This window comes from Sphingobacterium yanglingense, from assembly GCF_004363245.1.
Classification (GTDB): Bacteria; Bacteroidota; Bacteroidia; order Sphingobacteriales; family Sphingobacteriaceae; genus Sphingobacterium; species Sphingobacterium yanglingense.
Genome location: NZ_SNYV01000016.1, coordinates 1 through 115,343 on the forward strand (window position 1 = coordinate 1; position 115,343 = coordinate 115,343).

General features: G+C 40.1%; 99 protein-coding genes. 43 read left to right on the top strand and 56 right to left on the bottom strand.

Annotation, left to right across the window (positions count from 1 at the left end):
- Together CLV99_RS16140 and CLV99_RS16145 are read right to left on the bottom strand one after the other, a co-directional pair.
- Positions 1 to 3,845 (bottom strand): Ig-like domain-containing protein (locus tag CLV99_RS16140; protein ID WP_133585556.1); only part of this gene is annotated, 3,845 nt, incomplete at its 3' end.
- 25 nt (positions 3,846 to 3,870) lie between these two features.
- Positions 3,871 to 4,422, bottom strand: a complete 552-nt coding sequence (locus tag CLV99_RS16145) for a hypothetical protein (RefSeq protein WP_133585557.1) — start codon at positions 4,420 to 4,422, stop codon at positions 3,871 to 3,873.
- A 334-nt stretch (positions 4,423 to 4,756) separates the two neighbouring features.
- Here CLV99_RS16145 and CLV99_RS16150 point away from each other — a divergent pair, with 334 nt between their 5' ends.
- On the top strand, positions 4,757 to 4,936 hold the full coding sequence (locus CLV99_RS16150; RefSeq protein WP_133585558.1) for a hypothetical protein: 180 nt from the start codon (positions 4,757 to 4,759) through the stop codon (positions 4,934 to 4,936).
- Positions 4,937 to 5,105: 169 nt separating this feature from the next.
- On the opposite strand, the gene hisIE is transcribed toward CLV99_RS16150, so the two are convergent.
- The 10 genes from hisIE to CLV99_RS16200 all read right to left on the bottom strand — a co-directional run bounded on the left by hisIE (position 5,106) and on the right by CLV99_RS16200 (position 13,574).
- Positions 5,106 to 5,690: a bifunctional phosphoribosyl-AMP cyclohydrolase/phosphoribosyl-ATP diphosphatase HisIE gene (gene hisIE / locus CLV99_RS16155; RefSeq protein WP_133585559.1), complete on the bottom strand. Its 585-nt coding sequence runs from the start codon at positions 5,688 to 5,690 to the stop codon at positions 5,106 to 5,108.
- A gap of 79 nt (positions 5,691 to 5,769) precedes the next feature.
- On the bottom strand, positions 5,770 to 6,522 hold the full coding sequence (gene hisF / locus CLV99_RS16160) for an imidazole glycerol phosphate synthase subunit HisF (protein ID WP_133585560.1): 753 nt from the start codon (positions 6,520 to 6,522) through the stop codon (positions 5,770 to 5,772).
- 2 nt (positions 6,523 to 6,524) lie between these two features.
- A complete protein-coding gene (locus CLV99_RS16165; RefSeq protein ID WP_133585561.1) occupies positions 6,525 to 7,277 on the bottom strand; it encodes a 1-(5-phosphoribosyl)-5-[(5-phosphoribosylamino)methylideneamino]imidazole-4-carboxamide isomerase in 753 nt (250 codons plus the stop codon).
- Between the two features lie 98 nt (positions 7,278 to 7,375).
- Positions 7,376 to 7,966, bottom strand: a complete 591-nt coding sequence (hisH, locus tag CLV99_RS16170; protein ID WP_133585562.1) for an imidazole glycerol phosphate synthase subunit HisH — start codon at positions 7,964 to 7,966, stop codon at positions 7,376 to 7,378.
- 91 nt (positions 7,967 to 8,057) lie between these two features.
- On the bottom strand, positions 8,058 to 9,197 hold the full coding sequence (hisB, locus tag CLV99_RS16175) for a bifunctional histidinol-phosphatase/imidazoleglycerol-phosphate dehydratase HisB (protein ID WP_133585563.1): 1,140 nt from the start codon (positions 9,195 to 9,197) through the stop codon (positions 8,058 to 8,060).
- Between the two features lie 7 nt (positions 9,198 to 9,204).
- Positions 9,205 to 10,257: a histidinol-phosphate transaminase gene (gene hisC, locus CLV99_RS16180; RefSeq protein WP_133585564.1), complete on the bottom strand. Its 1,053-nt coding sequence runs from the start codon at positions 10,255 to 10,257 to the stop codon at positions 9,205 to 9,207.
- A gap of 54 nt (positions 10,258 to 10,311) precedes the next feature.
- Positions 10,312 to 11,223, bottom strand: a complete 912-nt coding sequence (locus tag CLV99_RS16185; RefSeq protein WP_133585565.1) for a ribonuclease Z — start codon at positions 11,221 to 11,223, stop codon at positions 10,312 to 10,314.
- A 3-nt stretch (positions 11,224 to 11,226) separates the two neighbouring features.
- Positions 11,227 to 11,601: an STAS domain-containing protein gene (locus CLV99_RS16190; RefSeq protein ID WP_133585566.1), complete on the bottom strand. Its 375-nt coding sequence runs from the start codon at positions 11,599 to 11,601 to the stop codon at positions 11,227 to 11,229.
- Between the two features lie 13 nt (positions 11,602 to 11,614).
- Positions 11,615 to 12,559 carry a phosphoribosylaminoimidazolesuccinocarboxamide synthase gene (locus CLV99_RS16195; RefSeq protein ID WP_133585567.1) on the bottom strand — a complete coding sequence of 315 codons (945 nt, stop codon included), beginning with the start codon at positions 12,557 to 12,559 and terminating at the stop codon, positions 11,615 to 11,617.
- 31 nt (positions 12,560 to 12,590) lie between these two features.
- The gene (locus tag CLV99_RS16200; RefSeq protein ID WP_133585568.1) at positions 12,591 to 13,574 is read right to left on the bottom strand and encodes a PhoH family protein; all 984 of its coding nucleotides are present in this window, start codon (positions 13,572 to 13,574) and stop codon (positions 12,591 to 12,593) included.
- A 384-nt stretch (positions 13,575 to 13,958) separates the two neighbouring features.
- Here CLV99_RS16200 and CLV99_RS16205 point away from each other — a divergent pair, with 384 nt between their 5' ends.
- The 16 genes from CLV99_RS16205 (at position 13,959) to CLV99_RS16280 (ending at position 29,166) form a co-directional block, all read left to right on the top strand.
- Positions 13,959 to 14,741: an SAM hydrolase/SAM-dependent halogenase family protein gene (locus tag CLV99_RS16205; protein WP_133585569.1), complete on the top strand. Its 783-nt coding sequence runs from the start codon at positions 13,959 to 13,961 to the stop codon at positions 14,739 to 14,741.
- Positions 14,742 to 14,756: 15 nt separating this feature from the next.
- Positions 14,757 to 15,287 carry a hypothetical protein gene (locus tag CLV99_RS16210; RefSeq protein WP_133585570.1) on the top strand — a complete coding sequence of 177 codons (531 nt, stop codon included), beginning with the start codon at positions 14,757 to 14,759 and terminating at the stop codon, positions 15,285 to 15,287.
- A gap of 66 nt (positions 15,288 to 15,353) precedes the next feature.
- A complete protein-coding gene (locus tag CLV99_RS16215) occupies positions 15,354 to 17,192 on the top strand; it encodes an ABC transporter ATP-binding protein (protein WP_133585571.1) in 1,839 nt (612 codons plus the stop codon).
- 206 nt (positions 17,193 to 17,398) lie between these two features.
- Positions 17,399 to 17,773, top strand: coding sequence for a YtxH domain-containing protein (locus tag CLV99_RS16220; protein WP_133585572.1), 375 nt, complete (start codon positions 17,399 to 17,401; stop codon positions 17,771 to 17,773).
- Between the two features lie 49 nt (positions 17,774 to 17,822).
- Entirely contained in the window at positions 17,823 to 18,482 is a 660-nt protein-coding gene (locus CLV99_RS16225) for a heme exporter protein CcmB (RefSeq protein WP_133585573.1), read from the top strand.
- A gap of 15 nt (positions 18,483 to 18,497) precedes the next feature.
- Positions 18,498 to 19,163, top strand: a complete 666-nt coding sequence (gene ccsA / locus CLV99_RS16230) for a cytochrome c biogenesis protein (RefSeq protein ID WP_133585574.1) — start codon at positions 18,498 to 18,500, stop codon at positions 19,161 to 19,163.
- 252 nt (positions 19,164 to 19,415) lie between these two features.
- Positions 19,416 to 19,625, top strand: coding sequence for a CcmD family protein (locus CLV99_RS16235; RefSeq protein WP_133585575.1), 210 nt, complete (start codon positions 19,416 to 19,418; stop codon positions 19,623 to 19,625).
- 24 nt (positions 19,626 to 19,649) lie between these two features.
- Positions 19,650 to 20,633 (top strand): DUF6427 family protein, encoded by a 984-nt coding sequence (locus CLV99_RS16240; protein WP_133585576.1) that lies wholly within the window; start codon positions 19,650 to 19,652, stop codon positions 20,631 to 20,633.
- Positions 20,634 to 20,825: 192 nt separating this feature from the next.
- Positions 20,826 to 22,154 carry a hypothetical protein gene (locus CLV99_RS16245; protein WP_133585577.1) on the top strand — a complete coding sequence of 443 codons (1,329 nt, stop codon included), beginning with the start codon at positions 20,826 to 20,828 and terminating at the stop codon, positions 22,152 to 22,154.
- Complete coding sequence (gene lptC / locus CLV99_RS16250) at positions 22,147 to 22,770, top strand: LPS export ABC transporter periplasmic protein LptC (RefSeq protein ID WP_133585578.1); 624 nt, start codon at positions 22,147 to 22,149, stop codon at positions 22,768 to 22,770. Before CLV99_RS16245 ends, lptC begins: the two co-directional genes overlap by 8 nt.
- A 144-nt stretch (positions 22,771 to 22,914) precedes the next feature.
- Positions 22,915 to 25,020 carry a peptidylprolyl isomerase gene (locus CLV99_RS16255; RefSeq protein ID WP_133585579.1) on the top strand — a complete coding sequence of 702 codons (2,106 nt, stop codon included), beginning with the start codon at positions 22,915 to 22,917 and terminating at the stop codon, positions 25,018 to 25,020.
- A gap of 65 nt (positions 25,021 to 25,085) precedes the next feature.
- On the top strand, positions 25,086 to 25,604 hold the full coding sequence (locus CLV99_RS16260) for a DUF2480 family protein (RefSeq protein ID WP_133585580.1): 519 nt from the start codon (positions 25,086 to 25,088) through the stop codon (positions 25,602 to 25,604).
- A gap of 113 nt (positions 25,605 to 25,717) precedes the next feature.
- Positions 25,718 to 26,509: a DUF3108 domain-containing protein gene (locus CLV99_RS16265; RefSeq protein ID WP_133585581.1), complete on the top strand. Its 792-nt coding sequence runs from the start codon at positions 25,718 to 25,720 to the stop codon at positions 26,507 to 26,509.
- An 8-nt stretch (positions 26,510 to 26,517) separates the two neighbouring features.
- Positions 26,518 to 27,081: a DUF3109 family protein gene (locus tag CLV99_RS16270; RefSeq protein WP_133585582.1), complete on the top strand. Its 564-nt coding sequence runs from the start codon at positions 26,518 to 26,520 to the stop codon at positions 27,079 to 27,081.
- A gap of 59 nt (positions 27,082 to 27,140) precedes the next feature.
- A complete protein-coding gene (locus CLV99_RS16275) occupies positions 27,141 to 28,112 on the top strand; it encodes a polyprenyl synthetase family protein (RefSeq protein ID WP_133585583.1) in 972 nt (323 codons plus the stop codon).
- A gap of 1 nt (position 28,113) precedes the next feature.
- Positions 28,114 to 29,166: a TerC/Alx family metal homeostasis membrane protein gene (locus CLV99_RS16280; protein WP_133585584.1), complete on the top strand. Its 1,053-nt coding sequence runs from the start codon at positions 28,114 to 28,116 to the stop codon at positions 29,164 to 29,166.
- A 299-nt stretch (positions 29,167 to 29,465) separates the two neighbouring features.
- Here the strand turns inward: CLV99_RS16280 and CLV99_RS16285 are convergent, their stop codons facing one another.
- From CLV99_RS16285 to tpx, 3 genes are all read right to left on the bottom strand, one after another.
- Positions 29,466 to 30,395: a hypothetical protein gene (locus tag CLV99_RS16285; protein WP_133585585.1), complete on the bottom strand. Its 930-nt coding sequence runs from the start codon at positions 30,393 to 30,395 to the stop codon at positions 29,466 to 29,468.
- Between the two features lie 91 nt (positions 30,396 to 30,486).
- Positions 30,487 to 31,641: a GDP-mannose 4,6-dehydratase gene (gmd, locus tag CLV99_RS16290; RefSeq protein WP_133585586.1), complete on the bottom strand. Its 1,155-nt coding sequence runs from the start codon at positions 31,639 to 31,641 to the stop codon at positions 30,487 to 30,489.
- 174 nt (positions 31,642 to 31,815) lie between these two features.
- Positions 31,816 to 32,313 carry a thiol peroxidase gene (tpx, locus tag CLV99_RS16295; RefSeq protein ID WP_133585587.1) on the bottom strand — a complete coding sequence of 166 codons (498 nt, stop codon included), beginning with the start codon at positions 32,311 to 32,313 and terminating at the stop codon, positions 31,816 to 31,818.
- Positions 32,314 to 32,453: 140 nt separating this feature from the next.
- Here tpx and CLV99_RS16300 point away from each other — a divergent pair, with 140 nt between their 5' ends.
- From CLV99_RS16300 to CLV99_RS16310, 3 genes are all read left to right on the top strand, one after another.
- Positions 32,454 to 33,674, top strand: coding sequence for an OmpP1/FadL family transporter (locus CLV99_RS16300; protein ID WP_133585588.1), 1,221 nt, complete (start codon positions 32,454 to 32,456; stop codon positions 33,672 to 33,674).
- A gap of 20 nt (positions 33,675 to 33,694) precedes the next feature.
- Positions 33,695 to 35,026 carry an SGNH/GDSL hydrolase family protein gene (locus CLV99_RS16305; RefSeq protein WP_133585589.1) on the top strand — a complete coding sequence of 444 codons (1,332 nt, stop codon included), beginning with the start codon at positions 33,695 to 33,697 and terminating at the stop codon, positions 35,024 to 35,026.
- Between the two features lie 181 nt (positions 35,027 to 35,207).
- Entirely contained in the window at positions 35,208 to 35,624 is a 417-nt protein-coding gene (locus CLV99_RS16310; protein ID WP_133585590.1) for an OsmC family protein, read from the top strand.
- A 16-nt stretch (positions 35,625 to 35,640) separates the two neighbouring features.
- Here CLV99_RS16310 and CLV99_RS16315 read toward each other — a convergent pair whose 3' ends face one another.
- The gene (locus CLV99_RS16315) at positions 35,641 to 36,687 is read right to left on the bottom strand and encodes a DUF2157 domain-containing protein (protein ID WP_133585591.1); all 1,047 of its coding nucleotides are present in this window, start codon (positions 36,685 to 36,687) and stop codon (positions 35,641 to 35,643) included.
- A 137-nt stretch (positions 36,688 to 36,824) separates the two neighbouring features.
- Here CLV99_RS16315 and uvrA point away from each other — a divergent pair, with 137 nt between their 5' ends.
- Both uvrA and CLV99_RS16325 read left to right on the top strand, forming a co-directional pair.
- A complete protein-coding gene (uvrA, locus tag CLV99_RS16320; protein WP_133585592.1) occupies positions 36,825 to 39,677 on the top strand; it encodes an excinuclease ABC subunit UvrA in 2,853 nt (950 codons plus the stop codon).
- Between the two features lie 3 nt (positions 39,678 to 39,680).
- Positions 39,681 to 40,418: a class I SAM-dependent methyltransferase gene (locus tag CLV99_RS16325; protein ID WP_133585593.1), complete on the top strand. Its 738-nt coding sequence runs from the start codon at positions 39,681 to 39,683 to the stop codon at positions 40,416 to 40,418.
- Here CLV99_RS16325 and CLV99_RS16330 read toward each other — a convergent pair.
- The 10 genes from CLV99_RS16330 to CLV99_RS16375 form a co-directional block, all read right to left on the bottom strand.
- Complete coding sequence (locus CLV99_RS16330; protein WP_133585594.1) at positions 40,408 to 41,706, bottom strand: bifunctional folylpolyglutamate synthase/dihydrofolate synthase; 1,299 nt, start codon at positions 41,704 to 41,706, stop codon at positions 40,408 to 40,410. The genes CLV99_RS16325 and CLV99_RS16330 overlap by 11 nt on opposite strands.
- A 9-nt stretch (positions 41,707 to 41,715) precedes the next feature.
- Positions 41,716 to 42,540, bottom strand: a complete 825-nt coding sequence (locus tag CLV99_RS16335) for an energy transducer TonB (protein WP_133585595.1) — start codon at positions 42,538 to 42,540, stop codon at positions 41,716 to 41,718.
- A gap of 45 nt (positions 42,541 to 42,585) precedes the next feature.
- Positions 42,586 to 42,993, bottom strand: a complete 408-nt coding sequence (locus CLV99_RS16340; protein WP_133585596.1) for an ExbD/TolR family protein — start codon at positions 42,991 to 42,993, stop codon at positions 42,586 to 42,588.
- An 18-nt stretch (positions 42,994 to 43,011) separates the two neighbouring features.
- Positions 43,012 to 43,713, bottom strand: a complete 702-nt coding sequence (locus CLV99_RS16345; protein WP_133585597.1) for a MotA/TolQ/ExbB proton channel family protein — start codon at positions 43,711 to 43,713, stop codon at positions 43,012 to 43,014.
- A gap of 35 nt (positions 43,714 to 43,748) precedes the next feature.
- Positions 43,749 to 44,867 carry a hypothetical protein gene (locus CLV99_RS16350; RefSeq protein WP_133585598.1) on the bottom strand — a complete coding sequence of 373 codons (1,119 nt, stop codon included), beginning with the start codon at positions 44,865 to 44,867 and terminating at the stop codon, positions 43,749 to 43,751.
- A 44-nt stretch (positions 44,868 to 44,911) separates the two neighbouring features.
- Positions 44,912 to 46,630, bottom strand: a complete 1,719-nt coding sequence (locus CLV99_RS16355; RefSeq protein WP_133585599.1) for a TonB-dependent receptor — start codon at positions 46,628 to 46,630, stop codon at positions 44,912 to 44,914.
- Between the two features lie 77 nt (positions 46,631 to 46,707).
- Complete coding sequence (locus CLV99_RS16360; RefSeq protein WP_133585600.1) at positions 46,708 to 49,737, bottom strand: tetratricopeptide repeat protein; 3,030 nt, start codon at positions 49,735 to 49,737, stop codon at positions 46,708 to 46,710.
- 283 nt (positions 49,738 to 50,020) lie between these two features.
- Positions 50,021 to 50,959, bottom strand: coding sequence for an aspartate carbamoyltransferase catalytic subunit (locus tag CLV99_RS16365; protein WP_133585601.1), 939 nt, complete (start codon positions 50,957 to 50,959; stop codon positions 50,021 to 50,023).
- A 26-nt stretch (positions 50,960 to 50,985) separates the two neighbouring features.
- Positions 50,986 to 51,531 carry a bifunctional pyr operon transcriptional regulator/uracil phosphoribosyltransferase PyrR gene (gene pyrR, locus CLV99_RS16370; RefSeq protein WP_133585602.1) on the bottom strand — a complete coding sequence of 182 codons (546 nt, stop codon included), beginning with the start codon at positions 51,529 to 51,531 and terminating at the stop codon, positions 50,986 to 50,988.
- A 250-nt stretch (positions 51,532 to 51,781) separates the two neighbouring features.
- Positions 51,782 to 54,817: a glycosyltransferase family 117 protein gene (locus tag CLV99_RS16375; protein ID WP_246032785.1), complete on the bottom strand. Its 3,036-nt coding sequence runs from the start codon at positions 54,815 to 54,817 to the stop codon at positions 51,782 to 51,784.
- 586 nt (positions 54,818 to 55,403) lie between these two features.
- On the opposite strand from CLV99_RS16375, the gene CLV99_RS16390 reads away from it, so the two are divergent.
- Complete coding sequence (locus tag CLV99_RS16390) at positions 55,404 to 56,360, top strand: ribose-phosphate pyrophosphokinase (protein WP_133585603.1); 957 nt, start codon at positions 55,404 to 55,406, stop codon at positions 56,358 to 56,360.
- Positions 56,361 to 56,607: 247 nt separating this feature from the next.
- Here the strand turns inward: CLV99_RS16390 and CLV99_RS16395 are convergent, their stop codons facing one another.
- The gene (locus tag CLV99_RS16395) at positions 56,608 to 60,003 is read right to left on the bottom strand and encodes a DUF1080 domain-containing protein (protein ID WP_133585604.1); all 3,396 of its coding nucleotides are present in this window, start codon (positions 60,001 to 60,003) and stop codon (positions 56,608 to 56,610) included.
- 14 nt (positions 60,004 to 60,017) lie between these two features.
- Entirely contained in the window at positions 60,018 to 61,283 is a 1,266-nt protein-coding gene (locus CLV99_RS16400) for a Gfo/Idh/MocA family oxidoreductase (RefSeq protein WP_133585605.1), read from the bottom strand.
- Between the two features lie 193 nt (positions 61,284 to 61,476).
- Between CLV99_RS16400 and CLV99_RS16405 the strand changes: the two genes are divergently transcribed.
- The gene (locus tag CLV99_RS16405; RefSeq protein WP_133585606.1) at positions 61,477 to 62,076 is read left to right on the top strand and encodes a 50S ribosomal protein L25/general stress protein Ctc; all 600 of its coding nucleotides are present in this window, start codon (positions 61,477 to 61,479) and stop codon (positions 62,074 to 62,076) included.
- 112 nt (positions 62,077 to 62,188) lie between these two features.
- A complete protein-coding gene (pth, locus tag CLV99_RS16410; protein ID WP_133585607.1) occupies positions 62,189 to 62,752 on the top strand; it encodes an aminoacyl-tRNA hydrolase in 564 nt (187 codons plus the stop codon).
- 52 nt (positions 62,753 to 62,804) lie between these two features.
- Here the strand turns inward: pth and CLV99_RS16415 are convergent, their stop codons facing one another.
- Together CLV99_RS16415 and CLV99_RS16420 are read right to left on the bottom strand one after the other, a co-directional pair.
- Positions 62,805 to 64,910, bottom strand: coding sequence for a M56 family metallopeptidase (locus tag CLV99_RS16415; RefSeq protein ID WP_133585608.1), 2,106 nt, complete (start codon positions 64,908 to 64,910; stop codon positions 62,805 to 62,807).
- A gap of 41 nt (positions 64,911 to 64,951) precedes the next feature.
- Positions 64,952 to 65,320 carry a BlaI/MecI/CopY family transcriptional regulator gene (locus CLV99_RS16420; RefSeq protein WP_133585609.1) on the bottom strand — a complete coding sequence of 123 codons (369 nt, stop codon included), beginning with the start codon at positions 65,318 to 65,320 and terminating at the stop codon, positions 64,952 to 64,954.
- A gap of 255 nt (positions 65,321 to 65,575) precedes the next feature.
- Between CLV99_RS16420 and CLV99_RS16425 the strand changes: the two genes are divergently transcribed.
- Positions 65,576 to 66,862, top strand: a complete 1,287-nt coding sequence (locus CLV99_RS16425) for a citrate synthase (RefSeq protein WP_133585610.1) — start codon at positions 65,576 to 65,578, stop codon at positions 66,860 to 66,862.
- 41 nt (positions 66,863 to 66,903) lie between these two features.
- Here CLV99_RS16425 and CLV99_RS16430 read toward each other — a convergent pair whose 3' ends face one another.
- The gene (locus CLV99_RS16430; protein WP_133585611.1) at positions 66,904 to 67,323 is read right to left on the bottom strand and encodes an RNA-binding S4 domain-containing protein; all 420 of its coding nucleotides are present in this window, start codon (positions 67,321 to 67,323) and stop codon (positions 66,904 to 66,906) included.
- 164 nt (positions 67,324 to 67,487) lie between these two features.
- Here CLV99_RS16430 and CLV99_RS16435 point away from each other — a divergent pair, with 164 nt between their 5' ends.
- From CLV99_RS16435 to brnQ, 5 genes are all read left to right on the top strand, one after another.
- A complete protein-coding gene (locus CLV99_RS16435) occupies positions 67,488 to 68,303 on the top strand; it encodes a 2,3,4,5-tetrahydropyridine-2,6-dicarboxylate N-succinyltransferase (protein WP_211348557.1) in 816 nt (271 codons plus the stop codon).
- Between the two features lie 19 nt (positions 68,304 to 68,322).
- Positions 68,323 to 68,904, top strand: a complete 582-nt coding sequence (locus tag CLV99_RS16440) for an L-threonylcarbamoyladenylate synthase (RefSeq protein ID WP_133585613.1) — start codon at positions 68,323 to 68,325, stop codon at positions 68,902 to 68,904.
- A 4-nt stretch (positions 68,905 to 68,908) separates the two neighbouring features.
- Positions 68,909 to 69,313, top strand: coding sequence for a DUF4920 domain-containing protein (locus tag CLV99_RS16445; protein ID WP_133585614.1), 405 nt, complete (start codon positions 68,909 to 68,911; stop codon positions 69,311 to 69,313).
- A gap of 67 nt (positions 69,314 to 69,380) precedes the next feature.
- Positions 69,381 to 70,226 (top strand): dihydropteroate synthase, encoded by an 846-nt coding sequence (gene folP, locus CLV99_RS16450; RefSeq protein WP_133585615.1) that lies wholly within the window; start codon positions 69,381 to 69,383, stop codon positions 70,224 to 70,226.
- Positions 70,227 to 70,228: 2 nt separating this feature from the next.
- Positions 70,229 to 71,536, top strand: a complete 1,308-nt coding sequence (brnQ, locus tag CLV99_RS16455) for a branched-chain amino acid transport system II carrier protein (protein WP_162850142.1) — start codon at positions 70,229 to 70,231, stop codon at positions 71,534 to 71,536.
- Positions 71,537 to 71,567: 31 nt separating this feature from the next.
- On the opposite strand, the gene metG is transcribed toward brnQ, so the two are convergent.
- The gene (gene metG, locus CLV99_RS16460) at positions 71,568 to 73,637 is read right to left on the bottom strand and encodes a methionine--tRNA ligase (RefSeq protein WP_133585617.1); all 2,070 of its coding nucleotides are present in this window, start codon (positions 73,635 to 73,637) and stop codon (positions 71,568 to 71,570) included.
- 158 nt (positions 73,638 to 73,795) lie between these two features.
- Between metG and CLV99_RS16465 the strand changes: the two genes are divergently transcribed.
- From CLV99_RS16465 to pckA, 3 genes are all read left to right on the top strand, one after another.
- Positions 73,796 to 74,698: a S66 peptidase family protein gene (locus tag CLV99_RS16465; RefSeq protein ID WP_133585618.1), complete on the top strand. Its 903-nt coding sequence runs from the start codon at positions 73,796 to 73,798 to the stop codon at positions 74,696 to 74,698.
- 3 nt (positions 74,699 to 74,701) lie between these two features.
- Entirely contained in the window at positions 74,702 to 75,103 is a 402-nt protein-coding gene (locus CLV99_RS16470; protein WP_133585619.1) for a DoxX family protein, read from the top strand.
- A 239-nt stretch (positions 75,104 to 75,342) separates the two neighbouring features.
- Positions 75,343 to 76,956, top strand: a complete 1,614-nt coding sequence (gene pckA / locus CLV99_RS16475; protein ID WP_133585620.1) for a phosphoenolpyruvate carboxykinase (ATP) — start codon at positions 75,343 to 75,345, stop codon at positions 76,954 to 76,956.
- 86 nt (positions 76,957 to 77,042) lie between these two features.
- Here pckA and CLV99_RS16480 read toward each other — a convergent pair whose 3' ends face one another.
- From CLV99_RS16480 to CLV99_RS16560, 17 genes are all read right to left on the bottom strand, one after another.
- Positions 77,043 to 77,498: an ABC transporter ATPase gene (locus tag CLV99_RS16480; protein ID WP_133585621.1), complete on the bottom strand. Its 456-nt coding sequence runs from the start codon at positions 77,496 to 77,498 to the stop codon at positions 77,043 to 77,045.
- 92 nt (positions 77,499 to 77,590) lie between these two features.
- Entirely contained in the window at positions 77,591 to 78,133 is a 543-nt protein-coding gene (locus CLV99_RS16485; protein ID WP_133585622.1) for a DUF420 domain-containing protein, read from the bottom strand.
- A gap of 4 nt (positions 78,134 to 78,137) precedes the next feature.
- Entirely contained in the window at positions 78,138 to 78,857 is a 720-nt protein-coding gene (locus tag CLV99_RS16490) for a thioredoxin domain-containing protein (RefSeq protein ID WP_133585623.1), read from the bottom strand.
- A 2-nt stretch (positions 78,858 to 78,859) separates the two neighbouring features.
- Positions 78,860 to 79,237: a cytochrome C oxidase subunit IV family protein gene (locus tag CLV99_RS16495; protein WP_133585624.1), complete on the bottom strand. Its 378-nt coding sequence runs from the start codon at positions 79,235 to 79,237 to the stop codon at positions 78,860 to 78,862.
- 28 nt (positions 79,238 to 79,265) lie between these two features.
- A complete protein-coding gene (locus CLV99_RS16500; protein ID WP_133585625.1) occupies positions 79,266 to 80,003 on the bottom strand; it encodes a cytochrome c oxidase subunit 3 in 738 nt (245 codons plus the stop codon).
- 9 nt (positions 80,004 to 80,012) lie between these two features.
- Positions 80,013 to 80,600, bottom strand: a complete 588-nt coding sequence (locus CLV99_RS16505; RefSeq protein WP_133585626.1) for a cytochrome c oxidase subunit 3 — start codon at positions 80,598 to 80,600, stop codon at positions 80,013 to 80,015.
- 6 nt (positions 80,601 to 80,606) lie between these two features.
- A complete protein-coding gene (gene cyoE, locus CLV99_RS16510; protein WP_133585627.1) occupies positions 80,607 to 81,512 on the bottom strand; it encodes a heme o synthase in 906 nt (301 codons plus the stop codon).
- A gap of 50 nt (positions 81,513 to 81,562) precedes the next feature.
- Positions 81,563 to 82,606 (bottom strand): COX15/CtaA family protein, encoded by a 1,044-nt coding sequence (locus CLV99_RS16515; protein WP_133585628.1) that lies wholly within the window; start codon positions 82,604 to 82,606, stop codon positions 81,563 to 81,565.
- A gap of 46 nt (positions 82,607 to 82,652) precedes the next feature.
- Entirely contained in the window at positions 82,653 to 84,527 is a 1,875-nt protein-coding gene (locus CLV99_RS16520; protein WP_211348558.1) for a cytochrome c oxidase subunit I, read from the bottom strand.
- Between the two features lie 25 nt (positions 84,528 to 84,552).
- On the bottom strand, positions 84,553 to 85,872 hold the full coding sequence (locus CLV99_RS16525; RefSeq protein WP_133585629.1) for a cytochrome c oxidase subunit II: 1,320 nt from the start codon (positions 85,870 to 85,872) through the stop codon (positions 84,553 to 84,555).
- Between the two features lie 40 nt (positions 85,873 to 85,912).
- Positions 85,913 to 87,148, bottom strand: coding sequence for a quinol:cytochrome C oxidoreductase (locus CLV99_RS16530; RefSeq protein WP_133585630.1), 1,236 nt, complete (start codon positions 87,146 to 87,148; stop codon positions 85,913 to 85,915).
- A gap of 19 nt (positions 87,149 to 87,167) precedes the next feature.
- Positions 87,168 to 87,824 carry a c-type cytochrome gene (locus CLV99_RS16535; protein ID WP_133585631.1) on the bottom strand — a complete coding sequence of 219 codons (657 nt, stop codon included), beginning with the start codon at positions 87,822 to 87,824 and terminating at the stop codon, positions 87,168 to 87,170.
- The gene (locus CLV99_RS16540; RefSeq protein ID WP_133585632.1) at positions 87,796 to 88,332 is read right to left on the bottom strand and encodes a DUF3341 domain-containing protein; all 537 of its coding nucleotides are present in this window, start codon (positions 88,330 to 88,332) and stop codon (positions 87,796 to 87,798) included. The genes CLV99_RS16535 and CLV99_RS16540 overlap by 29 nt, the downstream gene beginning before the upstream one ends.
- A gap of 5 nt (positions 88,333 to 88,337) precedes the next feature.
- A complete protein-coding gene (gene nrfD, locus CLV99_RS16545) occupies positions 88,338 to 89,819 on the bottom strand; it encodes an NrfD/PsrC family molybdoenzyme membrane anchor subunit (RefSeq protein WP_133585633.1) in 1,482 nt (493 codons plus the stop codon).
- Positions 89,820 to 89,848: 29 nt separating this feature from the next.
- Positions 89,849 to 92,854, bottom strand: a complete 3,006-nt coding sequence (locus CLV99_RS16550; RefSeq protein WP_133585634.1) for a TAT-variant-translocated molybdopterin oxidoreductase — start codon at positions 92,852 to 92,854, stop codon at positions 89,849 to 89,851.
- A 38-nt stretch (positions 92,855 to 92,892) separates the two neighbouring features.
- Entirely contained in the window at positions 92,893 to 94,176 is a 1,284-nt protein-coding gene (locus CLV99_RS16555) for a cytochrome c3 family protein (protein ID WP_133585635.1), read from the bottom strand.
- A 473-nt stretch (positions 94,177 to 94,649) separates the two neighbouring features.
- Positions 94,650 to 95,636, bottom strand: coding sequence for a LacI family DNA-binding transcriptional regulator (locus tag CLV99_RS16560; protein WP_133585636.1), 987 nt, complete (start codon positions 95,634 to 95,636; stop codon positions 94,650 to 94,652).
- A gap of 106 nt (positions 95,637 to 95,742) precedes the next feature.
- Here CLV99_RS16560 and CLV99_RS16565 point away from each other — a divergent pair, with 106 nt between their 5' ends.
- On the top strand, positions 95,743 to 98,004 hold the full coding sequence (locus tag CLV99_RS16565) for a GH92 family glycosyl hydrolase (protein WP_133585637.1): 2,262 nt from the start codon (positions 95,743 to 95,745) through the stop codon (positions 98,002 to 98,004).
- A gap of 131 nt (positions 98,005 to 98,135) precedes the next feature.
- Complete coding sequence (locus tag CLV99_RS16570; RefSeq protein WP_133585638.1) at positions 98,136 to 98,456, top strand: DUF493 domain-containing protein; 321 nt, start codon at positions 98,136 to 98,138, stop codon at positions 98,454 to 98,456.
- Positions 98,457 to 98,501: 45 nt separating this feature from the next.
- Here the strand turns inward: CLV99_RS16570 and CLV99_RS16575 are convergent, their stop codons facing one another.
- From CLV99_RS16575 to CLV99_RS16605, 7 genes are all read right to left on the bottom strand, one after another.
- The gene (locus tag CLV99_RS16575) at positions 98,502 to 99,413 is read right to left on the bottom strand and encodes a sugar phosphate isomerase/epimerase family protein (protein WP_133585639.1); all 912 of its coding nucleotides are present in this window, start codon (positions 99,411 to 99,413) and stop codon (positions 98,502 to 98,504) included.
- A gap of 4 nt (positions 99,414 to 99,417) precedes the next feature.
- Entirely contained in the window at positions 99,418 to 100,743 is a 1,326-nt protein-coding gene (locus CLV99_RS16580) for a Gfo/Idh/MocA family protein (RefSeq protein ID WP_211348559.1), read from the bottom strand.
- 64 nt (positions 100,744 to 100,807) lie between these two features.
- Positions 100,808 to 102,322 carry a RagB/SusD family nutrient uptake outer membrane protein gene (locus CLV99_RS16585; protein WP_133585640.1) on the bottom strand — a complete coding sequence of 505 codons (1,515 nt, stop codon included), beginning with the start codon at positions 102,320 to 102,322 and terminating at the stop codon, positions 100,808 to 100,810.
- A gap of 14 nt (positions 102,323 to 102,336) precedes the next feature.
- Positions 102,337 to 105,570 (bottom strand): SusC/RagA family TonB-linked outer membrane protein, encoded by a 3,234-nt coding sequence (locus CLV99_RS16590; RefSeq protein WP_162850144.1) that lies wholly within the window; start codon positions 105,568 to 105,570, stop codon positions 102,337 to 102,339.
- Between the two features lie 174 nt (positions 105,571 to 105,744).
- Positions 105,745 to 106,911, bottom strand: coding sequence for a FecR family protein (locus tag CLV99_RS16595; protein WP_133585642.1), 1,167 nt, complete (start codon positions 106,909 to 106,911; stop codon positions 105,745 to 105,747).
- A gap of 103 nt (positions 106,912 to 107,014) precedes the next feature.
- The gene (locus CLV99_RS16600) at positions 107,015 to 107,551 is read right to left on the bottom strand and encodes an RNA polymerase sigma factor (RefSeq protein ID WP_133585643.1); all 537 of its coding nucleotides are present in this window, start codon (positions 107,549 to 107,551) and stop codon (positions 107,015 to 107,017) included.
- 156 nt (positions 107,552 to 107,707) lie between these two features.
- Positions 107,708 to 108,538 (bottom strand): glycogen/starch synthase, encoded by an 831-nt coding sequence (locus CLV99_RS16605; RefSeq protein WP_133585644.1) that lies wholly within the window; start codon positions 108,536 to 108,538, stop codon positions 107,708 to 107,710.
- Between the two features lie 147 nt (positions 108,539 to 108,685).
- Between CLV99_RS16605 and panC the strand changes: the two genes are divergently transcribed.
- The 7 genes from panC (at position 108,686) to CLV99_RS16640 (ending at position 115,037) form a co-directional block, all read left to right on the top strand.
- A complete protein-coding gene (gene panC / locus CLV99_RS16610) occupies positions 108,686 to 109,534 on the top strand; it encodes a pantoate--beta-alanine ligase (protein ID WP_133585645.1) in 849 nt (282 codons plus the stop codon).
- A 56-nt stretch (positions 109,535 to 109,590) separates the two neighbouring features.
- The gene (panD, locus tag CLV99_RS16615; protein WP_133585646.1) at positions 109,591 to 109,941 is read left to right on the top strand and encodes an aspartate 1-decarboxylase; all 351 of its coding nucleotides are present in this window, start codon (positions 109,591 to 109,593) and stop codon (positions 109,939 to 109,941) included.
- An 11-nt stretch (positions 109,942 to 109,952) separates the two neighbouring features.
- Positions 109,953 to 110,318: a hypothetical protein gene (locus CLV99_RS16620; protein ID WP_133585647.1), complete on the top strand. Its 366-nt coding sequence runs from the start codon at positions 109,953 to 109,955 to the stop codon at positions 110,316 to 110,318.
- A 245-nt stretch (positions 110,319 to 110,563) separates the two neighbouring features.
- Positions 110,564 to 112,819: a TonB-dependent receptor gene (locus CLV99_RS16625; RefSeq protein ID WP_133585648.1), complete on the top strand. Its 2,256-nt coding sequence runs from the start codon at positions 110,564 to 110,566 to the stop codon at positions 112,817 to 112,819.
- A 67-nt stretch (positions 112,820 to 112,886) separates the two neighbouring features.
- Complete coding sequence (locus CLV99_RS16630) at positions 112,887 to 113,375, top strand: thioredoxin family protein (protein WP_133585649.1); 489 nt, start codon at positions 112,887 to 112,889, stop codon at positions 113,373 to 113,375.
- 149 nt (positions 113,376 to 113,524) lie between these two features.
- A complete protein-coding gene (locus tag CLV99_RS16635; RefSeq protein WP_211348561.1) occupies positions 113,525 to 114,340 on the top strand; it encodes an FKBP-type peptidyl-prolyl cis-trans isomerase in 816 nt (271 codons plus the stop codon).
- A gap of 76 nt (positions 114,341 to 114,416) precedes the next feature.
- Positions 114,417 to 115,037 carry an FKBP-type peptidyl-prolyl cis-trans isomerase gene (locus tag CLV99_RS16640; RefSeq protein WP_133585651.1) on the top strand — a complete coding sequence of 207 codons (621 nt, stop codon included), beginning with the start codon at positions 114,417 to 114,419 and terminating at the stop codon, positions 115,035 to 115,037.
- Positions 115,038 to 115,343: the final 306 nt, after the last annotated feature.

The following is a 115,343-nucleotide window of genomic DNA, read 5'->3' on the forward strand; positions in this document are numbered from 1 at the left end:
GTCTGCGATGCATAGTATTTCTGACCATCAACCAAAGTGGTCGTAGGTGAAAGTAGATTACCACCTGTAGCGGCATCGTACCACTTAATTGTACCTGCACCAGTTGCCTGTAGATTCGCAACCGTATGTGGTGCGATCTCACAGAAAGTCTGGGTAGACTGTGCCGTTGTAGGAGCAGCAATTACAGTAATGGCAACCGTAACCTCTAAACGTTGAACACTCTCACAGCCTCCAACAGTCTGCGATGCATAGTATTTCTGACCATCAACCAAAGTGGTCGTAGGTGAAAGTAGATTACCACCTGTAGCGGCATCGTACCACTTAATTGTACCGTCGGCTAATGCCGTAGCATCTAACTGCGCAACCGTATGTGGCGCGATCTCACAGAAAGTCTGGGTAGACTGTGTCGTTGTAGGGGCAGCGACACTCGTAACTGTTATCGTCGCCTCTCCTGAAATAACCGAACAGTTTCCATTGGATACTGTAACACGTACCTTACTACCATTGTAAGCTAAAGATGCTCCAGTAAGCGTGAGTGTACTTCCATTGATACTAATTTTATCTTGTGTAGCATTTGGTAAAGAAACCCAAGTCGTGCCATTATAATATTCCCAAGTATAAGTCAAATTCGTACCAGTCGCTGTTACTGAAACTGAACCAGTACTTCCTTCACAAACCGTCAAGTTACTTACATTGGCAGTTATCTCTGGAAGCGCTGAAATAGTTACTACAATAGGAACACGTGGACCTGAACATGTCACAGCAGGTCCTTGGGCAATCCAATATGTGGTAGTACCTACCGTACTAGTATTAATTATAAGGTCAGTTAATGGCTGAGCTGTTCCACCAGTCTCCGTAGTAAAGTAATATAAAGCATGGGCCGGAGTAGCTGTACCAGCTACAATAAAAGGAGCGAGAGGATTAGAACCTAATACCGCATCTTTACAGAAAGTGGCTGGTTGCGTTATTGGTTTCGCAGTATTACTCGTATTTGTTATTGTAAAAGTAAAGAAACAATTTGAAGATACTCCAGGAGGATATGCATAATATGTTACAGTTCCTGCTGTAGTTGGGAAAGGGTTACTCTCGTCATATTCTATAAGTGTTCCAGTACCGTCTCTTGGAATGTTATAAAATTCTGTACCTATAGGAAACTGAGAAGCAATATCATCAAAAGGAACAGCTGTTGTATTACAAAAATAAAACGCACGTTGTGGATCAACATCTTGACAGTTGGCTGCTATAAATGCGGCTGCGTCAATATTGAAATTCAGCGGTCCTGAAATAGGAGAACCAACACATGGTCCGTCCTGACTAAACCCATTAATAAGAGGAACATTACTGAAAGGGGTTTGGGAAGTCACACCCATTCCCGACATCATTCCTCCTAATGTTAACACAGGCGAACATCCTGCCGGGGTTTTTAATATTTGGCAATCATCAGTGACTTTTATTTTAAATTTCAGTGTTGCACGAAGATTGGCGATTCCACCACCAGCGGTACCTTGAGCCAGGGTTCCCATATTAACTGTAAGAGTTCCTGGTATACCTGAATGTACTGCCTGTTGACCTCCTGTCACATTATTATAAACTATCGATGCTGATCCAGGGACATAACTTGCAGTATAAGGAATAGGAATATTCAACATCGCATTCTGAATAGCTTCTGCATTATTAGAAACCTGAACCGTATATTCTATTTCTTGCCCTGGCGTTACGGTACTAGTTCCCGATGTTAACGGTCCTCCTCCAGATGTTGCTATTGCTGAACTAACTCCATTAACATCAGGAACATACGCATCAATAGCCAGTGCAACCATCGAAATCGTATACAGGTCTTGTGTGCTACCATAGCGTAACGTTGTCGCTGTCTGATTATTGTCGATAAATTGATTTTGAGGACTAGTATTTTGATCTTGCAAATAAAACATAGCAATATCAATCCCGGTATTGTTGGTATAACTCGGCAATCTATTATTTCCTCCCGTAAAAACAGATGAATTGAAGAAATTCCCTGTAGTATTACCACCATGCGAAACTCTAGGATAGCTCGATGTAGCTCTTTCTCTTACAGATAGAAAATCGCCCGAGATATCCCGATCACCTTCTCCTGCCATAATCCCCATTTTCACCTTCACTAATCCATTTTGAGCGGCTTGGAACCCAGAGATAGCTAAATCGTACGAAGTAGTTGTACCAGAAGATCCTTCACGTTGAACAAATGCATGCCCATCATATACCATCACATCGCGCCAGATCTCACCTGCGTTTTCATATACCACAACTAAACTCCAACAACCGAAATACCCGGTGTCTCCCCCATCTCCTTCAAGCAAAGCAATATCAGCCGCCCAATAATTACCTACTCCATGGGTTTGCACATAAGGTGTCACATCATGATATGCAGAAAAAATACCCCCATAACTTGAAGTAGCGTAGTGTATATCTGTACCATTGGCCGTATACTCTACGTAAGGCTGTCCCTCTTTCTTAAATTTTATCTTTCGTTTATCAAAAGTGCGCGATTGAGAACTGTTTTGCCATACTTGACCAAAAACACGAACATTGGCATCTGATGCTGATTCTGTTTGAGTTACGGTTCGATCTACTCTGCTATCTCTAACTAAGTTGAAAAGATTTAGTGTCGTGGTACCATCTGTCCATAAAGTAATTGGTGTAAAACCATATGTTTTTGTGGTGGTACCTGTAGGCGTATTTTGTCCAGCAACAGAAACAAAAGTGCCTCCTCCATCGGTGCTATGATACACATAAGGAGCTGTATTACGTACCTCAAAGATATGTGTTGGTAAAGAAGGTGCCGTAAACGTGTAACGGGGATAGTAGCCTACATTAACATCCTCTATTCCAGAAACAGTAATTCGCGCATAGGAATCACTTCTATATTCATTCTGAGTTCTATTTTGACCTTCATTCCTTTCCAACCTATCAATTGTTAAGCTGACTCCACCTATCGTATTGATAGTTACAGGGTCAAAAGTCACATATTCTTTATTACCCGACAATGTCCCTCTAGATTGGCCTGTTGGTTCTGTCCAACTACTTCCTCCATCTGTGGAATATCGTATTGCCCGTGGTGAATTACTGACATCATCACTATTTGTGAACTCAAAGACAATATTGGGTTGATTCCCTGCTCCTGTAAAGAGATATTGAACATAATAAGGATTACTAGAACCTAGTCGTGTAACAGACAACGTATAGTCAAAACCCCTATTATTTATACGATTGACATAGCCACCACCACTACTATGACGCATATTAAAACTCTGATTAACAGGAGTAGCGACAATTTCTGTCAGCCTTGTTACCGACATTGTATAAGGTGTATACGTTATCGCTACGTTATGATCAACTTTCTGAGTATTATCATAGTTGTTCAACTGCGGAGCATTTTTTGTTACATTAAATGTATACTGATTGCTTATATTAGACCTTCCAGTCCAATACAAACCTGCAAATAAGATATTCGTACAAGCTGGGTTCGAATTTGCCGACAAGGGCAACTTCAATTCTGACATCGAAGAATTCCAAGTTATAGGATCATTATCTACGTCAACATGAGACATGTTGGTATTACTATTTCCACCATTTGGATCTGTCGCATTGCCATCCAGATAACCCGTACGAGTAAGATTGGTATTACCCGCCATGCTAAAATCTCCTCTTATTCTATAAATACCATTAGTCGGCGTACCTGAAGTTGCTCGCTTAGTAAACGGCTTTACAACCTGCGCATGCACCGATGTAAAAGCGACCATCAATAATAAAAGCCACATTAGCCGAACTATTCGGACTGAAAAATAGGTATGTGCTGTTCTTTTCATTTCAAATCAGATTAATCGGTGAATACTATCTTGGTATGGAGATTTTATAAAGTATAGATCCCCTGAATAGATCTAGACCTTTTATAGTAGAAAGACTTCTACGGACACAGTCATCCTGATTTTCTCCTTCACAAGGGCTATATTCAAAGATGAATAGAATATACTTTAACTGATTAGAATCAGTCAACGGTGTTAAATCTACTGATTGACCCAAATCCGTCACGGATGAAACTTTTATCCGTAACAACTCAATAGAGTTGAGTGATGGGACCAATTGGTCAACCGACACCAAATTTTCAGCATCTACATAGGCTACTCTTGGTGCTGGGGCTTTTTGTTCTACTGCTGGCATAGACATTCTAGACATACGCCCTGTCTGCGCTTTAGTCACAGTTGTAGATGGTTGCAAATCATATGCAAGAGATTTTAAACTAGCTGCTTCATCCGCTGCTAGCTCACTAATCTTTCTATTAAATGATTCCACCTTTTGTGCTTGTGCAATATTCAATGCACAGAACAGCATCCAAAAAAGTAGAAATTTTAGTGATACTAATTTTGAAATAAAATTCGTTTTCATAACCTTCATATTTTAGCGATGCATCTACTGCATCATGTCTTGTTTGGCAATTGAAGTGGAGCATCTAGGTTCCACCTCGCTTGATTATTTCTTAGTCAATCTTGTTTGGTTTGTAGATCCTGCCCCTTAGTAGAGGCTATAATTTGGTCGGATTTACATGGCGAAGTTTGGAATAAAAAGGGAAGTTGAAGGCCTATTTAAGTAGACAAGTAAGGGTACAATCTCTATTCCGAGGAGACAAAACGACACAAAAAAACATGTATCACAAGTGGACAAACAAAAATCAACACACTGAAAAACAACACAATAGATAAAACACTATAGTGGACAAGACATGGGTACAACAAAACATTGTAAAACGAAACAACAGGTAGGTCAAACTATCCTAGCTGTCTCCTATAATGAGGCGTTGACTATCCTTTGCCTACCCGAAAAACGTTCTTTGATTGATTGGAAGCACGAAGAAAACAATCCACGGAAGAGAGAGTCCTTGTACCTAAATGCAAAATTGTAATGGTAGCGTTCAAGTTCCATCGCTGTGGAACCAACCCTCCGATCTTTCTGCAAGAACTATAATTGGAGTATAAAAAAGTTCTTGATGGCTTCTAAAAAATGTACTTTCAGAAAAAAAGAGCGCTATACATGATATAGCGCTCTTTTCTATTTAGGATGAAGAATGAATTCTATTTATGTCGTTCTTCTAGATTTTTTGCGATAGTTTCTAAAGAAAACCCTTTTTCACGTAGCAAAACAAGTAAATGGAAAATCAGATCAGACGTTTCATCTACAAACTCCTTATCAGACTGTGCTAATGCAGCGATTACCGTTTCTACAGCCTCTTCGCCTACTTTTTGTGCTATTTTATTAAGCCCCTTATCTCTAAGATGATTGACATAAGATTCCTGTGTAGGGAATTCATAACGTTGTTGTATAATACGTTCTAACTCGGCAATAAAGTTATTGCCATAATCTGTTGTAAAACAACTTCTACTACCTGTATGACAAGTAGGCCCTGCGGGCTGAACCTTTATAAGGATAGTATCCTGATCACAATCAATGTGAAAATTCTTCATCCATAAGAAATTGCCACTTTCCTCGCCTTTAGTCCAAAGTCTATTTTTTGACCTCGAGTAAAAAGTAACTTTTTCTTCCTTTTGTGTTTTCTCCCAGGCTTCTTCATTCATATAGCCCAACATAAGTACTTCTAATGTTTGGACATCTTGAATGATTACAGGAACGAGTCCATCACCTTTTTCAAAATCTATCATTTTTTTGTTAGTATTGAGTACCGAGTATCGGGTATTTAGACCGTACATGTCTTATGTCTAATACCGGCTATCTCCAATGTTATCGTACCGCTATGCCTTCGGTGCGTAGTATTTCTTTTAATTCAGGAATTAGTATCTCTCCATAATGGAATACTGAGGCTGCTAAAGCTGCGTCAACATTCGACTGTTGAAATACATCCACAAAGTGCTGCTCATTTCCTGCTCCTCCAGAAGCAATCAATGGAATATGAATCAACTTATTGATCTGCCCTAACAGTGGATTATCAAATCCATTCTTCGTCCCATCATGATCCATTGAAGTAAGCAATATCTCACCAGCTCCTCTGCTTTCGGCTTCTTTAATCCATTCTTCGGTATGTATATCGGTTTTTTCCCTACCCCCACGTAGATGCACATAGTTAACACCTTCTACAAAGCGAGTATCTACTGCAACTACAACAAATTGAGATCCAAATGTCTTTGCCAAATCATCTATCAATTGTCGATTCCTAACCGCAGCCGAATTGATAGATATCTTATCTGCACCACTGTTTAAAAGAATCTCTGCATCACGCAATTCATTGATCCCCCCACCTATTGTAAATGGAATGTTTACCTGCTTTGCAACCGATTTAACAAGATCGATTGTGGTCTTACGTCCTTCATGAGTAGCCGTAATATCCAGAAAAACAAGTTCATCAGCTCCCTGTTGTGAATACTGCCAAGCTAGTTCCACTGGATCGCCTGCATCACGAAGATCCACGAAATTCACACCTTTGACTGTGCGCCCATCTTTCACATCCAAACAAGGGATAATACGCTTAGCAAGCATACTTAGAACTTAATTAAGGTTTTAAGATTCCAATCCTTTATCTCGTCAATAGAGATTTTGTTCTCATAAATAGCCTTACCTACTACACAGGATTCTAAACCACCTAGCTCGTTGAGATTTTCTAAATCTTTCATTGAAGATATCCCTCCCGAACCGATCAACTTGATAATTGGGGAATGAGTCAATAATTTCTTATACAAGTCAATTCCAGCACCACCCATCTTCCCATCTTTCGATATATCTGTACATAGGAAACGGAAGAAGCCTAGCGCAAGACACTTATCGATATATTCGATAAGTTTGATCGGCGAGCTTTCCAACCAACCTGAATACTTGATAACCTCATCCAACACATCAATAGCAATTACGATTCGATTGGCGTATTTAACACGGCCTTCATTCAACTTGCTCAGTTCTTCAAGAAAAGAAGGGTTTGTGATGGCCTGAGTACCCACGATAACACGGAATACCCCCGCATCGATAAGCTCCTTCACTTTTTCGATACTGCGCACACCACCTCCATATTGTACCTTCATATCTGTACGACGGACAATATCGAAAAGATATTCTTGGTTAGAGAAATCTCCCTTAGCACCGTTCAGATCAATGATATGTACCATCTCCGTACCATTAGCATGGTATTTTTTGATCTGATCTTCTAAGGAAATATCGTAAGTAGTCACCTCATCGTAAGAGCCTTCTCTTAAGCGGACTACCTTTTTGTCTAAAACATCAATCGCTGGAATGATATACATAGTAAAGTAAAAATTAAAAAGTTAAAAGTTTAAAAGCCTATCCTCTCCCCTTACCTTATCACAGGCCTAGCGTTACAAAAATAGTCTTTAATTTCTATTTATATTTTAGTAAAATTTATTAACAGTTGTTCGCCATGTACACCAGACTTCTCTGGGTGGAACTGTACTCCATAAAAATTATCTTTCTGAATAGCTGCAGAATAATCTATGCCGTAATTACAGGTTGCTCCTGTGTAGACTGGGTTGTGCTCAATAAAGAAAGAGTGCACAAAATAAAAATAGGTATCCTCCGGAATATCTTTAAATAAAGGACAATCGGCTTCTGCCTTGACACTATTCCATCCCATATGTGGCACCTTCAGTGTTACTCTATTCTTAAAATGCAACGTTTTCAAAGGAAAAACAGACAACAGTTCTGAATCTCCTTCTTCCGAATAGGATGTCAACAATTGCATACCGACACAGATCCCCAATACAGGTTTCTGCAATGAAAGAATAGTCTCCACCAATCCACTCTCGTTCAATTTGCTCATCGCTGCACCCGCGTGCCCAACTCCCGGAATTATAACACGATCAAACTGATCAAAGTCTTCTTTATTATTAATCATTCCATATCCGACCTGGATACGGTCCAATGCTGCAGTTAATGAAAAAATATTTCCTGCACCGTAGTTAACTATACCAATCATTGTTAGTAGTTAGATGTTAGCATTTAGTCGTCAGATCTTAGATGTTAATAATTATACAGTCTAAATACCACGTACTAAATACTTAATACTATTACAGCACTCCCTTTGTACTTGGCAACTGCATATTTTCTGCATCCCGTCGTACCGCCTTTTTAATGGATTTAGCAAAAGCTTTAAAGACAGCTTCAATCTTATGATGCTCATTATCGCCTTCGGCTTTGATATTTAAATTAGCTTTCGCCGCATCTGAAAATGACTTAAAGAAATGGAAAAACATCTCTGTTGGCATATCTCCTATCTTCTCCCGCTTAAATTCAGCATCCCACACAATCCAATTGCGACCACCAAAATCTAGAGCAACTTGCGCCAGACAGTCGTCCATTGGCAAAGTATATGCATATCGCTCGATACCCCGTTTATCTCCAAGCACCTTCAAAAACACTTCGCCCAAAGCTATACCTGTATCTTCAATGGTATGGTGCTCGTCTATATGCAAATCTCCTTTTGCGTGCACCGTCAGGTCAATAGCACCATGCCGTGCAATCTGGTCTAGCATATGATCAAAAAACGGCAATCCCGTATGGATATCTGCCTTTCCAGAACCGTCTAGATTTACTTTAATATAAATATCTGTTTCATTGGTCTTCCGATAGTGCTCGGCTACCCTGGTATTCAGTTTCAAGAACTCATAAACAGCTTTCCAGTCAGAAGTCTCTAACGCAACGCAATCGTCTGTAATTTCAACTTGTTCCGCCTTACCCAATTCATCATTATTACGTAACCAGATAGCCTTTGCCCCCAAGTTTTGCGCAAGTTTTACATCATTGACCCGATCACCTATAACAAAAGATTCACCAAGATTATATTTCGTCTCGTCAAAATATTCCGACAGCATACCTATTCCTGGCTTACGGGTTGCAGCATTTTCATGAGGAAAAGTTTTATCGATATGCTCTTTCCCAAAAATTACGCCCTCTGCTCTAAATGTATCTACGACAAAGTTATGTACTGGCCAAAAATTCTCTTCAGGATGTGATGCTGTGCCTAGACCATCTTGATTGGACACCAAGATAAGTTCAAAATCCAACTCGCGAGCAATACGTGGAAGGTACTGCAGAGCTCCGGGGTAAAACTTCAACTTTGCAAATGAATCAATCTGTTCATCTTCAGGCTCAAGAATAAGTGTCCCATCCCTGTCAATAAATAATACTCTCTTGATAATATCTTTCATGATTTATTTAGCTGTAAAATTGTTTAATGGCTCCGATCAGTTTTTTATTATCCTCAGTTGTTCCTATTGTGATACGTAGACAGCCCTCGCACAACTCCACCTTCGAGCGGTCTCTTACAATGATTCCTTGACTGACCAAAAAATTATACAGCTCACGGGGCTCTTCCAATCGGGCCAAGATAAAATTGGCGTCAGATGGCGTAATATGCGCAATCTGCGCTATAGTAAGAAGCTCCTGTACGAGCAATTCCCGTTCTGAGACTGTTTGTTGGATCCAACTATTGACTGTATCTACGTTCTCCAACGCTTGCAATACCAAATCCTGAGTTGCTTGATTAATATTATAAGGAGGTTTGATCCTATTGAATACCCGGATAATTTCTTTACTGGCAAATGCCATCCCCAACCGCAATGCGGCTAATCCCCAAGCTTTGGATAGGGTCTGAAGAATGACCAAGTTAGGATATTCGGCCAGTTCTTGTGTAAATGAGCGTTGTTTTGAAAAATTAATGTAAGCTTCGTCGATGACAACCAATCCTTTGAAATGTGTCAGAATCGTTTCTATATCTTGACGGTTTATACTATTCCCTGTAGGATTATTGGGCGAACAGATAAAAATCATCTTAGTATGCATGTCTAATGCCTCAGCAATACCATCTAAGTCCAATTGATAGTCTGCCGTTAGATTGACTTTACGAATCTGTACATCGTTGATATTGGCTGATACTTCGTACATACCATAAGTAGGTGGCACTAAAACCACATTATCTACCCCAGGCTTACAAAAGGCACGGTACAATATATCGATGGCTTCGTCACTACCATTGCCTAAAAAAATATGGTCTGCCGGCACACCTTTGATTTTGGCCAGCTTTTCTTTCACTTGATGTTGTAGCGGATCTGGATAACGGTTGTAATGATGATCCAATGGTGAACCAAAAGCATTTTCATTAGCATCTAATAATACAGACGCTTCTCCTTTAAATTCATCTCTTGCGGAGGAATAAGGGACTAGTTTTTTGATATTGTCCCTTAGTAGGTTATCTAAGTTGAAAGACATATTTTTTGTCCATTAAAATTGAGGTGTAAAGATGGTTAAAAATTTAGAGAATCACTAAACTTTATACCAATTACCCTCAAAAGAAAGGACACTTTCATCAAACACCTCTTTTGCCTCTTCCAACAGTGGTGTCAAATCCTTATAACGCGCTGAATAATGCCCCATTAGAAGTCGTTTCACACCTGCTTGTACAGCTACTTGCGCCGCTTCCAGACTCGTACTATGAAATGTCTCTACCGCTCTCTCCAAAAAACTATGATCGAAGGTAGTTTCATGGTACAAGAGATTTACCCCTTCTATGGCCTCCATATAGCCAGAAAAAGCACGCGTATCCGAACAATACGCATAGCTTCTAGAAGCTGGAGCAGGCTTAGTCAACTCTGCTGCCCGGTATACAGTACCATCCAAATCCGTACAATCGACCCCTTTCTTAAGTTGTTGAAAAAAGACTGTCGGAATATTCATTCCCCCTATTTTCTCTGGGATCAAAGAAGCCGCTCGAGCACCTTCGTCAAAACGAAAGCCTGTCGTAGGAACTCGATGCTGTAACGGAAATGACCGTACAGTCAGCATTTGAGATTTCATAATTACCTCCTCCACATCGGGATTAGTAGCATGAAACACCAAATTATAGCGCAACGTAGTGTCTGAATGTTTAAATTGCAGATGGAGAATATCTAAAAGCGGAGCCGGCCCATGTAAATGCAACTCCGACTTACGTCCTGTCAGATTCATGGAAGACAACAAGCCCACCAATCCTAAATAATGATCTCCATGCAGGTGACTTATAAATATCCGGGATATTTTATTACTCTTAATTCCATAGCGATGCATTTGCATCTGCGTCCCTTCACCGCAATCGATTAGGAATAGCTGCTCATTAAAATTTAGGACCTGTGCCGTAGGGTGGCGTTCGTATATAGGAGTAGCCGAACTGTTCCCTAGGACTAAGACTTCAAACCGCATCTGTTATTTACCTCCTATCAAGTCACGCTGAATCTCATTTCCGAAGATAAGGTCCTCAGCTTCACTTAGGTTTTTGACAATGGTAAAAAAGGCATCAAGATGTGCGACTTTCAATATCTGCCTTACAGCAGGCGTCAATCCAGTAATGATAAACATTCCATCAGCTCCTTGGCACAAACGATCAGCCAACAATCCCATACGCACGCCCTCTTCACAGATATCCTGAACCTGCGACAGGTCCAGCACAATATTACGCTGTCCCGACGTGTTACGAAGCATAAATTCTCCTTTAAGAAAAGCCGCGGCTGCAGCATCCAAATTAGAAGTAAGTGGCTCAATAACAACGTATCGCTCGTGCTTATCAATAGTATAACGCATATCTTTATTCTCTTTATAATTTTTCCAACGCCGCATTCACATTACGTTCGACGCGCTCCAAAACATCTTCCTCGGCAGCGTACTCAAAGCGTTCCCCTGTAATATACTCATAAAGTTCGATATACCGCGCAGATATCGAATCCACGATTTCATCTGTCATTTCAGGCACCTGTTGTCCTTCTTTACCCTGAAACCCATTCTCGATCAACCACTGACGCACAAACTCTTTAGACAGTTGCTTTTGAGGTTCGCCAGCAGCCTGACGCTCTTCATATCCTTCTACATAAAAGTAACGAGAAGAATCTGGTGTATGGATTTCGTCAATTAGATAAATCACCCCATCTTTCTTTCCAAATTCATACTTCGTATCTGCCAAGATAAGTCCTCTCTCCTGAGCAATCTCTACTCCACGCTGATATAATGCATGAGCATACTTCTCCAATTGCTCGTAGTCTTCTACACTTACGATCCCCTGCTTCAAGATTTCCGCTTTGGAAATATCCATATCATGTCCCACTGCCGCTTTTGTCGTTGGTGTAATAATAGGTTGCGGCAATTTATCATTCTCTTTTAGTCCTTCTGGAAGTATCTCTCCACAGAGCTCACGTCCGCCTTCACGATAGGTACGCCAAGCATGTCCAGAAAGATATCCACGGATTACCATTTCTACTTTAAAAGGCTCACACATCTGTCCGATGGTCACCGAAGGATCAGGAACAGTAATCACCCAATTAGGTAAAATATCAGCCGTTGCCTTCAAAAACTTAGCAGCAATCTGATTTAAAACCTGCCCTTTAAAGGGGATAGCCCGAGGGAGTACCACGTCAAATGCCGAAATGCGGTCAGATGCCACCATTACTAAATACTTACTATCTATAGTATAGACATCCCTGACCTTACCTCTGTAAAAAGAGGTCTGTTTATTAAAATTAAAATGGGTTTCTTTTATTGCACTCATCGTATTAAATCGCCCTATTGTTTATATAGTATTAATTATTTGCTTTCAAATCTCCGTAGGCCTCCAAAATACGTTTCACCAATTTATGCCGAACCACATCGCTCCCTGTCAGGTATACGATATCGATTCCACTGATGTTGTCTAATAGTTTAATCGCAGTAGCTAGACCTGATTGAGACTTCTTAGGAAGGTCTATTTGGGTAAGGTCTCCGGTAACAATAAATTTGGCTGTCGGTCCCATACGGGTTAAAAACATTTTGAGCTGCATATCAGTAGCATTCTGCGCCTCATCCAATATCACAAAGCAATTATCCAAGGTACGACCACGCATAAAAGCTAGAGGTGCCACTTCTATTGTCCGGTTTTCCAAATATCCTTTCAATTTCTCAACAGGAATCATATCATCCAATGCATCATAGAGCGGTCTTAAATAAGGGTCCACCTTCTCCTTTAGATCTCCTGGTAAAAAACCTAGATTCTCTCCTGCTTCTACAGCAGGGCGAGTTAAGATAATTCGTTTAATTTCCTTATTACGCAATGCCCGAACAGCCAATGCAACAGCAGTATAAGTTTTACCTGTACCGGCCGGTCCTACAGCAAAAAGGATATCATTCTTATTGATGCTATCCACCATCTTACGCTGGTTGGGTGTCCGCGCACGAACAATCAAACCATTAGGACCATATACAATGGGTTCTCCCTTGAGTCCACCCTGCGGACCATCCTCTTGCTTATCTTTGTCCACCGGACGTTGTTCGCTTGGAGGAATTCCCAATAACTCTTCCAATTCCAAACCACCCAAAGCATTGTATTTGATGACATGATCCGTAATGGCTGAAAACACAGATTCAAACAAGCGCTGCTCCGCTTCTTCTCCCAATACTTTAAGCTCTGTCCCCCTTGCAATCAAACGTATCTTAGGAAATCTATTTTTGATAGATTCAAAATTCTCGTTTTGAGCTCCCCACAGAGAGACCAAATTAACGTTGTCCAAATTGATGATTAATTCGCTCAAATTATTATGGTTTTTAGTTTAAAATGTAACACGTACCATGACCTGCTTTGTTAATTTATCACACCGAATATTATTCGTGTCTATTTTATTCTCAAGGGCATAACTACCACATCACGGTCAAGAGCCTGTAGCTTATCCAACATGGATATTTCCGCAGATAAATATAGATAAGATTTTCAATTTGTATAATGCAAAAACATTCTTATCTAAGCAAATTATATTCAAAAATACAAACTAATATTTTTACATCTATCGAATGTGAAAAATATTCATTATTTTAAAGGCGAACGGCCTTTATGAGCACTAGTTTTACTAACTTTGTCTTTACTTTTTTCAAAAAAACAATAGTTTCAGGGCACGTTTTTAGGACAACGGGCTGTTAATATGGGAGTAATAACATTAACAACAGATTTAGGTTACCGCGATTTTTATCAGGCGGCATTGAAAGGGAGCATAATATCATTGTTGCCCAATGTGCGTTTAATAGATATCACACATGAGATTCCCTCTTTCAACATACAGCACGCTGCTTTTATCCTTCAGAACGCATATCATTATTTCCCAAAAGAGACAGTACACCTCATTGGTATCGATACCGTCTTTCAAGAAAACTGTCGCTATATCGCTATGAAGTTTGACGGGCACTACTTCGTCGGTGCCGACAATGGTATATTTAGCATCATCCTGGGTGAAAAAAAAGCAGAACAGCTCTTCGAAATTGAGATGATGCAAGACCTTCGGTTTTTGCACTTTCCACTGGCCGACATCCTTGTAAAAGCGACCTGCCATATTGCCGAAGGAAACCCTATTGAAGACTTAGGCTCGCCAATAGATACGCCACTACAAAAAGTAACTTTATTGCCAATCATAGAGAACAGCTTTATCAAAGGACATGTTTCCTACATAGACTCTTTTGGAAACGTCATCTCCAACATCAGCAAAGATCTCTTCAATCAGGTTCAAAAAGGAAGAAACTTCATTCTACACTTCAAACGGAACGAAACGATCAACAAAATGAGTTGGCACTACAATGAGGTATCTGAAGGTGAGAAACTATGTCTGTTTGGTATATCCGATTACCTTGAAATTGCTATTAATAAAGGACACGCCAGCAATTTATTGGGTTTATATGCAGATGAAACCATAATGGTTGAATTTTTGGACTGAGACAAATCATAACTCATGAAATACACGCTGCTTATATATCTCCTACTATATAGCTTAGCGCTTATAGCATCATCAACAGACTCTATTTCATTCGAGGCTCAGCGAAATCGGGTCAATGAATTACTCGACCAACGGAGTAAGCGCTTTGGTGATTACACCCAATCCCTAGAGCAGAAGACGGGTGTCTTTGGCTTATTCAAAACCAAAAACGACATGCAGAAGTCAATAGACATTTTAAAATCTGTAGTCATCAACGACAATGCGATATTCCTCGAAACACGAAAACTCCTCAACCTAAAAGATAGCGAAGCAGCGCATTTTCAGACACTCGCTAAAGAGTACGACCAGCAAATAACTGCCTTCATGAAGACAATATCCAAGCTGCAGGCTGAAAACGAACATTTAAGGGAGAATATCAAAACCTTGGAGGAGGAAGACCATCAAGACAATAAATACCAATATATCGTGTTTGTAATTCTCCTCCTAGCAGGAGTCCTATTTTTCGTATACAAACGTCGTAAAACGCAAAATGTGACGAAAGTTTGATAAGGCGACTACTTTATATCATTACATTTGTCAGTTGGAACAAAAAAGCTTATAAGATTATAAACAATGGCTAGACCAAGATTGAACAGTGGCGATTCGCATTCCGATGATTTACCCAAGCCCAAATTAAACAAAGAACTACTTAAAAAGGCTACTCAGATTTTATCTTATCTAAAACCTTACAAAGGTAAGTTTATTTTAGGCATGATCTTCCTGATCCTATCTAGTTTGACGATGCTCACTTTTCCAGCATTACTGGGAGCTATGATTGATGCTGCGCAAGGAAAACAAACCTACCCTTGGCTTGAATCAAGCGTACTTTTCATAGGTGGGCTATCATTAGTGATCCTATCATTTCAATCTATCATGTCTTTTTTTCGCATTCGTCTATTTGTCGAAATTGCAGAAAAAGCATTGGCTAGCATCCGTAGAGAGTCCTATCTAAAGTTAATCACCCTTCCTATTGACTTCTTTGCCAACCGCAGAGTTGGAGAATTGAACAGCAGACTGTCGGCCGATTTATCACAAATCCAAGACATCATGACAACCACGCTCGCTGAAATAATCAGACAGACGATCAGTCTAGTCATCGGAGTTCTCCTCCTAATCATTGTATCCCCCAAGCTGGCATTGATGAATTTATGCATCTTACCCATTCTTGTCGTCACAGCTATTTTCTTTGGCCGATTCATACGGAACCTTTCAAAACAGACACAAGATCAGCTTGCTGACTCGAACAGTATCGTCCAAGAGACCCTTCTTGGCATATCCAATGTCAAGGCATTTGTAAATGAGTACTATGAAGCACACCGATACAGTAAAAAACTAGATAATGTCGTGAATCTTTCGGTTAAAGCAGCAACCTACCGAGGTTTATTTGCTTCATTTATCATCTTCTGTATATTCGGTGCAGTTATCGCTGTCATCTGGTATGGAGCGTCATTAGTCGCTGCAGGAGAAATTACTGTAGGAGACTTGACCACCTACATCCTATACTCTATGTTTGTTGCTGGTTCGATGGGCAGCTTCCCTGAACTATATGCGGGACTACAAAGAGCATTAGGCTCCAGCGAACGTGTTATAGAAATACTTAATGAAAACACAGAAGATATCAAGGTAACCGAAGAGGATAAAAATATCAAACGGCATATCATGGGCAAACTAACATTCAACCAAGTCAGCTTTGCCTATCCTTCACGTCCAGAATGCAACATTCTGAATGAAATTTCGTTTACAGCCGATGCTGGACAAAAAATAGCCATAGTAGGCCCTAGTGGTGCCGGTAAATCTACAATAGCTTCTTTAATACTTCAGTTCTATCAGCCTTCCTCCGGTGAAATCCGTTATGACGAAATACCAGCTTCCAGCTTTGCCATCACGGATATACGAAACCAAATAGGCATTGTACCTCAAGATGTATTGCTTTTTGGGGGCACTATACGGGAAAACATTAATTATGGAAAGCTAGATGCGAATGCTGAAAGCGTTATTGAAGCTGCCAAACGGGCAAATGCACATGACTTTATCATGGGATTTCCAGACGGCTACGACACCATGGTCGGTGAAAGAGGGGTTAAACTGTCCGGAGGCCAACGCCAACGTATCGCCATAGCACGAGCATTACTAAAAGATCCAGCTATCCTTATATTAGATGAAGCGACTTCGTCCTTAGATTCCGAATCAGAAAGACTGGTCCAAGAGGCGCTGGAAGAGCTCATGAAAAACAGAACATCAATTATTATTGCCCACCGTCTCTCTACGATAAAGAATGCAGACAACATCCTGGTAATCGACGAAGGTAGAGTGGCAGATTTTGGCAACCATGTCGAACTCCTGTCAAAAGGCTCTGGACTGTACCACCACCTTTACACCCTACAATCCAGTCAGAAAAGTCTAACACAATAAAAACTAAAACCGTTACTTTCGGTTAAAATTTGTTAATCCATTTTCCCAGAAAACTTTTTGGAACGATGGTTGTTTATTGATTATAAAAACGAACTGAAAAATAAACAAATATGTAGTCATGAAACGACCAGAATTATTCAAATCAAACAGAGGTAGGGATACATCTGATCGCTTCATCATCACTTTAAAAAACAAATTTTATAAAGATGAAAAATAGGAATGGATTAGTTGCATTTGCATTGTTAGGATTGGCAGTTGGAACCGCTGCTTATTATTTATTGGGTACAGAAGACGGAAAAAAAACATTGGACAAAGCCAATGATGGCATCAAGGATTTAACCAAGTCCCTTAAAGAGCTTTCAAAAAGAGAGGCAAAAAAAGCATCACGCTTAGCTAAAGAGGCTAAAGAAGATTTACGGGAATGGAAGTCCAAAGCCAAAGACGCCGGAAGAGATGTTTTAAACAAAGTTTCTGAAAAAACATCTGATTGGGCGAACAAGGCTTCCGATACTACCGATAAAATCGCACGTAAAACAGAAGATTTAGCAGAAAAAGCGAAGTCAGAAATCTCAAAAGCTTAATTGCCAAAAGTAAACGCTGTACACAGCAAATTGTGTATCTTTGTGATACATGAGTCTTTTACAGCAAATCACGACTTTAGTCAACAAAGATCTTACATTAGAGTGGCGTTCTAAACATGCCGTAAACGGCATTCTGCTATATGTGGTGTCTACTGTCTTTGTATGTTATCAAGCATTTAAAACAGTAGACACCCTGATTTGGAACGCCTTATTCTGGATAATCCTACTTTTCGCATCCATAAACGCAATTAGTAGGTCATTTGTACAGGAAAGTCAGTATCGACAGTTGTACTACTACTCCATAGCGAGCCCCAAATCTATCATACTCTCCAAAATTATTTACAACATTATACTGATGACTGTGCTTTCGGTCATCGCCTACCTAATTTATTCCTTAGTCTTTAAAAACCCCGTAGGTGACCCGCTATTTTATTTCATAGCCGTATTCTTAGGGGCAGTAAGTTTTGCTACGGTCTTTACAATGGTTTCTGGAATAAGCGCCAAAACGGGCAACAACAGTACAATGATGGCCGTTTTAGCATTCCCCATCATCATTCCTCTATTGATTGTATTGATAACACTCTCTCAAAATGCATTACAAGGTGCAGATAGGGCCGAAAGTTACAACGAGATTGGCGTTCTTGTGGCAATTAATGTAGTAACTGTTGCTATTTCTTTATTGTTATTTCCTTACCTTTGGAGGGATTAAAACAACATGTAAAAAATGAGAAAAAACTGGTGGAAAATATTAGCAGCATGTTTAGTTAGTGCTTCTGTTGTCGCTGGGTTTATGGGGCCAGTACCAAAATTATTTCTTCTTCATGAAACGATAAGAAACGTTTATTTCCACGTCCCTATGTGGTTTGCAATGTTTACACTCTATGCAATCTCTGTGGTATATAGTGTGAAATATCTCAACAATGGCAATCCAAAATATGACATCATAGCTGTTGAAGCGGTGAATACTGGTGTTATCTTTTGTTTCTTGGGGCTACTGACAGGAATGCAATGGGCCAATATTACCTGGGGTGAAGCTTGGCCAAGTGACTCTAAAACAAATGGATCCGCCATTGCAACACTTATGTATCTAGCTTATCTTGTATTGAGAAACACACTAGAAGAAGAACAAAAACGGGCCAAAATATCTGCTGTCTATAATATTTTTGCTTTCCCTATCATGATTGTATTGATGTATATCCTTCCCAAAATGACGGATTCTCTACATCCAGGAAGCGGGGGAAATTCTACCTTTGGAGACCTCGATATGGATAACAATATGCGACCCATTTTCTATTCAGCAGTAATTGGTTGGATACTTACTGGCGTATGGATTTGCACCCTAAGGTACCGGGTAGCATTACTGGAACGTAAAGCGAATCAAATCGATTAATACGAACTTTTAAAATGCGAAATTAGTTTTCACAACAAAGAAAAACATTCGCATAAATAATCTTATTCTGTTGAATTATTAACATATGAAATACTCATGTTTAGCGAAGCACAAACACCCATGAGTATTCCATATGACAGATAAAAAGCAAATTATACACATATGAAATATCCATGTAGTACAGACTACACAAACACTGCTAAAAACAGTTTGGATATTCCATATCGCAATTAAAAAAGAAAAAATTTACATATGAAAAAATTTAGTTTACTTTCCATCTTCACGCTGATAGCATTAGCCTCTTACGCTCAATCATCTGAAATTGAAATGGCAGAGGGACTTCGCAGCTCGGGAAAAATATGGGTTGTAGTCTTAGTGCTTTTAACTATCGTTATTGGAGTTTTTGTATACTTGTTTACAATAGACAAAAAAGTCACAAAACTAGAAAAGAGAAACTCCTAAGTCTATCCAAAGTATTTCAAAATTATGATCATTAAACAGCACAGGAAGTTCACGCCAATCAATATACTATTTGTATCGATTATTGGAACTTTTTTGTGTTTGGGCGCATTTTTGCACCTTCCTGAAGAGTTAAGACCGATTCTGCTCGAACCCGCAGCCAACAATCTCTTCAATATCGAAATCGGATCAGGGCTCCAACCGGTGTCCAATGTGCTATTGACATTGACCTTAACGCTACTTCAGGCTTTACTATTAAATAAAATAGTAAATCATTTTAATTTTTTGGGCAAACCTAATTTTCTGACAGCCCTACTATTCATGACTTTAGTCAGTCTATTCTTACCATTTTTAGTTCTATCACCTACCCTAATATGTAACTTTATTACGATCTGGATGATGAGCAAGCTTTTTGCTATTTATAAGCAAGCCGATGTAAAAAGATTAATGTTCGACTTAGGAATGATTGTAGCTATCGGTAGCTTGGTATATTTTCCATTTATCGTGATGTTTCTCTTATTATGGATAGCGCTGATCATCTTTAGGCCATTCATCTGGAGAGAATGGGTAACACCAGTATTTGGCTTTTCCATTGTTTATTTCTTACTTGGCGTGATCTACTACTGGTTGGATAGATTTGATGAATTTAAAACTATTTTTTCTCCGTTTACAAATCCGTTACCACATACCTTACACGTAGATTATCAAGATTACTTAGTTGTAATACCTATTGCGATTGCTCTTTTGTTTCTTCTGGCTGTATTAAGAGATCAATATTTTAGAAGCGTCGTTCACATACGGAAATCGTTTCAATTACTTTTTTATATGCTTTTGCTTATTGCAGGGTCGTTCTATTTGAATGAGAAGATTAATATCAATCACTTTCTACTTTGCGCCCCTCCTTTAGCCATCTATTTGGCATATTATTTTTCCTTTGCCAAGTCTAAATGGGTATATGAAAGCTTATACCTCGTAATTATGATTACGATAATATACTTTCAATTTATGTAAAAAACTGACAAACAATCGTTTAACCTTTTTTAACAAAATGAGGTCAAGGATTCATTAAAATTTAAATAGTTTTGTAACGAAATAAATTCATCAGAAGAACAATTGGTCGGTTTATTAAAAAAATGCCAGTTCGTTATTGGCCTATCAAGATAACACAAAAATACGTCCGAAGCGCGGAGATTATAAAAATATATGCATAAACAATTCAATGTTTTGAGTGCCAAAAGGGCTTTACAGCTTGTAGTTGCTACAGGCCTTTTTCTGGTAAACATCCAAGCGAATGCCCAGACTACAACCTCACACTCTCCTTATTCCAAATTTGGCCTAGGACAGATGAGAGAAGACCTTCTTCCACAGACCCGATCGATGGGAGGAATATCAAGTGCAATACGTTACCAATCAGGCCTTCCTATTCTCAATGTCGCCAATCCAGCAAGTTACTCCGCTTTTTCTAGAACTATCCTAGAAGTAGGACTTTATGGTAATGCAACCGAACTGAGCCGTCCCGGTGCAAAAGACAATACAGCTGACTTTGCTTTTTCTCACTTGGCAATAGGCGTCCCACTCTCGCAACGCTTTGGTGGACTTGCGTTTGGACTTATGCCTTATTCTGATGTGGGTTACAACCAAACCAGCAGAGAGCAGATAGGTAATTTGGCCTATAATATTTCATCCAAAGGAGAAGGAGGCGTAAACAAAGCTTTCTTTGGTTATGGTGTATCTCCAATTAAAGGATTAAGCATAGGTGCTAATATCGGTTTCCTATTCGGTGAACTGACCGATGTAAATTTAGTCAGTTTCCCTACTGATCCGAGTATGTTAAATGCACGCTACAATGAGACACGCCTTATCCGGGGAGCAACCTATGACTACGGTGTGCAGTATTCAAAAGCAATAAGCAAAAAACTAAATCTAACTGTCGGTTATACGGGATCATTAAACAATACAATAACAAGCAAAACTTCATCGTTTGTTAAAAGAACTGAACCTTCAACAGATCCAGATTATCAAAACATTCCGCTCGATACAGTATCCAGTATAGACGGATTGTCTCGAAAAATCAATCTTCCATTAAAACATACCGTTGGTTTTACCCTTTCCAAAGGATATAACTGGATGGTTGGTGCAGATTTTAAATACGCTGATTGGAGTAACTTTCAAACACGTGCAGGAGAGCCTTCACTAGGAAAGAACTATGGATTCGCAGTTGGTGGACAAATTAAGCCAGATCCGACATCCTTTAGGTATTGGAATATTGTAGATTACAGACTAGGATTCCGCTACGATAAGACACCACTAAAGTATAACAACGAAAACATTAATGATATGGCGGTTACTGTAGGTCTTGGCTTACCATTACCTGAAACAAATTTTGGTCTTACCTTTTCACGGATAAACATATCCGCAGAATTTGGCCAGAGAGGAGCCTTATCCAACAATCTAGTACGTGAACGTTATATCAACTTGAATCTAGGCTTTACATTGAATGATACTTGGTTCAGAAGAAGAAGTTATGACTAATAAGAGAAGCATATTCTCAAAGATATATATCGATATTCCCCTATTGTTTCTTATTTCAATAGGGGTTTTCTCACTTAGTAGCTGTGAGAATGATCTTCGTGAAGTCAATAAAATTGAGAATATACAACAAGAAGAGGCCGTAGATATCTCTAAAGATGTAAAAATCATCCTAAGCGACTCGGCGGTTGTAAAAGCTCAACTAACAGGTCCTGAAATGCGTGTATATCATGACACCACTGGTAATAAAAACAGCAATTATGAGTTTCAGAAAGGCATACAGATTATATTTTATGATGCCGAAGGCAAGGAAAGTCAACGTATCCGGTCCGATTATGGTAAACAGCGAGTTCTAGATGGGATTACAGAGTTTAAAAAAAATGTAGTGGTAAATATGTCTGATGGTTCAATCATTAAGACAGAAGAGTTGTACTATGATGAAAAAAAGAAAATTTACTACAATGATGTCCCTATTTCATTTGAGTTCAAAGATGCAAGAGGCAATCTATTAGCAACTTCTTTCACATCAGACACCGAATTTAGAAATATTAATGGGCAGAATATGACTGGTTTCTATATCCCATCCGGAAACAGCCAGTTGCCTTCATTTGGCAATTAATTCGACCACAACAATAAAGGTTTAAATTAGTTTTATTTACGTTATAAAAATTTACTCTTTTTTTTTATAAAAGTTGTATCTTGCGCCTTGTTTTAACAAAACACAATTAAATAACTAAAGAACACATAAATACAATACGAGAATATGGGATTAATGGGTAATTTGCGTAACCGTGCTGGATTGGTAATATTCATAATCGGCTTAGCAATTGTTGCATTTTTATTAGGGGACATCATTAAGTCCGGAACGCCGTTTTGGGCTAAGAAGCAAAATGAAGTAGGTAGCGTCAACGGTAACTCGGTCGACTATCATGATTTCAATGCGCAGGTAGAACAAACATCGGCTATGTATCAGCAGCAAATGGGCGGTGCTGAAACCCCTCAGATAAAAAACTTTGCAGTACAGCAGGTTTGGAATCAATTTGTTTCCAAAGAGCTGATGGCTACTGAGATTGAAAAACTAGGATTATCCGTAGGCAAAAAAGAGTTCAACGATCTAATCACTGGTCCAAACCCTTCGCCTCAGATTATGCAAACCTTCACCAACCCAGAAACAGGTCAATTTGACCGTAACTACCTTACTCAGGTAATTAATGAAGCAAAAGGTGGCAATGCTCAGGTTGCACAACAATGGGAATTACTTCTCGAAAATGTCCGCTCCCAAAGATTGACAGAAAAATACTCTAACTTACTAAGCAATTCAGTATACGTTACAGCATTAGAAGCACAGGACGAATATACTGCGAAGAATAAATTAGCAAATTTCAAGTATGTATTACTAGACTATTCTTCGGTTAATGAAGCTGACATCAAATTAACAGATGCGGATTACAAAGAATACTATGATAAGCATAAAAATGCTTTCAAGAACCCAGAAGAAACACGTTCAGTAGAATATGTCTTATTTGATGCTAGTGCAACAGCCAAAGACTCTACCGCTACTCTAACTGCAATTCAAACGCTAAAAAGTGAATTAGCAGCTTCTACCAATGATTCGCTATTTGTTGTAGGAAGCTCTGATAACAAATACCCTGTAACTTATTACAGAAAAGGTCAGGTTAGTCCAGCCTTAGACTCAGTTATATTCAACGCTGCAAAAGGAACAACAGTAGGTCCATTTTTATCAAACGGTGCTTACGAGATCGCGAAAATCTTAGATTCCAAATTCAGCCCAGACTCTGTCAAGGCAAGCCACATCCTATTAAATGCAGCAGCAGAAGGTGGTGTTGACAAAGCAAAAGCGAAAGCAGACTCTATCAAAGGTCTAATTGCTAAAGGAGAAAGCTTCTCTGCATTAGCAGTTGAATTCAGTCAAGATCCAGGGAGTAAAGCTAATGGAGGCGACTTAGGAACTTTCACTAGAGGACAAATGGTTGGTCCTTTTGAAGAAGCCGCATTCAATGGTAAAGCTGGAGATGTAGTTGTCGTAGAATCACAATTTGGTGTACATATTCTAAAAATCGAAAAACAAATCGGAAACTCTAAAATTGTAAAAGCAGCAATCCTCGATAAGGTAATCACTGCAGGAAAAGAAACTACAGATGCTATTTATGCAAAAGCGAACTCTTTCTTTACAGCTGCTAACAGTTCCAATTTCTCTGAAACTGCAAAAAAAGAGAATCTGAATCTGCAAAAAGCAACACGTGTACAGCCGATGGACAATTCTCTAAACGGCGCTGAAGCTTCTAGGGAATTGATACGTTGGATTTTTGAAGCGAGCAAAGGCGACGTATCTGATAAAATTTACGAAACAGAGAACAACTTTATCGTAGCTAAGGTTTCAGGAATCAACCCAAAAGGTATTCAACCTTTGGAGGCTATTAAAGGTGATATAGAGCTAGGTGTCAAAAACCTTGTAAAAGCACGTATGTTAAAAGAAAAAATGAATAACGCTCTTAACGGTGCTACCTCATTGGATCAAGTAGCTCAAAAGGCTGGAAAACCTGCAATCGCTGTCGAGAACATCGTTTTAGCAAATCCAGTAATACCAGGTGTATCACTAGAAAGCACAGTCATAGGTACTGTATTTGGTCTACAACCGAACAAACCATCTAAAGCTATTGAAGGAACTCAAGGCATCTATGCGGTACAAGTAGATAGCTTTGTAAACCCAAAAGAGATGGTAGACACAGAGCGTAAAAATCAACAAAAACAAATGTTGACATCTAAACAACAACGCGCATGGGGGTCAATCTTCAAGGCACTGCAAGACAATGCAAAGATTGATGACAATCGCATTAGATTTTATTAAGATATTATAATTAATTTTACAGCCGGGCATGGTAACATGTCCGGCTTTTTTTATATTTTTAGCATATGGATATTCAAGAGAACATAGTCAATAAAGTTGCACAAAGTGGTCTTATCACTATTGATTTAGCAGAATATGCGCCTATAGAGAACGATATCCTAACTTATGACATCAAGGAGAACCTCTTCCATGGATTGATACTAAAAGAGAAAGATTTCAGAGATTTTGTCAAACAGCACGACTGGTCTCAGTATCAAGACAAACATATGGCGATTACTTGCTCTACAGATGCCATTGTTCCAACCTGGGCTTATATGATCCTAGCCAATAAGCTCACTCCTTTTGCCAAAACTATACATTTTGGAACGAGAGACGAAGTTGTACGCAATTTATTCGCTGAAGCTATGCAAGCTATAGACTATACGGTTTATAATGACCAACGTATTGTCGTGAAAGGATGTGGTGACATCTATGTTCCGGAAAGTGCATTTGTGTCCTTCACCCATAAGCTTAGCTTGGTGGCCAAAAGCATCATGTACGGAGAGCCCTGCTCTACTGTACCTGTGTTTAAGCGAAAAAATTAAACCATCGGTGATCTTGAAGCGTCTTAGGTATATTAATGAGGATATTCTATTCTGATCGATCTAAGAAGACAATCAGAACAAATTACGCCCGTTATTGAACAACTTGAACATATATGAAAAGAGCCTACATTACCTTACTTGCTTTGTTTATTAGCTTCACATGGAGCTTTGCCCAATCTCTTCCCTATCTAAAAGAACCTACTTTTAAAGAAGGTGAAAAACTCTCTTATAAACTAAGATACGGTATCATATCCGCTGCTAATGGTGTACTATCTGTAAACAAGTCCCAGTTGCAATTCAGTAACAAGAATACTTTCCATCTGAATGCCTTCGGACAGACATCCTCAGCATTCTCTATCTTCTATACTGTCAAAAACAAATATGACTCCTATATCGATGGAAATACCTACCAGCCTTATCTATATACTGAAGACATCCATGAAAACAGCTATACACGAAAAGAATACGCTACATTCGATCATCGAAATTCTACAGTAAAAGGAGCCAAAGGAACCTTTAAAGGAAAGACCTCACAAATCTTTGACTTATTATCTGCATATTACTTTTCACGGAATCTAGATCTGTCTTCATTGAAAACCGGAGACACCTTTAAGATAACCTACTTCTTGAACGACGAAATTGCAGAGTTAAAGGTAGAATATATAGGTACCGAAAAGATAAAAACAAGTCTAGGGACACTTGACTGTATTAAATTAAGTCCTGAAATCAAGCCTGGCCGTATCTTCAAAAAGGACAGTAAGTTGTATCTTTGGGTCACAAACGATGGTAATCGTATACCTGTAAAGGCCCAAGTAGAGATTTTAATAGGTTCTGTCACGATGGAACTAACAAAGGCTGATGGGTTAAAGTATGAATTAGGAAAAAAAGTGAGCTATTCAAAATAAGTAAAATCATGATTGAGGTTGATAATGTATTAGTCCATGAGGACTTGATAAGCAATGATTTTGTTTGTAACCTATCGAAATGTAAAGGAATCTGCTGTGTAGAGGGAGATGCTGGTGCACCACTACGAGAATCTGAAAAAGCAGTACTCCAAGAGATCTATCCAAAAATAAAGCCCTATATGACTGAAAAAGGCATTCAGGCCGTTGAGGAACAAGGGACGCATGTAATCGATAGTGACGGAGACCTAACGACTCCCTGTGTGGACGGCAACAAGGAATGTGCCTATGTCACTTGGGAAAATGGGATCACAAAATGTGCAATAGAAAAAGCCTACGAGCTAGGCGAAGTAGATTGGAAGAAGCCAATTTCCTGCCATCTATACCCTATACGAACCACACACTATCCTCAGTTTGATGTCTTACATTACGACAGGTGGCACATCTGTAAAGATGCCTGTAGCTTTGGCAAAGAACTTCAGGTCCCTGTCTACAAATTCTTAAAAGATCCCCTCATCCGTGAGTATGGCACAGAATGGTATACTAAATTAGAAGAATCGGTAGAATCTATCTAATGGATTTTTGTTATCTTTATTGCGTATAAATAGACGCTAATTGGTATTTACCATCATTCATGCTTAGTTTAAAGGAGATACAACGCCCCATTGCAACAGAGCTTTCGACATTCGAAACGAAGTTTAAGCAGTCCATGCAAAGCTCTGTTCCACTTTTAGATATTATAACCCAATACTTATACAAACAGAAAGGAAAGCAAATGCGTCCTATGTTTGTATTTTTCGCTGCAGGCTTATGTGGAGAGATCACTGAATCTACCTATCGTGGAGCTTCGCTTGTCGAATTGCTACATACCGCATCGCTTGTACATGACGATGTAGTAGACAATGCAAATGAAAGAAGGGGTTTCTTTTCAATCAATGCTTTATGGAAAAATAAAGTTGCCGTACTTGTTGGAGATTTCCTGCTTTCCAAAGGTCTCCTTCTTTCGGTTAACAGTAATGAACACAATCTATTAAAAATCGTCTCTGAGGCTGTTGAGCAGATGAGTGAAGGAGAGCTACTCCAAATAGAAAAGGCACGTAAACTAGATATAAAAGAAGATATCTATTACGAGATAATCCGCAAGAAAACAGCATCTTTAATTGCATCTTGCTGTGCATCCGGAGCGTCTTCTGCTAAAGCAGATACAGACACCATAGAACTTATGCGATTATTCGGAGAAAAGGTAGGATTAGCTTTTCAGATAAAAGACGATTTGTTTGACTTTGGATTGGATGATGTTGGCAAACCCGTAGGTAATGACATCAAAGAAAAAAAGATGACGCTACCGTTAATATATGCTTTGTCAAATACTTCAACTACCGAAAAACGCCGAATCATTAATTTGGTTAAGAATCACAACGAAAACAATGAGAAGGTAGAAGAGGTCATACAGTTTGTACGGAGTAGTGGAGGCTTAGAATACGCTACCGAAAGAATGATGCAATTCCAACAGGAAGCATTCGATATCTTAGCAAAATTCCCTGACAACGTTTATAAAGAAGGCCTTAAGCAGTTAGTAACATTTACAACAGAAAGAAAAAAATAATATGAGTCACGAGATAATGTTTTTTGGAGGATTTATAGTCTTCATCATCCTCATGCTGGCAATTGACCTCGGTTTATTTAGTAAAAGTGATAAACCTATAAGTCTAAAAGCTGCAGCCATCATGTCATTAATATGGATATTATTTGCTTTAGGTTTCGGCTTAGTTCTTTATTTCTGGGGTAATGAATTACATAATGTGCACGACATCGCACGTTTGAAAGAAATTGTTGCTAAACATTACCACGATATAAAAATAGTGGAAAATGATCTAGCTGCCAGCTTACATCTCTACAACAAGAACCTAACTTTAGAATATCTTACGGGTTACGTCGTCGAATATGCTCTATCAGTGGATAACATCTTTGTTATGGTATTACTGTTCTCCTCATTCGGCATACCTGAACGCTATTACCATAAAGTATTAGTATGGGGAATTCTAGGAGCGATTATCCTACGTTGCATCTTTATCTTTGTTGGAGCAGCCTTAATAGCCAAATTCGGTTGGATACTTTATGTCTTTGGGGCCTTCTTAGTATACACCGGATTTATGATGTATATCAACAGAAATCAAGAAGAAGAAGTCGACCCTCAGAATCATGCTATAGTCAAATTTGCCTCAAAATATTTTAAGGTAACATCGAAAATGGACCAGGGCAATTTTTTTCATATTGAAAATGGAGTACGCTATATGACCCCTCTTTTTCTGGTCCTCTTAGTGATTGAATTCACCGATTTAATTTTTGCGGTAGACTCCATCCCCGCGATATTCTCCGTAACAAAAGATCCCTATATTGTATTCTTTTCGAACATCTTTGCGGTATTGGGACTAAGATCGATGTTCTTCCTTTTGGTCAACATCATTCACAAATTCCATTATCTGAAAGTTGGTTTAGCGTTTCTATTGATTTTTATCGGAGCAAAAATGCTATTACATGATTGGCTTAAAGAATGGGGTTTTACAACATCCCACTCCTTAATTATTATTTTGAGCATATTAGCGATTAGTGTTGTGGCCTCCCTCGTTTTTCCAAAGAAAGAAAATTACGACCATTAACTATAAAAAAGTTAAGCCATAAAAAACAGCGTTCGAAAACTCGAACGCTGTTTTTTTATTTCTTAGCGCCTAAACAAACACCTTACAAGTTTGCTGAAATACCATCTATCAATACGCAACTCGCCAAACCATATTGATACTTTACAAAACAATGTCCTTACGCTTTACATTTGCAGTGCTAGAACTTCCTCCTTTCATCGACATATGACATATGTCTGCGGCGTAATCAATATAAAAAAGAAAAGGCCGTCAATAATAACGTATTGACGACCCATAGACTTTATATATCGTAGATAAAACTATTTCAAGACTACACTTGACCTACCCATGATTGCATCATCGGCATATAAGAGTACCGTATAGGCCCCTTTCTTAAACCGATTAACATCTCTCCATAGCAATTGATATTCTTCACCTCTATTTGTGAAGTTAATGTTCTCTTTAAAAGTAAACTGGAGCTTATCCCCGTGTACATAAAACACATCTCCCGCTTTCGCAATGAGATTACCTTGTGGGTCAATTATGCGAACAAAAACTTCTTTACTGCCCTCCTTGGCTAATGGATTATCAGCAATAGAAAACTTAATCTGCAAATCATCCACTCGCTTCGCTTTAGTTTCTATCTCCAACTCACCTTTTCGCGTTTTCTCTACACCATTGACCAAAATACTAGAAACTTTAACAGAAGAAGCAATGCTTACTTTTTCGTTTAACCGCTCATTCCGCTCTTTCAGATTTTCCACCTGATCGCTTTTTTCCTTTACGGTCGAACTTAGCTCCTTATTTCTCTTTAAAAGAATATCATTTTGAAGTTTCAACTCCCCTGCTTCATCTTTTAGTGAAGAAACATTCTTTTTTAATTTCTGTATCTGATCTTTAGCGGCTTGTATCTGCGTATCTGAGATATTGGAATCTTCTAGCTCTGTACGTAGATCATCAATTATTTTACGCGCAAATTGTTCTTCCTGAATGAGATTCTCGGGTAGACCTTCAATATTTTGATTCTTAATATTATCTAATTCAGCCTCTATACGGTCTATTTCAATTTGTAGATTTTCTTTCTGCAATGCTACGGTATAGAGCTTCTCTCCAGATGATTTAAATTTTACGTAAAAATAGATATTGGTTGCCAGTAGCGAAGCTATAGCAATCATAAAAAAATAAATCTTCGAGTTATCCTTCTTATTATTCGGAACCTCACTCTCGACAGATGTATTGCTTAACTCCATATCAGACCTTCAATTAATACCAAACTCGCGTTTAAACTCCTATTTCCCATAACTGAAAAGTACTCAACAAAAACTATTCCAAAAAAAAGCACTACTCAAAATAGTTAAGTGTCTCAAAACCACCGCCTTTTAAATACTGTTCCTTACGCATCAAATGAAGATCAGACTGCACCATCTCAGACACCAGCATCTGTAGATCATACTTTGGTATCCAATTTAACTGTGTCTGAGCTTTTGTAGGGTCACCAATCAATAAATCGACTTCTGTCGGTCTATAGTAACGCGAATCCACTTTCACGACAGTCTGTCCCAATTTTATGCCTTCTGGATCAATTCCCAATTCTTTCAGCCTTTCGTCGTCACGATCTATAACGACTCCTTTTTCTTGTTCATCCTTACCACTGAACTCCACCGTCACACCGAGCTCCGCAAAACTTAAACGTACAAAATCCCGGACAGTGGTCGTCACTCCTGTCGCAATAACAAAGTCTTCAGGAGTATTCTGTTGCAGTATAAGCCACATCGCTTCAACATAATCCTTAGCATGTCCCCAATCTCTTTGGGCAGAAAGATTACCTAAAAAAAGCTTGCTTTGCAATCCTAGCGCAATCTTAGCTACTGCTCTTGTAATTTTGCGTGTTACAAAAGTTTCCCCTCGTACTGGACTCTCGTGGTTAAACAAAATTCCATTACACGCATACATTTTATAGGCCTCACGATAGTTCACCGTAATCCAGTATCCATACATCTTAGCTACGGCATAAGGACTACGTGGATAAAAAGGTGTAGTTTCACTTTGTGGCACTGCCTGCACCAAGCCGTACAGTTCTGAGGTAGAAGCTTGATATATTCTTGTTTTCTCGATCAATCCCAACAAACGGACCGCTTCTAAAATCCTTAGCGTCCCTATCCCATCCGCATTGGCGGTATATTCGGGAGTGTCAAAGCTAACTTTAACGTGTGATTGAGCTGCTAAATTATATATCTCGTCCGGTTGCGTTTCTTGGATAACTCGAATCAGATTTGTGGAATCCGTAAGATCGCCATAGTGTAAGACAAAATTTCTATTATCGAGATGAGGATCTTGATAGAGATGATCAATACGGTCCGTATTAAAGAGTGAACTTCGCCTCTTTAATCCATGCACCAAATAGCCTTTTTTTAATAAAAACTCAGCCAAATAGGCTCCGTCTTGACCCGTGACACCCGTAATAAGTGCGACCTTTTGAGTAGTAGATTCCTTCATAATACAAAATTAGCCAAACTTAGAAAAAATGCAGGGGATTCACGAATACCTATTAAAAAAAAAGCCATTTGCACAGCTCTTTTACTCTAGATAGACCACCGCTCTACTAGACACGAGAATAATATCTCTCTTATTTTGACAAGAGAGATATTATTGACTATCAAACTGAACTAATTACAGAGACGCAATCGCGGCCTCATAGTCAGGTTCGTTAGTCGTTTCCGCAACTTGCTCGGTATAGACAACCTTTCCAGATTCGTCTAATACGACCACTGCACGGCTTAGCAATCCCTGTAAGGGACCATCTGAAAAACGAACACCATACGCTTCAGAAAAAGCATTGTCTTTGTATTCTGACAAAGTCACTACATTTTCGATTCCTTCGGCAGCACAGAACCGTCCCTGTGCGAAGGGCAAATCTTTCGATATACACAATACCACAGTATTATCCATCGACGCTGCCTTTTGATTGAAAGTACGTACAGACATCGCACAAGTGCCCGTGTCTATACTTGGAAAAATATTTAAAACAATCTTCTTTCCTAAAAAATCTGACAAAGACTTCTGTGATAAATCTGCGGCTGTTAATGAAAAATCCGGAGATTTAGTTCCGACAGCAGGCAAACTTCCTGCCGTGTTAACTGTTATACCTTTAAATAAAACTTGACTCATGATAATAATATTTAATGCCATTAAGATAGTAATTTTCAAGGATTACGCCTATTAAAAAAAGTCATAAAATTATTTTAATTGAAAAAAAAATACTATGTTAGCATTGTATTTTAAAGAAATACGTTAACCAAAGTAAGCTTATGAAAAAACTACTATTATCGTTTCTATTAGCTAGCCCAATTCTCTTATTTGCTCAAGGCTCACAAGTGAATACACAAGGCATAAAGGCCCTAGGTATGGCAGGCGCTGGTTCTGCTTTATTTGTTGATGAATCCAGCATATTTTATAATCCGGGCGCACTCGTCAAGATGGATCACAATGCCATTTCTGCCGGAGCATCTGCCGTCATGTATAGATCTGCCTTTAAAGAAGTCAACTCTACACGACAGTATGATACAAAGTTCCAGATTACCCCTCCTTTTTCGATATTCGCTACATTTGGTCCAAAAGATACTTGGTGGAAAGCTGGACTTGGAGTCTATACCCCATTTGGTGGTGCAGTCGATTGGGGACAAGATTGGCCAGGTAAATATGAGCTGAATCATCTACAGATGCGTGCCATTTACATACAGCCGACCTTGAGCTTTAAAATTACGGAGAACTTTAGCATAGGTGGAGGATTTGTTTATAATCTAGGCTTCGTTGATCTATCACGATCAATACCTACATTTGACGCAAATGGTAACCCTGGCCGTGCTGAATTATCAGGAATGGGTACCGGGACGGGCTATAATTTAGGTGTCCACTACAACTTAGAGGATGAATTTTCAGTATCCCTTAGCTACCGCTCCAAGGTCATCACTAAATTAAAAGATGGAGATGCCAAATTTACGGTACCTGAGGCATTAGCGGCTTCATTTCCCACGACCACTTTTGACGCAGAATTGCCGTTACCCGCTTCTTTCAACATAGGTATCTCCTTCCCCGTTAGTGAACGTATAGATATTGCAGCAGATGGAACATTTATCGGTTACGACATCTACAAGTCTTTAACTTTTGACTACAAAGACAATACTTCAGCATTAGAAGACACCTATCAGCCAAAAAAATATCAAAATGCCTTCTCCGGCAAAGCTGGTATTAATTATAAAGCAACAGATAAGCTTGATCTAAGAACGGGTGTTGGCTATGTCTATAGTCCGGTCATGGCAGAATACGTATATGCGGAGACACCGGACAACAATCGTGTCATGGCTTCACTAGGCTTCACCTACGATATCTCGGATAGATTTGAATTGACCGGAGCATACACCTTCCAACGTATTTTGGAACGCACAGTAACCAATGCTGTAACAGGTCTGAACGGAACATTCAAGACCAACATCCATGCTCCCGGCATTTCACTCAGCTACAAATGGTAATAACTTAAAGGTATTGACAGATGAAAAGATTCAAAAAAAACATTAAACTTTATATAGGCCTTGTAGCATGTGCCCTAGCAACATCCTGCGCACCTGAAATCGACAATGCAAAGCCCAATGAAAATACAGGTACTTCAAAGCCCGATTTTTCCAAATACATCGCTATAGGTAACTCGCTGACGGCGGGCTTTGCCGATGGAGGGTTATATTTGGAAGGCCAACAATTGGCTTTCCCAGTATTGCTTGCCGAAAAAATGAAAGCGCATGGAGGAGGTGAATTCAAATCCCCTTTCTTTACAGAAAGTCAGTCCAATGGTTCGGGCTATATCCGCTTGAAAGCTTTGGTCAATGGGCAACCGGTAACTGAGCCTGTCACCGACAAACTAGCGGTTAGAGGGTTATCGCCCAACAATACGCCTTTATATACAAAATATACCGACGAAGTGAATAACCTCGGTGTTCCGGGGATGCGTCTCGATATGGTTAACATCCCAGGACTCGGCTCTGTAAAAGGCAATCCCTATTTTGAAAGACTACTCACGGATCAAGAAGTCATGACAACTTATCGTGCCTTTGCAACATCCAAAAACCATACTTTTTTCTCTTTTAGCCTTGGTAACAATGACGCCTTAGGCTATGCCACCAATGGTGGTGTAGAAAAAACTGATGGGACCAGTACTCTTACCGATATCAATACCTTTGGTAATAATCTAACAGACTTCATCAATGATTTGACAACAAACAACCGAAAGGGAGTCATTGCGACTATTCCTGACGTGTCTGCAGTTCCATTTCTCACTACGGTAACACGACAAGCACTACTACAAGCTGCTACTGCAGCTTCACAGGCACAAGGAGGCCCAGCTGTTACTGCTCTTTTTATAGCGACTAAAGCTGGTACAAGACCTGCCACCGATAAAGACATGTTTGTCCTGCCATTTGCTTCTTCAGGCCTATTAGGAAAACCTAATGATCAAAAAATACCCTATGGTCTACACCCAAACAATCCCATCGAAAGCCAATATGTGTTGGATGAAGCTGAGGTTGCAGAGGTCAAAACACGTATTGACCAATATAACAAGAAGATATTAGAGGTAGCTAACAGCAGAGATTTAGCAGTAGCTGATATCCATGCCTTCTTAAACAAGGTCAAAAATGGTTATGTATATAATGGTATAACCATTAGCAACAAGTACATCACTGGAAATGTCTTTTCATTAGACGGTGTACACCTTACACCGATAGGATATGCCATTATGGCCAATATCTTCATCGATGCAATCAACGCTAAATATGGCACTCAACTGGACAAAGTCGATGCTATGCAATATCGCGGAGTCAAGATGCCTTAAAACGCAATGAATCCGACATTATATAAAAGGCACCCTCATCGACAGGGTGCCTTTTTTGGCACCAACTCTTTTTTAGACCAAGCATTTTTGCTAAGTTTGATAGACAATTCAGAAGTTGTTATACGACTTCGCCCTACCGATACCTACACGTATTGGTCATTGATCAAAAAACAGTAAACAAATGAAAACAGTATTACAACGCGTCAACAACGCCGTGCATTTTGAGGCATCCAGCCCATCGTCCGCGGTCAAGATTAATATTGATGGCCCAGCATCTATAGGTGGTGAAGAAAAAGGCGTACGCCCCATGGAATTGGTATTGATGGCATTAGGTTCATGTAGTGTATTCGATCTAACGACCATCTTACAGAAACAACGACAAGATATTCAAGATATACGGGTAGAAGTAGAAGGAGACCGTCGAGATGAAATCCCTAATATTTTCACCAAAATCCATATTTGCTTCTACCTAAAAGGTGACATCGATGAGATTAAGGCTCAAAAAGCAGCAGAACTTGCCGTAAAGAAATACTGCTCAGTACATGATATGCTTGCAGCAGGAGGTGTGGACATCACCTACAGTATCAAAATAAACTAAAAAAACAGAGCACTTCTCATGAGGTGCTCTGTTTTTTCCATATCTTTTCGGACCAACGCCCTACCAACCAAAAAGAAACGGCTAGGATTAGAAAGAAAATTGTACGATTGATATTATCCCAAAGATACTCTACAAAACGAGTGTAAAGATTCAAAAGAAAAAACACAAATCCGATATCCCGTATCACAGCATCTTTCTTCTTTAATCCATATAACGCCAATCCCAACGAAACAATTGTCGCCAATAATCCCCAATATAAAATTTCGTATTGCCGTATTTGAGTCCAAGCTTCAAAATCACTGTAATTTCCAAAGATAGATAGACACCATAAAGCGATCATCGTATATAGCAGACCTATGACAAAGCTAGTAGACTGGAACTCATCCAACGCTTTCCAGCGCGGCTGAATCCAAATCGAGAACATAGTAAGCAAAGCACCAAAAATAGTAAAACGCAACGGGAAGTTCATCCCCCAAAATTTCCACCCCCACTCGCTATGCAAGGCCGTCTCCGTCGCAAACCAGACACCTAATGCAACCAATGTAAATACCCAAATCAGTTTTGACTTTAATTTCACAGCCAACACGGCATAGATTAAAATCGAAATAAAAAAGAGTATCGTAAAATAGTGCGTATTTCGATCTAAGATCTGCCCAAGAAAGCCAATACTCGCAGCTGTAGAAAAAGCCCCCGACAGCATCAGTGTTTCATTGGAAAAGGTCTTATCGGGATACCGTTTTTTATTCCGAAATCCAAGCACATAGAAAGCTGCCGCCAATCCCGCAAAGAACAGGCAGAACACAATATTTGGTGTTTCATAGAATTGCTCAACAAAGCGAACCAACATATCGTCCGCAAAAAGAGAAACGACAGAAAAAATCAACGAAGCCAATGCTACCCAGAACGCATACCGCGCCAGAACTTTCCATTCAAAGCTACGTTCATCCATATTTTCTTGCAATTCCTGCACTTTATCTGCATCAAGCAGCTTCTGCTCATACCAGTGCTGCAACGCCTGATCTACAACTTCTTTCTCTTGCTTACTTAAATCTAGTTTCTTCACAAATTCCCCGGTTTAATTGGTACAATTTACAAATAAAAGCATTATTAATGCTAAAAAAGCTAAACTCCACCGAAGTCCTTTCTATAAAGTCCAATTAATATTCAGTAACTTTGCAAGTTGCAAAAACTTAACGTTCCATGTCAAAAACAAAAGCAGTAGATTTAGGAGATCAGAATGAAGTTGAGGTATTTGGTGCCCGTGTACACAATCTCAAAAACATAGACATCTCATTCCCACGAAACGAACTAGTAGTGATTACCGGACTAAGCGGTTCAGGCAAATCCTCTTTAGCTTTTGATACGATATATGCCGAAGGGCAACGTCGCTATATGGAGACGTTTTCTGCCTATAGCCGTCAGTTTCTAGGCGGTATGGAACGTCCCGATGTCGACAAGATATCGGGATTAAGTCCAGTAATCTCGATCGAGCAAAAAACAACGAGCAAAAACCCGAGATCCACGGTAGGAACGATTACCGAGATATACGATTTCTTACGTCTATTATACGCCAGAGCGAGTGAAGCCTTCTCTTTCGTAAGTGGCAAACGTATGCAACGTATGTCTGAAGACCAGATTGTAGACCGGATCCTAGAAGATTTTGACAAAGAAGCTATTTACATTTTAGCACCGATTGTCAAAGGGCGCAAAGGACATTACAGAGAGTTATTTGAACAAATCCGGAAACAGGGATATACCAAAGTACGTGTCGATGGGGAGTTGCTAGAATTAGTACCCAAGATGCAGGTTGACCGCTACAAAATCCACGACATCGAAATCGTTGTCGACCGTTTGATGGTCGAAGAGCAGGATCGCAAACGCCTATACACCTCAGTATTACAGGCGATGAAAGCTGCCAAAGGTATTATCAAGATAGCAAATAAAGAAAACACAAAAGAGCAGTTCTTCAGCCGTTACCTTATGGATGCGGAATCGGGTATATCCTACGATGAACCGCAACCCAATACGTTCTCTTTCAACTCTCCCTATGGAGCATGTCCTAAATGTGATGGCTTGGGTTATATATTCGAAATCGACAAGAATACGGTCATTCCAGACCGTAAACTCAGCATACAAAAAGGAGCCATTATACCACTAGGACCTGTAAGGGAATCTTGGAACTTCGCCGTGTTAAAAGCTGTTGCACAACGATTTGATTTTACACTGGCCACTCCTGTTGAAAAACTGACAGAAGAACAGATTGACACACTGCTATTCGGTGCGGAAGAACCTATTTCCCTGACTGTATCTTATGGTTCATACGGTGCTCGGGAGTATAAAGTAAGTTTCTCTGGTATATTCAAAATGCTTGAAGAATACACCGGAAAGACCAGCGACGACGCTCCTGCCTTGGAGGATTACAGAACCAAAGTCTGCTGCCCTAGCTGCCAAGGAGCACGACTAAAACAGGAGTCACTTCATTTTAGAATTGACAATAAAAATATCAGCGAGCTCGCTGCGATGGATATTTCTTCTTTAATGAACTGGCTTGAGAATATCGAAGAACGCATTGACGAACGTCAAAAGATAATCGCTGTAGAAATCCTTAAGGAAATACGTACCCGTTTGGGATTCTTACTGGACGTCGGCCTAAACTATCTCAGCCTAGACCGTTCTTCCAAAACATTGTCTGGAGGGGAAGCCCAACGTATACGCCTAGCTACACAGATAGGTTCACAATTGGTCAATGTATTGTATATACTGGATGAGCCTAGTATCGGTCTTCACCAAAGGGACAATGAGCGTTTGATTAACTCCTTAAAAAATCTACGCGATATTGGCAATTCGGTTTTGGTTGTCGAACATGATAAAGACATGATACTGCACGCAGATTATGTCATAGACATGGGACCGGCAGCAGGCATTCATGGTGGCCAGGTCGTAGCCGAGGGTACACCAAAACAGATCCTAAAAGCCAACTCACTAACTGCCGATTACTTAAATGGCAAAAAGGAAGTTCAAATTCCTACTAAACGCCGGGATGGAAATGGTCATACCTTATCCTTGAAAGGAGCGACGGGGAATAACCTAAAGAATGTCTCTGTAGACTTCCCTTTGGGCAAATTGATATTGGTAACCGGCGTATCGGGTTCTGGCAAGTCCAGTTTGATCACAGGTACTCTCTACCCTATCCTCAACAAACACTTCTTTAGAGCCAAAGCCACACCTATGCCTTACAAAAGTATAGAGGGCTTGGAACATATAGACAAGGTCATCGAAATAGATCAGAGCCCTATTGGCCGTACTCCCCGATCTAACCCCTCAACCTACACAGGAGTCTTTTCGGATATCCGCACATTATTTGTACAGCTACCTGAGGCAAAGATCAGAGGTTATAAACCCGGGCAGTTTTCATTCAATGTCAAAGGTGGACGCTGTGAGACCTGTCAAGGTGCAGGCATGAAAATCATCGAGATGAACTTTCTCCCCGATGTACAGGTACCTTGTGAAACCTGCCATGGCAAACGCTACAACCGGGAGACTCTAGAGGTCAGGTATAAAGGCAAATCGATCTCCGACGTTCTAGATATGAGTATACACGATGCTGTAGCTTTCTTTGAGCATATTCCATCGATACACCGTAAGATAAAAACCTTGGAAGATGTTGGGCTGGGCTACATCACCTTAGGCCAGTCTTCAACTACACTTTCTGGTGGAGAAGCACAGCGGGTCAAACTTGCCACTGAACTTTCTAAAAAAGACACCGGAAATACCTTTTACATCCTGGATGAACCGACCACAGGTCTCCATTTTGAAGATGTCAATGTCCTTTTAGGGGTTATTAACAGACTCGTAGACCGTGGCAATAGCGTATTGATTATTGAGCATAACCTCGATGTCATCAAAACGGCCGATTGGGTTATTGATATGGGGCCTGAAGGTGGAAAAGAAGGCGGGAAATTAATGTTTGCAGGACTACCTGAAGATTTAATCAAGCAGAAGAAAAGCGAAACAGGGCGCTTCTTAAAAGAGGAAATGACCGGCCGTCAATAATCTATGGAAAATGAGGTGAACCAAACGGGGAGAAAAAATATTTATGACCCACAATTTGTAAAGAATCTGTTCAATACCATGTCAGGTTCTTACGAGAGGATGAATTATATCACTTCTTTTGGCTTTTCCATCCGCTGGCGAAAACAATTTCTCAGAAAACTAACTCCTTCAACGGAAAAACTAAATGTCCTTGACTTGCTATCTGGCCTGGGAGAGAATTGGAGCTACTTAAAAAAGCACTTTCCCCAGTCTAATTTTCATGCTCTGGATTTTTCAGAGGCCATGCTTTCGAAATCTATGCCCAAAGGAGAGCGTATATTTGGCAAACAGTTGACCCTATTCTCGGACGATGTATTGAATAATAGTCTATCATCGTCCCACTATGATATCGTGACCTGCGCCTATGGTCTCAAGACCTTCAATAACAGCCAGCTAGACATACTCGCCCGAGAGCTCAGTAGGATACTCAGATCCAATGGTCGATTTACATTTATTGAAGTATCCGTCCCCAAATCCCCGATACTGGCTTTTTTTTACGGACTATACCTAGGGCATATTATTCCAGTCTTAGGAAAGCTATTCCTAGGAAATCCATCAGATTATAAAATGCTATGGATTTACACCAAGAGCTTCCAAAATACCCAGCAGATTCAAGAAATCTTTAGTCGATATAATCTGGAATTAGAGATAGACTCCTATTTTTTTGGCTGTGCCACCGGTATACATGGTTTTAAGAAGTGATACTACTCAATACCTCCGCAACAACAAAATTAGAACCTCCGACAAATATTAAATCTCCAGCTTGATAAGCGTCTTTAGCCACCGCTAGCGCATTGACTACAGTACCACACTCCTGCCCTTTCAAACCATAAGTAGAAGCCTTCGCAGCCAACTCCATAGCACTCATCGCTCTGGGCATATCAGGGTTAGAAAAATAATAGATCGCATCCTTCGGCAGATACGGCAACATATGATCCAAGTCCTTATCTTTCATGGCGCCGATCACGATATGCAACTGCTTGAAATGGACCTCTGCCAAATTTTTAATCACTTCTTTAATACCGTCTTCGTTATGCCCTGTATCACATATGATCAGTGGATCTGTAGATATCGTCTGCCAGCGTCCTTGGAGACCTGTTCGCGCCTGTACCTGAGCCAATCCTTCCTTCAGCCTATCTTCAGGAATCTCATAGCCCAAACCCCGAAGTTGCTCCACTACCGCAAGTACCCCTAGCACGTTCTTCAACTGATAGGAACCCGTCAAATCCAAGTCGTAAACGTTTTTAGTAGCATCGGACAACACCTCTACCTCTTGCAGTAGATCCGTCTTACTAATACGCTCAGCCTTAAAGACCTGATCGGCAAAAATCAATGGAGCATTGCACGCTATCGCTCTGTCTATAAAAACCGGAGCGGTTACAGGGTGTGTTTCTGAAATAACAATAGGGGTATTTGATTTGATAATTCCCGCTTTCTCGATTGCGATCTCCGTTAAGGTATCCCCCAGTAGATTCATATGGTCCATCCCGATATTCGTAATCAAGGCTACATCGGGATGAATTATATTCGTGCTATCCAAGCGCCCTCCCAGCCCTACTTCAATAATCGCTACGTCGACCTGTTGTGTAGCAAAGTAATCAAAGGCCATCGCTACAGTAGCTTCAAAAAAAGAAGGCTGTACCTCTTCAATCAGTTCCTTTTGCCTATTTACATAATCTACGACAAATTGAGCATCGATCTGCCGTCCATCAATACGGATACGTTCTCGAAAATCAAGTAAATGGGGGGAGGTGTATAGCCCCGTACGATAGCCCGAGGCACTCAATATAGAAGCCAGCATGTGGGATGAAGATCCCTTACCATTTGTCCCTCCTACATGTATCGTTTTATAACTATTTTGCGGATTGCCAATCGCATCACATAAGGCGATGGTACGGTCCAAATCCTTTTTATATGCCGAAGCACCATCTCTTGTAAACATAGGCAATCGACTATATAAGTAGTCGATTGCCTCTGTATAAGTATACATAAGTGATTCTTATCTTAATTTAAAATTGAATTTGATAATCCCGGTTTGACTATCTGGAGCATTATCAATCTGGTTCAATCGCGCTCCCCTTACAGCCCGTTCACACTTAGACCAAAGTTCACCATCGGATATAGTCGTCCCTTTAGCTCCTGCGCGGGCATAGGTAATCACCCCATTCTTATCCACTTTGAACTCCACCGCCACTATACCTGCCTGCTGTCCTTTATCATCTATTTTGGGTGCTACCGTAAACTTACGGTTCGCCAATGAAATCATAGCATTACCGAATCCCGAACCACCTTCGCCATAGTTTGACGCAAGAGGGTCACCGAGATTAGATCCTTGGTTTCCAGCAGTACTGCCTGTTCCATCTCCGGCCCCGCTGCCATTATTCTTTTTACCTTTATATAAGGCATTCGAATTGACTGCAGGTGTACTGGTTTTCGTTTCTTTTGTGGTCTCTGCCGCAGGAGTTTTGACAGCCTTCTCCGCTTTAGCAACGGCAGGCGCATCTTCCATATCCTGTGTAGCTACAGTTTTATCAGCTACCTGTTGTGTGGGCGTTGGCGTAGGCGTCTCCGTAGGGACGATCCGATCAGGTTGTACATTATTTGCATTTTCATCCATCGAGGGTTCTTCCACGTTCATATAATCATCCCCCATACCCTCTTCAGACGTACCATAATTGACCACAATTCCACCCATACCAAATTCCGGAATCTCAGGTTGTCCAAACACAACAAAGAAACCAATCACCCCCAATACAACCATTACTAGCGCGGAATAACCCAACGCTTTAGGCATATTATTTTCTTCTTTAAGATGGTAGTACATTTGTCAATATTATCTTAAATGAGCCCGCTAAGCTCGGTTAAAAGTTTAATCCTTTTTCGGCTCCGTTGCTAAAACCAACTTTATCTTCAATCTGTTGGCAACATCCATGACCGAGATTACATTCTGAATAGGCACCGTACTGTCTGCGTACAGCATAATCGTGACCTCTTCTCCAGAATTCATCTGCGATTGTAGAGCCTGTTCTAATGCCTCATAAGGGACCACAGCTTTATCCACGTGATAAGCAAGATCACTGGTTATCGAAACTGTAATCGTCTTTTTAGCTACCGACTGCTCACCGGCGCTCGACTTGGGCAACAACAGCTTTACGACCTGAGGATTTGCCACTGCGGATGCCAATAGAAAGAACAACATCAGAAAGAACATGATGTCATTCAAAGCCGCGGTATGAACCTCAGCCGTTGGCTTTCCTCGTCTATTTCTTAAATTCATATTTGCAAAAGTAATAAGTTAGACCCCTGGCTCATCCAATAAATCAATGAACTCAACAGCTTCCGTTTCCATTTTCAAAATAAGGCGTTCGACCATCATATTCAAAATATGGTAACCTATATAAGCCAAGATACCAATTGTCAAACCTGATGCCGAAGCGATCATCTTCACATATAGACCTCCCGATACGGAACCGATATCAATACCGCCAGCGATTTCTACGTCACGAAAGATCTGGATAACCCCAAATATCGTCCCCACGAAACCAAGCATAGGTGCGATACCCGCAATGATTCCCAAGATATTAATATTTTTTTCCAAGCGGGACACTTCAAGCTTACCTGCATTTTCAATTGCAGCTTCAATATCCTTAATAGGACGTCCAACCCTTGTCAAACCTTTTTGCAGCATACGTGCTAGCGCTGAATTGCTAGAACGACAAACCGCTATAGCCGAATCCAATTTACCAGAGAGTACGTTGCTTTTAATCTGTGCCATCAATCCGCCATCTGCCTTAGATGCATTACGAATCGTAATATAACGTTCGATAAAAATAACTAACCCCAAGAAAAACAATAAAAGAATAGGGATCATGATCCAACCACCTTTCATCATAAGCTGAAGCAAGTTCAGATTGTCCTGTGGAGCGGCTAACTGTATCGATTGCTGTTGTACCTGGTTGAGGGTATCTACGGGTAGAGTGCTTTGTAATAATGACATAGCGTTAAAAAATATTTATTTTGGTTTATGTTTTTTTATTTGATTATATCTGGCCAAGCATCGGTCTTAATATGTTTTCTAACATAGTTCAGCGCCGAGTCACGTTCTTCTTTGGTGGCGTAAGTATCCCATACCACACGCTTCAAATTTTTGGCCAGATTCGGCGTCATCACGCGAACGGACTTATGTCCATCCTTATGGAATGCTTCCGCTTCCTCATAAGCAAGTGCAAGTGTTCTATGCGTACCTATAACTATCGTATAACGATGATTCGCTGGAGGCGCCACCTCTTCTTCTACCTTCTCTGGCTCAGGAGAGGATACCAAGGTATCTTGTGGAACCGCTAATGAGTCGGCCAAAGGTTGCGTAGCAACCGTATCTTTAGGAATAGAATCCATCGGTACAATTACTTCTTCGATTGTACCACTTCCCATCTTTCCTTCCTGCATATAGGTACTATAATAGTACAATCCACCCAGCAATGCTACCGCAACAATAGCCACTATGATATACACATAGGCGCTAGTCGATTTCTGTTCGTCAGGAAACTCAAACTCCCCATCCTCCAAAATCGTATCCTGCTCCGCAGCTACCGCCGTCTCGACCGGTACCGGTACTTCTTCTATCCTGTTTTCAGTAGATATTGCGGGTACCTCTTCCAATGGCTCTTCTTCTGGTACACTCTCCTCAATAGGAGTCACCTCTTCCTGTACGCCCCTAATAGGCTCCGTAGTTGCAGTCGGTGGGACTGCTTCCTCAACATGAAACTGATCACTTACTGCAGTATAGGAAAAACCAGAGAGATCCAGTGGCTTAAATACATAAGAATTACCATAACTCACGAGGTCTCCCAAGTTATCAAGTCTAGTTTGCCCTGATTGTGTAAGCCGTTCCACAACTTCAGAGACAGCCTGTGTCACTTGCGACTCAGCTTCATGGCGTTCGAGTTGATTAGCCTGTTGTACATAGGTTACAAAATCGTAGCCCTCTGTCGCACTGCCATCAAATTCGACAAAGCTAATCGGAGGCAGATAAACATGACGCTTGGCATCAAATGTCGCTGCTGTATGCACGCGTCTAAATGTCCCCAATCCATTGATATAGACAGACGACTGTCGCTTAAGTAATATATGTATTTGCCTTCCTAAATTCATTTGTTCTTATAGCACGCTGTAATGCAAAGTTATAATCTATTTTATTAAAATGAAAAATTAACTCCACCTATCACATTAAAGCCTAACTTCGGATAGTATAAGTAGCGTTGGTATTCTTTATTGAAAATATTATTCGCTTTTACAAAAATCCCCAAGTTAGATAACGCTTTGTATTCCGCACCTGCGCTGAGATCAAAAAACTCAGGCACAGATACCTTTTTATAATCCGGTAGAGCGACTCCATTTGCGTCATAGTCAAAAGCTTTGGCGTAAGAAACCCCATTAAACAAAGCTTCAGCATCGATGTATAATTTCTCAGAGATATTGAAACGCGCATTCGCAGCCAACCTCAACTTAGGCGTAAACCAAGCTTCTTGCTCGTTGGCCATCGTATAATTATCAATATTCAAACGTCCACCCAAATTCACCAACTCAGACAAACGTACATTAATCTCTCCCTCGATGCCAATATACTTCACTTTGTCATCACCATTACCATCATAGACCAAATCAAATTGGAATGGACGATCCTTACTATTGACAAAAAGTGGCATCCCTTCTAATGTCTTGTACATCACCTTTGCCTTGTAGCCAAAAGTAGCTCCAGCATTTCCTTTAATACCTCCAAAGAAACTCAGGCGCTCTAACATATTCTGGTATGCTAAATCAGGTCCTAAATAAGGATTTTTCTGCGACAGACTCTTGAATGAAGCTTTTTGAACACCACCAGTTATTCCACCAAATAAATGGATGTAACTTGGAACCAATGAAAAATCTACTTCAGCAGAAGGAAATACATTAAACCGTGTACTATCACCAAATTCGGAAACAATATTAGCACCAAGAGTCAACGTATAGTTAGTTCCTTTCAGACTGATATAAGGATTAATATTGGCAATCGAGTTATTAAACTTATCTCCTTTTGCCACATTCGAACTCCCTCCTATAGAGTTTACATCCAATGCAAGGTTTGCACCGACATTAAATGTCCTTACCCTCTTATTCAAATACCCTGATAAAGCAAGAGAATTTTCACTAGCATCGAACTTATCCTTGTATGTATAGGCATCTGCTTTTGCCGAGTAAGAAAGTGCTTCTTCATTAGCCGGATCAAAGTTACTGGTCAATTCACCCGTAAAATAGATATCATTAAAGCGTTGAGCCTCCCTTTTATCATTAAGTGTAACCCCATTAACATCAGTTGGAATACCATAAAATCGGGTGCCGTATCTATTATAGCCTAAGACACCATCTACTGTAAATGCGGATAACACACGTCGACCAAATACACCCACCTCCTGTCTCGAAAACTTTTGATCATCCAAAGATCCTTTTTGGTTCAGGTGCTTCACAAAACCACCAAAACGAAGGTTTTCATAATCTTCGACCGCAATATAAGCCTCTCCCAATATCGTACCCAAGTTACCAACCCCAAGCTTAACATAATTGCTCGTAATATCCTGTGTCTTGGTAAAAGGTAATTCCTGTACATTAAGCTCTTTAAGCCCTGTATTGATATCTAATTTCTTATCAGGCACATTCCCATAGCTCAACTTGGGCATGTAACTGCGTTTATTGCTCATATCCGGACTGCGGCGTATTTTTACTGCATCCGCAAGAATAGGCTTATAATCACGTACGACATCAAAAGAATCTATCGTTACCGGCTTAGTTGGATCTTGTTGAGCATATCCTTGGTATCCCGCTCCCAATAACAAGGCAACTATGGCGTAATTCTTAAAAACTGTTTTATGCAATTTCATCTAATTATATTTCTTTATAGCAGATGAGAGCTCCTCCAACCGTATCGGACTCGATTTCATCTTATTTCCTATTCTTCTTATTTAAGCTTCTTTAAACGTTCGTTTGCGGCCTTTAATATACCGTCCTCTTTATTCTCGTAATTATCGATCACACTTTCTAGCGTTGCTTTAGCTTGGAACTTATCACCCTTTCCACTATAGGCATCAGCCATCAGTATAAAACCTTTCGCAACCCAGTAGTCATAGGACGAAAATGTATTTGAAATATCAAAAGCAGATTCGATGGTTTTATCATATTGTTTTGCCTTCAACTGCTGCTCTGCGACCAAGTAACGCGCCTCGGCTCCTGTTTCAGTCTTCGACTTAAGCGCAGCAAGATTTAACTCCTTTGTAGCATCGGCCCATTTGGTCGTAGCGAGATACGCCTTAGCAGCATACAGATGTGCTAATGCAATATCCTCTTCCGAAGACTTTTCGTATCCCTTCAATATATTCGCATAATTAAGCGTCTCGATATAGTCTCCTATATTATAATAGCTGACCAACAGGTTCTTGACCGCAAAACCATAATTCTCTTTATACTCTGAAGTTAATTCCAATTTCTTCAACACCTGCACAGCCTCGTTATAGGCTTTATTGCGTAAATGTAATTTAGAGACACTGACCAGCGTCTTCTCCGTGTAGGCAGAAGTCCAGTCATTCATGATAATATTAAAATCATGCAAAGCTTCCTGATCCTTGCCCAGCTTAGCATAACTTTCTCCACGGATATAACGTGCAAATTTCTCTTGTATAGGTTTTGGAAACTTATCAAAGTAAGCATTGATGGCCTCTACGGCACCTTGCCAATTTTGTCTATCGAAAAGATTACGAGCTACACCAAAGGTATGCGCATCTTGCTCCGCTGTAGAAAGATTTCCAATATTGGTCGATGTAGCATATTTGATATAACCTGTAGCATCGTCTTTATCCAAATAGATATTCTCGATCGAGCGTATTGCTTGCTTAGCCTCATCTGTCGTAGCGTACTGATTGACCACTCGCTGGAAAGTAGCTAGTGCTGCATCATTATGGTCTTGATTATACTGTACCAGACCGATTGTCAATAGCGCACGTGGCACATACGAACTACGCGGATATTTGTCAACCATCGACTGTAGTCCCAATATCGCCTTGTCATATTGCCCCATAAGGAAATAAGTATAAGGAATCTCGAAAGCAACATCATCTGCATAATTCGATTTTGGATATTTTGTGATCACCGATGCCAATGTAGCTAACTTAGCATCATTGTTTCCCTGCAATCCCTGAATGATACCGCGTTGAAATAAGGCGTAATCCTGACTCTGCGCATTCGAACTGATCAAACGATCATAATAAGACATTGCCTTACCATAGTTCTTCGTTGCGAAATACGAATCCGCCAATCGTGCGATAGCATCATTACGCGTATTAAGCTCTATCCCGTCCTTGCCGCCTCCAGCAAGAAAACGTTCAAAGTAATTAGCTGAAGTATTAAAATTATCATTACGGAAAGCCGCATAGGCCAATGCATAATTTGCATAATGATACACATCGGTATTACGTGCCGCAGGAAGTTGTAAGAATTTATTAAAGTGAGCTACTGCCTCCTTATACTTACGCACCTCATACATCGCCTCAGATTTCCAGTAAGTAGAAAGCGCATAGATCTCTTCGTCAAAACGATTTGCCTCCGAACGCATAAACATAGAAATCGCATTCTCAAATGCACGCTCGTTGTAAAACTCCAATCCACGGTAATACGTTACCTTCTGGTAGGCCGATTTAGTCTCACGTGAGGTACGGTCTATAGACTCCAATACATCTACCGCAGCACGGTAGCTCTTTGTACTCAAAAGAATCTCTGCCAATAATGTATTCGCTTCTTCTTTACGTTTGGTTTGCTTATAAGTTGCCAGATATTCCTGAATAGCATCAAGAGCTACTTGATGAAAATCCAACTCATAAGAAAGCTTCGCGTAATTGAACAATCCTTCTTCCTTCAATTGTGGATCGAAATCCAGCTTTGAAGCTTTAAAGAATGCATTACGTGCACTCTGCTTATTGTCAGTCTTCAAGAAAGCATCCCCCAATGTGATCATCGCACTCTGGTAGTAAGCATCTGGTTCGGAGAGTTTCTCCAACTCCGTAATAGCTTTTGTATAGTCTTTCAGCTTGTACGCGATATAACCAATCTGATAGCTGTCCTGATTATTTTGAGTTTTACCCTGATCCTTGGCTTGGAATCTATCGTAGTAATCTTTAGATTTTGTAAGGTCTCCTTTTATAAAATAGGTTGCACCGATAATCCGGAACATTTCAGTCTCGTGCTCCTGCTTCGTTGTCTGCAATATAGGCAACGCATAGCTCAAGACATCGTCGTAACGTTTATCCAAGAAATACAATGCCGTAATATAGTAGGGGTATGTATTCTCGAACGTCTTTGATCCATTCAACCGTTCGAATTCATTCAATGCCGTCTTGTACTCGGCGTCCAGGTAGCATAGATAGGCATAATAGTAGATAGATGCCTCTTGATACTGGCCTCGGTCATCTTTAAGCTTTTGGAACAAAGGTTTTGCGGCCTTATAATCATTAGTCATAAAATGCGCATAACCTAACTTAAATCTATACTCCGTATTTTCTGCACCGGCGAGATTTCTAGAATCGATTTTGGTAAACCATTCTATTGCTTTCGCATAGTCTTTCTTCGCATAGTACGAACGACCTATTTGGAAAAAAGCAGCTTTAGAATTAGCACTTGATGGATAGTCTTTAATATACTTCAAGAACTGAGCTTCAGCATCAGAATCACCAAGCTCTAATGCACATACTGCTTGATAAAAACGAACACCTTCTTTCAATAAAGTCAGTTCTTCAGTCTCATCCGACTGTAGCGTAGACTTGGTACGCAATTCCTCAACTTTATCAAATTGCTTTGCTGCAGAACTATACTTACCTCTTTCAAATAACTCTAATCCCGTCTTATAAGCTTTATTAATATCTTGCCAAGCTGTCTGTTGTCCAAACGTAGGCAAGGTCATTAAGCTTAACGCGACCCCTAATCCATAAATCTTTTTGTACATATCGGTGCTTAAATCTTTATATATGTGTTATAAATTCTAATGGTAATCTGACTTCACCACTTATTATGCCAGAATTCTCTCCCAAATTGATACTCCTATTCAGTATACTAAATTAAGTCATCAATATCAAGTTTTCCCCAAAAGTTCTTAACATCTGTTAATAACCTCTTCCCTAGGTCAAAAACCCAATTCTTACTTGCTCAAAAACTACTTCCAGAAAGATAAAAATAAAGCCATCAATATCTTGATGGCCCATCTATATTTAACAAAGGTTTAACACCCTTTAACCTCTTTTTCCTGCCAATAAATAAAGTACAGCCATACGTACTGCCACACCATTTTCGACCTGATCCAAAATAATGGAATGCTTACTATCAGCAACATCCGAAGTAATCTCCACTCCCCTATTGATCGGTCCAGGATGCATAATGGTAATTTCTTTATTGAGCGAATCTAAAATCTCTTTATTCAAGCCGTACAGCATCGAATACTCACGCAACGAGGGGAAATAAGCGATATCTTGTCTTTCTAACTGAATCCGCAACATATTAGCAACATCACACCAATTCAATGCTTTCAATAGATCGTGCTCGACGCGTACTCCCAAGGAAGTAATATACTTTGGAATCAATGTCGTCGGACCACACACCATCACTTCTGCTCCTTGCTTCTGCAGACATAGGATATTAGATAGGGCTACACGCGAATGCAGAATATCACCTATGATCGCCACCTTACGGCCTGCCACATCACCATAACGCTCACGTATCGAAAAAGAATCCAATAGCGCCTGGGTCGGATGCTCATGGGCACCATCGCCCGCGTTGACAATCTGCGCGTCGACATGTCGACTTAAAAACACACCAGCACCAGCATAGGGATGACGCATTACAATCATATCCACCTTCATAGCCAATATATTATTGACCGTATCAATCAGAGTCTCCCCTTTACTAACCGAAGAAGAAGAGGCTGCAAAATTAATAGTATCGGCAGACAAACGCTTTTCAGCCAGCTCAAACGACAAACGTGTGCGGGTAGAATTCTCAAAAAAAACATTCGCGATTGTAATATCACGTAAAGAAGGCACTTTTTTTATAGGCCTATTCAAGACATCCTTAAAATTTGCGGCTGTATCTAGAATAAGTTGGATATCATTTTCAGTCAGGTCCTTGATACCGAGTAGATGTCGTGTACTTAACTGTTCTGTTGTTGTTGGCATGGTCTGCAAATATATATACTGAACACTTATTTTTTCTCTGTAATTAGCTCGATACTATCTTCGTTATCGACCTCTTCCCAACTCACGATTACTTTTTGAGAGTCGATAGAATCTACCTGTATCCCGATATAATCAGGCTGTATAGGAATCTGTCTGGAGAAACGACGATCTACCAACACCAGCAATTCTATTGTTTCCGAGCGCCCGAAAGCCTGTATAGCATCCATTGCCGAGCGAATCGTACGTCCCGTCCATAACACATCGTCCACAAAAATAACATTCTTGCCTTCGACGATAAAATCAATATGTGTACTATTGGCTAATAATGGACTCCCCCCCTTCATACGAAAGTCGTCCCTAAAAAACGTTATATCCAAAATACCGGTATCAATATCCCGACCCACCATTTCTTTCAGCTCTTTCGCAATCCTATTCGCCAGATATGTTCCTCTAGGTTGGATTCCGATCAATGCAGCATTACTAAAATCACCGTGGTTTTCAATCAATTGTTGACACAATCGTTTGATTGTAATTTGAAACTTGGGACCGTCTAATAAAATAGATTGTTTCATCAGAATAAGTTGTTTATAACGCTGACACGAAACAAGTTATACGAGCTCATTCGTGGCGTTTGTTTGCTTCTCCATTTTTCAAGGCATTTACGATGGATTGCACCCTACGTTTACTACCTTTCTATCATGGGATTATTAAGGCAAAAATAGGCTTTTTTTCTTAAAGTGTCTATATTTTTATCGGTAGAATGCACAAACAAAAAAGCCATCTGTAACAGATGGCTTCCTTGCTTTTTTAATGTTTTTCAATCTACTGACCTCCGAAAAAGTAACCAAACTCTTTCATCAACCCATCGACCGCTTTTTGCACATCAGGATCTTTACTTTCGTCTGCAATCATCTTATAACGCTGTAGTCCCATCAATCCTAATCTTACATTCCGCTCAGAGCCAAGATTCGTCAACAATTTATTAGAAGTATAATAACGCATATTTTCCCCTATAAAAGTTAAGTTTCTCAATGCAATCTCCTTCGCTTTCGCAGATTCACCAGTCTTATACATCGCATCTACCAACAAAACATAACTCATCGGCTCACTCATTTGGAATGTGCGCTTAGGCATATTTTCATAAGCATTGACCACTACCTTACGTGCTTCCTCTTTTTTACCCTCATGCAATAGATTCTGAGCTGTCTCTCCAAAAATCGAACTCACATAAAGACTGATGTAACGGTACGAATCTGGATCTAGATAAGAAGAACCGGACATATTACCCCATTTATATTTATTGATAATCGTATTGTAGACACCATCCACATCCGTAACAGGAGCGAATCCTTCTTCAGACTCGTTACTTCCTGTATTAATAGGCATCAAACGCATTGCAAAACCTTCCGATACCAAATATTTATCCAACCCGATATAATTCACTTCAGGTGTAGTTGATGTAAAGTAAATCGGACGCTTCCAGTTATTATTCGCCAACATCGCCATAATAGACAATTCTGCACGGCTTACATAATTCATCGAGTAGGTCCATTCCATCGTATCCACGATTGCATCTTCCCAACCTTTAGGTACCACCTTATTGGCCAACACAGCATTCTTATCGACCGTAAGTTTCATATTCTTAGTTGGCAATAAGTTCACCCATTCACCACCTTGAAGCTGCACCTTGTTCTGTGCATTATCAGACAACATGACATCCAACAGATCACGGACCTCGATATGTCCAGGAATCTGAAAATCCTGATAATAGATCACATCACGCACACCATCTTTAAACTTCTCAGGATCAATATCAATAGGTAACGCGTCCGCATCATTCACCTTTTCTAACATCTGACGCATATACCAATCTGAAGACAACAAACTTAGGTTAACGACACGTACGTCCGTCCTAAATCCCTCTACTTCCTGCACGTACCACAATGGGTAGGTATCATTATCTCCATAGCTAAATAAAATAGCGTTAGGAGCACAGGATTCCAAGTAATTTCGGGCCATATCCCTGGCCAAAAATTTATGCGAACGGTCATGATCATCCCAGTTCTGCGAAGCCAACAGCACAGGCCCTGCAAATAGCCCTACGACCGTCGCCACCATACCCGCAGTCTTTGCAGAAACTTTTTTCGTTAAGAAATCAGCTATAGCCAATACACCTAGTCCCACCCAAATCGAGAACGCATAAAAAGACCCTGCATACGCATAGTCACGCTCACGTGGTTGCAACGGCGATTGATTCAGATACAAAACAATAGCTAGTCCTGTAAAGAAGAATAACAAGAACACCACTCCAGCATCACGTTGGTTCTTACCAAAGTGCCAATATGCACCCACTAATCCCAACAGCAATGGTAAAAAGAAATAAGTATTTCGGGCCGGATTTTCCTTCTCTGAAGTCGGCAGATCATACTGCCCTCCGATCAATGCATTATCGATAGGCTTTATTCCGGAGATCCAATTCCCTTCCAATACAGAGCCATGACCTTGAACATCGTTCTGTCTACCCGCAAAGTTCCACATAAAGTATCGACCGTACATATGGCCAATTTGATAACCAAAAAAGAACTTAAGGTTGTCTGCGAAGGTTGGTTGTTCATTCGGGCCTAATCCTAAGTATTGCCTATAAAACGCAGGGTGATCTCCCTTTTCGCTATAAATACGAGGAAAAAGTGTCTCCCGATCATACTTATAATCCGTTTTGGTCTTAGCAACGACATATTTATCCTTGTCTTTTCGGTATATCTTACCTGACTCCGAGATATCTGTAAGTTTAGCATCAAAAAAACGTCCCTTGAACAAAGGCTCATCACCATATTGCTCCCGGTTCAGGTAGCTCAAGAAGCTAAACACATTGTCTGGATCAGAGTTATTCAAAGTTGGGTTTGCCTTGGCACGAATCAAAATCATAGCAAATGAGCTATAACCGAAAATGACAAAGCCCAAAGAAATCAAAGCGATATTAAGAATTGGCTTTACCTTCTTGATAGAATACCAGATTCCATATACCAAACCGCCTACAACCAACAAAGCAAAGAATGTAACCCCACTACCGAATCCTAGTCCCAATGTATTCACAAAGAATAGATCGGCAAAGGCAGCGAACTTAATAAGATACTGAATCACTCCCCATAAGATTAATGCAAGAACGATAACACCAATAAGAAGGGATTTAACCACACCTTTGGTTGTTACCTCTTTTGCTCTTCTCACATAAATAACCAAGGCTATAGCCGGGATGACCAACAAGTTCAGTAAGTGAACACCGATAGAGAGCCCCATCACGTAAGCAATTAAGATCAACCATCGATCTGCCCCCTGCTCATCGGCCCGGACTTCCCATTTCAGGATCGCCCAGAACACGACAGCCGTACACAACGACGACATCGCATACACCTCCGATTCTACAGCAGAGAACCAGAAGGTATCTGTAAACGCGTAGGCCAATGCACCTACTACCCCTGCTCCCATAACACGTATCACGTCGCTTTCATTAAGAGGCACACTGAGATCAGCCTTACCTAGAAATATTTTACGCCCTAATGCAGTAATAGACCAAAACAAAAACAGAATTGTCAGTCCCGAACAGACAGCCGAGCCAATATTCATCCAAAATGCAATCTGCATTTTATCGCCTAGCGCTAGATTCGAGAACAGGTTCTGTATCATCAAAAACAGAGGAGCTCCTGGTTGGTGAACAATCTGCATCTTATAGGCAGAAGCAATAAATTCACCACAATCCCACCAGCTCGCTGTGCGTTCGGCAGTCAGGACATAAGCTAGCGTCGCTATTATAGCACAGGCCCATCCCAATAGGTTATTAATCTTATTATAATTCATCATACTTTAATTGCGTTCACAAAATCTTCATAGGACATAGACTATAGTATAGCCCTACGCTGACGAAAATAAAGGCTTATCTCCAAAATGAACTACAATTATATACAGTCATTTTAGAACATTGCCCAAACTTCGCTTCGAAAATAAGGAATACATCGTTACAAAAGAACAACAAATTGATATTTTAACAGAGTTTAATCCTTCAAACTGGAAGATTTTCGAAACCGCTTTCCCGACATCAAAAAATATTGACCTGAGAATCAGCGCAAATCAAAATTAAAGCAAAAAAGTTTTGCAGTTATAGAAAACAGCTGTATATTTGCATCATCAAACACGGAAACAACGACACAAAATGTTTGATAAAAAGGATGATTGTCCGATAGTATAAGGGTAGTACGACAGTTTTTGGTACTGTTTGTCTTGGTTCGAATCCAGGTCGGACAACAAAAGAGAGTTACAAATGTAACTCTCTTTTTTGTTTTATACCACTCCCATTGCAACACAAATAGAAGCACTATGTTTGGCTTTTTATTTCGCTATCAATTCTATACCTTTGCCAAAACATTTTAGATACAAATATATTTAAACCATGCCTTTGCAATTTAACACGGTTAAATTATTTGCTGGTTCTGGCACACAAGAACTTGCAGAAAAAATTTCTACATCCTTCGGTAAACCACTAGGAGACAAGACACTCGCCAAATTCAGTGATGGAGAGATTCAGCCCTTCTACAACGAATCAGTCCGCGGCGCTGACTTATTTCTGATCCAATCTACCAATCAACCAACAGACAATCTTTTTGAATTACTGTTAATGATTGATGCTGCAAAAAGAGCCTCAGCGCACTACATCACCGCTGTCGTTCCTTACTTTGGTTATGCTCGTCAAGACCGCAAGGACAAACCCCGTGTTGCTATTGGGGCTAAGATGATTGCAAACCTTATCACTGCAGCAGGAGCGCATCGCATCATGACGATGGATCTACATGCCGCACAGATCCAAGGTTTTTTTGACATCCCTGTAGACCATTTAGATGGATCCGTGATTTTCGTACCCTACATCAAGTCCTTAAATCTTCCGAATCTGACTATAGCTTCTCCAGACATGGGTGGTTCGTACCGCGCGCGTACCTTTGCTAAGTTTTTTAATGCCGAAGTAATCATCTGTGATAAACGTCGTAAACGTGCCAATGAAATTGAGTCAATGTCTATTATTGGTGATGTTACAGGTCAAGACGTCGTATTGATGGATGATATATGTGACACCGCTGGTACATTATCTAAGGCTGCCGCATTAATCATGGAAAACGGGGCAAATTCTGTGAGAGCAGTATGTACACATGCCGTATTATCAGGCAAGGCTTACGAGACCATTGAAAACTCGGTATTAACAGAAATGATCGTAACGGACACGATTCAGTTAGATCCGGAAAGATCAAAAGCTTGTTCTAAAATAAAAGTATTATCTACTGCTGACCTATTTGCGAAAGCAATTAAAAGTGTAAATGAGCATGCCTCTATCGCTGAATTATTTGCTGTAGATTAAAATTAAATAGCATATTACAGAATACAAGAAGGCCATCTGCTAAAAAGCGGATGGCCTCTTTTCATATATAGTTAGTGTGTTAACAGGCTTTTAACCTACTTTCACAAAAAACATACCACAATATCGATTCCTGAAAAAACACCTGTTCAAACACGTAAAAACACCTACGACATTACATTTAAACAAGAGAGCCGTCCCAAACTCGGAACGGCTCCACCTTGAATATCGCTCTATATCTCTGCTAGGCTTAAAGACGCTTTACACGGATATTTCTGAAAAAGACTTCTGTACCATGTCCCAAGAACGCAATATGTCCTTTTGTAACACCCAATCCAGGATGTTGCTTACCATCTGCAGGACCGTCTTTTGATGCCTTTTTTATATCGCCATCAACTATAACCTGTCCATTGACAGTGACTTTGATCTTGCTACCCTGTATACGGATTTCCTCCTCGTTCCACTCACCTAAAGGCTTTAAAGAACCTCTTTTCGCAGCGATGATACCATATACGGAACCATGATATTGATATGGTTTCAATTTACTGTAAACCTCCGCATTATCATCAAGGATCTGGATCTCATGGCCCAAGTAAGCCGCATCTCCTTCCAAAGGAGCCCGCACCCCTACGCCATTGTTTGCACCCGCTGTCAATTTAAACTCAAATCTATATACAAAATCGCCATATTCCTCTTTCGTATAAATGTTCTTTCCAAATTTCGCGTAAGGATTGGATCGTAAAACACCCTCCTCATTGATTTCATAAGCTGGAGAAGACGTCCATTTATCAAGATTAGTACCATCAAAAAGCATTTCAAAGCCTTCAGCTTTCTCTTGAGCATTCAAAGAATAAACCACTTTCCGCGGCAACTCTTTTAAATACACATCTCTATACCATACTCTGGAGCCATGTGCCTGCAATTCGATTTGCTCCGTTGGGAATATAGACTGGTTTCTGTCCCAATAGTTCTCCAATGGAACATTATCCACCACCAGCTCTCCATTAAGCCATACCCAAACATTATCCCCCACCATGCGAATCTTAAAATTATTCCATTCTCCCAGCGGATTGTCGGCTACCTTCAAAGGTTTTGAATTCGACTTATTATTATAAAGACCTCCCGAACCGACTTCTGCACCTACATTGGTTCTTGAGATATCCCATATTTGCACCTGAGGTGTACCTCTTAAATAAACACCCGCATCAGGCTCTTTACCATTCTTATCCAACTTCCAATCAAGTAACATTTCGAAATCTCCATATTGCTTTATCGTAGCAATATTATCTCCATGTCCAGCAAAGACAAGATCACCATTGATCGCAGACCAGCTCTCACGCATTTTCTTATCAGCCTCCACTTGCTTTTGTTCTAACTCTTTGGGAGTCATCTTAGCACGCTTGATCGGATTTTCGACCAATCCCTTCCATCCAGTCAGGTCTTTACCGTTAAAAAGCGCCACATAACCTTCTTTAGCCGGCATCTCTGTCAGATGGCGTACAATAGCCTCTTTCAGATAAGAACTTTCGCTTCCCGATAGATTACCTTCAGCCGTCTGTAACCAATTACGGACATCCGTCCCTACAAACTCTTTATTATCCATAATGATGTTCATCACCACATCTGTAGCGATCCCCTTCAAATCAGCATCATTAAGATATTTGCTTGCAAAAACCAACGCAGAATACGTACCTGTAGCTTTCAATCCAGAAAGCGCAGCACTTTTTTGTTCTTTTGTCTGTGCGTAGTCAAAAGCATCCCTTAATAAAAGAGTTTTCTGTTCATTTTTAACCTGACTAGCATTTAATTGCTTAATGAAGCCCGTAAAAATACTCTTAAACAATACCGGATCCTTTTCAGTACGTAGTAATGTTGTAAGCCCATCTAAAGAAGACGTATTGGACCAAGTTGCCAATGCTTGCACCGCATCAGCTTTTAACGGATTATCAGTTCCTAAGTAACCGCTAACTGTCTTAAGAGACTCTGCGCCCCCCTCTCCTGCAAACACAGGAAATAATCGCGCAGCAGAAGGTGCTTGTGATCTCGAAATATTTGCCGACAGCCGCTGGATTATAGCAGCTTTATCTTTGTTGTTTCGTAGCGCAATAATAGCAGCCTCTTGTGCCGATTTAAGTTCCGCACCCTGAGCTGTCCCCAGCACCTTAACCACAGATTCAAAATCTTCATCATTGACTACATTTGGTAATGCCTTATAAGCAGCAGCACGTACAGCAGGACTCCCGCTCTCAATCAGAGCAAACACTTCTTTTGAAGAATTTTGATCCGAACGTTTGGATAACACATCCAACAGCGCGACCTTAGTCTTATCATCCGCAGCAGGAAGCGCCTTATTTATTTCAGCAACTGTCTGATTACCTTTTGCTGTCAGCAAAAGAGTCTTTAAGGTCTCGACCTCAGCATCACTTCCAGCAGCAAATTGTTTGATAACGAAAGCGGTATTCGTCCCTTTAGTCAATGCAGACAAGGTGTTATAAGCAGCAATACGCGCTTCTGGATCTTTCACCCCTTTCAAACTCTTTTCAATTACGGGGACCGTCGCAGTCGCATCTTTCTTTGCCAAAAAGTTCAAAACACTCTCTTGTGCCTCCGGAGAAAGCTTAGTCAATGAGGAAGCAATTTTCTTGATATCCGAAGCCGTAGCATCACCACTCAACAAACCCAGTGCTACATTACGTAAAATAGCATTATTATCAGTCGACAGCTTCAGCAAACTCTTTTTCTGCTTCGCTGGGTCGATACGGCTCATCAGTTCCAGCGCAGCCACACGCGCACCTATCGCTTTGGGATCAGAGGCCTCTGTAAAAACAGTTGACGACAACTTATAAGCAAGATCCTTTTTACCATTCTTTGCCAAAACATTCGCATACTCCAATGTCAACGCAGCGACATTCGACTTATCAAACGCATAATTTGCTGACTTTGCTTTCCCATAAAACGTATCATAAGACTTCTCTCCTCCGATTTTACTCAAAGTTGTCAGCGCATTACGTTGAAAGTTTTCAGATTGGTATTGTCCAATCAAGGCAATTACACGCTCCTCCGCATCTTTGGACTGCAACTCGCCCAGCGCGCCTATCATCGCTGTAGCTGTTTGCTCCGTCACATTTCCAGCCAATGCCTTATTAAGAGCCGCTGCAGCTTCAGGAGTATGTATAGCGCTCAGGACACGGGCTGCTTTCTCTGCAAAATAACCGTCATTTAGATAGGTTGCAATCTGATTGACAGACTCATTCTTTGCACAGAACTTCAACAATTCGAAGACAAAAGCTTTATTATTTTGATCAGTCAAATTATCTAATGCATTCAATAGCCCTTTCGCATATTTCTCACGCAATGCATCTTTACCAGGCTGCATTACATAAAAGGCATAGGAATTGGTCGCATACTCGATAGAGGCATTATTACCTCCTTGCGGTTTTAATCCTTTCAACAATGCGGCAACATCTTCGGCAGTGAATCCCTCCAGTTCTTTCATCGCAGCCAAGAACTTAGTTTGTTCTGCAGCAGGTTGCTGAGCCAACACATCCGCAATCTTTGTAGCAGTTGTCCGGTTAGCAGGCTGTTGTGCATAGGATGCCGTCTGCAACAACAACAATATAGATATTGTATTAAAAATCTTTTTCATGTCTCTATTTCAGGTTAGAAAGTCCAAGGACCTCTCATAGGTTGATTGATCAAACGGTTAGCAGCTTCATCATTTACAAACTCTTGCTTAGCTGAATCAAAATGTAACGTTCTATTCAAGCGCAATGCCGCTAATCCAAGATTAACGAGTGTACACGAATAATATCCATTATCCTCATTCAGTGCAAATTTCTGTCTCGTACGTACCGCCTCTACAAAATCGGTCATCTGTGGTGCCGGGTCCGGATATTGCGCTAGTTTACGTTCCAAATCAGGAATATCAGAAACAAAGCCTCTATACAGTTTACCTTTAGGCCCTTCAATATATGCCTTTCCTACCTCAGTACCTTCTCCATCAAGTATAATCTGACAACCATCTGCATAGGTATAAGTGATTTTGCGCCATATACCGACGGCATCCGAATGCTGCTGTGGAGCATCGACCTCAACTTTAACAGGGCTTTCTCCGTCTTTACCTAGAAAATATTGAACAGGGTCTAAATAATGTTGTCCCATATCACCCAGTCCACCACCGTCATAATCCCAATATCCACGGAAGGTCGTGTGCACACGATGTGTACTATACGGTTTATATGGCGCTGGTCCCAACCACATATCATAATCCAATTCTTTCGGAGCCTGCTCGACAGGTAAATTTTCTTTACCTACCCAATAAAACTTCCAATCAAATCCCGTATGCTTACTAATAGTCACTTTCAATGGCCATCCCAACATACCTGTATCGACAACTTTCTTAATTTTTTTAACGGGCACGTTCATACCGTAAAAATTAGCATCAAAGCGGAACCACGTATTTAACCTAAAAATGTTTCCATGTTGCGCAACAGCCTCCTTAACCTTCTTTCCCTCACCAATTGTCCTTGTCATAGGCTTTTCACACCAGATATCTTTACCCGATCGAGCTGCTTCAAGGGCCATTAACCCATGCCAATGAGGCGGAGTAGCAATGTGTACGATATCCACTTCAGGATTCGCTATCAAATCGCGAAAATCATGATGTTCTTTAATTCCTCCCCCTAGCGCATTTTGAGCCAAAGCAAGGTGTCTTGTATCGACATCACAAATAGCGACCGTCTTTGTACCAGCATATTTGAAATGTCCACGTCCCATAGATCCGACGCCAATCACCCCTTTGGTCAAATGATCACTTGGGGCAAGATATCCCTTACCCAGTACAAACCGTGGCACAATAGTGAATGCCGCAGCTCCAATCAATGACTTCTTGATAAAATCACGTCTTGAAGTATGTTGTTTTTCCATGTTTATTATGATTATTTTAGGTTCCCAAGCTTTAAAGTTAATTGTTTTTTTTAGACAACTCAAATATAAATAGATAAAATTTTTAATGAATTAAAAAAAGCTTCTATTCCTTATCCCACAAAAACAAAACAACTCTTGCTAATTCCCAATTCTTTAGTTATTTTTGCACCTCAAATTTTAATATTAAAAAAACATGAAATCAATTGCTATTAGCGGTTCTTTTAGAAAGAACGTAGGGAAAAGAGATGCAAAAGGATTGCGTTACGAAGGACAGGTTCCTGCAGTTCTTTATGGTGGTCAAGAACAAACTCACCTTTCTGTATCCGCAGCTGATTTGAAACCAGTTCTTTACACTGCAGATGTAATTTTCGTTGAATTAAACATCGAAGGCAAAAAAGTAAGAGCTATCGTTCAAGAAGCACAATTCCACCCATTGACTGACCAAGTTACTCACGTTGACTTTTTAGAGTTATTCGACGACAAAGAAGTATCTGTAAACATTCCAATCAAATTGACAGGAACTTCTCCAGGTGTTAAAATGGGGGGTAAATTAGTTCAAAAATTACGTAAACTACGCGTTAAAGCATTACCTAACAACCTTCCTCAGGAAATCACTGTTCCTATGGAATCTTTGGAAGTTGGTAAATCTTTCCGTGTACGTCAAGTAGAGTTAGAGAATGCTAAAGTATTAAACAACTCTGACGATACAATCGTTTCAGTAATCATGTCTCGTGCTTTACGTCAAGCAGAGCAAGAAGCAGCAAAAGCAGCTCAAGGAGGCAAGAAAAAATAATTAATACGTAGTAACGTATTAAATAATTAAACAAAAGCACTGGAAATCCCAGTGCTTTTTTCTTTTTAAAACACCAATACCAAATGCTAAATACTATGCTTACTTTTGCATCATGAATTTTTTAATCGTTGGTCTAGGGAATATTGGTAAAGAATATGCCGATACACGGCACAATATAGGTTTTATGGTAGCGGACGAATTAGCAAACCAGGCAGGATCTACTTGGTCAACGCTAAAACATGCCTATTATAGTGAATTCAAACAGCGGGGGCATAATGTATATATTATAAAACCCACTACTTATATGAACTTGAGTGGTAAGGCGGTCAACTATTGGATGCAACAGCTAAAGGTTCCAATCCAAAATGTAATGGTAATCGTAGACGATCTTGCCATTCCTTTTGGTTCACTACGAATCAAACCAAAGGGTTCTGCCGCTGGACATAATGGACTTAAATCCATAGAAGCCCTATGTGGGGGCCAGACCTATCCACGATTACGCTTTGGAATCGGTGACAATTACCCCAAAGGACGACAGGTAGACTATGTACTAGGCCCCTTTGACAAAGACGAACAAAAAGAACTACCTGCTTTGATCGAGCATGCAGTCAAAATGATACACAGCTTTGTCAATATCGGCATCGAATTGACAATGACCAACCTAAATACTAAATAGCAAAAAAAGGCCTGTATGCACAGGCCTTTTTTTGCTATTTAGTAAACAACTTTTATTTGTTACCTTTTTTGGTAACCACTTTCATTACACCATCTTTTCCTAGTTCTCCATAGACTGCCTGTGCCTCCTCCTCTTTTAGGAAGGTTAAAGACTCGATACTCTCTATTGGAATAGTATTGATGTCAAAACTAGGTTTCTGAGCCTCCCCGTCAACTACAAATAATCCAATTGCAGGAAGATTAAACGCCCTCCCTTTATTTAAAGTTGTCGAAGCTCCCTTGCCCACAACGAAACTACCAGAATTACCTTTAGCTCCCTTTACAAACAAAGTGGTATCTCCCTTCGAAGGACTAACACTATGCGTAGATGACTTAGTCGTTACAACAATCACCCCGTTTCGCCCACGGTCGCCATAAAGCGTCTCAGCAGAAGCATCCTTCAGTACAGTAATACTGTGAATAGCTTCGGGATTTAAAGAACTAGCATCGTAATACTCACCCATAACCTTACCGTCCACAACAAATAAAGGCTTGCCACTGCTACCATCACGAGGTTTGACCCCACGAATAATAATATTTCCCAATCCCCTCTTGGTAGAATCCCCGATGCCAGGAGCCAATACTTTACCATATAAGTGCTGAGTAACGGAACCTTTTTTTGCTGCAATTAAAATCACTCCATTTTTTGCCCGCTCTCCATATAAAGACTCTGCTGACTTATCCTTAAGCACCGACATGCTTTCAATATCATCAGTATTCAACCTATTTAGATCAAAACCATCCTTCATCACTACCCCATCCACCAAAATTAACGGACTAGCACCACTATTTCCAGCGAGGTTACGTAACAAAGCTTTTCCATTTATAGTTGTAGATGTAGCAGCAGTTCCTAGTCTTAGTCCCAGCACCTCCCCTTTCAATCCCTCAGCCCTCCTATCAGTCTTACTAGTTATTTCAATTACACCATTTTTTGCCCTATCTCCATACTTTGAAATGGCATCTTTATCCTTAAACACCGAAATGCTTTCTATAGTATTGGGGTCAATAGTGTTTAAGTCGAAATTACTCGGCAATATTTTCCCATCCAAGATATACAAACAATTAGCAGCACTTTCACCCCGAATCAGAATGTTAGCCATCCTCTTTGTTGTATCTTCTGTCCCTACACGAAAAGGTACCGCATCCGGGCTCACTTCCAAACCTATAGCCGGAGCTACTGTCGTTTCCTTACTTACAATTGGCAACACCGCATCAACCGGAATCTCTTTAATCCGTTCGACCAATTCCTCTATTTTACCTTCGGCTTTACTGACCGTAAAACTAGCGCCTGCCAGGATTACGACAGGCAACAGGAAGGCATACTTACTGAGTTCCATCTTCGACGAGCGTCTTTTGTTCATCATCATAATACGCCTTTTTAAAGTTTTAAAATTAAACTGATTGCCAACTCCTACGGCAATTCCTTGCTTGGTTACCGTTAGCAAAGAATATTGATAGGTCTGTCGATCCACACCTTTATCCAGCACCTGTTGATCGGTCAGGAATTCTAGATTCTGACGTACAGCTCTGCGCATAAGCCACATAAAAGGATTATACCAACATCCTATCAAAAGCAATTCAAACAAAAGAATATCCACCGTGTGAAGGCCTTTCACATGAATATCCTCGTGCTTGAAAATATCCTGTAATTCGGGATTATCATGTTGCTCCTGATGCACATATATTTTATTGAAAAATGAAAATGGAACAATGGGAAACATCACATTTCGAAAAAAGTAATCCTTCCATCGCGATGGCTTTGAATACCGATGTATCCGCATAAGGCTCAGCAACTGTATGCTCAACTTGAACAATAGCACGACTGCTCCAATGCCCAAAACCACCAACAACAGGTGACCTGCAGAAAATACCTCTACGACCTGATCCGGAAGATAGTACTCCACATAATCCCACATAATACCTACTGATAAGACCTCACTACCGCGAAACCAACTGGCAATATCTAAAAATGGATAAACTAGAGAATACAGACCACCTATCAAAAGATAAACCCTATTCAAGCTATAAAAAGTTAGCCCTTTCAACAATAGCACATAACCTAAAAACACAATAGCCAGCAAAAGGTTAACCTGTAGAACGTATGTCAATACACTTCCCATAATGTTATTTTACATAATTTTTCACTTAATTAGTCCGATGATTAGGACTTACCATTTTTAATCATCTCCATTATCTCCTTCAATTCATTTTCTGAAAGCTTCTCCTCCTTCACAAAAAAAGAGACCATCTCTTTATAAGAACTTCGAAAATAATCTCCGACAAATGAATTCATATACTTAGCCTTATACTCCTCTGCTGAGATCAGTGGTTCATACCGCTTCGCATTAGCGTAAGCAACTGGTCGGACATAACCTTTCTTAACAAGATTCTTAATTGTCGAAGCCAATGTTGTATAGGGCACAGAATCTCCCTTTAGATTATCCAAAATCTCCTTTATAAAACCACCTTTTAATTGCCAGATGGACAACATAGCCTCTTCTTCCTGTATCGTTAATTTCTCAAGTTCCATAAAATTAAATTACTAACACTTCGCAAGTCTACGAAAAAACCGTAACAATCAAAATTATTTTATTTTTTTTAACACACAGTTTAGGATCACGAGACACGTGCAAATAGATAAAATATTGGCAGAAACGAATACCGACAACAAAGCAAAATCTAACAACTTGGTAATTTTGACCAACAAATGTCATTTAAAATGTAAAGCATGGGTTGTTTTGTCATTCATTTTTATATTTTTGTGAATACACATAGAAATTTGATTATGTCTGAAACAGCATCCTTTACCTTAGATGGCAATAAGTTTGAATTTCCAGTTATAACGGGAACAGAAAATGAAAAAGCCATAGATATTTCGAAATTGAGAGATCAATCAGGATACATTACATTAGATCCTGGTTTCAAAAATACGGGCGCTACCAAAAGTGCAATAACCTTTTTAGATGGTGAAAAAGGAATATTAAAATACCGAGGTTACAAAATTGAAGACCTTGCTGAGAAGTCTACATTTTTAGAAGTTGCTTATTTGTTGATTTTTGGCAATCTTCCTTCTAAAGAAGTTTTAGAACAATTCAGAACGGATATCAAGAAGCAAATGATGGTACACGAAGACATGAAAATGTTCTTCTCTGGATTTCCATCTAAATCCCATCCTATGGGACAATTATCTTGTCTTGTTGGTGCGTTGTCAGCGTTCTATCCTGAATCACTGAATCCCAACCAATCAGAAGAAGAAGAATACAAAACAATTATCAACCTCCTAGGTAAGATGCCAACAATCGTATCTTGGATTCAAAAGAAATCATTAGGTCATCCTGTTGTATACCCTAAAAAAGATTTAGGCTATATCGACAACTTCATGAACATGATTTTTGGAGAAGTTAATTGCGACAAAATATTTGATGAAGCAGTATTAGATGCAATGCGTATCTTATTGATTCTTCATGCGGATCACGAGCAAAACTGTTCAACATCTACAGTCCGTATCGTAGGTTCGTCAAACGCGAACTTATATGCATCTGTCTCTGCAGGTATCAATGCCCTTTGGGGTCCTCTCCATGGAGGTGCCAATCAAGCGGTAATCGAAATGTTGGAAGACATCAAAAATGATGGTGGCGATGTAGAGAAATACCTTGCTAAAGCGAAAGACAAAAATGATCCGTTCCGCCTAATGGGCTTTGGTCACCGTGTATATAAAAACTTTGACCCACGTGCAAAAATCATTAAAAAAGCATGTGACGATGTATTGGAAAAACTAGGTGTAGAAGACCCTGTTCTAGATATCGCAAAAGGGCTAGAAAAAGCAGCGCTTAGTGATCAATACTTTATTGATAGAAAATTATATCCGAATGTTGATTTTTACTCAGGTATTATCTACCGTGCATTAGGTTTTAAATCAGATATGTTTACTGTATTATTTGCTTTGGGCCGTCTTCCGGGATGGATTGCACAGTGGAAAGAAATGCGTGACAATAAAGAACCTATCGGACGTCCTAGACAAGTCTATACAGGTGAAACAGACCGCACGTACCCAGACGATACACAACGTTAAGAAATAAAAAAGGCAGAAATTAATTTCTGCCTTTTTTATTTCTATTCACCGTCTTTCTCCCCATCTTTCCACCATTCACTACTCTTCAAATCATCGATTTCACGTCGGTCCCTTTTTGTTGGCCTTCCCGTACCTCTATCTCTTTTCAGAATAGGAGCATGAAATGTTGACTTAAAACCATATGTTTCTTCAAGCGGTGTCTTATCCTCGTAATTTTCTGCAGCAATCTTTGCATCCCCTCTCCTTTCCAGCAGACCTGTCACCAATATTACTTTTCTTTCAATACCTTTCTGAATCGAATACGTCTCGCCTAATTTCACAACATAGGAAGGTTTCACATTAGTACCATTCAGCTTGACACGTCCCGCCTTACATGCTTCTGTTGCTAGACTACGCGTCTTAAATATCCGGATTGCCCATAAATACTTATCAATCCGTAGTTTTTCATTTTCACTCGCCATAAAGCAAAAATACCGCTTTGTAGAACAAAAAAGAAATACTAAAAACCGTATCTCTCAGATGCTCCACTTATTACCCCCTTAATATTTAGACTACATATTGATGAATACAAAGCATTTTTCTAAGTTTGTAGTTGACAATTAATCATTACTAACACGATATAAAAATGCAAAATCTGCAAAAACTAGTCGAAGAAGCTTGGGAAGAAAGGCACCTTTTAGATTTCAAAGAATATTTTGAAGCCATACAAACCGTTATCATGAAACTAGATAATGGCGAACTACGCGTAGCAGAACGCGTAGGAGATCGCTGGCATGTAAATGATTGGATAAAAAAAGCAGTTATATTATATTTCCCTATCCGTGAGATGCAAGAGATTGACAACAAGCCTTTCGTCTACCACGATAAAATGAAACTGAAGACCAACTATAAGGAGCTTGGCGTCCGTGTAGTACCCGGCGCCTCGGCACGTTATGGTGCTTATCTGGCCAAAGGCGTGATTATGATGCCTTCTTATGTGAATATAGGAGCTTATGTTGGCGAAGGCACAATGGTCGATACCTGGGCTACTGTAGGCTCTTGCGCACAGATTGGAAAACATGTCCACCTTTCCGGTGGTGTAGGTATTGGAGGTGTATTAGAACCTATACAAGCCGCTCCTGTCATCATCGAAGACAACGTATTTGTAGGATCCCGTGTTATTGTAGTAGAAGGAGTTCATGTAGAGTCAGAAGCTGTTTTAGGTGCCAATGTCGTATTGACAGCCTCGACAAAAATTATAGATGTATCCGGTACAGAACCAATCGAATACAAAGGCCGAGTACCAGCTCGTTCGGTTGTCATTCCCGGCACATATACTAAAAAATTCCCTGCAGGAGAATATCAGGTACCTTGTGCACTAATTATTGGAAAGCGTAAAGATTCAACCGACAAGAAAACTTCGCTAAATGATGCGCTTCGTGATCATAACGTAGCCGTTTAACAGACACCATAACATACAGATGCATAGACCATTCGTCGACAAAGAAGATTTAAATCAAGCACTCGAAACACTGAAAAACGGAGGCTTGATTTTATACCCAACAGATACGATCTGGGGCATTGGCTGTGATGCCACAAACCCTGAAGCCATAGAAAAAGTATTTGCACTAAAAGGAAGGGACAAAAGCAAAAGCATGCTGATTCTCTTGCACAGCGACAATCAGTTAGCGAGCTATGTTCGCGAAATCCCAGAAGTAGCCTATCAATTGATTGAATCATACGATAGACCAATTACGATTGTATATTCAGGAGCCAAAAATTTAGCAGAAAATGCGATAGCCGAAGATGGAAGCATAGGTATACGCATCGTAGCCCACCCCTTCTGCCAACAACTTCTCCAACGCTTCAAAAAGCCAATCATCTCTACATCAGCAAATTTAAGCGGTCAACCCTCCGCACAGACCTTTGACCAAATTGATGAATTAATCAAGGAAAAGGTAGATTATATCGTTAAATTTGGGCAAAATGAAGATAGCCCGGGCACTCCCTCCATTATTATGAAATTGGATCCTAGTGGCAAATTCGAATTCTTACGTAAATAATATCATGATGAAAAAAATATTAGCCCTTAGTTTTGCTCTTTTTACACTGACAACCATTGGTCTAGCCCAACAAAAGGAAGTTAAACCTTCTACTCCAGGCGTTACCTATGGTAAAAGCATTAACCAGAATAATGCCATTAGCACAGAAACATTGCAAAACAAACTTCTTAAATCCGATACCTTCACTGGAAAAATAAAAGGAGAGGTTACCCAAGTCTGTAAAATGAGCGGATGCTACTTGATGTTAGGTCTTGTTGACGACAATGCAATAACCGTAAGATTTAAAGAAGGAGCTTTCACAGTACCTGCTGATCTAAATGGGAAAACGGTTATCCTGGAAGGGAAAGTAACCAAAAAGAGTCCAGACAATATTAACATGATAGCTGATGGTATATTGGTTATCAAATAATCCTCTTGATAAATAAATCCAAGGCTGTAACAAAACAACTGTTACAGCCTTATTATATTCCAATACTATGTATGGCCTAAAAACAGCCTCCTGCCAAAGCATTAATCTAAAGGGAAAGCTAGAGACATTCGAGAAGCCACAGATTATGGGCATTCTGAATGTTACCCCTGATTCATTCTTTGACGGTGGCCAACATAATTCACTAAATGCCGCATCGATAAAAGCAGCACAGCTTATTGCCCAAGGTGCAGATATACTAGACATAGGGGCTTATTCCTCTAGACCAGGCGCTCCTCTTATTTCTATACAAGAAGAGATTGACCGGGCGCTACCCATCATTGAATATCTTGTCACCCATTTTCCGGATACGATTCTATCCATAGACACGTTTCGTGCTGAAGTAGCGCATGTTGCAATCCAAGCGGGCGCCCATATTATCAATGATATATCGGGAGGGAACCTCGATGAGCACATGTTTGATACCGTCGCCAAACTTCAAGTCCCCTACATCCTTATGCATATGCGTGGCACACCTGAGACTATGCAGCAGCATACGGACTATGATGACATCGTTGAAGATATAGCAGTCTACTTTGGCCAGCGTATCGCCCAATTAAGATCACTAGGCGTCAAAGACATCATTCTAGACCCAGGCTTTGGCTTTGCAAAGACTATCGCTCAAAATCATGAACTATTACACCGTGTTAGTGAATTACACTACCTAGGGCTCCCAATACTCGGCGGAATTTCTAGAAAATCAATGATATATAAGAAGTTAGAGATCACCCCTCAAGAATCACTATCGGCAACCACCGCACTAAACACCCTCTTACTACAAAATGGTGTACAACTGTTGCGTGTGCACGACGTTCTTGAAGCAAAACAACTCATCCAATTATTTTATAACCAATAGAATTGAAGAAATATAAAGACATACTTACGATTGGCTTCGCACTATTTGCTATGTTCTTTGGGGCAGGCAACCTTCTTTTACCTCCCTTTATAGGTTTACAGATAGGAGCACACATTACAGTGACTATTTTGGCCTTCGGCCTTACCGGGATTATTCTACCATTTTTTGGTATACTATCTATTGTGCAGTCAGGTAGTTCTTTTCATGATCTAGGCAATAGAATCCATCCCCAACTCGCCCCCATATTGGGGTCCATAATCATGTTGTGCATTGGCCCTTTAATTGCTATTCCGCGCACTGCTGCCACGACTTATGAAATAGCCGTTCTTCCTTCATTTCCAGACTTCAATCCGATATGGTCTTCTATCCTATTCTTTGCAGCCACTTGGGGACTGACCATTGTTCCTTCCAAAGTCGTTGACATTATAGGCAATTTTTTCACACCACTACTGCTACTGCTGCTCTTAGCACTTATTGTACTGGGCATAGTACAACCACAAGCGGACTACTCACCATCCTCGCTTAGCACGCTGGAAGCCTTTTCTTTAGGTTTTACAGAAGGTTATCAAACCCTAGATGTATTTGCTTCGGTCATATTTGCGGGTATCATTATCAGTGCAGCAAAATCCAAGGGCTATACCAGCGTCAAAGAAAAAAATAAGGTTGTCATTATATCAGGAATCGTATCAGCTTCATGCCTATTTCTAATTTATGGAGGGCTTGTCTATTTAGGCGCTACATCCGGTGTGACGGATAAAGATATTCCCCGCTCTTTATTGCTTATCCAAATTGCACAACAGATTCTAGGCCCATACGGTATGCTAGGGATAGCCTTAAGCATCGGTCTAGCTTGTCTAACCACTGCTATAGCCGTCACCTCAGCTGTAGGCACATTCTTTTCTCAATTAAGTGGGGGCAGACTGAGTTACAAACTTATCGTAACCATCTGTTGTATCCTTTCCGCTGCATTTGCGGTCAAGGGAGTAGATAGCATCATTCAGTTCGCTTATCCACCTTTAGCATTTGCGTATCCCATCGTTATCACTCTTGTCCTATACATTGTACTATTCGGCCGTTTCATAAAATCCAAACTTCCTTATATAGGAGCATTGATAGCATCAACCACAGTTGCAGTGCTAAATGTTATCAAAGTTTTAGGTCTATGGTCTACCGATTTTTTAACAATATGGAACAAGATACCTCTTTTTGACATCGATTTAGGTTGGGTTATACCATCGATTATCGGATTCCTAACAGGTTATATCATCAGCTTGATACAAGCAAAAAAAATCACCCCTAACCAAAGCTAAGGGTGATTTTTCAGCTATAAGAACCGGCTAACTAACGAACTACACTTCCGTTTGTGATTGTAGTCTGCGGATTTACAAAGTCTAGTCTTCCATCTGCATCTTCAGCCATTAATATCATGCCCTGAGATTGAATACCTTTAATCTCCCTCGGCTCTAGATTAACCAAAATAGAAACCTGTCTACCGACAATATCCTCCGGAGCGAAAAACTCAGCTATACCTGAAACAACTGTACGCTGATCAATACCTGTATCGATCTTTAACTTCAACAGCTTCTTCGTCTTCGCCACCTTCTCTGCTTCTAGAATAGTTCCGACACGGATATCCAACTTCATGAAATCGTCAAAACTGATATTCGCTTTTGCTGGCGCTACATTGACCGCTGCTTTCACATTGTTGGCTTTAGCTGCAGCTAGCTTTTCCAATTGGAACTCGACTTGCTCGTCGGTTATTTTATCAAACAAAAGCTGTGCTTCACCCAGTACATGCCCTTCAGCAATCAGACTGGCTGTCCCTGCTTTTTCCCATCCCTGTACCGGGATCTGTAACATATCAAACAACCTACCTGCCGTCTTAGGCAAGAATGGCTGTGCTAAAATTGCCAGATTAGCGACTATCTGAGTAGCAACATTCAGAACGGTTTTAACACGTTCCTCATCGGTTTTGACCACCTTCCAAGGCTCCTCATCCGCCAAATATTTATTACCTAGACGAGCAGCATTCATAAAGTGACTTAGTGCCTCTCTAAATCTATAATTCGATATAGACTGCTCGATAAGGGCCGGATATTTCGCTAACTCATCAAAAACAGTAGTATCAATCGTATTATAATCAGAGCCTTTCAATACCTTACCGTCAAAATATTTGTGAGACAGCACCATCACTCGATTCACAAAGTTACCTAGTATAGCGACCAACTCATTATTTACCCGTGCCTGAAAATCTTTCCATGTAAACTCACTGTCCGATGTTTCTGGAAGAATTGATGTCAATACATAACGTAACTCATCTTGCTTACCCGGAAATTCCTCTAAGTATTCATGTAACCAAACCGCGTGGTTACGAGAAGTCGACAATTTATCACCTTCAAGGTTCAAAAACTCATTCGCAGGAACATTATCCGGAAGGATATAATCTCCATGGGCATGTAGAATAGCAGGAAAGATAATACAGTGAAACACAATGTTATCTTTACCGATAAAGTGTATCAACGATGAATCATCCGCTGGATTATTCTGCTTCTTCCAATAATCTTCCCAATTCTTGCCCTGGTCTAGTGCCCACTGCTTTGTGGCCGATATGTATCCAATAGGAGCATCCAACCATACATATAGTTTTTTTCCTGTGGCCTCTTTCAAAGGTACATCTACCCCCCAGTCTAGATCGCGTGTCATCGAGCGCGGTTGCAAGCCTGATTTTAGCCATGATTGACACTGGCCGAATACATTCGATTTCAACTCCGCCTTCTTTCCCTCAATCAACCATTCTTCCAACCAAGGCTGATATTTGTCCAATGGAAGATACCAATGTTTCGTCTCTTTCAAAATCGGAGTTTTTCCACTCAATGTTGATTTTGGGTTGATTAGATCTGTTGGACTCAATGAAGTCCCACATTTCTCACATTGGTCTCCATAAGCACCTTCACTTTGACAATGCGGACAGGTACCTGTAATATAGCGATCGGCCAAAAACTGATGGAATTCTTCATCGTAATACTGCTCTGAAAATTTCTCGATAAATTCTCCTTTTTCGTAAAGATTAAGAAAAAACTCCTGCGACAGCTCGTGATGGATCGGTTCGGAAGTACGATGATAGATATCAAAAGAGATCCCAAAATCTTCGAAGGATTCTTTAATCTGTTTATTATACTTATCAATAATTTCACGAGGAGTTACCCCCTCCTTTTTAGCTTTAATAGTAATCGCAGCCCCATGCTCATCCGAGCCGCAGACATAGACCACATCTTTATTATTCAGACGTAGAAAGCGTACAAAAATATCACCAGGAATATATGCTCCAGCCAAGTGTCCAATATGCAAAGGACCATTTGCATAAGGAAGCGCTGAGGTAATGGTATAACGTTTTTTAGATAAATTGCTCAAGATATTGTATTTTTAATGGTAATACTAAAAATTAAATAGTAACATTGTTTGCAAAGATAACTCAATTTGTGCTGAATAAATAAAAGCCTGTTTAGATTTCTAACAGAAAATTATATATCTTCTTTTTTTGCTTTACAATGATACCGAAGAAACTTATCATGAACACACCTACATATCTAAAGAAAGGCGATAAAATCGCCATACTATGCCCTGCTGGTTATATAAAAGAAGACCTTACTCCTGCATTCGATATACTAAGAGATTGGGGGCTTGAACTGGAAATATACCCTTCAACTTATGCGCAATGGAATCAATTTGCGGGAGAAGATGAACTCCGTACCAAGGATCTGCAACAGGCATTGGATGCGCCAGATATTAAAGCCATTATTGCTGGCCGTGGGGGCTATGGTTCTGTGCGCCTGATAGATAAACTAGATTTTTCCACATTCACAAAAGCTCCCAAATGGCTTGTCGGATTCAGCGATATCACCGTAATACTCAGCCACATTCAAAACAAACTAAAATCTGCCTGTATCCACGGACAGATGGTAAAATCATTTCTAGATGCCAGCCCAGAGTCACTATCTACATTGAAGGCGGCACTTTTTGGAAAGAATAAAGACTTGCACTACACCTGCTCTTCGCCAGCTCAACGCGAAGGACAGGCCCAAGGAATACTTACGGGAGGCAACCTCGCTATTTTGCATAGTATATTGGCTTCTGATTCCGATGTCGATTATGATGGAAAAATTCTATTCATCGAAGACGTCGGTGAGTCTTATTACAATGTCGACCGTATGTTATGGGCACTCAAACGGGCGAAAAAACTCAACAATCTCAAAGGCCTTATTGTCGGAGGATTCACATCTATGAAAGACTCAGACCCCTCCTTTGGACAGACAATAGAAGAAATAATAATGGATAAAGTCCAAGAATACACCTATCCCGTAGCCTTCGGTTGTCCAGCAGGACATATCGAAGACAATAGAGCACTAGTCTTTGGTCAAGAAATAGAACTCCACGTCACAGCAGAAAATGTTTCCATAATTTACATGAAATAGAATATGAGCAATACAAGCACCAAAAAAGATATAGGTTTATTCGTATTACGTACCGTCATAGGTATCTGTATGTTAGCCCTTCATGGACTTCCCAAATTAATGGGTGGTCCAGAAACATGGAAAAAGGTTGGGGCAGCCATGGGCAATTTAGGTATAAACTTCTTTCCGATAGGATGGGGATTCTCTGCTGCCATAGTAGAGAGCTTATGTGCACTATTCATTGTCCTTGGACTATGGACAAGACCAAACAGCATTCTATTGGCTTTTACCATGCTAACAGCTACAATCACTCATCTATCTCAGGGAGATGGCTTTAACACAGCTTCACATGCTATCGAATTGATGGCTGTATTTATTGCCCTAGCTCTGATGGGACCAGGGAGATATAGTGTGGATAAAAGATAAACAAATTAACATATTTTGCCCAAACACGGTATCACACCTAACACATTTTAGTAAACAGGATTTAGAAAATTTCAAAAGTTAGGTTTATTCATCATTAAATAAACAAGATTTGTTTAAAAATCGGTCAAATAAATGATTGATATCAGCCATTATAAGCATTTTTTGCAAAAATAAACTTTGTTTATTTTCATTTTGCTATTGTCCCTACCTTAGCTTCGTAAAACAAAATTATGGTAATAATGGAGCTACGTGAATTTGGGACAAAAAGTTCTTCATTCGATTTGAATTCAATTGGGTTAAATGCAGGAACAATACACTGGAACTTAAGCAACGAAAAGCTTACAGCTCAAACCCTAGAGCTAGGACAAGGCACATTAAATGACAAAGGTGCTCTTTGTGTGAATACTGGTAAATTTACAGGTAGATCACCAAAAGACAAATTTGTGGTTAAAGACGACCTTACCGAAAACAGTGTGGATTGGGGCGACATTAATATCGCTATTACAAAAGAGGTTTTTGATAATTTATATCAAAAAATGCGCTCATATTTAACAGGCAAAGAAGTCTGGGTAAGAAATTGTTATGCAGGAGCTGATCCTGACTATAGATTACGTGTTACTGTAATCAATACCTTACCATGGGCCAACTTATTCTGTAGCAACCTTTTTATTAGGCCTGCAGAAAACGAACTAACAGCATTCGAGAAAGAATGGGTCATTCTTCAAATCCCTGAATTTGAAGCGGATCCAGCTGTAGATGGAACCAGATCGGCAAACTTCACGATTGTTAATTTCACTGAAAAGGTTATATTAATCGGAGGAACGGCCTATACCGGTGAGATGAAAAAAGGAATTTTCTCTGTACTCAACTTTATACTTCCGCATCAGTACAACGTCCTTCCAATGCACTGTTCAGCCAATGAAGGCAAAGATGGCGATGTCTCTTTATTTTTTGGATTGAGCGGAACGGGTAAGACTACGCTTTCTGCAGATGCGAACAGATCACTTATCGGAGATGACGAGCACGGTTGGGCTGACGGATCGGTCTTCAACTTTGAAGGAGGATGTTATGCCAAGTGTATCGATTTGAGCGCAGAAAAAGAACCGGAGATCTATGCTGCGATTAAGCCAGGTACCTTATTAGAAAACATTTCCTTTTTCAAAGACAGTAATGTTGTAGACTTTGCTGATGCAAGTATTACAGAAAATACGCGTGCAGCTTATCCTATTGATTACATTCCCAATGCAAAAGAACCTTCTTTAGGTGGTAAACCTAAAAATATATTCTTCTTGACTTGTGATGCTTTTGGTATACTTCCTCCGATATCGAAATTAACCAAAGCCCAAGCTATGTATCATTTCATATCAGGATATACAGCAAAAGTAGCAGGTACTGAAGTAGGTATCACAGAGCCACAGACGACTTTCTCGGCATGCTTCGGACGGGTATTCTTACCTTTACACCCTACAAAATACGCAGAGTTGTTAGGTGAAAAACTGGAGAAGAACCCTGACGTGAATGTATGGTTGATTAATACAGGCTGGACCGGTGGTAAATACGGTGTAGGTAAGCGTATGAACTTAAAGTATACGCGTGCTATGATAAATGCAGCTATGCGTGGGGACCTAGACAATGTAGAATATGTTCCGCATGTTGTATTCGGTCTTTTAAAACCACAATCCTGCCCAGGTGTTCCTGCAGAGGTATTAAATCCTAGAACAACATGGTCTGATCCTGAAGCATATGACCAACAGGCATTAGCGCTTGCTCAGCTTTTTGTCAACAACTTCAAGCAATACGAAGATGAAGCGAGCGAGGAGATACGTTCAGCATCTCCGAGAACAACATTATAATAATAAAAGGGCTTCTATATATCATAGAAGCCCTTTTACTTTATAACTTAATAAAACGATGCGCTAAAAACTCCGCATCTTCTTCACTAAAAAACCTTGCTGTGCCAACTATCTCGAAAAGGAATAACCCATTTCGACTCGAAATCTGTTGAATTCTGTACTAGATTATTAAAGACCAAGGTCTCTGCGTGTACCATTCCATCTTTAACCAGAGATTCAAACTCTCCCCTACCGACAAGGTTAACAGTTCCCTTATCATCAATAAAAGAGACTTTCATACGATCAAAAAAATCAACTCCTAATCGCTCCCCAAGCCCTTTCAAAAAGTGGACAGATTTATCGATTGAACATCCCGTAACTCCAGCCTGTTGCTCATCGACTTCTAAAATCACAAAAAGATTATCCTTCACAATTCCCTTTCCTGCTAACGCAGAACCATGCGCAGTCCATGATGATACAAAATCAGCAATTGCCGCTTCCGCAGCTTGTACCTGCTCATCCGAAAGCATCCTATCCGCCTGATATATCCAAACTCTATTCATTTTATTAGTATTTAGTATTGAGTATTAAGATGGGAGACATGAGATTTGAGATATGATACCTTTTAACTCTATAACCTTATAACCTCTTAGTCCTAATGCGCATAGTAAGGCGATATCATAAGATATACCACCACACCTGTTACTGCGACATACAACCACATTGGATAAGTAATGCGTGCCAAACGTTTATGTCTCTCATAAGCTCCGGCTATCCCTCTAACGAACGTGAAAAGCACAAATGGGATAATCACAATAGAAAGAACAATATGTGTAATCAAAATAAAAAAGTACACATACCGAATAATTCCTTCACCACCATAAGACGTCGACACTGACGTCATATGATAGGCTACATACATCAATAAAAATAAAGACGAACACAGCATGCACACCTTAATCAAGTTCTCGTGTAGCTTAAAATTACCTCGTTTCACAGCCGATACTGCCCACACCAACAAGACGGCAGTAAGTCCGTTGATCGTTGCATATATAGGAGGTAAAAACGACAGCGGCTCTACATCATAACCCAGTTTAGGCAGGTTTACACCAAACAGCGCTGCTACCGCCAACGGAATAACAACGGATAGTGTCCAAATCCAACCTTTATACTTCTTTTCTTCTTCTGTCATTGCCATAAAACTACTTCTTTTCAACTTTTAATGGATTGTTCCTTGCCTCTTCGACAAGCTGTACCTTAATTTCATCTTCCAATCTCTCGATATTTGTCTTCAGATTGATATCGTAAAACCCGCGTATTCTCCGCTGTGAGTCAATCAAAATATACTGACTACTAATCGTAAACTTACTGGGATCCGATGGATCTTGTAACGCGTCACTCAATAGCTGCTCACGTACATACGGGAGAATAGCACTCCCCCCCTGGAGTATTTCCCAATGTGTTTCCAACCCCTTTCTGTAGGTATTGCTTAACGCTTCCAAATTTACAATCTTGTCCGCAGAATCAATAGAGATGGAATAGAACTTGACTTTGTGATTATTTTTGAAGCGCTCAACTACCGGACGCAGGTTCTCCAATAACGTTGCAGAAAGTCCCTTATCCGTCCCATAAAACGTATGAACGACGGAAATGAGCGAATCTGTCCCCAAAAACCGGACTGAATCTCCAGAACTATTAACCAATGCAAGCGGCTTAATCTGATGAAAAACAGTATCAGGAATCTCACGCCCCATCTTACGGTTCATCTTACCCGACAAGTGCTTCTCACCATATACGGGTAGTTTTAAATAGGTATTAGAGCCAATTTTATTAAGGGCTATATACAAAAATCCTGGCACTAGTAGTACTATAGCCAGGATTATGAAAGTCGAAATATTCTTTCTTCTCGTTTTATTTTGCATTATTACTTATTTGGGAAAACTGGATGCTCCTGAAAGTGTGTTAACAGGTAGTTTCCTTCAACTAAAATCAAAATAATAAAATAAATGATAAAAAGGAAAACGATACTCGTTGTAACGATGAAGCCAGACTTCTCAAACTTCAAGTGCATAAAAAATGCAACGATATAGTACGCTTTCACTAATGTCAATACGATATAAATAGTATTAACCAATGCTCCTTTTTGCAATATTCCCCAGTGGTGAACGAATCCTAATGCAATTAGGAACTCTAATGCTGTAAGTGCCAGTAGAACGAAAAATACCGACCAAATACGCTTTTTATCCATTCCTTCTTCGTGCCCGTGTTCGCCGTGTGCACCTATATTTTCGTGGTTTGCCATTTCTTTAGATAAATTGCTAAGTTTATAATTAGATTAAGTAGAAGAATGTAAATACGAATACCCACACTAAATCTACAAAGTGCCAATAAAGACCTACTTTCTCTACCATCAAATACGTACCTCTTCTTTCAAACGTATTGTTCAACGTCATACAAAGAATGATAATATTCAACAAGATACCGATGGATACGTGAAATCCGTGGAAACCTGTGATTGTAAAGAACAAGTTTGCGAACTGCAATGCCGCTGTATAAGAGATATCATTGGTGAAATAAGGTCTCAATGTCTCTGCTATCATCGCTGGATCAGTCATCCCTGTAGCCGGATTTCTTCCGAACCAAAATCCTTGGTGATGTAAGTGCGACCATTCCAATGCCTGACAGCCGACAAACATCAAACCGCCTAAAATCGTCCATAACATCCATTTAACGACCTCTTGTTTAGAATTTCGATGTCCAGCTTCTACAGCTAGTACCATTGTAACAGAAGACATAATCAGGATAAAGGTCATAATACCGACAAAGACCAAAGGTTGGCCAGAATCAGCAATTCCTGGGATAGATTGGAAAACCTTATCCGCATCAATCCAAGTAGGTTGCGCAAATTTTTGAGCACCATAATAAATTAGGAATGCTGAAAATGTAAAGGCATCCGACACCAAGAAAAACCACATCATGATCTTTCCATACTCTAAGTTCCAAGGTGACCTACCACCGTTCCATGGTCCGTCTTTAACCTTATCCAATTGCGATACAGTTGTACTCATTGTTTACTATTATTGATTCAAAAGTAAGAAAACATATATATAAATCCATAAAAGATCTAGAAAATGCCAAAAAACAGTAGCTAGATCCATTCGAAACACGTTGTCCCCTTGGGGTATGCCTTTCAATACCCCAGTAAGGGCACGTAGAAGGACTAATATCCCTACGACAATGTGTAAAAGGTGTAGTCCTGTAAACACGTAGATGAAAGACTGAGAAGCATTATTATTAATAAAATAAACACCTTGCTCGGTCAGCACCTTCCATGCTTGTACCTGAACTACAAAAAAGATAATACCGAGTACTACTGTCACAAGCAACAATAGCTTCTGTCTTCCGATATTTCCCAACTTAGCAGCTGAATAGGCCAAATGCAACGTAATGCTGCTCAACACTATCGTCAGCGTACTATAAATAAAAGCCTGTGGCAGGATTGTTTTTATCCCTTTGTCTACCCCACTAGCTGTGTATACTATAAAACCACTAGAAAGAGCGGCAAACATCATAAACATACCAATGATGCCCAACCAAAGGTTGAACTTCTTGGCCTTTCTTGTCTGCTGTATTTCTTCTTCCAAATTCATTGCTATATTTCCCATCTTTAATTAAAAAGGAATAAAATCAAATAAAAGTACGAGCTGTGTGAGTGGTAAATATAAAAAGGAAACATACATTACCTTTTTTGCTGATGCATCTGTTCGTAACACATAATGTTGATAACCGTACCAAGTAAACATCAACCCACCTAACAAAGACACGATTGTAAACACCAAACCTCCAAAACCATAATACATTGGCAAAAAGCCTGCTGGTATCATCAACAACGCTGAAATAAAAATCATCACCGCTGAAGTGGTATCTTTCTTAGTTGTTGGCAATAAACGAATACCTGCGTTTCTATAATCCTCATCTGCCACCCAAGCAATCGCCCAAAAATGAGGGTATTGCCAGAAAAACTGAATGGTAAACAACACCAAAGGAGTAATCACCACAGCTGCTTCACTAACCGCTGCATACTCTAGGCCGAAACCCGCAGATTTAAAAGCGGCATAGTAGCCAATCAACGGCGGTAAAGCTCCAGGAATTGCTCCCACAAAAACCGCAATAGGCGACTTTTGTTTCAGCGGAGTGTACACAAAGGCATACAGAAATATAGAAAAAACAGACAGCAGACCTGCGATAAAATTGAGTTTTACAAGAACCATAGTCCCCAAAATACCCATAAAAACGCTCAGAACCAACGCCTGCCCTGTAGTCATCCGACCTGCAGGCAACGGGCGGTCCATCGTCCGCTTCATCAGCTTATCTATATCTTTCTCAATGATCTCGTTGAATCCATTAGCAGCACCTGTTACCAAAAAGCCACCCACAGTCAACAACAACCAATTGAACCACATCACATCCCCCTGCTGCTTAGCTCCTATCAAAAACGAGATAGAGGCAGAAAAGACAACAGTTAACGTTAATCTTAATTTGACTAATTTGTTAAAATCGGATATAAAAGTCTTCATTTAATTCTTCACCTCCCTGTACGCTAAAAAAGAAAAAACAACGTTCTTCATTATCTCTTCAACTTAGTCATCAAAAGCATTAAATAATATTGCGCTCCAAAAAACAAACTCGCGATTACCAAATGTGTTGTTTGAGCTACGGCAGGTACTGAAAAACGAGCCAGAATAATTCCCGACGCCATCTGAATCAACACCAAAATGAAAACAATCCATGCATAACGACTTTGAATAGAATTTGCACTGAACCTATTTTTCACCAAAAAGAAAAATAAGACCGTAATGGCAAATGTCAGATAGGCCAAAATCCGATGGATTTCGTACACGCTTCCTATAGAGTCGATCCAGGTTGTTCGATCTTTACCCAAGTAGTTCAGATGATCTATTGCCTCACGAACCTCCGTTCCGTAGACGACCTGCACCAACATAATCACCAAAGAGAACATAGCTAGTGCTTTAAGCCCCCCCGATGGGTAATTGATTAAAATCGTCTTGTTTCTAAACGTAGTTGCCAGATAGAATGTGTATATACTGATTGCCACTATGATGAGGGCCAACAGCATGTGCACCGTTATTATCCAAGGCATCAAATTAGTAGACACTACTATAGAACCTAACCAAGCCTGTAATACTACTGCAAAAAGATTAAGAACGCTCCATACAAAAATGGACGGTTTGGATTTGATGTAAGTAAAAGCGTATATAGCTGAAAAAAGAAGTGCAAACCCTGCTACCACACCGGCAAGCCGATTGATATACTCCGTCCAAGTCTTTGCCACATTGAATTCTTCATGTTTCAAAATAGACTCGTCGTGACGGATATTATCTGCAAGCTCCGGGAAGCCAAATAGTTCGACCATCTTTGCAAAACGATCGTTCTTTTTAACCCTTCCGTCGATATAGTGCTGCTCGTAGCCTTCCGGCAACTGAGAAACATGTGTTGGGGGAACAATCTGATTGAAACACTTTGGCCAATCCGGACAGCCCATCCCTGAGCCTGTACTTCTTACTACACCACCAGCTGTGATAACGACAAATAAGATAAATATCGTAAACCTATTGATTTTAACAAATCTCTTTTCTCCAGCTGGATACATCTATTACACTTTACATCATCCATGTAATAGAAGGTAGGTTAAAAACCTAACCTTCTACTACTCTATTATTTTCTTTGTTCCACTGCTCTTGTATACGAACAGCTTCATCATCTCCTTCAAAATCGTGCATCATATTCGAACTCATTGTTTGCGAGAATGGTACGTTCTGAGGGATAAAATCTTCGTCATGACCTGGCTTAGAATAATCATAAGGCCAACGGTATACCGTAGGGATTTCTCCTGGCCAGTTTCCGTGAATATGTTCTACAGGAGTAGTCCACTCCAATGTATTTGAATTCCATGGGTTCTGAGTCGCTTTCTTACCATTCCAGATAGAACCGAAGAAGTTAATCAAAAACGCCAACTGTCCAAGACCTGCAATGATAGCTGCCCAAGTAACCAATACGTTGACAGAAACCCATTTCTCCATGAAAGGGAACTCTGTAAATGCGTAGTAACGACGAGGTACACCATCAATACCCATAAAGTGCATTGGGAAGAATACCAGGTAAGCACCGATAAACGTCAACCAGAAGTGGAAATAGCCCAATTTCTCGTTCATCATTCTACCGAACATCTTTGGATACCAGTGGTACACACCACACAACATACCGAAGATAGATGCAGAACCCATTACCAAGTGGAAGTGAGCAACAACAAAATACGTATCGTGTAAGTTGATATCCAACGTTGCATTACCTAAGAAAATACCTGTCAAACCGCCAGAGATAAAGAAAGATACCATACCGATAGCAAACATCATCGCTGGAGTGAAACGGATATTACCTCTCCACAACGTCGCCATATAGTTAAATGCCTTAACTGCTGAAGGTACCGCAATAATCAACGTTGTAATCATAAATACTCCTCCTAAGAAAGGATTCATACCCGTTACAAACATGTGGTGTCCCCATACGATAAACGAAAGGACAGTAATACCTACTAAAGAGTAAACCATCGCGTGGTAACCGAAGATCGGTTTACGAGAGTTTGTAGAGATAACTTCAGAAGTCAAACCTAACGCAGGCATAACAACGATATAAACCTCAGGGTGACCTAAGAACCAGAATAAGTGCTGGAACAAGATTGGCGAACCACCTTCATTAGGTAAAATCTGACCACCTACTACTAAATCCGATAAGTAGAAAGAAGTACCCGCAGAACGGTCAAATATTAATAATACAACAGCTGAAACTAATACCGGGAATGAAAGCAAACCAACAATCGCAGTCAAGAAGAAAGACCAGATAGTCAATGGCATTCTCCAAAGATCCATACCTTTTGTACGCATATTCAATACTGTACTGATGTAGTTAACACCACCCATTACCTGAGAAGCGATAAATAACACCATACTAGCTAACCATAATGACATACCTAGACCGGATCCGGCAATCGAAGTAGGAAGTGCCGACAATGGAGGATAGATAGTCCATCCTGCAGATGCTGGCCCACTCTCTACGAAAAACGAACCGATCATAATCACACAGGCTACAAAGAAGAACCAGTATGACAACATGTTCATAAATGGAGACGCCATATCGCGAGCACCCAATTGATAAGGTATCAAAAGGTTACTAAACGTACCAGACAGACCTGCTGTCAATACGAAGAATACCATCATGGTACCGTGAATGGTTACTAAGGATAAGAAGAACTCCGGTTTAATACGACCACCTTCAGCCCATTTTCCCAAAAATACTTCCAATATTGGAAAATCTTTATCCGGCCAAGCAAGTTGGATACGGAATAAAAGGGATAATAACATGGCGAAAACTGCCATAATGATACCCGTGATCAAGAATTGCTTCGCAATCATCTTATGATCCTGACTAAAGATATACTTCGTTAGGAAAGTCTCATGGTGATGACCATGTGCATCATGATGACCTGCGTCGTGTGATATAACTGTGCTTGACATATTCTATTATAAATTCTTTTAACAATTAATTTACAGAAGCTGTTGTAATCCCTTCAACCTGATCGGTATTTGCAAATTCCTGCTGAAGCTCTTCCGTGAAATACTTCTGTTGCTTGCTCAACCAATCCTTATATTCAGCCTCTGTAACTACGATTACTTTCTTACCCATATTCCAGTGACCTGAACCACAAATCTTATTACACAACATAATGAAGTTGTAATTAGGATCGTTCATCCGATCACGCATCTCCTCTGTAGTCACCGTAGGTGTAAACTGGAAGTAGTTTGTCATACCCGGTACAGCATTAACTTGTACACGGAAATCAGGAATATAGAATGAGTGAATAATATCTTTAGAAATAATGTGGAAGCGAACCGATTTGTTCACTGGGATAACGATATCTTCTCCGCGAATATCGTCCCAAGAGTTTTTATCGTTAAAATCGATACCGTAACCATTCGTCGGTGACGTCATCTTATAGTTTCTCTTACCGATGATACCATCAGCTCCAGGATAACGAACGTGCCATTGGAACTGCTCACCTAATACCTCAACCTGTATTGCAGATTTTTGAAGCTCTTCAGGGACGTTTGTAATCGATCTCCATGTAAAGAAACCGAACAAAACCAACACTGTCAAAACAATAGCAGGAACAATAGTCCAGATACGCTCGATAGAATCATTGTGTGGATAATAGTAAGCCGTACGCTTCGCTCTCATACGGTACACATACGTGAAGGATAATAAGACGATATGCGTCACCACCATCACAAACGTAGTGATAGCTAAAGTGATGATAAACATCTGATCGATCTCTTTACCATGTTCCGTAGCAGCCTCTCTCCAAGCCCAGCTACCCCAAACCGAATACGAATAATACGTACCACTAAGGAAGAAAACTAAAAACAAAAGCAACAAGCCTGCCTGCCAGTTGTTATTACTTAATGGATTGTACTTACCATTCATCTTACGTGTAAGCACGTAGACAGAATGTATCTTTCCAACCACCGCAATGATTGTACACGCTACCAAGAATAGTAGCACGTAGTAGAAAAAGTTCTTGTACACCTGAGGAGCTATTTTAGTAGCTTCCTCTACTTTCGCAACTGCAGCTCCGTCAGCTACTGCCTCAGATACATTAGTAGCGCTAGAATCTGTAACAACAGCTGTTCCAGCAGTATCTACCGATGCTGAGTCTGTCGTCGCAGTTGCAGCAACTTTCGCCACAGTATCAACTACAGTAGAATCACTTTGTGCTGCCGCAACTGGCGCTACAAAATACAAGCTGATCAATAGTAGTAAACCCAATATGGATTTGAACCTGTTATTTATTTGTAAATTCATTTCTTATAATAAACGTTTGAACGTGATCTCCTTAGTTCTATTAAATCTGATGATGTAAACTCTCATCCAAGAACGGATGATTCTTCGGTGCCAATGCATGTTTACTTAGTTTACTCAACACTAAAAATGTAAACAATCCACAGAAACCGATAGCTGTACCTACTTCAACAATTCCGAATCCTCTCTCTGTATCAACCGTACCTGGCATCACCATAATGTAATAGTCTAACCAGTGACCGCATAGCAACAAGATAGCAACAAACAACATTGCATTTTGCTTACGCTTTGCATCTCTATCCACCAATAATAACAATGGTGCGACAAAGTTAATAACTATACTTAACCAAAACCACAATTTATATTCTGGCTCAAAACGCTTGTAGAAATATACAGTCTCTTCAGGGATATTTGAATAGTAGATCAACATAAATTGAGCGAACCAAACATAAGTCCAGAAGATAGAGAAACCGAAGATTAACTTACCCAAGTCATGTAAATGGTTTTCATTTACCCAAGCCATGTAGCCTGCTTTCTTCAATAGAATCAATATAACAGTGATAACACATAGACCACTTACCCACATTGCAGCGAAGTTATACCAACCGAACATCGTAGAGAACCAGTGCGCTTCAAGGGACATAATTGTATCGAAAGACCAAATTGGAGTAGTAAATCCGAAGATAACTAAGAAAATAGCAGATAACTTAAATCCTTTTTTGTAAGAAGTAAGTCCACCTTGCAAATCCTCATTGTAAGATAGTTTCGCCAGAATAAAAGCGAAAATACTGTAAGTACCCATGAATAGAATCTGACGGATCAAGAATCCAGGTACATTCAAAAATGCTGCTTTACCAGCAACCAAGGCATCGTAATTTGGACTGTTAGGATCTGTTAATCCTTCAGCATGCCAGTGGTGATAAAGATTATGCGTGTATAATCCTAAGCCTACTATTACCAAAAGTACTAAAGACGCTATAGGTAAAATACTCGCCATAGCCTGAGGAATACGGATTAATCCGGCAGACCAAGCTGATTGTGTTACTAATTGAAGAGCGACGAAAAACGCTCCGGCTGCACATACACAAGTGAAGTAATACCCCATCAATAATAGGTTAGCATATGTACGCTCAACAATAATATGTTCACTTGATAACATACCGAATGCAACAGCAGCTATACCCAATACGATAGCAACTAAGCTAAACACCTTAGCCGTGCCAGCAAAAGTATACTGCTCGCTGAAATTATAATCGTGATGATGATTGTGAGTTCCCATTTATAAAATTGATGTTAGGTTATTTCTTTTGTAATTCTTGTACATACATAACTACTTTCCAACGTTCTTCTGGATTCAACTGAGACGCGTGCGACCCCATTGTATTCAAACCGTAGTAAATAGTATGATAAATCTTTCCTGCTGTAAGATCAGCCATCAAACCTCCTCGTGAAGAGTTAGCACCAGACGACTGTGCGTACGATGGAGGAGGAGGGAAATTTTCTAACTTCCTTGTACCTCTTGAGTCAGTAACCTGACGATCCTTCGTAATAGAACCATCACCTTTACCTTCTTTACCGTGACATACTGCACAGTTAGCAATAAATAAATGCTCACCTGCCGCTAGATTCTCTTTTGTCACAGGAAGAGGGTTAGTTACCTCAGCACCTGCACGGGTATAGTCCTCAACAGTATTTTTAAAATCAGCTCCGAAACGCTCAAAACCAATAGGATCTGTTCCTGCAGGAGGCGTTTGGGCTGTTTGTTTATTCTTAAAATTATTATTTGGTTGATCTGGATTGTAAGCAATCGGATCATACATATTACGCGAAAATTCTAATCCCGTGCTACGTGTTGTGCCATCACCACAAGCAGTAGTTACTGCAGCGAAAGCTACCGCCGCACATACAGCGCCAAGAAAATTCTTCTTATTCATAACTAACATATTTTCTTTCATTGTATTTAACTTCTACTGCTCCTGCTTCCTTCAACAAACTATCGATCAACTCGTGATTTGAATTATCACGCGCATCGATAGCGATGATAAAACGATCATCTGTCGCTCTCAAATCCATAACGCGTGGTGCGCGTCCTGGAAATAAATGATTACGGAAGAAGAAAGTCGCTACCATACCCAATGCACATAGTAAAATCGTAACCTCGAATGATACCGGCACAAAGTTAGGTAATGGCATAGAAGGCTTACCACCAATATTCATTGGCCAGTCATAAGACATCGTGAAATACAACAAACTAAATCCTAATATCAATCCCAAACCTCCAAAACAAAAAGCTGCGATAGGTAAGCGTGAAGGCTTAACCCCTAGTTTAGCTTCAATACCGTGAATAGGCATTGGAGTAAAACAATCGTATATGCTAATGTTATTTGCTTGCAATCTGTCAATCCCGTCCATCATTTCGTCAGGATCCGCAAAACTTCCTAATATATATTTTGTATTGCTCATTGCTACTATTTTTTACGTAATGCGTTAATTTCCTCCTCTGTTACAGAGTCATATTTCTCCAATGAATTTCTAAAGAATTCAACCTGATCCTCAGGGAAAGCTCCTTCTTGAACAAGCTTCGTTTTGTGTTGTAAACTAGAGCTCTTCAACAATAACTTCACTTCGGCTATCGCTATACCTGGTAAGAAACGCAAGAATAATAAGAACAAAGTAAAGAACAAACCGATAGATCCTACAAAGATACCGACATCGACCCAAGTTGGGTAGAACATCGCCCATGATGATGGTAAATAATCGCGGTGCAATGAAGTAACGATAATTACGAAACGCTCAAACCACATACCGATATTTACGATGATGGATAGAATCCAAGAGATAGGAATACTTGTACGGATCTTTTTGAACCAGAACAACTGTGGAGAAATAACGTTACACGTCATCATCGCCCAATATGCCCAAGCGTAAGGTCCAGCGATACGATTTGCAAATGCATACATCTCATACTCAGAACCTGAATACCAAGCGATAAACAACTCTGTTAAGTAAGCAACCCCGACGATAGATCCCGTTACCATGATAATCTTGTTCATTGCTTCGATGTGGAACATCGTGATGTAATGCTCAAAGTTCATGACCTTACGAAGGATCAATAATAATGTCTGTACCATCGCAAACCCAGAGAAAATCGCTCCCGCTACGAAGTAAGGAGGGAAAATCGTCGTGTGCCATCCTGGAATAACAGACGTTGCAAAGTCCATAGATACAATCGTGTGTACAGAAAGTACAAGTGGAGTCGAGATACCCGCTAAGATTAACGAAACAATCTCGAAACGTTGCCATGATTTTACTGAACCGTTCCATCCGAAAGAAAGGATAGAGTAAACTTTCTTTCTCAATCCATGTGCACGGTCACGTACCGATGCGATATCAGGTAACAAACCACAGTACCAGAATACTAAAGATACCGTAAAGTACGTTGAAATCGCGAAGGCATCCCATACCAATGGCGAGTTAAAGTTAACCCATAGCGATCCGAACTGGTTTGGCAATGGGAAAATCCAGTATGCTAACCAAGGACGGCCCATATGCGCTACAACATAAGTTGCGGCACAGATAACGGCGAAAATTGTCATCGCCTCTGCTGAGCGGTTAATGGAGTTCCGCCAGTTTTGACGGAAAATTAATAATACCGCTGAAATCAGCGTTCCGGCGTGCCCGATACCTACCCACCACACAAAGTCGGTAATATCCCAAGCCCAACCTACAGTTTTATTTAGACCCCAAGCACCGATACCCGTCCAAAACGTGTATCCAACACTTATGACCCATAACATAGCTCCACACACGGCTACGATAAATCCTATCCACCAAGCTTTGTTTGGCTTATTTTCAACCGGCAATAGGATATCATCAGTCACTTGTGCGTAAGTGATGCCCTTACCGGTCATTAATGGTTCTCTTAATATTGATTCGTTATGCGATGACATAGTTTTTTTATTTCAGATATAGAATAAAATTATGCTTCAAATGTGTTTCTTACTTTAGTCATGTAACCGATGTTCGGCTGAACATTGATTTCTTCTAATACGTAATACACACGCTCGTTGCGTAATGCTTTTGATACTTCAGATTCAGGATCGTTAGCATCACCAAAGATAATTGCGTTTGCAGAACATGCCGCTTGACAAGCCATTTTAACGTCACCATCTTTCAATTTACGATTCTCCATCTTAGCCTGCAATTTACCTGCCTGAATACGTTGGATACACATCGAACATTTTTCCATTACCCCACGAGAACGTGTAGTAACATCTGGGTTCAACACCAACTGAGTGAACTCATTGTTCAAGTAGTTGTCAAAACGGGAATCATTCCAGTAGTTGAACCAGTTGAAACGACGTACTTTATATGGACAGTTGTTCGCACAGTAACGTGTACCGAAACAACGGTTGTAAGCCATATGGTTAAGACCCTCCGAAGAGTGTACTGTTGCCAATACCGGACATACCGTTTCACATGGAGCGTGCTCACAGTGCTGACACAACATAGGCTGATGAACAACCGTTACGTTTTCAAAGTCATCGATATGTGCAATTTCTTTTTCTTTAGTGTATTTAGTACCGTTATCTTCGATTGTGTAGTAACGGTCGATACGTAACCAGTGCATCTCACGACGACGACGAACCTCATCACGTCCTACAACAGGGATGTTATTCTCCACATTACACGCTACGATACACGAACCACAACCTGTACAAGCGTTCAAGTCGATAGCCATAACCCATTTGTGACCTGGTTGCTCAAACTTGTTCCACAAATCGTATGTTTTGTGCGTATCAGAGAAACGTCCAGACTCCGAATTAGGATCTTTCAAATACTTCGCAAAAGTAGTCTCACGAATAATATTACGTCCCTCGATAGTATGGTGTGTCTGTGTTTGCGCCAATTCGTAAGTACCAGAAGCCTTAGTTACTGTAGCTTTAGCAGCTAACTGTACTGTACCATTCACCAATGTAGCGAAAGGATAAGCGTTGTGACCTACATTATTACCTGCTTTACCAACATGTGTACGACCGTATCCTAAAGCGACAGAAACCGTACCCATTGCTTGTCCTGGTTGCAATACCACTGGAAGTTCAAGGCTGTAACCGTTAGCTTCAACTTTTACTTTACCATTCTCTCCCAAACCTAATTGCTCCGCAAATTTAGGGTTAAGGGCTGCATAGTTGTCCCAAGTAACTTTAGAAACCGGATCAGGCAATTCCTGCAAATAAGCATTGTTTGCATAACGGCCATCACGCATCACTGTAGACTCGTACAATTTCAACTCAACCTCACCAGCAACTTTCTTAGCATCGGCAACGATTGCAGAAGATACTGCATTCACGTCTACATTAGCAGAATAAGCCGATCCTTGGTTTGTTCCTTTATAGATATATCCAACTTGTAGTACATCTTTCCATGACTTACCTGTTCCTGCTAAAATAGTAGCATCCCAAGTTTGTTTCACGAAATCGTAGATACTTGTTGTCTCGCCAGCCCAAACCAACAAACTTTGTTCAGCTTGTCTTGTATTGAATACCGGGTTGATAGTCGGTTGTACAACAGTATATAAACCTTCTTTTGAAGAGGCATCACCCCATGATTCCAAATAAGTAGGAACCGGTGCGATAGCATTCAATGTAGAAGCTGTCTCCTCTGCACGATCAGCAAATGACAATGTAAAGTCTATTTTCGCAATAGCGGCTTTAACATCCTCTGCTTTAAAGTAATCGTAAACTGGGTTGCTGTTTAAGAAGAATGCAACGCCAACCTGTCCAGCTTTTGCAGCTGTCAAGAACTGTTGGAATGCGGCATCCGAACCTTGGTGTTGCTTCGAGTAATTATCTAGATCGATAATAGTACCGTAAGCGCCCAATTGCGTATTAATTGCATTAACTAACGACTGAACATTCACATCGTTCGCCCCTGCAACAACAATAGATTTACCTTTTGCAGCAACCAATTCTTTTGCGGCCAACTTGATAGCCGTTTGTGCTTTCGCATTGGTAGTACCACCAGCAACAGACTGTCCTGTGATTTCATTGTATAATGAGATCAATACAGCACCTTCTTCCGAAGGCTTGATAGCGATACGAACGTCAGCATTTGAACCTGTCATCGAAAGACCAGATTCGAATTGGATATGACGTGACATCTTACCGTTTTTCAACGATTTGTAGTCACGGTTTTTGATATAATCTTGTGTATGCTCTTCACCTGCTAACCAAGATCCTAAGAAATCAGCTGCAACTGAAACAACAATCTGTGCATTACCGAAATTGTAACTAGGAATTACAGCTTTGCCAAAATTGTTTTTGTTTGCTTCAACAATACCGCTATACGATATTGCATCTACTTGAATATGATTAGCAGTAGGGTATTTTGCAGACAATTTAGCGATAGATGCCAATGTCGAAGGTGAATTCACCGTATTAGAGACAATTGTGATCTGCTTACCTGCTGCTGCTGCTTTTGTTAACGCTGCGATTACCGTAGCATCTAACTTAGACCATTCTACATCTTTACCACCAATCTGTGGGTTCTGCAATTTGGACATATCGTACAAATCAAGAACAGAAGCCACTGTATTAGCGTCAGTACCTTGATTCAAACCAACACCATTTGGATTTGCCTCTACAGAAATAGGACGTCCCTCACGTGTTCTAACCAAAATACTCTGTCCATTAAAAGACGAAGCATAATAGTTTGGAATACCTGGAGTAATCTCCTCTGGCTTGATTACATAAGGAACAGCCTTGTGAACCGGTGTACGGTTACATGCTGCCAATGTAACAGCGCCCAAACCAAACCCTAAAGCTTTCAAGAAATCACGACGTGGAGTTCTTGTACTTAAACCTGCTTCATTTAATACATCTTCTACAGGAATAGGCTCAGCAAACTCCCCTTTGTTGTTTTCAACAAAAGCAGGCGTTTGATTCAATTCTTCTAAACCCTTCCAATATTTTTTATTGCTATCCATTTAAGCTGTATATAAGATTGCGTTTTTCGATTTAATTATTAATAGTGACACTTACCACACTCAAGACCACCAATCATTGCTGCAGTCATCTTCTCACCCTTCTTCAATTTCTCATGTGCCTCGATCAACTGATCGTAGTATTTATTATCGGCATTCACCTCTGTCGTTTTGTGACAGTCCACACACCATTTCATTGTCAATGGCGAATACTGATACACTTCTTCCATCGTCTCGATAGGACCGTGACATGTCTGACATTCAATACCAGCAACAGAAACGTGTTGCGAGTGGTTGAAGTAAGCAAAATCCGGTAGGTTATGAATTCTAACCCACTCGATAGGACGCGGATTATCACCATATGTACGTGTATCTGGATTCCAGTCAACAGCACGGTACAATTTCAAGATCTCCGGTGAAGTTTCACCATTATAGTGATCAGACGCAGTAATCGTATTGTGACAGTTCATACACACATTCGCAGATGGAATAGACGCATTCTTAGATTTAAATGCACCACCGTGACAGTACTGACATTCAATCTGATTAACACCAGCGTGTATTTGGTGAGAGAATTTGATTGGTTGCACTGGCTTATAACCTTGGTGTACACCAACATTCCACATCGTCTGCCATCCTAAAACAGCCAACAGACCAACAACCATCAATGCAGCAAAACCGACAAGCTTCTTGTTTTTCAAGAACTTCTGAGCAAACTTAACTTTACCCGTCTCCTCTACCGATTCATTACGTGCACGAGCAGCTTCTACCGCTACCTGATTATTAGCAATAACTTTTTCTAATGTTTTAGTAACACGACTCAAGATTACGATTACGCCTATCGCCAACAAGAAGATAGCCGCCATACCAATAATCATAAAATTATTAGCATCATCAGTCGCAGCAGCACCGCCTGTCGCACCACCTTCAGCAGGTCCTGCAGCCAAACGAGTCTCTTCTTCTTTTACGAAAGCAATGATACCTTTGATCTGATCGTCTGAAAACTGTGTAAAAGCAGGCATCGCCACTTTATTGTACTCTTCAAAGATCTGCTTAGCCATTGGATCTCCCGAAGCAATCATTGCTCCTGAGTTTTTAATCCACTTAACTAACCACTCTTCATCATGACGTTCGGACATACCAGACAAAGCTGGACCAGTAAATTTCTTGTCAATCTTGTGACACGAACTACAGTTTGCCTTAAATAACGCAGCCCCTTCTTTTGCATCCTGCGCGTTTGATGTCGTTGTAACGGCAAATAACAATACCAAACTGATCGATATTGACTTCGCAAGTCTTCCCAATACGGATGAGATATTTCTCATATTTAGCACTTTATACTATTTATTTATGAATATAAAAATTACTTTACTCTATTGCTGGAGTACACAGTCCTACCAAACAATGCACAAAAGTATGACTTTATAAACAATCCCTGACAATTTAATGACGCAAATTGTCAATTTAAAACCATTCTAAATAGATTCGATTGCTTTAATAAATGTATGCTCACGCTATTTAAAACAAACTTATGTGCATTGGGATTTTTCGTTTGAGCTTCCCATTTTAAAAAAGTGACAAGACGAACGATTTAGAATGTGGAAAATCATTTACTGGTAAAAACTAAACCTGTATATTAGTATCTGCGCTCAAAAACCACTTCCACCTAAAGCCATTTACTTTGTGTTTTTTTCAACAAGCATGACAGCAAGGTCTTTGCAAACGGGAGCCCACAACTAGAGGGATGGTAAACAAAACAACCAATGGATATACGAAGAAGAATCCGTAAAAGAACAAATTAGCGAACAATGACCTCACAGGGCACGACCACCTGTACCAATCCCTTACTCTTGCCATTGATTTCATCAATCAAGATATGAACTACCTGCCGTGCGATTTCTTGAAGATTCTGTGATATTGCGCTCACAGCAGGATCTACTAAAGAAAAAAGTGCGTTCTCATCAAAAGAAACCAGCTTTTCAAGAGGCAGATTATAGCGCTTGATAGCCTTCAATCCCGAGATTGCCAAGTAATTGGTAGCGAACAATACACCATCCAAGCGATTCTCCTGAATAAAATCTCTGATCTGCAAGATGGTTTCGTCCTCAGGCTGAGCACGGACGATCTGCGTTATCAAGACCTCTTTGTCCAACAACTCTACAGCCTCTCTATAACCATCCATTCGCCCCCGCATCTGCAATTGACTAGAATCAATAGTAACCAACCCCACTCGCGTAGATTTCTTTTCATTCAAAAGCAAGCAGGTGCCAGCATAAGCTCCTCTATGATTTTCAGAGATCACAAAATTAGTTTCTAAATCCTCCAGATGACGATCAAACAATACGACAGGCACGTTGTTTTTTAACAACTTCTGAATCACTTCCGTTAATCCTTCGGTAGGCGCAATGATGAAACCATCGATCTGTCTATCATAAAAAAGCTGTATTAGCTCTTTCGCCCGGTTCACATCGTTATTCATACTACAATAGACGATATGGTATCCGAAATCGTAAGCAAACTTTTCAATCTGATCTGCAATGTTCGCAAAGAAAGAATTTGAAATATCCTCGACCAATAAGCCTAATGTCTTAGATTTTCCGGTACGCAAGCTCTTTGCCAGTTGGTTAGGCTTATAACCGACCTTATCAACATAATCCAGCACCTTTTTCGTCATCGCCTCGCTTATACGCTTTTCCTTGGCCTTATCATTTAATATAAAAGACACTGTAGTAACAGAAATGCCTAAATTATTTGCAATATCAGAGATAGAAAGTCGCTTCTTCATCCGCCTAAACTACTAAAATATTACAAAATTTTAGCACGGAAATATTCGAATATTTGCTAAAAGGTTTTATCTTCACAGAACAATAACGATATCAGACACTAAGCTTATGATAACCAAAACCTCTAAAGCTTACTTTTCCGCAGCCTTTATTCTATTAGGTCTTGGAACCAGTAATGCGCAACAAGTAGATTACACACAATATGTAGATCCGCACATCGGCTCTGCGGAACATGGGCATGTTTTTGTAGGCGCCAATGTACCTTCTGGCGCTGTGCAACTCGGGCCAAGCCAGATCGCCCAAACCTGGGACAAATTCAATGGCTGGGACTGGTGCAGTGGTTACAATTACAAGAGCGAAGATATTTTAGGCTTCACCCATACACACCTCAGCGGCACAGGAATCGGTGACCTCAACGACCTATTGATATTACCGGCCACAGGCAAACACCACCTGTCTCCTGCTCCCTTCGGGAAGATGGATCAAGGCTATGGCTCCACGATAAGCAAAGCCAATGAAACAGTGCGCCCAGGTTATTACAAGGTATTACTGGAAGACTACGGTATACTCGCTGAAATGACGAGTTCAGAGCGTGTGGGTTACCATCGTTATACTTTTCAAAACAAAAACACACCACACCTGTTAATCGATCTCGGATTTCAGATGAACTGGGACAAAGCGACAGACACCTACCTTAAACTAGTAGACGAATACACCTTGGTGGGATATCGGTTTTCTAAAGGTTGGGCGGATGACCAGAAGGTTTATTTTGCCATCAAGTCGTCTACCTCCTTAAAAAACACCCAGTTTTACAATGGCAACAAGAAGGTAAATGAATACCTCGTAGCCAAAGGCGCACACATCAAAGCCATTATCGACATCGACGCAGGAAAACCTGTAGAACTGAAGGTCGGGCTATCTCCAGTAAGTGTTGAAAATGCTTTAGACAATATACAACGTGAAATACCCGGTTGGAGCTTCGATCAGGCTAAATCCAATGCAACTAGAAAATGGAATGAGACGCTAGGGAAAATCGACTATGAGGCAGACCCAAGATCAAAAACGATCTTCTACACCGCATTATATCACTCCTATTTTGCACCAACGATTTTCAACGATGCCAACGGTGACTATATGGGTACCGACAAACAGGTGCATCGCCAAGAAAACTTTGAAAACTACACACTATTTTCACTTTGGGACACTTACCGAGGGCTACACCCCTTAATGACACTCTTGGAGGACAAAAAGAACAAAGACTACATCAAGACCATGCTCAAGATATACCAACAGCAGGGCAAGCTACCTGTATGGCATCTTTGGGGTAATGAAACCAACACTATGGTAGGACTCCCTGCCATCCCTGTGATTGCCGATGCCCTATTGAAAGGCTTTATTGACCCAGCAGACCAGGAGCTCGCTTTTGAAGCGGTAAAAACCACAGCGATGGGATATGAAAATGGTCTTCGATTCGTACGTGATCTCAGCTATATCCCTATTGACAGTATGGATCACGAATCCGTTGCTTGGGCATTAGAGTATGCTATTGCCGATTTTGGAGCCTATAAAATGGCCAAATACCTTAACAAGGATGAAGACGCAAGGTATTTTGAGCAGCGTTATAAGCTGTATGAAAAATACTTCGACAAGGAAGTGGGACACTTTGTGGGCCGTCATGCGAATGGTAATTTCAGACGTCCATTCGACCCGCTTATGGCCAAACATAGAGAAAACGATTACTGTGAAGGCAATGCTTGGCAATATACCTGGCTTGTGCCTCACGATGTGAATGGACTGATGCAGTTATTCGGTGGCGAACAACAATTCGTAAACAAACTCGATGAGTTCATTCAACTTCCCGAGGTACTGGACGATGCCTCTCCAGACATCTCAGGTATGGTCGGCCAATACGCACAGGGCAATGAACCCAACCATCACGTTCCTTATCTATATGCCTATGCTGGCCAACAGTGGAAAGGAGCAGCCCTAGTCCATAAAGCGATGACTAAATATTACACCGATCAGCCAAATGGTTTATGCGGAAATGATGACGCAGGACAAATGAGCGCCTGGTATGTGTTTTCATCGATGGGTATCTATCCTGCCAACCCTATGGACGGCAAATATGTATTCGGATCTCCGCTCATGAAGTCTGCGAAAATAGCATTGGGTAATGGTAAAACATTCAAGATTGTGGCAAAAAATCAAAGTAAAGACAATATCTACATCCAACGGGCGATGTGGAACGGCAAAACCTATGACAAAAGCTACATCACCCACGATATGATTATGGCTGGTGGTGAATTAGAATTTGAAATGGGAGCAAAACCCAACAAAAAATTTGGACAAGCTTTAAGCAATCGGCCTTAGGCAGCAGGCTTTAAGCAGTATGCCGTAGGCTATAGTCATATAGCCTACGGCATATAACATATGGCTAACAACTGTCAAAATAACAAAGGCACAGATATTGCAATTAACTTTCCAAAGAAAGGAATTATTACATGAAAGATTTAGGAAACATTAGCATTCAGGATATCAACCAAAATGACGGTGTTGACTTCTATGCAAGTTTTAGAGAGAAATTAATGGATGTAGAACAATTTCCTACATTGTATACATTTAAGTTCATTGTACCCGCTACAGCAGACAATAAACAGGCTATAGAGGCTATTTTTGAACACCCAAGCACAAAGATCCAGATAAAGGATTCAAAAACGGGAAAATACAACTCCCTCACCGTTGAAACCTTTGTAAATAGTGCCGATGGCGTGATCGCATACTATAAAAAAGTATCATCAATTGAAAAAGTCATTATGTTATAAAAAAAAGAGCTGTCATTCTGACAGCTCTTTTGGGTTACCATCTATTTAATAGAGACTCACAATCTTGTTCATTTGGTCTGCCACTTTTTCCAAATAGCCTTTATCCCCTCCACCAAGTTCGCTTGTAATCCATCCCCCCTTATATCCGACATCCCGAACCATCTTCATTACCAATTTCCAATCAATATCTCCGGCTAACAACTCTACATTAAACCCTTTGCCCAGACCTTCGTTGTTCATCTTCTCCCTACTAAACTCTTTTGCATGAAGCTTAACTATACGCTGTCCTAGCACTTCAATCCAGTGCTCAGGCCATCCATAACGCAGTACGTTACCGATATCAAAGTACCACCCAATGAGGGGGTGGTCAATAGTATCTAAAAATGTTTTAGCTTCTAGAGGACTAAGAATAAAATTATTCCAAACATTCTCTATCCCTATTTTAACACCAGTTTTCTCTACATACGGAATCAGCTTACGTATGGAATCTAATGCATTATCATAAGCTTGTTTATAGGACACTTTATCATTAACGACGCCAGGAACTACCAAAACTGTATCACCACCCAATTCTTTAGTCTCCTGCAATGATTTCGCTACGGAGTCAATTGTAAACTGTCGCACTGAAGGATTAGTATCAGACAGTGACTTTGCCCAATGATCTTTGTTAACAGTACTGGGAATTTCAATCCCGGTTTTATCTCTAGCATTAATTAATTCCTTAAAATCGAAATTATCAGGGCTATTAATTTCTACGCCATCAAATCCAAGATCTTTAACCAACTTAAATTTATCCAATAGAGACAACTCTTCTTTAATCATATAATAACTCACGCCCTTCTTCAAGCGATTGTTAGATAATGTCCCTAATGAAAAAGGTGTAGCACCAACAGATGAGTTGACAATTGCTCCCCCGATCAGTAAAGACGATGATCTTATAAAATCCTTTCTATCCATGTCCTTAGAACTTAATATCAATACCAGGTACAGAAACTGGCAAACTATATTTCAAATCCCAGGACACTTCTGCAGGAAACAGTACCTGATTAGAGGCTAATGCTTCCGTGATAAGGACTCGCTGTCCTGTATATCCGGCCATTCGTCCTGCCAAAGCAACTAGATTAGATTTAAACATCCAAGCCCCATCATGTTTTGGCTTATTGCTACGAATACCAGCAAACAGCTCATCATGCTCCTGCTGATACATACTTCTAGAACTGCTTTCCTTATAAGCGTCCTCATTTGTAAATTTGGTATCATCGGCATAGCTCCATGGATTGTTGCCGGTAATAGTATGTGCACCTGTCCTACAGTCCACTATACAACGGCCTTGATCACCAACTAACTCTACAGCATACGAAGGCTCCGTTCCGTTTTGTTGTCTGCAAGAGAAAAAACTCTTTCTTCCCCCCTGATAATCATATATTACAGAAAAATGATCAAAAACATTTCCAAACTTTACATCAGTCCGTTTCTGCCGACCACCACTCGCTATCGCTGATACCGGCAATTCATCACCCAATGCCCATTGCATCATATCTAGACTATGTATTGCCTGCTCGATTATATGATCCCCAGCCAACCAACTATAATAAAGCCAATTACGTAACTGATATTCAAAGTCCGACCATTTCGGCTGTCGCTCTTTATACCAAAGCTCCCCTGTATTATAAGAACTCTCTGCCGTTAATACCTTTCCAATCTGCCCTTCCAATACCCTATTAAACGTTTCTCTCTTGGGTTTATGATAGCGCCAACAAAAGCCTGAAACCAGAGATAGATTTTTTGCCTTAGCTGTATCCGAAGCTGCCATTGCCCGACGCAAACCTGGTGCATCTACAGCAAAGGGCTTTTCACAAAAGATATGCTTTCCAGCAGATACAGAAGCCTCTAAATGTGCGGGACGGAAGCCAGGGGGAGCCGCCAATAATACGACATCAACATCCTGTGCTAAAAGCTTCTGATAGGCATCAAGTCCAACGTACTTGTGCGTATCGGCAACTTGGACCTTATCACCAAAAGCTTTCTTCAGATTATTATAGGAATCGCTCAAATGGTCTGAAAAAGCATCAGCCATGGCATAAAGTATAACATTAGGATCAGCATTAAGCGCTTCCATCGCCGCAGCTGTACCTCGCCCTCCACATCCTATCAAACCAATTTTTAACGTTTTTGAATTTAAACGCCATGCAGGTGTAGAAGCCACCACATAATCACCCAATACAAGACCTGCTGCAGCTGTCATTCCCGCTGTTTTTAAAAACTTCCTTCTTGAAAAACTCATCATAATTTTTGTTTAGAAATTCTACTTATTAATGTCTACTACCTTAACCTCCCATCTAGGGAGAAGTTTATGGATTTTGTTCTAACTTCGTATTGCGATTGATTTCAGCCTGCGGCACAAAGAAAACAACTCTTTTATCGGTAGGCTTGATTTCCTGATGCACATTTGTTGTGGGCGTATTGGACAAGGAATGGGTCCCAGGATAGTCACGGATTAACGACCTATTATTACGGAACAAATCATAAGCACGATGCCCTTCAAAAGCGAGTTCTAAAAAACGTTCTTCTAAAACAACATCCAGAATATCTTTGTTATCTTGAGTTATCTTTTGCTTCGTATAGAGCTCCGCTCCCTTTAATCCGGCCCTTTCCCGCAACTTATTAACATCAGCCAAAGACTCGTCTACATTTCCCTGCTTTGCATTCGCCTCCGCCCTTATTAAATAGAGTTCTGCCAAACGAATATATACTGGAGAGCTTAGATTCACCACATCCTCTTGAAAAGAATACTTGTTAACATAATACATCGGCACAACGGGAGTCAGCTTCTGATTATATTGCAAGACACCACCGACGGTATAGGGTACAACAAAAGAATTCCGTAAATCATGCGGGTACTTATTTAATAAATCATAATATTTGACGGAGGCATAAATTTCGGCCCAGCCCGTCACTCCTTGTCCAACCGGTTTGCCTGAAGCGTCTGCACTATTGTACATAGACCCTATTGAACTCATTCCACGGTCTTCCACTTTCGTATGTCGTATACCGAATATTGTTTCTCTATTATTCTCAGGTACCATACGGAAATAAGCCGCATAATCAGAACCTTGTAATAGTGTATATCGGGGAGAATTAAGAACTAAAGTAGCATACTTTATAGCATTAATATTATCTTCCATATACAGATAGACACGAGCTAATAAAGCATACGCCACCTCTTTAGAAGCAAAGGAATTACTCTTATTTTCGCTCATCAGATCTGCAGCCTTCAATAGATCAGAGATGATGAAACTATACACATCTTTAACTGAGCTCCGTACAATTACGTCTATCTCTTCGTCAGTCAAGTCATCTCGCAAGATAGGCACGCCTAGATTGGCTCCTTGTCCTTGCGTATATGGCCTACCAAAGATGCGAACCAAGTTAAAGTGCATTAATGCCCTTAAAAATAAATTCTCTCCCTTCAACTGTAATAAGCTTGGAGAAGCATCATCTGGCACATAACCAATTACTTTATTGGCAGCGGCCACAACTTTATAACTCTGCGCCCAGAAATTGGTACTATGATCCGAAGTATTAATATGAGTGTAACGGTAGGCTCTCGTCAAGTCATCACCAGATGCTTGCCCTTGAGCGACTGCATCGCCAGGATATTCCATTAGAAAATGTCCGCTACGTACGTAAGCCGCATTTTTCAAAACAGCATATGTACCTATTGTAGCAGTTTCTACATCCGCGGCGTTTGCCAAAGCCGATTCCTCTTCTATAAACTCAGATGGTTGATGGTATTTTTCACAAGACTGTTGAAAAAAAGAAACTAAAACAACAAGACTGGTTATATATATAATCGATTTCTTCATTTTCTTATGTTATATTAAAATGTCAAATTCAAACCAAAAACGAAACGCTTCGAAATCGGATATTTAAAGCTCGATCGTCCAGAAGCCTGCTCAACCTGTGTCAGCGAAACCTCAGGGTCGGGTCCTGAGAAATTAGTTATTGTCCATAAATTATCTCCACTAACAAAAAGGTGCACTTTACTTATCCCTGTCCTTTTTAATGCAGTTTGTGGTATTGTATATCCTAGCTTTACATTTCGTAACCGGATATAACTACCATCCTCAAGAAAACGTGAGGAAGTCTGACTAGACTCCTTGTTTCCACCTACCACGGCTTTAGGATGTGTAGCGTTATCACCTTCCTTTACCCAACGTGTCCAATTAGCCCTAGGTACCATAGAGTTAAAAGCTTCGTACAAACCATCACTATCAAAATAAACACGCGTGTCGTTATATACATAGTTGCCAGATACGAAATTGAAAAAAGCTGATAAAGTAAAGTCTCCATAACGTAGCGTATTGTTCATTCCGCCAGAGAACTTCGGTGCAGCAGATTTCCCAGTAAACTGGCGCGAATCAGATGTCGCCGCTTCGCTGTAAACATTGGTCGTAGTAATAGTAGATAAGCCGTTGGCATTTTTTTCTACCCTTTCCCATAATGGATCTCCATTTTGGGGATCGACCCCCACCCAGATAGGGAGATTAAATTCATCCATATCGTGTCCGACCGCAATTGGCTGTCTCGCCCCTTGGTTAAACACGCTAGCCCCATCACTCAACTCCAGTACCTTATTCCTATTGAATGACATATTGAAATTAGTTTCCCAATTGAATTTATCGCTAACAATATTCTGAGAAGTAATATTAAACTCAAGCCCACGATTCTGTACCGACCCCGCATTTACCCATACATAGCTGTATCCTGTAGTTGCTGCCAAGGGTTTTCTATATAATAACTCACTAGCCTTTTTATCATAAACATCAACACTAACCTGCAATCTATTCCATAATGTGAAATCAACACCCAAATTGGCGGATTTTATCTTTTCCCAGCTAAGATTCGGATTACCTTTTTGATATGGCGCAGCTCCTGGCAATCCCGAATAACTAGCTTCCTGTGTTATGCTGTACAATCCAAGAGCAGCGAAATTAGAAATACCATCTGCGTTACCCACGGTACCATAACTACCTCTTAACTTTGCATAGGTCAGCGTAGAATTTCCTTTCAAAAAATCTTCATTGGTTATATTCCACGAAGCTCCAAACTGATAGAAATTCGCAGTAGAATTATTCTTCCCAAATTTAGACGAGAACTCATTTACAAAAGACCCGACTAAAAAGTATTTGTTGTCGTAGTTATAGTCAGCCTGCATCAAGTACTTACGAAAAGAAACCTGTTCCTTAGATCCACTTGGACTTAATAAAACATTCGTCGCTACTGACATTACATCCCTGCCTGGTGGCAGACCTTTACCAGAAGTCTCAGACCAATCCGAAATTGTGGTTTCTGCTTCCGCAACTCCCAAGACGACTAAATTATGCGCGTCAAAATTATCCGTATAACGAACCCGATTAGATGTCAGATAACGCTCAGAACTTGAGGTTCCATTGTAGAGTTCCCCTTCATTAGCTCCCCCTTGCTTCGTACGCCGATCAAAATAACGCGCAGTTTTACCATTATAGTGCTGTGCTCTATTATAAGTCGAAAGCATAACTTTATTGCTCAGCTTATAATCCAAAATCAAGTCGCCGCTATAGGACATATCCTTGCCATTGTTGTAGTTATACTGTAAAGAATGTAAAAAATTCTCCCGTTCTCTTCCATACCAAACAGTCTCGAAACGACCGTCTACTGGACTGCCTGTCGAATCGAATGCTGGATCAAAAGGGAGGTTAGTATAAGCATCATAAATGGTGTTGCTGTGTTCATAATCGTATTTTCCGACACTACCATTAATATAAACCCCTGCGGTCAGACGTTCGGAAAGCTTTGCGTTGATATTATTTCTAAAATTGTAACCTGTGAGTCCGGTACTCTTCAAAGTGCCCGTTTCACGAAAAAAAACGCCAGAAGTATAAAACTGTACCTTTTCTCCTCCACCCGAGGCAGATAGATTATGACTATTGACGTGCCCGTTACCAAATGCCAGTCCCCACCAGTCAGTATCATTGTCCAAGACAGAAGGAGCACGATTATAAAACTTAGTCTGATAATCATAAAGTTGTTGTGAATTCATTAATTTAAACTTTCCCATAGTTGGGTTTGTAAATCCAAACGAATTCTTCAGTTCAATCTCCGTTTTGCCAGGCTTCCCCTTTTTAGTATTAACAAGGATAACTCCATTTGCAGCACGCGACCCGTATAAACCAGTAGCCGCGACGTCCCGTAAAATAGTTACTGACTCTACATCTGCAACATTATAATTCCCTCCAATGTTTCCATCAACAACAGTTAATGGTGCTGTGCTCGCAGTAATCGTTCCAGCCCCTCTTATCAATATGCTCGGCTTACCTGTTGGATCACCGGATGCAGAGGAAATAACAACACCAGGAGCCTTGCCTTGCAACATAGATGCTAGATCGTTTGAAGTTATATCCTTCAATTTTTCTTCATTCAATGTCGCTATAGCACTGGAAAGATAACGTACACGCTGAGTGGAATACCCTACTACAACAACCTCATCTAAATCACCTATACCGGCCTCTAAAACAACATTAATTATCGCCCTCCCATTAATCTCCACTTCTTGGGTAAGATACCCTACTGTAGAAAAAGAAAGCTTCTTCTGCGAACCGTTCACCTGTATAGTGTATGAGCCATCATTTTTTGAAGCAGTCCCTTGAGAAGTACCCACGACAGAAATCGTAACACCTGTTAAAGGCTTTCCTTCGGAGTCTGTCACGACACCGCTAATTTCCTTTGTCTGCAGCGTCCTCTTCTCATCTATTACACCAGATATGCTACCACTATCATACTTCTTCGGTTTAATTAGAACAATATTTTCATCAATCTCGTAATCTAATTTCGGTACTTCTAGCACCGACTTCAAAACTGAAGCCAAATCCTTATTCCTCTCGTTAACCGAAACCCTAAGCTTAACATCAACTAAAGAACTATTGTATAAGAAATCTACCCCTGATTGTTTTTGAATAGCATTAAAAACATGCTGTAGGGGAGCATTTGAAAAATTTAAAGAGATTTTTTGTCCATAAGTCGAAGCGTTTACATGAACAAACAGCATCATTATAAAAAAAGCCGCTAGTTTCATTCTAAGTACGCATTTAATCATTAGGTTTTTCGAAAAACCTCGATTACTAGCATATAAATTGTACATTTGCAGTAGTTTGGTTGATACATAATTATAATTCGTCAAAACATATTGTCTATCGCTAAACATTAATTGGAAGTGTTGGTAGCACTTCCTTTTTTTACAAAAAGACTTCTAAGACATAGCAACTACCCTCCTTCCCACAATTTTAAATTTATAATTGGATATCTTTTCGAGTTGTTTTAGTATATCTGACAATTTCTGCGTCCGTTTTATACTACCAGTAAAATGGTCCTTAGATTTACCCCGAATTTCATAATCGGTTATCTCATACCAATTTTTGATCTTGTCAAGGACCGTAGCTATATCATCTCGATTAAAACGGAAATAACCCTCTTTCCAGGCGAGCACATCTTGGATGAGTACTTCTTTATGAGACAACTCACCAGACAGGTTATCTGAAACAGATTGCATCCCGGGTTTAATCCTTACTTTATCCCAATTTGTAGAAACCTCTACACTTCCAGAAACCAAGGTTGTTAAGACTTTATTATCTACGATATTAGTTGCTACATTAAATGTCGTCCCTAACACTTTAATATGGCTAATACCAGCAGAAACGACAAAGGGTTGTAATGCGTTATGTGCCACTTCAAAAAAACCTTCTCCTTCTATAACAACAGACCTACCTGAGTTTAAAAATCTTGATGGATAAGTTAAACTAGAGCTTGAGTTTAATAATACAGCCGTTCCATCAAAAAGCAACACTTTTGCATCCATACCTTTTGCCGCCTTAATTTTCCTGTAATTCAATTCTGGTTCGTCTGTTTCAGAAATTTTAAATACTGCCTTACCATCCTGATCTCTAATCACCTGAATTCCTTCTTTAGCTAGTATCTCTTTAGGCGTATGTAATAGGGAGTATTTCGTATGGTCTACCAAGGTGACCGTTGCATGATTTTCATCTGGTAATGTAATATCTGCATCCGCGAGACTATCTAAGGTTTCGGAAGGGGCAGCATAAAAGATATAAATTCCTAAAGCAATCAATAGCGATGCTGCGATGCCACTTATAATTTTTACGACAATTCTTTTAGTCTTTGCTTTATTTAAGTTGAGGTTTCTTTTTAATCTGTAAAAGCCTTGCTCTTGATCAAAATGAGGACTATCGGTAAACTCAAAAAGACCGTCTAGGGCATCAGGTTCATAATCTTCCACTAAATTAGAAATGTAATCTAGATCTCCCCTGTTCAACTCTGCCAATAACTCTACCAATTCAGATTTCGAAATGGTATTATCTGCATATTTTACTAAGAGTAACTTAAGTCTCAACTCATTCATAATGATCTATACTAAAAAACTAAAAAATAGTCGTTTATATATAGAACACTAAATTCCCAAAAGAGGACTAGTCAAAAAATCACTTTTTTAATTAATAAATAATTTAGGTAAATTTTCTTATTCGTTTTAGTGCCTGTACCAGATGGTTCTTAACCGTATTTGGTGATACACCAAGTTGAGTTGCTATTTGTTGATGTGTAAAACCTTGTTCACGACTAAGCTTCAATACTTCACGTTGACGAACTGGCAATTGCTCCAAAAGTTTACCTAGATGAGTATTCAGTTCTTTTGCTATAAAAACTTCGTGTACACTCTCTGCTAAACACGAGACATTTTGCCACATCCGTTCAAGATCTACATTAGACCTACCGACATCTCTTATCTTATTTAAAGAAGCTCGTTTGGTGATTACATACAACAATCTCCAGACATCCCCATTTAGATCTAACCTTTCCCTACTATCCCAAAACTTAATAAACACCTCCTGAACAATATCCTCACTCCAGCCAGTATCCTTCAATAACACGAACGAAAGTTTATAGACACGATTAGCATACCGGTCATAAATAACTTTCAAAGCCCATTCCTTTCCGGATATAATAGCCCTAAGCAAGGCCATATCTTCATTAGGATGCATCATGATTTTGGTTCTAGTTTATTATTAGTTTAGACCAAATTACTGATTTATCCCAAGCTTAACAAATATAGACACAGCACGATATCAAAAAGAATGCTCTTAGACTAGGACATAAAAAAAGCGGGCTATCAAAATGATAGCCCGCTTTTTTTTATCCTTTTAAGCTTCTACTTCTTCCGAAGCAAACTCTTCATATAATGTAGCAAAGTTTTCATAATCCTCTGCTGACTCCGGTTTGAACACCCGGATCTTCTGATCCTCTACAAACTGAAGTACATCTTTATCTAGATTATCATCCGCCATTACCACAACGTCCGTATAGGTCAATGCGCCCTTGTAGACATCTGCATAACTTCCAGAGCCATACACCGCAGCATCCTCTTTGGTTACATCTTCATCAGCAGCCATTTCGGCCAACTTCGTACCCATAGTATCCGGTCCTGAAAAATCTTTCTCTTCATTAAACAGTGAATAGAAAACTTTCGCATCCTTAAAGGTAGGATCATCATGATACACCTTTTTTAAATACAGAGGTATCATTGCTGTAAACCATCCATGACAGTGTACAACATCTGGAGACCATCCCAATTTCTTGACTGTCTCCAAGGCACCTTTGCAGAAGAACAAAGACCGCTCATTGTTATCACCAAAGAACTTTCCTCCTTCATCCCTAAATATCTTCTTCCTTTGGAAGTACTCCTCGTTATCCAAAAAGTAAACCTGCATACGCGCCGCAGGTAAAGAAGCTACTTTAATGATTAATGGATTATCGTTATTATCCACCACTATATTCATTCCCGACAACCTTATCACCTCGTGAAGACGATTTCTGCGCTCATTAATACTACCAAAGCGAGGCATAAGAATGCGGATTTCAAATCCTTTTTCCTGCATAGCCTGTGGTAATTGGCGTGTTATTTCAGAAATTTTACTTATTTCAAGGAAAGGCGACATCTCGTGGGTAACAAACAATATTTTCGTTTTTGCCATCTCCAATTGCTTTTTTTATTTATTTGAACAGTAAAATCGGTGTACAAAGATACGAATAATATCTAATTTTTACAATTCATTAAAAATTAGACCTTTCTAAATCCAAATATATTATGCAATTTTGCCCCCTATTTTACCATAGTATCCATGGAAATATATAGTACAAAAAGTGACCTTCAAGCTCATTTGCAGACATTACGGGAGGCCGGCAAGCAGATTGCATTAGTCCCTACGATGGGTGCTTTACACGAGGGCCATCTTTCACTGATACGAGAAGCACAGACCGTAGCGGACATCGTCGTATGCAGTATATTTGTAAACCCGACACAATTCAACGACCCTAAGGACCTCGAGAAATATCCAAGACCCATCGAAAATGACATCGCTTTACTGCAAAGTGAAGCCTGTGATATACTTTTTCTACCTTCGGTCGACGAAATGTATCCTACAGCCAACGAACACTGGTCAATAGATCTCGGCGAATTGGATACATTATGGGAGGGAGCACAAAGACCAGGACATTTTCAAGGTGTCACACAGATTGTATATAAACTGTTCCATTTAGTACAGCCACATATCGCTTGCTTTGGTCAAAAAGACTTTCAACAGGTCATGGTCATCCAACGGATGATAGACCTCAAAAAGCTTCCAGTAACCTTAAACATATGTCCGATAGTACGAAGTGAAAAAGGGCTGGCACTCAGCTCAAGAAACAGTAGACTCTCAGAAAAGGGCAAAGAGGAAGCTTTGGTATTGTTCAACGTTCTGGATGAGACCAAAAACAACTTCGCCAACACGTCTATTGAACAGCTACAACAGGAAGCTATAGCAAAGCTAAATACACAACCAGAGATTACACTGGAGTATTTTGCGATATGCGAGACCCGCACACTACAACAAGCAACCGACAAGGATAACAACAAAAAGTATGTTGCCCTGGTAGTAGCTTGGATAGAAGGAGTAAGACTAATAGACAACATGCTATTAAATATGTAACGATTAAGTAACATTTAATCACTAACATTTAAAGAGATAAAAGCTAATTTTGTATTATGATGATTGAAGTAATGAAGTCGAAGATTCACCGTGCCCGTGTCACACAGGCCGAATTGAATTATGTGGGAAGCATCACCATCGACGAAGACTTGATGGAAGCTGCAGATATTCTGGCAAATGAAAAAGTGCAGATTGTAAACAACAATAACGGTGCACGCTTAGAAACCTATGTTATCCCAGGAGAACGTGGTTCGGGCACGATTTGTCTGAATGGAGCTGCGGCTAGAATGGTACAGGTTGGGGATATTGTAATCATTATCTCCTATGCCCTAATGGATCGGGAAGAAGCACGGACACACCAACCTAGATTGGTTTTTCCAGATGACCACAACCGTTTAATTAAGTAATTAATAACATATTGCTAAACACTATTTCTAGATATCGCAGCCTATTTGCCTACCTCCTAGCGGGGTGGATGTCTGTCATTGTCATCAGTGGAATAGTCTTTATGCACAAAGAGGTAACCTCTAAGGGTGAAATTATAACACACATTCACCCTTACGATTTTACCAAGAAAAAAGACAAACACCACCACAAAAACGACGCGGAGATTCAGTTCCTCAATGTTGTTTTTCAAGGTGCGTTCATTGAACCCGTATTTACTATTGTTGAAGTTCCTTTTTTTCAGGAGTTCAACTATACTACATACGCGGTTTATTCCAAAACTTACCATTTTACCAAAGACCTCGACACCTACCTCCGAGGACCTCCAATGCTTGCTTAGCGACTCTCTGTCTTTGACGGAGTCAACACCCATTATACATGCTTTCAGTGTATAATCTCGGATAAGTATATTCTAATACAAGGGAACGATATGCCCCGTACTGAATTTTATGTCATAGGACACTAGTGGTACAGGCTATTTCTGCAATACCTATAGGCATATAGCCTATAGTACCCTTTATAAATATACCTTATACCAAACGTATTAACATTTTATTAGCTAATAACAAGCATTACACATTAATTATGTCTAAATTTTACTATGGCTTAATCACAGCCGTATCTATACTATGTTTCAACCTAAGTGTCTACGCACAACAAATAATGGGGTACGTCCATGATGCCGACGGCAAACCCGTGGAAAACGCAACTGTACGACTAGAAGGAAGCAGTAATGGCACAAAAACTGCACCTGACGGGAAATTTGAACTCCCACTCCCTACTGCGAAAGCGAAACTATCCATTAGAGCGATAGGCTACCTGTCCATACAGGAAGCTATTGAAAAAAGTTCATACCAAAGCGGAACCATATTTACACTAGCCAAAGACAACCGCAACCTTGACGAGGTAGTGGTCTCGGGAACATTAAAAGCAGTATCCAAACTCGAAAGCCCAATTCCAGTGGAAGTCTACTCGGCCAAATTTTTCAGAGCGAACCCTGCCCCGACTATCTTTGAGTCCTTACAGAACATCAATGGCGTCCGCCCACAGATCAACTGTAGTATCTGTAATACAGGAGATATCCACATCAATGGTCTAGAAGGGCCTTATACGATGGTTCTTATCGACGGTATGCCAATCGTCTCAGGACTATCGACCGTCTATGGATTGAATGGTATACCACAAGCGCTGATCGAACGCGTAGAGATTGTCAAAGGTCCAGCATCAACACTTTATGGTAGTGAGGCTGTAGGCGGTTTGATCAACGTAATCACCAAAGCACCATCCAATGCGCCCAAGTTCAGTTTAGAAGCTTTTGGAACAACCTGGCAAGAGTACAATCTAGATCTTGGCGGGAAATTTAATATAGGCTCTGCTCAATCGCTATTGGGGATAAACTATTTTAACTACTCAAATCCGATTGACAAAAACAATGACAACTTCACAGATGTCACACTACAGGACCGTCTATCGATCTTCAACAAATGGAACTTTGCCCGCAAAGACAATAAAACATTCTCTGTAGCAGGTCGATACGTATACGAAGACCGTTGGGGTGGAGAGATGCAATGGAATAAAAAATACCGCGGTGGAGAAGAGGTATATGCAGAGAGTATCTATACCAAGCGCTGGGAAGTAATGGGTATTTATGACCTACCGGGCAGCGAGAACTTCTCCCTTTCGGTAAGTGCTAATGGGCATAACCAGAACAGCTACTATGGTAACACTCCTTATATGGCGGACCAACGCATTTTCTTTGGACAGCTAACCTGGAATAAAACGTTAAAAAATCATGACTTATTAACTGGACTTGCCTATCGATATACCTATTACAAGGACAACACCCCTGCTACAGATGAGACCTCACATACACACTTACCAGGTTTATTCGTACAGGACGAAATTACATTCCACCCGCAGCACAAATTGCTCTTAGGTGCCCGTTACGACTACAACTCCATACATGGAAGCATAGTCTCACCACGTGCTAACTATAAATGGAACTCGCAAGACAAGAGCCAAGTGCTACGTGTAGGTATTGGTAATGGATACCGGGTAGCCAATGTCTTTACCGAAGATCACGCTGCTTTGACTGGTGCGCGCGATGTCGTATTTGAAGAGGATCTAAAACCTGAGACTTCTTGGAATGCTAATATTAACTATGTCAAAAAATTCTACTCCGACAATGGTTCTGTCTTCGCTATAGATGCTTCAACATTTTACACATACTTCAATAACAAGATCATTCCTGATTACGAAACTGATGTTAAAAAAATCATCTATTCCAATCTCGATGGTCATGCTGTATCTAAAGGAATATCCCTCAATCTAGACTGGGCACACCATAGTGGTCTAAAAGCCATGATCGGTGGTACGTTGATGGATGTATACAGCGAAGAGAACGGGGAAAGAACCTGGCAAATGCTAACGGAGAAATTTATGGGCACCTGGACCATCGGATACAATATAAAACCAATTGGACTAAGCATTGACTACACCGGAAATGCTATAGGTCCAATGCGCTTGCCTGTATTAACGACCAAAGATGAAGCAGATCCAGCCAATAACTATATAGATCCGCGTCCAGACAAATCAAAACTATTCAGTATACAGAATATCCAATTGACCAAACACTTCAAGAATGGCTTTGAGGTATTTGGAGGAGTCAAAAATCTATTGAACTGGACACCAACAAAGGGACTTCCTTTCTTGATTTCACGTGCACATGACCCATTTGAAAAAATTGAAGACTCTAAACTCCCTCCTTTTGACCCGAACTATGTCTATGGGCCAAACCAAGGAATACGTGGATTCTTAGGGGTTCGCTATAATTTATTTTAGTAACATGTAAATAGAAAGGTGCCCAAAAATATTTTTGGGCACTTTATTCTTAAAACAGCAAAACATCATGGGGACAGCAATAAAGAAAATCATTTTCATACTTCTTACAGTCAGCGGATTATTAACCGTTGTCATTAGTCATGCTCAAACAAAGCCGACATCCATTACAAAAGTGGATAGCTTATTAGCGAATGAACCAAAACCTGTCCTTATCCTACTTTCTACTGACTGGTGCCAGTACTGTCAGATGCAAAAACAACAGGTGCTTAAAAACAAGAAGTTCATGGAGAAAAGCAATCTATTTTATTACGTAGAGTTTGATGCTGAAAGCAAGCAAACCATCCGTTTTCAAGAGAAAGATTATGCATACAAGCCTACAGGTGCTAATATCGGCACACATGAACTGGCATTAACCTTAAATGGTCCACACAAACTGGCTTATCCTACCTGGATACTATTAGATAAAGACTATCAGGTTGTTTTCCGTCACGGAGGCGTATTACCCCCTGCTCAACTAGAAGAATTATTAGATACACTTGAAAAAGTAGATTTATAACTGGCTTAATCAAAAAATTACGTCAAACGACAAAACAAACAGACTCATTACAAGCGAGTTGTTAAAATTTTACTAATTTTAACATATTTGTGTAGCGCTATCATTATTTTTATCGTTTTAAGACCTAAACAACAATTTTGAATAAAGATATGTACATAGAGGAGAGAGACCCACTTTTACATATTGCCACTAAAAAATTATTTATATCTAATGAAACCTTCATTTATGAAAGATTCATTGCCATTAAAAACAATTTACATTCAATGAAAAATCTATTTAAGACAGTATTATTTGCTGCAGTTGGAGCAGTTGTGTTCGTATCGTGTAATAAGAGCGACGATTATGATTATGAAGGAGAAAAACAACGTGTATTAGAGCAAGAAAAAGCATTTGATCTCCAATTGTCTAAAGAAAAACTTGATATTGAAGAATATGTGCAAGCCAATTTTGGAAGTTTAGTACAAGAAGACACATTACTTGTCCCATACCAAGTTTTAGAGAAGAAAGTTAAAAGAGGATTCTGGTACGAAGTTTTGAGTGCTCCAACAGAAGAAGACGATAAAGCTTATACGTGGGAACTTACTACTTCAGGGTACAACTATGTTGTAAAACCTGCTAAAGTAAAACTAAAATATACAGCACGATTATTGGACAACACTATTGTAGAATCAGATTTAGAAGGAAGTAACTATGATATACCTCCATTTTCAAGTGAGTCTAAAGTCTTTACGTCTGCATGGTATTTTTCATTTATTCCTTATGCTGTAAAAAACAATTCAAACAGTATTCCTTTAAACGGATTAACTAAAAACGGATTAAAAAAGGGAAGTAAAATCCGTGTAATTTCTCCATCATTATATGCACATCGCAACGTGGAAAAAAAGGCTGATGGAACTACCTTTTTAAAAGACATCCCAGCAAATTCTCCATTAGTATACGAGTTTGAAGTGTTGAGTATTCAATAATTTTCAAATACATTTATAAACAAAAGAGAAGATTATATCTTCTCTTTTGTTATTTTAGGCATTAAATAATACAAAAATGAAAAAAGCACTAGCGTACATTAGCTTTATGATCAGTCTACTGGTCCTTGTCAGTTCCTGTAACAAAAACCAAGAGACATTCGACCCTGTTGCCCAACTTGAAGTGGAAAAACCGATCATAGAAGCCTATGTAAAAAAGAACTACCCAAATGCTGTTCAACACGAAACAACAGGCATATGGTATGAGGTTATGGAATCTCCAGAAGAAGCAAACTATAAATACCCGTTAAAGGATACTTTAAATCAAAAATGGATCTGGACAGAAGGTACAATTAATTATAAAGGCAAACTTATAAGCAATGGAACTATATTTGACCAAACTAAAGATCCAGCAGTAGGAACAGAACTACCCCTGTATATGAGTTTAACCAGTGGCCAAGGATCTGTTATCACGGCTTGGTTAATGGCTTTCTACCCTAAAAAGGTTACAGTGGAGTCAAAGGAAATCAATTTAGGAATGATTTTCGAAAAAGGAGCCCAAGAGGGTGCTAAATTTAGAATAATAACCCCTTCCTACTATGCGTATGGAAATAGAGCGGCAGGAAGTATACCTGCTAATTCTCCGCTTGAATTCGAAATTGAAGTACTCAAATTAAGAGATTTCAATCCTCCAAAGTAAAACAAGATATCTTCTAAAAGTAAGAGCCGTATCTGATAAAATCAGGTGCGGCTTTTATTTTTACTTAACCTTTTACCGTCTAAATCTTTCTCTAGCCTTCTAAGGTTCACCTTGATACCAAGTAGGGTACTTCTTATTAGATAATAGGGACTCCATACGGACTTTATTCGGAGATAACAGGGACTTCATTCGGATAAAGTCGAATAAAATACCTGTTATTTCCTAATTATATCCTGGTCTATTACTTTTTAAAAAATAACTTAGTAATAACTTATCCCCTAGATATTAGTATATTAGTATCAGCTA

Excerpts from the sequence above, each read along its gene's own strand:
- CLV99_RS16210 (WP_133585570.1), top strand. The coding sequence starts at position 14,757 with ATGAAATACACGCTGCTTATATATCTCCTACTATATAGCTTAGCGCTT.
- CLV99_RS16300 (WP_133585588.1), top strand. The coding sequence starts at position 32,454 with ATGAAAAAACTACTATTATCGTTTCTATTAGCTAGCCCAATTCTCTTA.
- CLV99_RS16625 (WP_133585648.1), top strand. The coding sequence starts at position 110,564 with ATGTCTAAATTTTACTATGGCTTAATCACAGCCGTATCTATACTATGT.
- CLV99_RS16355 (WP_133585599.1), bottom strand. The coding sequence starts at position 46,630 with ATGAAATTGCATAAAACAGTTTTTAAGAATTACGCCATAGTTGCCTTG.
- CLV99_RS16195 (WP_133585567.1), bottom strand. The coding sequence starts at position 12,559 with ATGAGTGCAATAAAAGAAACCCATTTTAATTTTAATAAACAGACCTCT.
- CLV99_RS16555 (WP_133585635.1), bottom strand. The coding sequence starts at position 94,176 with ATGAGAAATATCTCATCCGTATTGGGAAGACTTGCGAAGTCAATATCG.
- CLV99_RS16520 (WP_211348558.1), bottom strand. The coding sequence starts at position 84,527 with ATGTCAAGCACAGTTATATCACACGACGCAGGTCATCATGATGCACAT.
- CLV99_RS16165 (WP_133585561.1), bottom strand. The coding sequence starts at position 7,277 with ATGTATATCATTCCAGCGATTGATGTTTTAGACAAAAAGGTAGTCCGC.
- CLV99_RS16530 (WP_133585630.1), bottom strand. The coding sequence starts at position 87,148 with ATGGGAACTCACAATCATCATCACGATTATAATTTCAGCGAGCAGTAT.
- CLV99_RS16360 (WP_133585600.1), bottom strand. The coding sequence starts at position 49,737 with ATGTACAAAAAGATTTATGGATTAGGGGTCGCGTTAAGCTTAATGACC.
- CLV99_RS16405 (WP_133585606.1), top strand. The coding sequence starts at position 61,477 with ATGAAATCAATTGCTATTAGCGGTTCTTTTAGAAAGAACGTAGGGAAA.
- CLV99_RS16280 (WP_133585584.1), top strand. The coding sequence starts at position 28,114 with ATGAGTCACGAGATAATGTTTTTTGGAGGATTTATAGTCTTCATCATC.
- CLV99_RS16590 (WP_162850144.1), bottom strand. The coding sequence starts at position 105,570 with ATGAAACTAGCGGCTTTTTTTATAATGATGCTGTTTGTTCATGTAAAC.
- CLV99_RS16535 (WP_133585631.1), bottom strand. The coding sequence starts at position 87,824 with ATGAAAGAAAATATGTTAGTTATGAATAAGAAGAATTTTCTTGGCGCT.
- CLV99_RS16275 (WP_133585583.1), top strand. The coding sequence starts at position 27,141 with ATGCTTAGTTTAAAGGAGATACAACGCCCCATTGCAACAGAGCTTTCG.
- CLV99_RS16595 (WP_133585642.1), bottom strand. The coding sequence starts at position 106,911 with ATGAATGAGTTGAGACTTAAGTTACTCTTAGTAAAATATGCAGATAAT.
- CLV99_RS16285 (WP_133585585.1), bottom strand. The coding sequence starts at position 30,395 with ATGGAGTTAAGCAATACATCTGTCGAGAGTGAGGTTCCGAATAATAAG.
- CLV99_RS16440 (WP_133585613.1), top strand. The coding sequence starts at position 68,323 with ATGCATAGACCATTCGTCGACAAAGAAGATTTAAATCAAGCACTCGAA.
- hisF (WP_133585560.1), bottom strand. The coding sequence starts at position 6,522 with ATGCTTGCTAAGCGTATTATCCCTTGTTTGGATGTGAAAGATGGGCGC.
- lptC (WP_133585578.1), top strand. The coding sequence starts at position 22,147 with ATGACTAATAAGAGAAGCATATTCTCAAAGATATATATCGATATTCCC.
- CLV99_RS16435 (WP_211348557.1), top strand. The coding sequence starts at position 67,488 with ATGCAAAATCTGCAAAAACTAGTCGAAGAAGCTTGGGAAGAAAGGCAC.
- CLV99_RS16465 (WP_133585618.1), top strand. The coding sequence starts at position 73,796 with ATGAACACACCTACATATCTAAAGAAAGGCGATAAAATCGCCATACTA.
- CLV99_RS16335 (WP_133585595.1), bottom strand. The coding sequence starts at position 42,540 with ATGTACTACCATCTTAAAGAAGAAAATAATATGCCTAAAGCGTTGGGT.
- CLV99_RS16220 (WP_133585572.1), top strand. The coding sequence starts at position 17,399 with ATGAAAAATAGGAATGGATTAGTTGCATTTGCATTGTTAGGATTGGCA.
- pyrR (WP_133585602.1), bottom strand. The coding sequence starts at position 51,531 with ATGAAACAATCTATTTTATTAGACGGTCCCAAGTTTCAAATTACAATC.
- CLV99_RS16490 (WP_133585623.1), bottom strand. The coding sequence starts at position 78,857 with ATGCAAAATAAAACGAGAAGAAAGAATATTTCGACTTTCATAATCCTG.
- CLV99_RS16605 (WP_133585644.1), bottom strand. The coding sequence starts at position 108,538 with ATGGCAAAAACGAAAATATTGTTTGTTACCCACGAGATGTCGCCTTTC.
- CLV99_RS16640 (WP_133585651.1), top strand. The coding sequence starts at position 114,417 with ATGAAAAAAGCACTAGCGTACATTAGCTTTATGATCAGTCTACTGGTC.
- CLV99_RS16255 (WP_133585579.1), top strand. The coding sequence starts at position 22,915 with ATGGGATTAATGGGTAATTTGCGTAACCGTGCTGGATTGGTAATATTC.
- CLV99_RS16215 (WP_133585571.1), top strand. The coding sequence starts at position 15,354 with ATGGCTAGACCAAGATTGAACAGTGGCGATTCGCATTCCGATGATTTA.
- CLV99_RS16395 (WP_133585604.1), bottom strand. The coding sequence starts at position 60,003 with ATGAAAAAGATTTTTAATACAATATCTATATTGTTGTTGTTGCAGACG.
- CLV99_RS16150 (WP_133585558.1), top strand. The coding sequence starts at position 4,757 with ATGGGTACAACAAAACATTGTAAAACGAAACAACAGGTAGGTCAAACT.
- hisB (WP_133585563.1), bottom strand. The coding sequence starts at position 9,197 with ATGAAAGATATTATCAAGAGAGTATTATTTATTGACAGGGATGGGACA.
- CLV99_RS16420 (WP_133585609.1), bottom strand. The coding sequence starts at position 65,320 with ATGGAACTTGAGAAATTAACGATACAGGAAGAAGAGGCTATGTTGTCC.
- CLV99_RS16205 (WP_133585569.1), top strand. The coding sequence starts at position 13,959 with ATGGGAGTAATAACATTAACAACAGATTTAGGTTACCGCGATTTTTAT.
- CLV99_RS16400 (WP_133585605.1), bottom strand. The coding sequence starts at position 61,283 with ATGGAAAAACAACATACTTCAAGACGTGATTTTATCAAGAAGTCATTG.
- CLV99_RS16235 (WP_133585575.1), top strand. The coding sequence starts at position 19,416 with ATGAAAAAATTTAGTTTACTTTCCATCTTCACGCTGATAGCATTAGCC.
- CLV99_RS16430 (WP_133585611.1), bottom strand. The coding sequence starts at position 67,323 with ATGGCGAGTGAAAATGAAAAACTACGGATTGATAAGTATTTATGGGCA.
- ccsA (WP_133585574.1), top strand. The coding sequence starts at position 18,498 with ATGAGAAAAAACTGGTGGAAAATATTAGCAGCATGTTTAGTTAGTGCT.
- hisIE (WP_133585559.1), bottom strand. The coding sequence starts at position 5,690 with ATGATAGATTTTGAAAAAGGTGATGGACTCGTTCCTGTAATCATTCAA.
- folP (WP_133585615.1), top strand. The coding sequence starts at position 69,381 with ATGTATGGCCTAAAAACAGCCTCCTGCCAAAGCATTAATCTAAAGGGA.
- CLV99_RS16350 (WP_133585598.1), bottom strand. The coding sequence starts at position 44,867 with ATGAATTTAGGAAGGCAAATACATATATTACTTAAGCGACAGTCGTCT.
- CLV99_RS16580 (WP_211348559.1), bottom strand. The coding sequence starts at position 100,743 with ATGATGAGTTTTTCAAGAAGGAAGTTTTTAAAAACAGCGGGAATGACA.
- hisH (WP_133585562.1), bottom strand. The coding sequence starts at position 7,966 with ATGATTGGTATAGTTAACTACGGTGCAGGAAATATTTTTTCATTAACT.
- CLV99_RS16480 (WP_133585621.1), bottom strand. The coding sequence starts at position 77,498 with ATGAATAGAGTTTGGATATATCAGGCGGATAGGATGCTTTCGGATGAG.
- CLV99_RS16635 (WP_211348561.1), top strand. The coding sequence starts at position 113,525 with ATGTACATAGAGGAGAGAGACCCACTTTTACATATTGCCACTAAAAAA.
- CLV99_RS16245 (WP_133585577.1), top strand. The coding sequence starts at position 20,826 with ATGCATAAACAATTCAATGTTTTGAGTGCCAAAAGGGCTTTACAGCTT.
- panD (WP_133585646.1), top strand. The coding sequence starts at position 109,591 with ATGATGATTGAAGTAATGAAGTCGAAGATTCACCGTGCCCGTGTCACA.
- CLV99_RS16585 (WP_133585640.1), bottom strand. The coding sequence starts at position 102,322 with ATGAAGAAATCGATTATATATATAACCAGTCTTGTTGTTTTAGTTTCT.
- cyoE (WP_133585627.1), bottom strand. The coding sequence starts at position 81,512 with ATGAAGACTTTTATATCCGATTTTAACAAATTAGTCAAATTAAGATTA.
- CLV99_RS16425 (WP_133585610.1), top strand. The coding sequence starts at position 65,576 with ATGTCTGAAACAGCATCCTTTACCTTAGATGGCAATAAGTTTGAATTT.
- CLV99_RS16330 (WP_133585594.1), bottom strand. The coding sequence starts at position 41,706 with ATGTATACTTATACAGAGGCAATCGACTACTTATATAGTCGATTGCCT.
- CLV99_RS16185 (WP_133585565.1), bottom strand. The coding sequence starts at position 11,223 with ATGCGGTTTGAAGTCTTAGTCCTAGGGAACAGTTCGGCTACTCCTATA.
- CLV99_RS16345 (WP_133585597.1), bottom strand. The coding sequence starts at position 43,713 with ATGTCATTATTACAAAGCACTCTACCCGTAGATACCCTCAACCAGGTA.
- CLV99_RS16540 (WP_133585632.1), bottom strand. The coding sequence starts at position 88,332 with ATGAGCAATACAAAATATATATTAGGAAGTTTTGCGGATCCTGACGAA.
- CLV99_RS16340 (WP_133585596.1), bottom strand. The coding sequence starts at position 42,993 with ATGAATTTAAGAAATAGACGAGGAAAGCCAACGGCTGAGGTTCATACC.
- CLV99_RS16470 (WP_133585619.1), top strand. The coding sequence starts at position 74,702 with ATGAGCAATACAAGCACCAAAAAAGATATAGGTTTATTCGTATTACGT.
- CLV99_RS16630 (WP_133585649.1), top strand. The coding sequence starts at position 112,887 with ATGGGGACAGCAATAAAGAAAATCATTTTCATACTTCTTACAGTCAGC.
- CLV99_RS16575 (WP_133585639.1), bottom strand. The coding sequence starts at position 99,413 with ATGGATAGAAAGGATTTTATAAGATCATCGTCTTTACTGATCGGGGGA.
- CLV99_RS16305 (WP_133585589.1), top strand. The coding sequence starts at position 33,695 with ATGAAAAGATTCAAAAAAAACATTAAACTTTATATAGGCCTTGTAGCA.
- CLV99_RS16525 (WP_133585629.1), bottom strand. The coding sequence starts at position 85,872 with ATGAATTTACAAATAAATAACAGGTTCAAATCCATATTGGGTTTACTA.
- CLV99_RS16485 (WP_133585622.1), bottom strand. The coding sequence starts at position 78,133 with ATGGCAATGACAGAAGAAGAAAAGAAGTATAAAGGTTGGATTTGGACA.
- CLV99_RS16390 (WP_133585603.1), top strand. The coding sequence starts at position 55,404 with ATGCCTTTGCAATTTAACACGGTTAAATTATTTGCTGGTTCTGGCACA.
- pth (WP_133585607.1), top strand. The coding sequence starts at position 62,189 with ATGAATTTTTTAATCGTTGGTCTAGGGAATATTGGTAAAGAATATGCC.
- CLV99_RS16495 (WP_133585624.1), bottom strand. The coding sequence starts at position 79,237 with ATGGCAAACCACGAAAATATAGGTGCACACGGCGAACACGGGCACGAA.
- CLV99_RS16560 (WP_133585636.1), bottom strand. The coding sequence starts at position 95,636 with ATGAAGAAGCGACTTTCTATCTCTGATATTGCAAATAATTTAGGCATT.
- CLV99_RS16570 (WP_133585638.1), top strand. The coding sequence starts at position 98,136 with ATGAAAGATTTAGGAAACATTAGCATTCAGGATATCAACCAAAATGAC.
- CLV99_RS16550 (WP_133585634.1), bottom strand. The coding sequence starts at position 92,854 with ATGGATAGCAATAAAAAATATTGGAAGGGTTTAGAAGAATTGAATCAA.
- CLV99_RS16225 (WP_133585573.1), top strand. The coding sequence starts at position 17,823 with ATGAGTCTTTTACAGCAAATCACGACTTTAGTCAACAAAGATCTTACA.
- CLV99_RS16600 (WP_133585643.1), bottom strand. The coding sequence starts at position 107,551 with ATGATGCATCCTAATGAAGATATGGCCTTGCTTAGGGCTATTATATCC.
- hisC (WP_133585564.1), bottom strand. The coding sequence starts at position 10,257 with ATGTCTTTCAACTTAGATAACCTACTAAGGGACAATATCAAAAAACTA.
- CLV99_RS16265 (WP_133585581.1), top strand. The coding sequence starts at position 25,718 with ATGAAAAGAGCCTACATTACCTTACTTGCTTTGTTTATTAGCTTCACA.
- CLV99_RS16270 (WP_133585582.1), top strand. The coding sequence starts at position 26,518 with ATGATTGAGGTTGATAATGTATTAGTCCATGAGGACTTGATAAGCAAT.
- tpx (WP_133585587.1), bottom strand. The coding sequence starts at position 32,313 with ATGAGTCAAGTTTTATTTAAAGGTATAACAGTTAACACGGCAGGAAGT.
- panC (WP_133585645.1), top strand. The coding sequence starts at position 108,686 with ATGGAAATATATAGTACAAAAAGTGACCTTCAAGCTCATTTGCAGACA.
- nrfD (WP_133585633.1), bottom strand. The coding sequence starts at position 89,819 with ATGTCATCGCATAACGAATCAATATTAAGAGAACCATTAATGACCGGT.
- uvrA (WP_133585592.1), top strand. The coding sequence starts at position 36,825 with ATGTCAAAAACAAAAGCAGTAGATTTAGGAGATCAGAATGAAGTTGAG.
- CLV99_RS16325 (WP_133585593.1), top strand. The coding sequence starts at position 39,681 with ATGGAAAATGAGGTGAACCAAACGGGGAGAAAAAATATTTATGACCCA.
- CLV99_RS16260 (WP_133585580.1), top strand. The coding sequence starts at position 25,086 with ATGGATATTCAAGAGAACATAGTCAATAAAGTTGCACAAAGTGGTCTT.
- CLV99_RS16145 (WP_133585557.1), bottom strand. The coding sequence starts at position 4,422 with ATGAAAACGAATTTTATTTCAAAATTAGTATCACTAAAATTTCTACTT.
- CLV99_RS16415 (WP_133585608.1), bottom strand. The coding sequence starts at position 64,910 with ATGGGAAGTGTATTGACATACGTTCTACAGGTTAACCTTTTGCTGGCT.
- CLV99_RS16500 (WP_133585625.1), bottom strand. The coding sequence starts at position 80,003 with ATGAGTACAACTGTATCGCAATTGGATAAGGTTAAAGACGGACCATGG.
- CLV99_RS16565 (WP_133585637.1), top strand. The coding sequence starts at position 95,743 with ATGATAACCAAAACCTCTAAAGCTTACTTTTCCGCAGCCTTTATTCTA.
- gmd (WP_133585586.1), bottom strand. The coding sequence starts at position 31,641 with ATGAAGGAATCTACTACTCAAAAGGTCGCACTTATTACGGGTGTCACG.
- CLV99_RS16240 (WP_133585576.1), top strand. The coding sequence starts at position 19,650 with ATGATCATTAAACAGCACAGGAAGTTCACGCCAATCAATATACTATTT.
- CLV99_RS16310 (WP_133585590.1), top strand. The coding sequence starts at position 35,208 with ATGAAAACAGTATTACAACGCGTCAACAACGCCGTGCATTTTGAGGCA.
- CLV99_RS16190 (WP_133585566.1), bottom strand. The coding sequence starts at position 11,601 with ATGCGTTATACTATTGATAAGCACGAGCGATACGTTGTTATTGAGCCA.
- CLV99_RS16505 (WP_133585626.1), bottom strand. The coding sequence starts at position 80,600 with ATGGGAAATATAGCAATGAATTTGGAAGAAGAAATACAGCAGACAAGA.
- pckA (WP_133585620.1), top strand. The coding sequence starts at position 75,343 with ATGGAGCTACGTGAATTTGGGACAAAAAGTTCTTCATTCGATTTGAAT.
- CLV99_RS16375 (WP_246032785.1), bottom strand. The coding sequence starts at position 54,817 with ATGATGAATTATAATAAGATTAATAACCTATTGGGATGGGCCTGTGCT.
- CLV99_RS16365 (WP_133585601.1), bottom strand. The coding sequence starts at position 50,959 with ATGCCAACAACAACAGAACAGTTAAGTACACGACATCTACTCGGTATC.
- CLV99_RS16445 (WP_133585614.1), top strand. The coding sequence starts at position 68,909 with ATGATGAAAAAAATATTAGCCCTTAGTTTTGCTCTTTTTACACTGACA.
- CLV99_RS16515 (WP_133585628.1), bottom strand. The coding sequence starts at position 82,606 with ATGTATCCAGCTGGAGAAAAGAGATTTGTTAAAATCAATAGGTTTACG.